Raw genomic sequence first — 115,343 nt, 5'->3', positions numbered from 1 at the left:
TGTTCGCAAGGTGAATCATCCTAACCTGCAGTCGACCAAGTTCTATGAAGATCCAATACGGCTGCATGTGTATCATGGGCATCCGTTCTTAACAACGGAAAAGCTGACGGTTGAGGCGATCGCTGAGCAGCCGCTCGTTTTTTTTGAATGCGGCTCATTGGATTGGCTTCGCATTCATCGTATATTCGAGAATTTGGAGCTGCCGCCGAACATTCAAATTCAGACGGATAATTCTGAGATGGCCAAAAAGCTTGTCATTCAGAAAGCAGGCATCGCGTTTCTTCCAGGCTTATGCGCCCAGCAGGAGCTGCAGGATGGGAAGCTTTATCCGATACGCGTCCCGGAGACGGAAGGCATTTTTTTACAGACGAACCTCATTTCGCATCATGGAGAGCATCTGGAATTTGTACATGCCATTACCGAAATAGGCAAGCAATTAGCAGATGCGGAGCTAAGCTTATCAGCAAATATAAATCTGTAATACAAAAACTCTATTATTCGAAAAGAGATGGGTATGGTACATTCATAATTACAGTTAAGCCGATATGAATAGTGCACTTAATCACATTCGTCCGCTGCTCCTACTGAAGCAGCGGACGTTTTTTGTTGATAAAAGCATCATTGGATTATTCAATTTTCTTATAGAAGATCTCTATAAGCTAGAGGATTGACGAAGCTGGCAGTCCGGTGGTAAAGTGAATTCAACATAATCCTTACTTAACAGGTAGGAATTATAAGGATTTAAACATTTGATGATTTGGGGGAAAAAGAAAATGAAAAAACGATTCGTTTTATCGATTGCACTCGTCCTTGCCCTTACAGTTGCTGGCTGCGGAAGCAATAAAAACAACACCGGCGGCAATGCGGAAACAGGAAGCGGAGAGGCTTCCAAATCCGTAACAAAAATTGTTGTTGGCACAGGAACACAATTCCCTAAAGTTTGCTTTATAGATGAGAATGGTAAGCTTACTGGTTTCGATGTAGAGCTTGTAAGAGAAATTGATAAACGTCTTCCAGATTATGAATTTGACATTCAAACGCTTGAATTTACGAACCTGCTGTTAAGCTTGGAAACGAAAAAAATTGACATGATTGCACATGAGATGGAGCAAAATCCGGAACGCGTACAGAAGTACCTCTTTAATAAAGAGCCTTATGCGCACTGGAGAAACAAGATCATAGTAGACAAGGACAATAATTCAGTTCAAACGTTGGCTGATCTAAAAGGTAAAAAAGTGCTAACAACGGCAACAAGCGCAGCGGCAACGATTCTTGAGAATTACAATAAGGAAAACGGAAACGCGCTTGAGCTTGTGTATCAAAATGGCGGTGCAAACGACAACGTATCGCAAGTAACCTCAGGCCGAGTGGATGCCTTCCTCGCTGCTGACTTTACTTTATCGTTAGTTGATCCGAAGAAAGTGCTTAAAGCAGTAGGACCGGCACTGAGCGAAGCAGACATCTTGTTCATGTTCCGCAAGGACGATCCGGAGCAGCAAAAGCTTTCTGATGCAGTTGATGTGGTAATCAAAGAACTGAAAGCAGACGGTACGCTGGCTAAGCTTAGCTCAGAATGGCTGGGCGATGATTTTACTTCCCAAGAAAAATAAACCCAATTGAAAGGTGAGATGGCTAAGGTGGGAGAACCTTTTGATATCAGCTATGTGTTCGAGTATCTAATAAAGCTGCTGCCTACCTTGAAAGTCACTCTTCTTATTGTGGTGAGTTCCATCGTACTTGGGGTTGGCGTCGGATTTATCGTCGCCTTTCCCCAGCTTTATAAGATTCCGGTTCTAAGACGGTTTTCGCAGGTGTATTTATCTTTTTTTAGAGGGACGCCTATACTCATTCAGCTATTTCTGTTTTATTACGGCTTGCCTGAGGTTTTGAAGCTTTTTCATTTGGATGTAGCTAAAGTGCCGGCATTATATTTTGTCATCCTTACTTATGCGCTGCACAGCGGAGCTTATATAGCGGAGATGATTCGCGCGGCTGTCGGGGCAGTGGATCGGGGGCAGGTTGAAGCAGCTTATGCGGTAGGAATGACGGGTTTCCAAGCTTTTACCCGAATTGTACTACCTCAAGCCGTTTCGATTGCATTGCCGGTATTCTCTAATCTTGTCATTGCAAATTTGAAGGATACATCACTCGCCTTTTCGTTAGGTATTATGGAATTAACAGGAAAATCACAGACACTGGCTGTTATGTCCAGGCATTTCCTTGAAACGTATGTTTCGCTAGCGATTATCTACTTTATTTTGAGCTTTGGGCTTGAGAAGCTGTTCCATTTGATCGAACGCAGGTTATTGAAGCATGAGCGCCGCATCGCGGCAGAAGACAAAGAACCTCTTATCAAAAAAGATAAATCAAGGCGGTTTGCAGCCGGAATAGGCTTTGGCAGAGGAGGAAGGGAAAATGAAGCTTGATTTCGCATTCATATGGACGGCGTTTGTTCAGCTTTTGAGCGCGGTGCCAACGGCTTTGGCGATTACGTTCGTTTCTGTTTTTTGCGGCTTCCTCATTGGGACATCTGTAGCTGTCATTAGACTTTATAAGATTCCAGTCCTTTATCCTATCGCCGTTTCCTATGTTACCGTCATCCGCGGAACTCCTATGCTAACGCATTTATTGCTTATTTATTTCGGTTTGCCGATTATCGTAGATGGTATAGCTGAGGCGTTAGGCTTATCGTTCCGTTCGGTCTCGATTCCCATGATAGGATTCGCTTATATTTCTTTCTCGATTACGGCTGGCGCATACATGTCTGAGGTTGTCAGATCGGGACTGCTTGCGGTTAACCGCGGACAAATGGAAGCCGCGTATTCAATCGGAATGACTACCCCGCAAGCGATGCGCAGAATTATTTTGCCCCAAGCCTTTGCTGCCAGCTTGCCTAACTTATCGAACTCGGTAATTGGCATGCTGCACGGATCAACGCTGGCTTTTACAGTGTCCGTCGTTGACATTAATGCTAAAGCGCAAATCGTGGCTTCAACAAACTGGAAGTTTTTTGAGGCGTACCTTGCCGCAGCTCTTATTTTCTGGGGATTAACCTTTTTCATCGAGCGACTGACCGCGTTAGCCGAGAAGCGCTTTAACCTGTACAACAGAGGCGGTGTCTCATGATTAAGCTGACGCAAATTAGGAAGAGCTTTGGACGCAATGAAGTGCTCAAAGGAATCGATCTTACCGTCAAAAAAGGTGAGGTCGTTGCGATACTAGGGCCAAGCGGCTCAGGGAAAACAACGCTGCTGCGCTGCATCAATTATTTAGAGAAGCCTAGCGACGGTCAAATTTCGATTGGTGATTTCACCGTTAATTGCAAGCGTCCCGATAAAAAAGGAATTCATACGCTTCGGCAAAAAAGCGCAATGGTTTTCCAGCAATATAATTTATTTAAGCATAAGACGGCAATTGAAAATGTAATGGAAGGTCTCCTCATCGTTAAAAAGCTTCCGAAGGAAGAGGCGCGGCAAAAAAGCGAGGAGCTGCTTGAAAAGGTTGGTCTTGGCAATAAGCTGCATGCCTATCCGAGCGAGCTGTCTGGCGGACAACAGCAGCGTGTAGGCATCGCTCGTGCGCTGGCGCTGAATCCAGAAGTTATTTTGTTCGATGAGCCAACTTCGGCGCTTGATCCAGAGCTGGTTGGCGAGGTGCTTAGCGTAATTCGCAAAATCGCAAAAGAAGGCATCACGATGATTATCGTGACCCATGAAATGAGCTTTGCGCAGGATGTTGCCAGCCATGTTGTCTTTATGGATGGCGGAGCGATCGTTGAAGAGGGCAGGCCTAACGATATTTTCACCAATCCAAAAGAAGAACGAACCAAACAATTTTTGAAACGGATCACACCTGAGGGTGTCTATTCCATCTAACACATAGAGGAGCGAATCAATATGTCACTCAAAATTGGCATTCTGGATCAAAGTATTATTTTTCCCGGTCAAACTGCTGCTGAAGCCTTGGCGAATACCGTGAGGCTGGCGCAATTGGCAGAAACGCTTGGTTTCGAGYGCTTCTGGGTATCTGAGCATCATGATTCTCCCGGGATGGCGGGGTCCTCGCCAGAGGTGCTTATTGCTTATTTGCTGGCTCAAACATCATCCATTCGCATTGGTTCAGGCGGCGTAATGCTCCAGCATTACAGCCCCTATAAAGTGGCAGAAAATTTTAATGTGCTTGCTTCACTCGCGCCAGGAAGAGTTGAACTTGGCATCGGGCGAGCGCCAGGCGGATTGCCGCGTTCTACGAAAGCTTTGCAGAAGGGCGTAGCGGAAGCCGATACTTTAGCTGAGAAGCTGACAGAGCTGGAGCAGCTGCTCCATGATAAGACTGGTGAGGAGCATCCGCTGGCTGGGCTTGTTGCAAGCCCGCTGCCGAAGCAGCCGGCTGACATTTTTTTGCTTGGCACAAGTTTATCAAGCGCGGAGCTGGCTGCGGAGAAGGGTTATCCGTATGCTTTTGCATTATTCATTAATAACGATCCAGATACGGCTCAAAAGGCGATAAATACGTATCGGAATAAGTTTAATCGATCGTTTGGCGGAGAGCCTAAAGCGATTCTAGCGTTGTCAGTCATAGCGTCCGATTCGGAAGAAGAAGCGAATGAGCTTGCAGGTCATTTTAAAAATGTGAGAGTTACACTGGCAAGCGGCAAGACTGTAAATGTAGGCACGCTGGAACAAGCGAAGGAATTTGCTAGGCAGGCGGGAGAGACGTTTACAGCGGAGGAAAGGGATGCCGATATTACCCGCGGCACCAAGGAGACGGTTCGCAAACGACTGCTTGAAATTGGGGAGCAGTATGGTGTGGATGAGTTTATTTTTACGACGATTATTCCTGATTTCGTCAAGCGTGTACGATCCTTCGAGCTGCTTAAGGAAGCCTTTGAAGGAGAGTTGGTATGAGCGATTTCTCAGCCCAATTCATAGAGGAGAAGTTGATAGCCATTCGAAGGCAGCTGCATCAGCATCCTGAGCTTTCTCATGAGGAGTTCGAGACGACGGCTTCCATACGCGGCTGGTTAACGGAGGCGGGCATTCGAGTTGTTGATTATGGACTTCAAACCGGTGTCATTGCAGAGATTGGCGGATTGCATGGCGGCCCGATTGTCGCGATTCGCGCGGATATAGACGCACTGCCGATACAGGAGGAGACGGGTCTTGCATTTGCTTCAAAAATTCCGGGTAAAATGCATGCTTGCGGACATGATTTTCACACGGCCTCAATCATAGGAACTGCTCTTTTGCTCAAGGAACGGGAGCAGGAGCTGCAAGGAACGGTGCGCTTGCTGTTCCAGCCTGCGGAAGAAAAAGCAAAGGGTGCTCAGAAGCTTATTGCAAGCGGAGCTTTGGAAGGCGTGAGCGCGGTGTTCGGCATGCATAACAAGCCGGATCTCCCAGTTGGAACGATTGGTATTACAGGCGGGCCGATCATGGCGGCAGCTGATGGTTTTGTCGTTGAAGTGGAAGGCCGCGGCAGTCATGCCGCAGTACCTGAAGCCGGTCTTGATCCGATCGTAACCGCGGCGCATATGATTACGGCGCTGCAATCGATCGTAAGCCGCAGCGTAAGCGCGCTGGACAGTGCGGTTGTTAGCGTGACAAGGCTTCATGCGGGAACCGCTTGGAATATTATTTCGGACAAAGCGGTATTTGACGGTACGCTGCGTACGTTTGAAGAGCATGTCCGCACGACAGTGCGCGAGCGCTTTGATCAGGTCGTAAATGGTGTAGCATCCGCGTTTGCAACGAGTGCGAAAGTGAAGTGGCTGGAAGGGCCGCCGGCAGTTGTCAATGATCAGAAGTGGGCCGATCAAGCTTCGATAACTGCGCATGCTCTTGGTCTTGCCGTAGTGAAGCCGACGCCTTCTCCGGCAGGCGAGGATTTTGCGTTTTATTTGAAGGAAACCGAAGGGGTGTTTGTGTTTTTTGGCACAGCCGGCTCACAGGAATGGCATCATCCAGCCTTTGATTTAGATGAAAAAGCATTGCCGATTGCTGCTTCTTTTTTTGCTTCCCTTGCTGTGGATGCTCTGCGCAAGCTGGCGGGCGAGAATGCGCCGGGAGGACGACAACATTTCGAAATCATATGATGTGATCATCGTTGGGGCGGGCTCCATGGGGATGAGCGCAGGCTATGAGCTCGCAGCCCGCGGAGCAAGGACACTGCTCATTGATGCTTTTGATCCGCCGCATAATATGGGAAGCCATCACGGCGAGCCGCGTCTAATCCGGCATGCCTATCATGGCGGCGATACTTATGTGAAGATGGCGCTTCGAGCCGATGAGAGGTGGCTGGCACTCGAGAAAGCAACGGGGGAAAAGCTGCTGGAGCGATCGGGCGTGCTCAATATGGCAGAATCGAGCTTTTACAATTACGAAGGCAGATTAGGCGATGCTATTGCTAATGGCGTTCAAGTGGAGCTGTTGCGTGCGGAAGAAATCAATCGGCGTTTTCCAGGTGTTCAATTGGCTGATTCCTTCCAAGGGATGTACGAGCCGAATGCGGGTTACTTATACAGTGAAAAATGTGTAGCTGCTTATAAGCAGCAAGCTATAGCAGCCGGAGCGGAGCTTCTGACAAACAGCTTCGTTACAGATATTCAGGCGAATGCTTCAAGCGTCACCGTTCATACGAAAGAAGCTGCTTATACCGCACAGCAAATCATTATTACCGCCGGCGCATGGTTTGGCATGCTCGCGAATCATGTTAAGCTTCCCATTCGAGCAGTTCGCAAAGTAGTTGGGTGGTTTGAAACGCGTTCACCCGCTTTTGATGCAGGCGTATTTCCCGGCTTCACTTGGGGCGGCGCGATGGGAGGCTACTACGGCTTTCCGAGCATTGACGGCGCAGGAATTAAAATTGGCAGACACGATACAGGCGTGGAATGGCAGCCAGGTGAGCCGATTGCTCCATTTGGTGCTTATCCAGAAGATGAAGAGGACCTTCGCCGCGCGCTTGCCGCTTTTGTTCCGGATGCGGCCGGCAAGCTTTTGCGGGGTGCAGTATGCAAATACGAGTTTACGCCTGATGAGGATTTCATTATTGATGCTCACCCTGAGCATCATAATGTGCTGCTTGCTGGCGGTTTTTCCGGTCATGGCTTTAAATTTGCGAGCGTGGTAGGCGAGATTTTGGCTGACAAAATACAAAAAAAGAATACAGGCTATGATCTGAGATTATTCGAGCTTGATCGTTTTAGCAGGGCATAACGCTATTACTTTTGTTATTCACGAGGAGGATTTTAAATGAGCGAACCCATTGTCGATATTCATGCATTTGTGAACGTATATGATCAAATTGAGCAGGAATTGGAATGGCTGTCGGATCACCAGCTGAAATGGAAGGCTGCCCCTGAGTCATGGAGTGTGACCGAGGTGCTCGCTCATCTCGTTGATCACAGCATTATCGTATCCTTTCGCATTCGTGAAATCTTGTCTGGCTCCGAGACGAGGCTGCCTTCCTTTAAACAGGATGCTTGGGTGTCTGGCCAAAGGGCAAATGAAGGCGATGTTAAAGATATTTTGCTTGCTGCACGTTCACTTGTTCAATATAACAGCCTGTTGTTTAATCGTTTGACTGAGGAAGAATGGAGCAAGACCGGCATTAACTTTAAAGGTGAGCCCGTATCAATAGCTGTGATCGTACCGGCATTTGTGAAGCACGTGCAAGGTCACTTAGGTCAAATTCGTCGAATCAAGCAGGGAGAGCTGGACTCTCGCAATTAGATTAATGCCATTTTTTAAGGTATAGCCATTGTGATCATATAAAGGGAGAGCAGGTGAAGAAGCATGTCTGATACAGCTGTCATTATTCGTAATGCTGAGCTTGAGGATCTAGATGCTACACGGGAAGTACTTATTGATGCTTATGGCCAATATGAGCAAGTGCTGCCTGAAGCGGCATGGAATCAATATAAAGAAAGCATACTGGAATCTGTTGAAGGAGCAGCAACGAAGGCGCGTTTAGTCGCGGTGCTCGGCGGGAAGATCGTTGGAAGTGTGTTCTTGTTTGATTCCTCTGAAGCGGCCTATGGACGGCCGGAGCTTCAAATTCATTCACCGATTATTCGCCTGCTCGCTGTATCACAGGCAGCACGCGGCTTCGGCGTAGCGACGGAGCTTATCCGTGCCAGTGCAAAGCTTGCAAAGGAATGGGGAGCGGAGACGCTGCATCTTCATACTTCAGACATGATGGATTCAGCTGTAAGGCTGTACGAGCGCCTCGGCTTCGAGCGCGCATTTGATAAGGATTTAATGAACGGGGAAACGCTCGTTAAGAGCTACCGGCTTCAATTAAAGGAAGCATCGTTATTGCAGGTAACTTAGCAGGACGGCTGCTTTTGCTGTCAGAAGATCAATCATACTATGTTCATTAGGAGGCTGTTTATTATGGCGAACCGCAAGCAACTTAAGTTTGGCGCATTGATTCATGGTGTGGGAGGCAATATCTCGGCATGGCGGCATCCGGAAGTGCCGGCTGATGCGAGCGTGAACTTTAAATTTTATACGGAGCAGGCACAGACTGCTGAAGCGGGTAAGTTCGATCTTGTATTTATCGCTGACGGTCTATATATAAACGAAAAATCGATTCCGCATTTTTTAAACCGCTTTGAGCCGATTACGATATTGTCCGCGCTGGCAGCTGTTACGTCCAAAATTGGATTGGTTGGCACATTATCGAGCTCATATAGTGAGCCGTTTACGGTTGCAAGACAATTTGGTTCTTTAGATCATATTAGCGGCGGTCGTGCTGGATGGAATGTCGTTACATCTCCGCTTGAGGGCTCGGCAAGCAATTTCAGCAAAACGGATCATCCGACACATGATGAGCGCTACAAAATTGCCGAAGAGTATTTGGAAGTGACACGCGGCTTGTGGGATTCTTGGGAGGACGATGCTTTCGTCAGAGACAAAGAGTCAGGTGTGTTCTTTGATCCGTCTAAGCTGCACCGTCTAGATCATAAAGGCGAGTATTTCTCCGTTCAAGGTCCGCTTAATATTGCTCGCTCGAAGCAAGGTCATCCGGTTATTTTTCAAGCAGGTTCTTCTGAGAGCGGCAAGAAGCTGGCTGGCAAAGCAGCAGATGCGGTGTTCACAGGCCATGACAATATCGAAGATGCCAAAGCATTTTATAAAGACGTGAAGGATCGTACGGTGGCTGAAGGCCGTTCGGTGGATGATATCGTTATTCTTCCTGGCATTGGTCCGATTATTGGACGCACGGAAGAGGAAGCTGAGCGCAAGTACCAAGAGCTAGCAGAGTTAGTGACGATCGAGAATGCTTTGAACTATTTAGGGCGTTTCTTCGAGCATCATGACTTCTCTCAATATCCGCTTGATGAGCAGTTCCCAGAGCTTGGTGACCTCGGTCAAAACAGCTTCCGCAGCGGCACGGACAAAATTAAAAAAGTAGCGAAAGAGAAAAATCTGACGCTGCGCCAGGTTGCGCTTCAATCCGCGACTCCGCGTCCGCAGTTCATTGGTACACCTGAGAAAATTGCAGATCTGATTGAGGAGTGGCATGAAGAGGGAGCAGCAGACGGCTTCATTATTCATTCTTCGATTCCAAGCGGCTTGAATGATTTTGTTGAGCTGGTTGTTCCAATTCTCCAAGAGCGCGGCATTTATCGCACTGATTATGAATCGGATACGCTGCGCGGCAATCTCGGCTTACAGATTCCGGCGAATCGCTATACGAAAGAGAAAGTGAATAGCTAATTAATTTTAAAATGAATAGTCCTTCCTTTCAGGTTGTGATAATGACAAGTCTTGAGAGGGTATAGAGAGGGTTGCTTGGGTAGACTTGTATTGTGCGTTCCGTTAAATGGAGGTGCAATACGATGAAATACGAATTGGGCGATTGCCTGCTGGAGCAGCGATTAAGCGAACGCGGGTTATCGCAGGCGCAGCTTGCAGATGCACTGATGGTGAGACCCGAGAGGATCGGCGACTATATCGACAACAAACGAATCATGCCGCTTAAGGTAGCGATTTCGATAGCTGCAACGATTAAATGTGATGTACCCGAACTCTATGAGTTGCGGACATCCAATGAAGTAGAATAATGATTCAAAGAAAAATAGCCCTGTAGGTCTTCTACGACCTGCCGGGCTATTTCGCTGAAAATATTGGACGTGCAGGAAGCCGACCTGTACAGAGCATAAGCCTTAATAAATAGCGCTGTCCAGCTCCCTGGGCGGCGTTTTTCTTGCTGCAGCTCTCTCAAATTAATAGCGGGGGTTCGCATGTGCAATATATTCATTAATTCGTGTGGCCAAACTTGTTCAATCCTTTTCCTTGCTATAACATGATGAAATAAGATAGGCCTTACACAGGTGTAAAGCGATAATGAAACGAAGGTGGGGAATGTATGAAGCTAACGGAGCCCGAAATCGAAAAAAGCTTGGCGGCATGTGAAGGCTGGAAGCGGGAGGATGGTAAATGGATAATCAAAAAATATCGCTTTAAATCTTTTCCAAGCGCTATCGCTTTCGTAAACGAGGTAGCGCAAGCATCCGAGCGTCTGAACCATCATCCATTCATAGCTATCGATTATAAAATGGTAACGCTCCGAATGACGACATGGCATGATGGCGGCCTTACGGAGCTGGATTTTACAGCAGCAGCAGCTTATGACCTTGCTTATGCCAGCGCTTGAATATACCCTTGATTAAGCTGGATTTTCTAAGAAAATGTATGGAAAAAGATTAAAAGGCTGCCCCAGACGATAAGTCCATTAGGCAGCCTGCTATTTTTTTATGAAAAACTAAACACCTGAATACGCTAAAAAACCGCCATCAACTGGAATCGTTGTACCAGTGACAAAACCTGCCGTTGTCTCGTCAGCGAGCCATAATAGAGTGCCCAGCAAATCTTCGGGTTTGCCGAAACGGCGCATCGGAGTATGGGAAATAATTTTGCCCGAGCGTTCGGTTAAATGACCATCCTCGTCCAATAGCAGCTTTCTGTTTTGCTCAGTCAGGAAAAACCCGGGAGCAATAGCGTTAACTCGAATGCCGGATTCAGCTAGATGAACGGCCAGCCACTGCGTGAAATTGACGATAGCTGCTTTGGCTGCACTATAGGCAGGTACTTTGGTCATCGGTGATGGAGCGCTCATCGATGAAATATTTATGATTGTTGCGCCCTGACGGCCAAGCATTTGTTCTGTAAAGATTTGCGTTGGAATAAGTGTGCCGATAAAGTTGAGATCCATGACGCTGCGGAATCCTTCAATGCTCAAATTAAACAGCGTCGTTATATTTTCTGCGTGAAGATGCTCTGGCTTAAAGGTCTCGTTCGTCGTATTCGCGCTAGGATGATTGCCGCCTGCACCATTAATTAATATATCGCATGGACCAAGCTTATCGAGCACAGCCGCTGCCGCTGCTTTCGTGCTTTCAGCGTTGGTGACGTCACATGCGACAGCGATGGCGATCCCGCCGGCAGCCTGTATCTCCTCAGCCACAGCAATCCCTTTCTCAGCGGTGCGATTGAGTATGGCGATTTTGGCACCTTGTCTAGCAAGCTCAAGCGCCATGACTCGGCAAAGTACGCCAGCACCACCAGTGATGACAGCGACCTTGCCTTCAAATGACTCATGCTTAGGCAGCAGTGTCATGATTTGCCCTCCAAACCTGCAGTTGAAGCGGCTGCAAGCTGATACGAGTCCCAAAGCCCCCATAAATACATAATGCCGAGCGCGCGATCGTATAGGCCATATCCCGGTCTGCACTGCTCATCAAAAATATGACGCCCATGATCAGGCCTTGCATATCCTGTGTAGCCCACCTCGTGATAAGCTCTCACAATGCCTGCGATATCAACGGTTCCATCTTCTGTACGGTGAGACGTCTCGATAAAGTCTCCGTTCTCATACACGCGGACGTTGCGGATATGGGCAAATGGGATACGATCTGCAAACTCATGAATCATAGAAATAATATCATTGCTAGGATTTGCGCCGAGCGAGCCGCTGCAAAGCGTAATTCCGTTAAACGGACTATCATAAAGCTTAAGGAAAGTTCTGAAGTTTTCCTGTCCTGTCATAATACGCGGCAATCCGAACACAGACCATGGCGGATCATCCGGATGAATGGCCATTCGAATGCCATTGCGTGCTGCTACAGGTATAATTTCATTTAAGAAGTAACGAAGATTTTCCCATAGATGCTCTTCGGTCACGCCTTGATAAGCCTCAAACAGCTTCGTCAAATGCTGCAGCCGCTCAGGCTCCCAACCCGGCATAGTTAGCGCTGAGTTCGCGTTAATTTCTTCAACAAATTGGAATGGATCGGCATCAGCTATTCGGCTATTTTCATAAAATAAAGCGGTTGCACCATTTCCCATCGGCTTGTGCAAATCGGTGCGCAGCCAATCGAAGATGGGCATGAAGTTATAGCAAATAACTTTAACGCCAACGCTGCCTAGCTTCTCAATTGTTTTCTTATAATTGTCTATGTATAAATCACGCGACGGCAAACCAAGCTTAATGTCCTCGTGCACGTTAACGCTTTCAACGACATCGATATGCAAACCGTATTGCTCTGCTTGCTGCTTTACCTCCAAAATTCGCTCCAGCGGCCATTCCTCTCCTGCCGCAACATCATGAAGCGACCAGACGATACCGTCTGTACCGGGAATTTGTTTAATATAGCTAAGGGGAACCGTATCGTTGCCTTCTCCGAACCATCTAAAAGTCATTTTCATGCGTATCAATCCTCCCGTTTTATTTGTAGTAATGAGGATACTTTTCCTTAAGCACGGCCTGATCGGATATGTTCTGAGTAAGATGCTCCGTCATGAGCCGTTCAGCTGTATCCGCATCTTGAGCTTCTACAGCTTCTGCCATCATGCGATGCTGCGTATAAAGATTTTCCCAGTGGAGATCATCCACCAGACGCAGCATACGGCTTCGATTGAGATGCCCATTCATTTGCTGCATATTCGACCAGGTGTTGCTCTTGCTGCAGCCTTCAAATAAGATGCGATGAAAAGCCTCGTCAAGCGAAAACATACTTTGGTTATCTTTGTTGTGAATGCTTTCCTGCTGAAGGTGAAGGTTGTTCTGAAGCTTGAGAAGGTAGGGCGCAGGAAAATGGCTGCACGCTAACCGAATGACAGCCCTCTCTAGATGCTCTCGCATAAATCTTGCTTCCTCTACGAGTGCAGTGTCGATTAATGAAACGAGTGTTCCCCGCTGTGGAAGCACTTGAACAAGACCCTCTTGAGCGAGTCTAAGGAAGCTTTCCCTTACGGGAGTGCGGCTGACCTTAAACAAAATGGAAGTCTCATTCTCTGAAAGAGCTGTTCCAGGCGGCAGTTCCAGCTTCAAAATCTGTTCTCTTAGCTGCATATAAACGGAGTCTCTAGTGGATAGGGGCTGTTGACGTACATGGTAATCCATCGGCTCATTCCTTTCATCTTCACACTACCATACTACCATACAAGTATACAAGCGCGTAAGCGTAAATTTAAAATGCCAGAAGGGCTGCCCCAAAAGTAGATGATCTACTTCTGAGACAGCCCTTCAATATGGTTCCATACGTTTATTTTGCGCTAATCGGTATTACTCCAAGTTGTTTCATTACCGCTAATAGGACAAGCAGGGAATTTTTCTCCCTTTTGGAGCTTATCTTTCTTGCCTGACTCTGAAATGTAGTTCCCAGCATGCTTAACAATTTCTCCCGTTCGATAAGAAGTATTCGTACTACTCATAGTAACTAGCACCTCCAGTTATTTTGTAGCAGGTAGATAGGGGGTTACCTGCTTATTCTTATTTACCCCGCACAGCATGATATGAAACATTTGTAGTGAAAAAAGATAACTTAGCTGCTTGCGGCATTTTCCGTTTTTGCTTCAGTTCTCGTTTTCTCACGCTCTAATAGCGTTTTCAAATACGTCGACATCACTCTCGCTAGCTGATCGGATACTTCCATAAGACTCATATGTCCGACATTTTCAAAAGTAGTCTCCAGAATATGAGGGTATTTGAACGTCGTTTCTGGTTGATCCAGACTCGTAACCGTGAACGTATCATTAGGTTTAATGACACCATCCTCTGCGCCTGCTACTAGCAAAATAGGGTATTTGGCTTCAGCCAGCACATGGCTGCGGTCGGGACGCATCTTCATCCCCTCTAATGTAGCAATAGCAGCGTGTGCCTCCATCTCCTGACCTACTCCAATTAGCTGATTGACCTCGTCGCGCATTTCTCCGACTTTATCATCGGTAAATAGATTAGGAATGATGCTGTACAAGTATTTTGAAATGCCTTTTTCGTGAATCGCTTCAATATCTGTATCACGTTTCTCCTTTGTTACCTCGGAGTCGGGAAGCACAGTCGAATGGATAAGGGCAAAACCTGCGAGCTTGTCCGGATATTTTTCTGCAAAGGCAGCTGTTACATAACCGCCCAAGGAATGACCGAACATAACAACCTTCTCAATTGCAAGTGCTTCCAAAAGTGCTGCAATATCCTCGGCCATAGTCTCCATTGTATACGGGCCCTCAGGAGCAGATGAACCGCCGTGACCGCGGAGATCAGGGATGATGACGCGATATTGATCACCTAATACAGGACAGATTTTTTGCCAGTATTGAGATGAGCCGCAAAAGCCGTGGAGCAATACAATGACGTCTCCTTTACTACTGCCACATTCTTCATAGACTAAATCGATGCCATTAACGTGTATACGCTGCTTTTCCATCGATCATCACCAGCCTTTTCTATTATCGATTTGTTTTGGTGTAGTCTCTTAACCTATTCCAGAGCTTCTGAAACATTTGAAAAAACGGATTATTTATTTCTTCATTAATAGCCCTATTTTCAATTCGGAAGTCTGAGAATGGGTTGTTTCAAAGGTCAATAGGCTGGTTAATAACATGACAAGTTAACAAATTAACCAATCAACAAAAACAGCTTCAAAGGAAGGATGATTCCAATGTTAGGATGGGCATTATTATTTTTCATCTTTGCCATTGTCGCAGGCATTTTCGGATTTCTAGGCATTGCCTCCGCATTAGCCGGGATAGCAAAAATATTATTCGTCGTATTCGTTATTCTCTTTATTGTTTCCCTCATCGTTGGTAGAAGACGAGTCAGTTAACTTCATCTAACAAAGTAAAACAACATTAATCTAAACTATACGATTCCAAACAAAAACGGAGGAGGAATTTATTATGAATCACTTATCCAATACGAAGGTACACACGGTAAACAACGCTGTCGAGGTGCAAGAGCAGGTTTATAAATTTCAAACGGAAGGTTATGCGAAGGACAAAATTTTTGTACTGACGCATGACAAGGACCGGACAAATCGTATTGCTGACAACACGGACGCTGAGAAAATCGGCATTTCCGAGGAAGGTCTAGGATCGGCGATCGCCAACATTTTCCGTTCGACCGGAGATGAGCTGCGGGCGAAGATGAGATCACTTGGTATTTCGGAGCAAGAGTCACAGCGTCTTGAGCGCGAGATGGATCAGGATAAAATCTTGGTCATCGCATGGGGCGGTAAAGAATATACAGGTGAAGAATTTGACCCTGCCGTATACTACTACCCTCAATACATGGGTTAACATCCGACTCCACAACTACCAAGAATTCAATCAGGGCCTATCCGCGAGGGTAGGCCCTTTATTAGAAAGCTAAGTTTCAATTTTATAAGTAAGCTTATAAGTTAATATGCTGCTTGGTAATTTTACTTATAAAAATTTGACTCTACTACCGCTTACGCTCAGAATATAAGTAGTAGTTATTGGAGCTAAAGGAGCCTGCATATGAGTATTATAATTGTAGATGATAATGCTACTAACCAGATTATTATTAAAGCTATTTTAAATAAAGAAGGTTATAAAAATTTGAAAATCGCGTCCTCTGCAAAAGAGCTTTATACGATGCTGGACATTGATTGTACGCTATCGACTGAATCAAACGTAGATTTGATTTTGATGGATATGATGATGCCGGAGATTGATGGCTTAGAAGCTTGCAAACGAATATTGCAGGTGGAGCGCTATAAGGATGTACCGATTATTTTTGTTACTGCGCTCGGCGATTCCAGCAAGATGGCGGAAGCGCTTGATGCCGGTGCCAGTGATTACGTGATGAAGCCGATCAACAAGATGGAGCTGCTCGCAAGGATTCGATCTGCTTTAAGGCTCAAGCGAGAAATTGATTGGCACAAAGAAAGAGACAGGCAGATTAAAGCAAAGCTGGAGCTAGCCAAGAAGGTGCAAAGAAATGTATTAAGCCAGCCGATCAACGATGATCATGTGGCGATAAGCGCTGTATATCAGCCTTCTTCGGAGCTTGCGGGCGATTTTTACGCATGGTACCCGATTGATGAGAATCGTTACGGCGTTATTTTGCTGGATATGATGGGACATGGCATTTCTTCTTCACTGGTTTGCATGTATATCTCCTCGGTGCTTAAGGATACAATTACGCATATTACCGATCCAAGTCTTGTTATGCGCGAGCTGAATCGGTATATGAACCAGCTGTATAAGAAGGAAGAACTGCTAAATTATTATTTTACCGCCATTTATTTAGTGCTGGATACGAATAAGCGGGTCATTGAATATGTAAATGCCGGACATCCTCCGGGAAAAGTGCTAATTGGCGACGAGACAACCTTGTTGACTGCAGGCTGCTGTGCGATTGGGTTGTTTGAAAATATAGACATCCAAAAGGGCAGCATCTCTTACGAGGATCATATGAAGATCGTTCTTTATACGGATGGATTAAGTGAATCTCTTGGAGATAAAGAAGAGGATAAGCTTAATAGGCTTGTCGCACAGCTAATAAAAAAAGATGCGAGTGAGCATGCAGAAATGGTCAGTGCGTTTTTATCGGAGCATGCGAGTGTCAGCCAGAAGGACGATATATGCTTAGTCATGATTGAAACCAAATAAATTTCCGGCTTGGAGATATCATTATATTTTAAAAATAAATGTTTAACCTGTTTCAAAGCAATCCGAACGGTTTATATGTAAGTATAAGCAAAAGGAAGCTCAACAATCCCGCATAGGAGGGAGATAATTATGAGGACGTTTATTCTTATTGGTTGTTTAATCGGAGGTATATTCGCATACACGGGAGATATTGGACAGGTCACCGCAACGTATTCGCCAGTGACTGCTTCAAGCCCAGTGAAGGCGATAAAGGCTGAGGAAGCAACTCATGAAATTGTAATCGCTTCTGTATCTCCCTCTACTGTAACCGAAGTTACCTATGCAGCAGAATCAACACCGGTTGTGAAGGCAAAAAAACCAAAATTTACGCTTCAAACGGTTAACGGCATCACGCTTTATGATGATCCAAGCCTTGTGATTCAGAAACTGGGTAAACCAAAAAGCAAAACGGCAGACCCGGATTTAACCGATCTGATCACCTATGAATACCCGAATATGAATGTCATCTTTAGCGGTGAGTTCATACAATCTGTTGAAATGGCGGAGAATACCAAAACGCTGCTGATTGATGGAAGTGAAGTTGCAGCGTCAGTAGATGCTGTAAAGGATGCGTTAGGGGAACCCGATTATGTGACGGAGGACGGTATCGTATTCGAGCGAGATGAAGCCTTATTAAAGCTTTTCATTGATGCGGATACGCAGAAGCTGACGTCCATTCATTACTTCCACAGCTTCTCTATGTAATAAATCGCTTGTACAGCTTGTACAAGGAGAAGGATCTTGATACTATTTATTAAACAAAAGTGAGCGGAGTGAATGGAATGAAAGCTGAGCAATTTCAAGTCAAGCAAGAAGAGACACAAAATCAAATTATTCTTCATGTAAGCGGAGAGTTGGACTTATCTGTAGTGCCGCAGCTGCGGGCAGCTCTGGAGCCGGTTATGAACCGCGAAGATAAAGCATTGATTCTAAATCTTAAACATTTAAAATATATCGACAGTACCGGAATCGGCATTATCGTTTCGGTGCTAAAACTTCGTGATGAGCTAAAAGCACCGTTTTTCGTGCGGGATATTCCTTCCGCGGTTAAGCGTCTGTTTGACATCACAGGCATTTCAAGATATTTAATAGAAGGGACAGAGGCCCAAGCATGAATGCCATTCGTTTACAAATACCGGCCCATGCGGACTATATCGATCTGGTCAGAATCTGTCTATTCGGAATTGCCTCAAAGATGAGTTATGCATATGAAGAAATGGAAGATATGAAGGTGGCTGTTTCTGAAGCCTGCAACAACGCAGTTATTCATGGCGTTCAGAACTCCGAGCAAGAGGTTATCGACGTTTCCTTTGAACCAACTGAATCCGGATTAACGATCAAAGTAAAGAACAGTGGATCAGCTTTCCCTTTATCGGATGCACTCGATAAAGCAGCTCCGCTCCCTGAAGCCGACGTTAGCGGGCTTCGGGTCGGAGGCCTAGGCATTTATTTAATGCAGGCGCTGATGGACGAGGTAGAGGTTCATCCATTGGAGAATGGAACGGAAGTCGTCCTAACCAAATATTTGGATGCAGCAGCAGAGGCTTAGTGTGATTTAGGTTACAAAAACATAAAAAAAGCGGTGCAGGAATATTTCCTGCACCGCTTTTTTTTTTGATTCTGATCTAGATCTGTTGGATAATTTCCCATTGACTTCCAAGTGTATTACATGCATAATACGCTTATGAAGTGTATTATGTGCGTAATACACATTTGCGATGAATGTGAGGTATGACTATGAACACGATTGAAGGCTGGACGGAAGTTGCGTTCAATAATCGGGACCCTGTTTATTTGCAGGTGGTCCGTCATTTTAAAGAACGAATCGCAACGGGCAAGCTTGCCGCTGGCCAGGAAACTCCCTCGAGAAGGGAGCTGGGCACGCTTATGAAAATTAATCCCAATACGGTACAGAAAGCGTATAAGGAAATGGAGGAGCAGCAATTGATTATTACGGAAGGAAACTCACCTAGCYGAATTACGAATGATAAAGAACTGCTGAATCAAATAAGATCGGAGCTTATTGGCGAGGCGGTAGGTGCTTTTGTGGCGTCGGTGCGCAAAATTGATGTACCTATCGAAGAGCTGCTACAGCTGGTTAAAAACAAATATGAGGAAGGTGAGCCGGAGCATGATTGAGGTAAAAGATATACATAAGCGGTATCGACGCCGCGATGTTCTGAGTGGCGTTTCTTTTACCGTGCAAAAGGGARAAATCGCTTGCCTTATCGGCGTGAATGGAGCCGGTAAGTCAACGATTCTGAAGGCAATCATGGGACTGACTCCTATATCAACAGGCTCGATCCTTATTGATGAACAACTTTTAAGTCCAGGCTTGTATGAGAAAATAGCGTTCGTGCCCGATCATTTGACGATGCCAACCAGCATGAAAATATCCGAAGCGATCAGGTTTATGGCTGACTTTTATGAAAGCTGGAATCCAAAACGCGCAAGTGAGCTCATGCAGTTTTTTAAGCTGGAGTATTCGGATAAAATCGGGAACCTGTCGAAAGGAACAGCCGCTAAATTCAATCTCATGCTGGGGTTAGGACAAGATGCTGATTATATCTTAATGGACGAACCGTTTTCCGGCATTGACTTGTTCAGCAGAGAAACGATAGTGGACGTGTTTACGAGTGAATTGATTGAGGGGCGTGGCGTTTTGCTCACAACGCATGAAATCGGAGAGATGGAGCAGCTCATTGATAAAGCTATTTTATTGCAGAACGGAAAAATTAACCGGGAGTTCTACTGCGAAGAAATGCGCAGCGAGCAAGGGAAATCAGTCATTGATGTGATGAGAGAGGTGTACCGAGGATGAACCGTTATTTGAAGCTTGTTCATATGGAAGTACATCGTTTCCGCTGGGTGCTCGCTATTCTAATGGCAATTGTTGCGATTACCCAATTTGCTTCGCTCATTTGGGCGACGACCAAAGAATTGTCATTTCGAGAAAAGCTGTTGTTAGAGACCGTAGACAAAAGTCTCCTGGGTGGTTTTTCTCCTCAATATTTATCGTTTGAATGGGCTATTTTCAGCTCGCAGATGGGTTATATTTTGCCGATGTTCCTTAGTATAGGTGTACTTGCCTTATATGTTTTTGTTATCTGGTACCGTGATTGGTTTGGCCGTTCTACTTTTGTATATCGATTGCTAATGCTGCCAACGGCTAGAAGGAATCTTTATTTAGCCAAAATATCGGCATTTCTCCTGTTCGTTCTTGCGTTTATTTCGTTTCAATTACTATTGCTCCCGATTCAGCATATCGTATTCAACCTCATCGTTCCGGCTGATCAGCGAATAGACTCCCATATCGTTGAAGCGATCATCAGCAATCAAGCACTTGTATGGCTTATTCCGCAGCAATTTGAACAGTTTGTTTATTTATACGGCTTTGGAGCCATCGTTGTAGTCGCTGTGTTTACTGCCATTTTGCTGGAGCGAAGCTATCGCCGTTTAGGCATTTTGTATGGCGTGCTCTATTTGGCCGGTTGTGTGTTCGTTGTGGCAGCTCCATTTTTATTTTTGTATATGGATCAGTACTATAGTTATTTGTATCCCTATGAAATATTTGCGCTTGGGCTAACCCTGTGCATTCTTGTGCTCGGCATTTCAGTGTGGCTCGGCATGCGGCTGATGGCCAAAAAGATTACGGTGTAAGGAGAATGTTCATGAGACGTTATTGGTTATCGATCTTAATGGTTGTGCTCGTTGTAAGCGGAATAGCCACTTATTATTCATATGGCAGATTAGATTTCTTGCCTGATTATAAGCTGGAAACGATACAAGGCGATGCCAAGGAAGGCGCTGATATCGAATTATCAGGCTCTCAATATTTAGAGAGACGCTCCGAAGCTCTAAATATTAATTTCAAAGGAAGCGAATATTACAGGTCGAACGAAAATATGCGTAAAAATGTGCTTAGCGGAGACTCATGGTTCTATAAGCAGCCTGACATTAAGCAAATGATAAAAGATCATAAGTCATTTATGCGGGGTAAACTTAATGCACAAGGCTTTTACAGAGACGAGGAGTGGGTTGTCTATGCAGAAGTTAAAGCAGAAAAAAAGGGCTCAGAAGCCGCAATTGCGGTATTTCAGCTGCAGCTGCTTGAAGAATCAACAGATAAAGTATCGAAGCTTAAAGTGACTTATGAGCTGCCGAAAGCTGTGAAAACGACAAGAGTGAACAATTTCAGCAATAATTATATGAATTTAGTGGATGTTCAAAAGGTAGATGAAGAGATTCATTTGCTCGTCAGTACATATGATTACGACAACGAGAGCAGCAGCTACGAGATATTTGTCATCGATATGAAAAGCGGGAAGCTGCTGCGTAATACGAACATCGAGTCACTGGGCATCAAGTCCACAAGTAATAAAAAAGATGTTCAAATCCAAATTGGGCATATGGGGGATTCAAGTGGCCAATACAGTTCTCCTTTCGAGAAAATAATCTTTATTGTAAGGGAAGAGAAAATTCGCCAAGAAGATCGAGAAGCGAACAAGGTACCAGAAACGCTAAGCGAGAAATATTTTGCTTATTCCTACCGTACGGGCTTAATGACTGAATTGACTAATTTAGTGATTAAGGAAGCGTGGACGAGCCTGCAAGGCGATGAGTATTATGTAGCAAAAAGTGGACCTGAACACATCACCTTATCGCGGTATCATTTATCAACTAATAAATTCGAGCAAGCTTATGCCAAATTATCCGCAGAACAGTTGAACGTAGACGAGATCAAATTTCTGTTGATTAACTCAAATCGTGTATACGTTATGACTCAACATGCAGATGTTGCCGGAGCATCTGTGCTCGATCTTGCAACAGGGGAGTTGCTCTATACTGGCCGTGTTGTTGAAATCGGCAATGGCAAGCAAACACCAGAAGAATTAAAGGAGAATTTACATTTAAACAATATGGAAATTGTCGGAAAAATAAATGGATGAGGAAATGTTATGAGCAGAGCCATTCTAACACCTTGCAAGCTCCAGCAATTAAAAGGAGTTGAGCCATACGCCTATCAGGTTGCTCACTTTATTTTGCAAGATGCATATCTCGCTGAAGAGGCAGCAAAAGCTGCTTTATTGCAATTATGCCTTGCTCTCAAGCCATTCGAGGGAACGGCGGAGGAGCTTCAATGCCTAGCGAAAAAATTAACGATTAGCGCCTCGATTAAAGCAGCAGGTTCGGTTTCGATTAGCCGATAGGAGACAAACGAAATCATCCATACGTTAAAACGAAAAGAGCCAAAATCCTTAGGAAAGGATTTTGGCTCTTATTTGTTTCGTGAGCTGAAGCAGCTTTAGCTAATTACTTATTTTGCGGAAAATTCGTTCTGACTGATTAAAATCCTCGTATTTGATTTTATGAACCGAGATTAGTGATTCCATATTGCCTAGTGCCAAGAAGCCTTGTAGAGCGAGGCTTTCAAAAAACAAAGTATGAACACGGCTTTGCAGATCCGGGTCAAAATAAATGAGAACGTTCCGGCACAAAATAACATGAAACTCATTGAAAGAACGATCCGTTGCCAAGTTATGCTGGGCAAACATCATATTTTCTTTGATATAAGGATGGAATAAGGAATGCTCATAATCAGTCGTATAATAAGAGGAAAATTCTTTTGTACCGCCAGCCTGCAAGTAATTTTTGGTGAATCCTTGCATTCGTTTGAGCGGGAACTTCCCTTGTTTTGCACTCTCGATAACATGCTCATTCATATCCGTTGCATAAATCTTCGCTTTATCCAGCAAGCCCTCCTCTTGGAGCAGGATAGCCATTGAATAAACCTCTTCTCCAGTCGCACAGCCCGCATGCCAAATGCGAATTTCAGGAAGGTTCCTAAGAAAAGGAATAACATCCTTGCGGAACGCAGCAAAGAAATTTGGATCACGGAACATTTCCGTTACTCGTATGGAGAAATCATTAAGCAATATATGAATAAATCCAGGCTCATGGAGCACCTTCTCAAGGAGAGAGGTGATCGTGGGCAAGCCTTCAAGATTCATTCGATGCGTAATGCGTCTGCGAAGCGATGAACGCAAGTAATTGCGGAAGTCATAACCATAGACGCGGTAAATACCGTCCAATAACAAATCGATTTCGATTCGTTCCAGATCATCGAGCGTTAATTCATTATAATCTACAGCTTCTTCATTTCCTTGACTGGTCAATTGCCCACCTGCTTCGTCAACCATACCCGCATGAGCGAGAAAAGCTGGTCCATATTTAGAGGTTTGCTAATATAATCGGAAGCACCGGCTTCTAAACATTTGTCGCGATCGCTTTTCATCGCTTTCGCCGTAAGCGCAATAATTGGCGTATCCTTCATTTCGGTATCCTGACGTATGATTTTCATCGTTTCAAATCCATCCATAATTGGCATCATAATGTCCATGAGCACAATATCGAAGTCGGATTGTTCTTTTATAATGTCCAAGCATTGTCTACCATTGCTTGCCACGGTTACGTTAAATGCTTTGTTCTCAAGCGCTTTGACGAGAGCGAATACATTACGGGAATCATCCTCGACGAGCAGTACCTTTTTCCCTTTAAATAAAGTGCATTCATCTTCCGATAAGTCAGAAATGTTATGATCATCGGCAATATCAGGTGAGGCATCGATGACCACAGTTTCTGAAGCTGCTGCAACCTCTTGATTAAGGGATACAAGCTGTTCTTTCTCCATATCAGGCAGACTTGGTACGTAGAGAGTAAAAGTACTCCCTTTTTTTGGCGAGCTTTCAAGGATGATACTGCCGCCCAGAAGCTTAGTAAATTCATTGCAAATGGATAAACCTAAACCTGTTCCGCCATATTGACGATTCGTTTCGCCATCGACCTGCTGGAACGCTTCAAATATTAGCTGCTGTTTATCCAGTGGAATGCCTATTCCGGTGTCGGTTACAGATATGGCCAAAACGTCTTTATTTATATGTGCTGGTACAAGTTTTTGTACTTCATGCGAGCCAGCCTTCTGGATGTCGAGAGTAACTGATCCTTTTTCCGTAAATTTAAAAGCATTGGACAGTAGATTTTTCAAAATTTGCTGCAGCCGCTGACCATCTGTATAAAGCAATTGAGGTACATTAGCATTGACGTTAATATGGAAAGCTATTTCTTTCTGCTCAGCGACAGGTTGGAATAGCAGCTTCATATGTTCAGGAATTTCACTTACGTTTACTTCATCCATCGTCAAGATGAGTTTTCCGGCTTCGACTTTAGACAAATCAAGAATGTCATCTATTAGCGTTAATAGATCTTTACCGGATGTATTAATGACTTTAGCATACCCTTCTTCATCCGAATTAAGCGTATGGTTCTCATTTTCCGCAAGGAGTTGAGAGAGAATTAAGATGCTGTTTAATGGAGTACGAAGCTCATGCGACATATTAGCCAAGAAATTGGATTTGTACTGCGAGCTTTGTTTAAGCTGCTCCGAATAGGCCTCGAGCTCTTCTTTTGCTTTTTCCAATTCCTTTGTTTTCTGTTCGGCAAATAGATTCTGTTCCTCTAAATGCTCGGTAGTCATGCGCATTTCCTCTTGCTGCATCTGAAGCTCTTCAGACTGTGTCTGCAGCTCCTCGGTTTGCGTTTGAAGCTCCTCCGTCATCACTTGCGATTCGCTAAGCAGCCTCTCGATTTCCATTCGGCCAACAACGCTGTTAATCGCAACGCCAAAATGAGTATCGATTTGCTCAAGCAGCTTTAAGTGCTGAGAAGTGAATGACTCGGTGGAAGCAAATTCAACGACAGCTACTACTTTGCCTTCATACTCGAAAGGCACGATTAGGATGCTCTTAGGCTGAAGCGTTCCAAGACCCGAGGTTAAGTTAATTCGATGCTCTGGAGCCGTGTTCAACAAAAACGTACGTTTCTCCACTGCCGCTTGACCGATAAGGCCTTCGCCCAATCGGAAGCTTTCTAGTCCTGACTGATCGCCATGGGCTGCATAGGAAGCCATTTTTACAAGTCTCTGCTGCTCGCCTGCACCTTGGCGGAGATAAAATAAGCCATAGGCTGCACCTAGAATTGGAGCAAGCTTCGTGAGAAAAGAATCTGCTAGCGTTGATGTATCATTAATGCCTTGATTCATCGTTGCCACCTCGGCAACTTTTGTTTTGATCCAATCTTGATCGTTTATATTATCAAGCAAACTATTGGTAGCTTCAGCGAGATCTTTAATTTCATCTCTTGTATTTACTTTAATACGAGTGGATAAATCCCCTCCGGAGGATGCGATATCGTTTATCGTCTTCACAACCTGTTGGATCGTTTTGACGATTGCGCCGGAAACAAATGAAACGATGATGAAAGCAATAACTGACACGATAAGCAGCATGAGATACAAGCTAATAATCAGTATGTCATTTCGATTTTCCAATTCAGCAATATGCTCTTTCGTTGAAGTGATCTCATTTTGTCGCAAGGTTTCTAACTGTATCCGAAGAGAATCAATTTGGTCTTTTCCAATATCGTCATTATAGAAATCAATAATACCTTGCGTATCGTTATTTTTGCGCATGGTTAAAGTAGGCTCACCGGCAATTTCGATCCAATTTTGTATGGTCAGTTTTATTTCTTCCATACTTTTGAGAGTAGTTGGATTATCGGACAAATACTGGTACAGTGCGTTATAGTTGGCTTCCCATTCGCTTTTTCCACGAATATAGGGCTCTAAATAAAGGTCATTGCCCGTAATCACATAACCGCGCTGGCTAGTCTCCATGCTTACGACATTATAGCGAATACTGGTAATCAAATTATGCACTTCGATATCTCGACTTGTAATTGACTCAATTTCTGTTTGTAAGGATGATATTCTCTCGCTGACGACAAGGATAGAAACGCCTAAGCAGAGTATGATCAGAAAATAGCCGAGTAAAATCTTTGAGCGGATTTTGAAACGTAAATTACCCAATAGAATAAACTCCTTTATATGAAAGAATTCTAGTAACAGTCTCTCTTTATTATAGCATGAATGAGTGCATAGAATATTCCTGCCTCTTATATGAGAAAAACCGCTTATTGTTTCAAAGAATGAAATAGCGGGTATGTAATGAAAAAAAGGAAGTGATGACCGATGGATCTACTTATGCAAATCAGTATTGCGGTTATAGCGATTGCTTTTCTTGTTCTCTTGTATTCACTAATTCAAACGTTGAAAGTATTGCGAGGTGCACTTGATGAAATGAGGCAAACCGTTGGCTCGCTGCGAACTGAAGTGACTCAAATTAGCGTTGAGGTGAAGGAGGCTATTCATAATACGAATGCAATGACACTTGATGTACGAACGAAGCTAAGCTCGCTCGATGTGTTGTTCGCATCCGTCAATGATCTTGGTCACGCCTTGCACTCATTTACTGGAGCGGCTAAGGAATCGGCAGCAAGCGTAGTTGCTTCAATAAAAGGTGAAGGCAAGAAGAAACCAGCATCTGAACCTAGCTTAATAAGTACGATATATGATGGTGCAATTTCCACAATAAGGATATGGAATAAAGTGAAGAAAATATAAGCTATAATAGGAACATAGAAGAGAGGACAGAAGCGACTATGAACTCATTCATTCGTTTATCGATTCCGGCGAGAGCAGAATTTATTGATATTGTTAGACTTACATTATTTGGCGTTGCGAACAAAGCAGGTTTCTCTTATGAGGAAATTGAAGATATGAAGGTTGCTGTAACCGAGGCTTGTACGAACGTTGTACTCCATGCATACAGCAATAGCCAGCCTGGTGTAGTGGATATTAGCTTTGAGCTTGAGGAAGAGGGGCTTTCTATTCGTATCAAGGACGAGGGTACGAGCTTTAAATATGAGCCATCCGCAAGCAAAACCGAGTCTCTGCACAATAAAGAACTAAGTGAAGTAACGGCTGGTGGACTTGGGCTGTTTATGATGCATGCATTGATGGATAAAGTGGAAGTGTTTTCTGAGAGAGGCACTGAGGTAATTTTGACCAAGCTATTTGGTAGGAAAGAGGAGATGGCATGAACGCAAATTCATCCTTCCTGGATCCAGAACATATGATTGAAAAAATAAAATTGTATCAGCAATCGAATTGTAATGAAGTTGCAACCGTATTGCTGCAGCATTTTGAGCCCATAGTGAAGATGGCAGCTGCAAAGATGTCGCGCAGCAGACCAGATCTCTATGAGGATTTATACCAAGTCGGTCAGTTGTCTATGCTGCGTTTATTTAGGCAGTATGACAGCTCGCGTGAAATCCCGTTTGAGGGATATGCAATGAAGAGCATTATAGGGCATTTGAAAAACTATTTGCGAGACAAGTCTTGGTATATCCAGGTGCCGAGACGGATTAAGGAAAAAGGCTTGCTGATTCAGCAAGCCATCGATCACTTAACCGTTGAGCTCGGCCACTCGCCCAAAATGGAAGAAATTGCGGTTCATTTGGGGCTTTCGGTGGAAGAAACGATAGAGATACTTTCTTGCCGCGAATCCTATCATTATGTATCGCTTGATACTCCATTATCAAGCGAAGGGGAAAGCGCTGCTACTATAGGCGATCTAATTGGCTCAGACAAGGACGATTATCAGAATGTTGATAATCGTCTAGACTTGGAGGAGGCGATGGATCAACTGAAAGCAGAGGAGAAGAAGGTACTTATTCTTGCTTATCATAATGGTCAATCTCAGCGTGATATAGCCGATCAGCTTGGCGTATCGCAGATGAGCGTTTCTCGCATACAAAAGCGGGCGATTGAAAAGCTGAAGGTACTGCTCGCAGATCATAGCGCTGAATTTGGAATGTAAAGCACTTTTATTAATTTTTAATATATTAAAAACCCCCTTTCCATCTTGATGGAAAGGGGGTTTTTGTTATAAGCCTTATTGTTATTGAACCGGATCGGGTACCATGCCATTCTCAATGACTTGTGCATTGGTTTCCATGTTCTCCATATCCTCGCCAAGCTTAATCATCTCTTCTTCTGTAGGTGCCATTGAATTTGTAGTTGATTCAAGCTCGTCTTTCATTTCATTACCTCCCAGTTGTTGCAAGTCCATCCTTGACATCATCTTTAGCAGAGGAAATGGAATCCATAATATGCTGATTTGATTTTTTGGCGTGATCTACCAAGTCGCCAGCTTCCTCTTTGATATTAGTTGCTATATCCTTCGTGTTTTGTCCGACGGCAGCAGCTAAATCCTTTGTATTATTTCCCACCGTAGTGGCAATTTCCTTTGTCTTTTCGCTAATCGTCTTGAACTTGTTGGAGAGATCCTCCCGCAGGTTTGCACCTGTTTTTGGTGCGAACAGCAGAGCTGAAATAGCACCGATAGCACCTCCTACAATTGCGCCAATCAATACGCCGTTACTAGAGTTTTCTCGTGACATTTGTCATCTCTCCTCGATTTGTATTTGTCGATCAAGTTGATCAACGTTGTTTGAATTTCTTAGTTATATATAAACGAAAACAAACGTTTTGAAACAAATCAATAAGGAAACTATTGACAATTAAAGGGAGACGATGCTACGATTTGTTTCGATTTCTCACTTACTTGCTAGGAATTATGTGATATGAACGGTTGAGTAAATCGATTGCATGGAATAATTTATATAAAAAGATTGAGAAGGAGGGCGTTTATATTTAGTAAGATGAAAAATTAGAAGTAGCTTTAGAAAAGTTTTTAAAAATAATATATTTATTCTCTTAAATTGGTTAATTATTGAGTTAATTATTCCGATAAAAAAATTGCCTGCCTATTTCACCTATGTAGAAACTCGCAAAAATAGAGAGATAGAGGAGAGAAATCATGTTTAAACGAGTGGAGAATGAGCTGGAGCTGGCTATGTTTAACGGCATTTGGACAACCGTCTGGATGGAGAAAGGTTTTGAACTTGAATTTTCTGAAAACACTCTTGAGAGATTCGTCATTGTGACAGAGGAAGGACATTATGTAGGGACATCTGAAATTAAGCCCTATTGCTTGACTTCAAGCTCCATTAACGATGCAGGTCCGTTTCAAACGCATCCGAAAATTATTGAAGCAGGCGACGCTGTAGCTGAAATTGACAAAATTGCACTGCTCCGATCCTATAGAGGAAGGCATATCTCAGATTTGCTCTCGTCGGCAGTCTACATAGCAGAGAAGCTGCAGCTGAAATATTTTGTCTCGTTGCTTGAGCCGAAATTTATGAGGGCACTTCGTATTTCATATCAAGTACCATTAGAAAAAGTAGGAGAGAAGGTGTTCTATAAGGGAGATGACGTCATTCCCGTATTGTTCGATATGGAAAAGATGTATTGCAACAAAAATAGTTATGAATGGCTCGTCTATCCGCAAGAAGCGGTTTTGGCTGCAAACGGTGCAGGAGGAACTGGACGTACCGTTTAAACGTATGAAAACATGAGTTAACACAGAAAAGGCGGAAATGTCATGAAAAAAGAATTAACAGAACTAGACAAACGGAATCGATTGTTAATAAAAATCCTGTGGAGTTTGCTTGCTCTCGGGATCGTTACAGATCTTGCTATTGGGCTTGATGCAAAGATGGTTCTTCTTCTTGCGGGAGTCGGTATATTTTTGTGCGGTGCAGCTACTTTCATGACATACCGTGGCATTTTTACACAATTTATTAAATTTTTTGTACCCTTTATATTGACCATTATCGTTACTTTATTAATCGTATCGGATCCGAATCCTATTGTGAGCACGTACTTTTTAGTTTATGTAAACCTCGCAATCATTACTCTTTACGCAGACTATAGACCGATTATTTTGACAGGTGTTTTGGGAGCCGCAGTAAGCACATATTTATTTTTTGATCCTGTGCTGCAGCCTAAGCTATTCCCAAACGAATCGCTTGTTTATTTATTTTTGTATCTCTTATTTGCTACGGTTGCGCTCGCATTCTCAGCCGGCTTCAGCGGCAAATTGCAGCGGCAGGTAACAGACAAGCAGCGGGAAGCTTTAGCTTCTAAGGATATGGCAGAGGCGCTGCTCGCTAAACTAAACTCTTCTATTATTGTATTAACGGAGTTCAGCAGCAGCCAGCAGCTGACGGTTCGTTCCACTGGAGAAATATCGAAAGAGGTAACGGCAACGTTCTCCGAAATGTCGGCTGCGATTGAGAAGCAGACAGGGACTATTATGAACATTAGTGAATCCTCGCAGGTCATTGATACTTCGGTTAAAACGCTTTTGGAAGGTACGGAGCAGCTGAAGCAATTTTCTACGGTTAATGCAGATTTGACGGAGAACAATCGGGAGAAAATGGCTGTGTTATCGTCAGAGGTAGAAAGTGTTCGCTCTATCATTACACATACCGTGGACATGATGATTGAACTCAATGAGCAAAATGATCGTGTAAGCTCAATTGTAGAAACGATTAGTACGATTGCTGAGCAGACGAATCTACTTGCGCTTAATGCTGCGATTGAAGCAGCTCGCGCAGGCGAGCACGGCAGAGGTTTTGCTGTCGTATCAGGCGAGGTGCGCAAGCTTGCAGATAATGCGAGAGCGGCGACGAATGAAATATCTGAAATTTTGACGGGTATTCGTTCACAAATCAGTGCTGTACACGCGCAAGTTGAAAGTGGCCAAGCAGCAGTGACGACGAGCAGAGATGTATCTTTGCAGGTTGAGAAGCTTATTGATCAGATAAACGAGAATACGGAGCTTGTGAAAAGGCATTCTGATTCAGTTGGCAGCTCTGCCAATGAACTGCATGAGCGTTATGCGAGCATGTCGAGTGAAATGCTCAATATCGCAGCTACTACGGAACAAAATATGGCTTCTGTTGAAGAGGTTCATGCCAGCATGGAAACACAGGATATGAAGATTCATACGATGGTAGAAGAATATGCTCAGCTTGATCAATTGCTTTCAGAGCTTAAGCAAATGGCGGCGAAGCATTAAGCTGATTTATCATAACATCATTCGTTTTATAGAAAACGTCAATAGAAGGAGTACTGCTTACCTCGAATGGGGTTGGCGGCTCCTGAAATGGCGTTTTTTTTTGCTAGTTTTATATGAATATGGATGAATAATTAACGGACAAATATGGAATCACAAACCTCTGTTATCGGTGAGCAGATAATGGAGTGATTTTGTGTACTAAATGATTTCTAAATGTTTATTACTTAGGCTCATGGCATGATAGCCATTATAATTACAAGAACAATGAAATGGTGGTTATAGCCGTTGAAGGAGATAATATATGATTGATTTTTTTCGTTTTGATACAGATGAGAATAGGATATCACTGCTAGCTCGAGCGAGGAAAGTTGCGTTATCGGCACTGCAAGAGTATGACTTGGAATGGGTGAGCATTCGATTTATTCAGCTGTCGGACACAATCACGTATAAAATTGAGACAGATACAGCGGAAAAATATTTGCTTCGAATTCATTCGGATCGACTCAGCATAGAGGAAATTCGTTCAGAGCTTGCTTTGCTTCAGGCCTTAAATAAATCGGAGGATTTGCATGTGCCAGAAGCGCTGGCAAGCTGCAGTGGCGCTTATGTTTTGCAGATCGGTACGGAAGCGGGCTATCGTCGTCCGTATGTTACTCTGATGCGATGGGTAGATGGCGAGCACGCTAGCGGGGAGTTTTCGGATCATACGGTTCATCTTATGGGTGTCATGATGGGGAGGTTTCACAAAGCAACTGCAAATTTTGTCCCGCCTTCTGATTTTGTTCGTCCTGTTTGGGGAGCAGAGAGCTTTAGTCGTCAAATGGCTAAGCTGGAACAGTATTATGGATGTTTTTTATCGGGTGAGGCATGGAGATCGTATCAAGCAGCGGCTGAGAAAATCATATCGGAACTGGCTGTAATGGAACGCAGCGGTGATAACTACGGACTCATTCATGCGGATTTGCATAGCGGCAACATCGTTTTTAACGAGAATCTGCCGTATCCCATTGATTTTGGCAGATGCGGTTTTGGTTATTTTCTGTACGATATGGCAGGCTCGCTATTAGAGCTTTATCCGAAGCATCGCTGGCTGTTTATTCAAGGCTACGAAAGTGTAAGAAAGCTGGAAACGGACTATGTTAAGAGGCTTGAATGTTTTTTCGTCATGTTCATGATCGAGAATTATTGCCATCATGCCTCAGACCCAAGAGAAACAGCCAGTTTAATTGCAGAACAGCCGTATGCTCAGGCGTATATAAGAGATTATTTAAACGATACACGGTTTTTATTCCAAGTTATCGAACCTGTGGAAATCGATAGAACAGCTATTTTAGGGAGGAAGGAAAATGGAGAGTGAAGGTGAAAATATGATTTTCGTCCCATAAAGACTGATTGTTGTGAAGTCCGTGCGCTGCGCGGGCTTTTTTGTGAATGGAGCGAAGCATCAAAATAATAAAACAGATAAGGCAATTGTGAAACATTGTAAATTAAATAAACGTTTAATACTTATCTAAGCAAACAAGGCGGTGTTTAATTGGAGATAGTCAAACATTTTTTTCTTTGGATTTTTATGATTATATTGTTTGTTGCGGCAGCGGTGGTCTTGGAATTATTCGAGGGGAGCAAAATTATGACAACCGAATATTATGGTCTCCGTAATATCGGGCTGACGTTCGTTTTGCTGATGGTTGTTTACGCTTTCCTTTTTTATCCGATTACATTGCTACCCATCTCTTTGGTTGTTCATAAGCTGGTGAAATCATTAATGATTAAGGCTTCAATCTATATCCTGTTTGGTGGATTGGTGGGCGTATATATGTTTCATTATTTATATGATAATTTTGTCTCGGGATACGAGTTGAATAGAAATAGCTCTATTATAATATTTGCGGTTGTGGGTTTGTTATATGCCCTAGCAGAAAATATGCTGCACCGCCGAATGAGGGAATGATATGGAAACATGTTTTTTGTTGACTGGGAAGCCGCGAGTAGGCAAATCGACTGCCATTGTACAGCTTATTAACCGAATAGGCGCTGAGCATGTTGGAGGATTTTATACGGAAGAAATACGGAGCGAAACGGATCGTATTGGATTTAACTGCGTAACATTGGATGGAGTAAGCGAAAGAATAGCAAGTGTAGATAGTACAAGTTCCATAAGAATAGGAAGATATGGCGTTGAATTAGAAGCTTTTGAGAATTTAGCTCTAACGTCAATTAGACATTCCTTGAAGACGAAGAAGGTAACGGTTATTGATGAAATTGGCTACATGCAAATGTTATCGGTACCTTTTCGGAAAATGGTCTATGACATGGTTTCAAGCTCGCAGCATCTCATCATAGGCACGATTTGCTTGGATAGCCATTCCGAAATTGACAAGATAAAGGAGCTGCCAGGCATCAAGCTGTACGTTATGAATGAAGAAAATAGAGAATTAACAACAGAGGCATTGGCGAACGATCTTTTTAGGGTGTTGTAGGTGGTTCATTGTACGATAAAGAAGCTTCCTAATCCACGTTCTAAGTGGGTGGGGAGGCTTTTTTTGAATGGGCAGATTTGCTCGATAATGAGTATGTGTAAGGTTAATCGTGTTTTGAGTAATCGTATCTTCTAACAGGAAAAACTCCTGTTAATTTCTCAGTTTATACGTCAAATGCTCAATTAACAGGAAAATCTCCCGTTAATTTTGCGAAATTAGCTCTAATTCAGGAATATGAAGAAAATTAACTGGAGAATTTCCATGTAATTAGTTAAATTAGACTCTTTTTGATGAATTAACAGGAGAAATTCCAGTTAGTGTAGGGATTCATGTAACAATTGAAGGGATTTACGTGTGAAGAATCGATTTAGTAAAGGGTTTGGGTAACATTTGCGTGAATCCCGCGTAAAAAATTGAGTTAGTGTAGGGATTCTCGTACCAATTGAGGGGAAATCCCGTGTGAAGAATCGAGTTAGTATTGGGAGTTTCGTATTATGGGGAAATTCATACGAAGAATCCAGTTAATTAAGGATTTAGGTAATAAATTAGTGAATTCAATTTGAAAATTTTCAGTTGGCGTAGGGAGCTTAGTAACGAGTGGCGAAGCAAGCTTGACCTTGGCAGCAGCGAAAGCGTGGCGCCAATTTGTAAAAAAGAGTCGTGGAAATTAGACGGATAAGTGTTGACGGATGGAAAACATCATGTTAAATTTAATTTATCCTATTGAATTAGTCGGAAATGAATAATGACAACTTGCATCGTCATTCATGGCAATGGTTTCGCTGTATTTGATTGCAAGTCGCGCTCGCTAGAAAACTGGAGGCGCATGCCAACCGAATGCCGAATCGGTTGTCGTGCGCCTTCTTTTTATTCAAAGGAAGAGGAGATGGGGATAGTGAGTCATGTTGGTTTTGGAGCTAATGCTCAGTCACTTGAGCAGCAATACAGTAAAGAGGTTGCCGATGCAAGAAGCCCTGATTATCCTGTACACCCGCTTATTCTGAATCGATGGTCGCCAAGATCCTACTCGGATCAGCTTGTGAGCGATGAAGAGCTTTATACGGTTTTGGAAGCTGCAAGATGGGCGCCATCGTCCAGCAACTTGCAGCCATGGAGATTTTACGTGGCAAGGGAAGAAGCCGAGCATGAGCAGTTCCGCAAGTTCATTGTGCCTGGCAACCGCTTGTGGACAGACCACGCACCCGTGCTGCTGCTTCTAGCTTCTGAAGCGGTTAAGCAAGATGGCAATCCGAATGTGTCGCATGCTTTCGATACAGGAGCTGCTTGGGCAACTTTGGCGCTGCAAGCGAGGCTGCTTGGTCTATCGACTCGTGCCGTTGGAGGATTTGACCGAGCGGAAGCACGCAAGATTTTAGAAGTACCTGAACATATTGCACTGCATGCCGTCATCGCACTCGGTCATCGGGGAGGACTTGATACGCTCGATGAAAAGTTTCGCGATAAAGAAATTCCGAATGGGCGTCGCCCCTTGGCTGAGAGTCTACTGGAGATTAAGGTAGATTAAACGGCTAATCGCATTTCTGGAAACCTGTGTGACCATGCATTTGGTTTGATGGCACTTATACATTTAGTTTGAAAACACTTATAAATTTGGAGAGGATGTTGAATATGTCCAGAACGGTTGAGGTTGCTGATGAATGGTTAAAGCGAATACAGGATCAATTGGCAGGCGTTCAATATGGCATCGTTCAAATTACGATTCATAATGGTCAAATTGTACAAATTGATCGGACGGAACGCAGCCGTTACGAGGTGGAGAAGCTGCCATCGGCTGCTCGCAAGCAAAGATAACCGTTTATAAGTGGAGAGGATGCGTATGAAGAAAGATAGGAGCTCCAGTTTATATGAATGGCCGGATCTTGCCTTTCATCATTACTGCTTGCAAATGTATCGGCTGAACCGTGGTGTCTACAATACCATTGATCAATGGCTGTATGACAACGGTTATGCTGGAATTAAAGGCCGGCGGAAGATGATTATTCAGTTTCTAGATCACATGATCAAGCTGCAGGCGGAAGAAGGCCATAAGTATTTATCTTTTGGCAAAGGAAATTTGGTCGCTCAGCTTAGCCAATTTGCTGCTGAACACGAAGTTCCGGTAATAAGAGCATTGGCCGCATACTAATAATGAATATATTCGACCGGAAAACCGGAGACATTTTGCAAATGCAAAACCTGTCTCCGGTTTTTTTTGTACAAAATTTGAGGAGGATAACGAACATGGAATATCGTAAATTGGGAAGAACAGGGCTAAAAGTATCTGAGGTGAGCTTAGGTACGATGGCGTTTGGAAGATGGATTGATGAGGAGGCATCTGCTGGAATTTTGGATGCCGCGCTGGATCATGGCATTAACCTCGTGGACACTGCTAATGTATACGGGGAAGGCGAGTCGGAACGTATACTGGGCAATTTGTTAAAAGAAAGGCGTCACCAAATTGTGCTGGCAACCAAAGTTCATGGCCGCGTAGGCGAAGGGGTAAATGATTCTGGGCAAAGCCGTTATCATATTTACAAGGCTGTTGAAGACAGCTTGAAACGGTTGAAAACCGATTATTTGGATCTGTATCAGGTACATCGATTTGATCCTAATACACCCCTTGAAGAAACGCTTCGAGCTTTAGATGATCTGGTGCGTCAAGGGAAAGTAAGATACATAGGCGCTTCAAATTTTGCTGCATGGCAGCTTGCGAAGGCTCACGGTATAAGCGCGCTGCACAGCCTGCATCGCTTCGAAAGTCTCCAACCGGAATACAGCATCATTTCGCGTGAAATTGAGAAGGAAATTATACCTTTTGTGCAATCGGAGCAAGTTGGCGTTATCGTTTATAGTCCGCTTGGCAGAGGAATACTCTCTGGCAAGTATCGGGTTGGAGAAGCGCCGCCTGAAGGATCACGGCTTGCGGCAGGCGAGCAAAGGCTGGAGGAGCTTTTGAAGAAAAATGCAATTCCAGTTGCTGAGGCAATTAGACCTTTGGCGGAAGAAAAGGGTCTTACTCAAGCGCAATACGCATTGTCTTGGGTACTGAGTCGTCCTGGCATTACATCGGCAATTCTAGGCGCTTCGAAGCTTGAGCATATTACGGAAGCTGCAAAAAGCTGGGATGTTAAACTAAGCGCTGAGGAACTGGCGAAGGCCGATGAAGCAACCTCCAATTTGGAGCCGGCAAAAGAAGCCATTCCGAGCTAATTCTATAATTAAATACATTCTACCGTATCAATGGAGGATATCAGAGCAGTGCGTGATATCCTCATTTTTTTATCAAGTTCGGATGGGAGGCGGTAAGCATGGCGGGAGTAACGATTAATCATCTATACAAAAGATATGGCAAAGACAAACACGCGGTAGTGCAGGATTTTCAGCTGGAAATTAAAGATAAGGAATTTATCGTTTTCGTCGGTCCTTCCGGCTGCGGCAAATCGACGACATTAAGAATGATTGCGGGGCTTGAAGAGATCTCCGAAGGCGAGATTTATATTGGAGAGCAGCTCGTCAATAAGCTACCTCCAAAGGACCGTGATATTTCGATGGTTTTCCAGAACTATGCCCTTTATCCCAATCTAAGTGTATATGAGAATATTGCGTTTGGACTGAGGATGCGCAAGCTTCCGAAGCATGAGATCGATTTGGCGGTAAAAAATGCTAGCCGAATTCTGGAGATTGAGCCTTATTTAAATCGCAAGCCAAAGGAGCTGTCGGGCGGTCAGCGCCAGCGGGTGGCGCTTGGCAGAGCTATCGTGCGTGACCCAAAGCTGTTTTTGATGGATGAGCCGTTGTCTAACTTAGATGCCAAGCTTAGAGTAACGATGCGTATGGAAATAACGAAGCTGCACAAAAAATTAGGCACAACGTTTATATTCGTTACGCATGATCAGGTCGAAGCGATGACGATGGCGGACCGTATTGTCGTGATGAAGGGCGGCGTCATTCAACAATGTGATACGCCGGAGCTGATCTACTCCAAACCTTCGAATACGTTTGTTGCGAGCTTCATAGGTTCTCCTCAAATCAATTTCATTCATGGACGCGTGCAGGAGAATCCGCAGGGGCGATTAGAGTTTCATACGAATCGTTTTCAACTGAAGTTAAATGAAGTGATGGAGGATATTTTACGCAAAAATAACCAACTAAACAAATCGGTGATATTAGGTATAAGGCCGGAAAATGTGAAGCTGGAAGGCTTGTTCTCGGAGACGATCATTACCGGAATCTATAAGGACAATGAACTTATGGGCGCTGATCGTTTTCTTTATTTAGACATCGGACAGGAGAAGCTGCTCATTGCACGCGTCGATCCCGATAATCGTTTTGCTGAAAATGAGAAAGTGAAGGTAGAGCTTGATATATCGAAGGCTCATTTCTTTCATAAGGATACGGGTGAAAGATTTACAGAATGATCGGTATTTGCGAAGGAGGGAGGCGGCTTAACCTTTATGAATAAGAAACGGAAATGGCTTGTCTATGGTGCCAATATTGTTATTGCAGCTTGGCTGCTTAATGGTGGAGCGGCAGTAAACTCTGAATCTGGAGCTAAAACCAATAAGGTCGATTATGACAAGCTCGTAACTACATTTAATTATGAGGTTGATTCTTATTTTAGCGAAGCGCTGGCAGCATGGCAGGAGAAGGGGCTGAGCAATGCAACAACTTCGATTCAGCTGGATGCAGCGAAGCCATCTCGTGTATCGAATGAAGAGGAGATCAAAGCAGGCGATTACGACGGTAAATCAAACATACTGATTTGGAATACAAGGAACACAGGATGGGTTGAATATCAAGTTGACGTTGCAGAGAGTGCGCTGTATGAAATCCACGTTTCTTATAACCCTCTGAAGGATGGAAGAAAGGGACCGATCGGGTGGGAGGTAACGATAGATGGCCAAAGGCCGTTTAGGGAAGCCTCTTCCATATCCTTATATCGGACATGGGAGGATGTGCGCCCTATTCTGAAAAACTCAGACGGCGATGAAATTCGTCCTCGTTCGATTGATGTGTCGGGCTGGAGCGAGAAGCCGTTAACGGATTCAGGAGGGGCATATGCGCAGCCTTTGCAATGGCATTTCGAACAAGGAACGCATACCATTCGATTGCAAGGGTTTGACCCCGTTGCGCTTGAGCGAATTAAGCTTGTTCCGAGCAAGCAAATACCTGATTATGCTGAAGTTAAGGCTGCGTATGCCGATACGCCTTCTCTTGCGGGCGATGTATTGACGATTCAAGCGGAGGATTTTACGAGCAAAAATGATACGGCAATAAAGCTATTTTCGGATAAAAACTCACGCACGCTGCCGCGTTATACGGGAAGAATTATTTACAATACGGTTGGCGGTCCACGCTGGCTTGAACAAAATCAGGAAATCTCATGGTCGTTTGAGGTGCCGGAGAGCGGCTTGTACAAAATAGGCTTTCGCGCTCTGCAAAATACGATAGCTCAGAAAACCTCCTACCGGGTCGTTCGAGTGGATGGAGAGGTACCGTTTAAGCAATTTTTAGCGTATGGCTTTCCTTATTCTACTGGTTGGAACGGAATGATTTTGCAGGACGAAAAAAAGAATCCGTATTTGCTAAAGCTTGAGAAGGGCCAACATACGTTGTCGTTAGCCGTCACACAATCGCCTATTAAGTCTATCGTTGTGGATGTCGAGAAGCTGATCGCTCATTTGGATGCAATTGATTGGGATTTGCGTACCATTACAGGTTCGAGCTCGAAGAAGACCATTGACCGCAATCGTACGTGGAACATGGAGCAGGACTTCCCAGGGATGACTGACAAGATGGCGCTGGCAGCGGATGTCATGGAGTCACTGTCGAAGCGGGTAGTTAAAGCGAACGGCAACAAAGATTCAATCAGTCAAGGACTCGATACATCAGCAAAGGATTTGCGAGCATTGCTTAAGAAGCCTGAAGAAATTCCTTATCAGGTCGAAGAGATTTCTTCGATGAGAGAGAAATTCGGTACTTTTATCGATACACTGCTAAAGCAATCGCTGCAGCTGGATGAGGTTTATATTATTCCCGAGAAGACGGATGCTCCGAAAATGGAAGCTGGTTTTTTTGGCCGGCTATGGGGCAGCGCTCAAAACTTTATTTACTCTTTCGATGCGAGGGACAGCCTAAACGATTTGGATGACAAGAAGCTGAACATTTGGGTTCAGCGCGGCAGGGATTATGTGGATCAGCTGCAGCAGCTTGCTGATGAGTCGTTCACGCCAGAAACAGGCATTGAGGTAAAGGTGAACCTGCTTCCAAATGCTGAGCTTTTGCTTATGTCTAATGCAGCTGGCGTGCAGCCGGATATTGCCCTTGGCTTGACGCAGGATTTGCCAGTCGATTATGCCATTCGCGGTACGCTGCAGGATTTAAGCAAGTTTGAAGATTTTGATCAGTTGTATCCGAAGTTCAGTCCGGGATCATGGCTGCCGCTGCACTACGATGGCGGTTATTATGGCGTGCCGGAAACGCAGTCGTTCCAAGTTCTCTATTATCGCAAGGATATTTTGAAGCGTATTGGAGCTGAAATTCCCGAGACATGGGAGGACGTTTATCAGCTATTGCCTACGCTGCAGCAAAACTTCATGAACTTCTACGTAAATCCGAAGGAGTTTACGCATTTTTTCTATCAAAACGGCGTGGAGTTTTATGAACCCGGCGGTGTGAAATCATGTCTCGATGGTCCAGAAGCATATCGTGCCTTCAAGCAGTGGACGGATCTATTTAATACATACGCTGTGGAGCGGGAGGTGCCGAGCTTCTATCAGCATTTTCGCAGCGGAACGATGCCAATCGGCATATCGGATTACAACATGTATGTTCAGCTTTCGGCTGCTGCACCTGAACTGAATGGACGCTGGGGCATCGCACTTATTCCCGGTACGAAGCAGGCGGACGGATCGATAAGCCGCTGGGCTGGCGGAGGGCAGCGCACGGGTGTCATTTTTGACAAGTCCAATAAAAAAGCAGAGGCATGGCAATTCCTGAAGTGGTGGTTGTCAGCTGAGGTGCAGGAGCAATATGGCTCTGACTTGGAAGCGGTCAATGGCGTCGCTTTCCGCTGGAATACGTCCAACGTGGAAGCCTTCACGCATCTGCCGTGGAAAAAGGAGGATGCTGAAATTATTTTGAACCAGTGGAAATGGTATAAGGATATTCCGAATGTGCCCGGCGGATATTTCTTGGAACGCGAAATTCATAATGCATGGAATCGATCCGTTGTTGGAACGGCGAATTATATGTCCTCCTTGGAGCAAGCCGTTCGGGACATTAACCGCGAGCTTCTAAGGAAGCAGCAGGAATTTGGCTACATTAATGAGCGAGGCGAACAGGTGAATAAGCTGGACATTCCTATTGTCGATCAGCCTTGGGAAGGGATTGATCGTTATGTGGAGTAGATTATGGTCGTATCGCATTTCGTATTTGTTTATCGCGCCGTTTCTTATATGCTTCGCTCTGTTTATTGTTATTCCGATTCTTGCGGCGGTAGGCTTAAGCTTTACCTATTACAACGGGATTGAGCCTCCTCGCTTTATTGGCTGGAGCAACTTTCAGTATTTGATCGCGCAGGATCTGCTGTTCCTAAAATATGCGCTGCCCAATACATTTAAGTTTGCTGTCATTGTTGGTCCCGGCGGTTATGCTGCCGCCTTCCTGCTCGCATGGCTTATTTCACGGCTGAGCGGCGGCGTTCGCAAGTGGGTGGCGCTTGCGATGTATACGCCATCGCTTACCGTTGGCATAGCGATGACGATTATCTGGCTTCCCTTGCTGTCGGGCGATCGCATTGGCTATTTGAACAGCTTTCTATTAAAAGCAGGCCTTATCGACGTGCCAAAGCTATGGGTGACAAGTCCAGAGTTTCTTATGAACTCGATGATTGTCGTCACATTGTGGTCGAGCATGGGTGTAGGTTTCCTAGCGATGCTGGCAGGTATTCTTAACGTGGATACGATACTTTATGAGGCAGGAAGAATCGACGGCATCAAAAACAACATACAGGAGCTATGGTATATTACGATTCCGTCCATGAAGCCACAGATGCTTTTTGGCGCCGTAATGGCGATCGTTACGACCTTTAAGACCGGATCCATTGGTGTTGAGTTATCCGGTCAAAACCCGACGCCCGAATATGCCGGGCATTTGATCGTGAACCATATTAACGATTATGGTCTCATCCGTTTTGAAATGGGTTATGCGGCGACGGTTTCGGTGTTTCTTCTTATATTTATGTATTTCGCGAACAAGCTCAGCTGGGGATTGTTCGGTACGAAGGAGGAGTAACAGCTGAAACAATCAAGCCTTGGTATAAAAATAAGCTTTAATCTGTTCATGCTTATCATATCCGTCATCATGATCTTGCCGATCATTTATATTTTTAATCATGCCTTCAAGCCTTATCATGAATTATTCGTCTATCCGCCTACCTTCTTTGTGAAGGAGCCGAACATTCAGAACTTTGTTGAGCTCTTTTGGGTAACGTCCAATTCAATCGTTCCGGTATCGCGCTATTTGTTCAATAGTTTGTTCATTTCGGCTGCGAGTGTTGTTGGCGTGACGACGGTGAGCGCGCTTTGCGCTTATCCGCTGTCGAAACATCCTTTTCCGGGCCGCGCATTCATCTTTGCTACGATTATTCTGATGCTGATGTTTACGCCGGAGGTTATTCAAATTCCGAGGTATTTGGTCGTCAGCCACCTTGGCATTATGAATACGTACTGGGGGCATTTGCTGCCCGTGCTTGCTTTGCCGGTGGGCGTGTTCCTGCTCAAGCAGTTCGTGGATCAGATTCCTGATTCACTGCTGGAGGCTGCACGAATAGACGGGGCAAACGAATTTATCGTATTTGCTCGAATCGTCATTCCGATGTGTATGCCGGCCATCGCGACCGTTGCGATACTCGCCTTTCAGAACTCTTGGGGCAACGTTGAGACATCAATGCTGTTCATGCAGGACGATGAAATGAAAAACTTTCCGTTTTTCCTATCGACATTGACCAATAACTTGGCGAACAATGTGGCGCGTCAAGGCGCGGCTGCTGTAGCAGCGCTTATTATGCTCGTTCCGAATTTAATTTTCTTTGTAATATTGCAAAGCAAGGTCATTTCGACAATGGCGCATTCCGGTATTAAATAAGGGGGAAATCGTTTGAAGAACAGGAGGCTGCGGATTCGTCCGATCATTATAATCCTGATTACGGCGATTTACATAGCTTGGCCCATCTCACCGGCCACAGCCTCGCAGTTACCGTACGAAACCTACTATAAGGATGGATTCGGACAGCTGGTGAAGACGCAAGCGGCTTACATTCCTGCTGGCATTATTGGCACGGATGTTGAGATTACGGAAGCAAATCAAGCTGCGGGAGCCGAAGGGAAAACAAAGCTGCAGCTTAATCAGCCCAAGGATCTATTTGTGGATGATAAGGATCATATTTACATCGCAGACACGGGCAATAATCGAATCGTACACTTGGATGAGCAAGGCCAATATATTCGTGAAATCAAAGTAACAGAAAGCCCCCTCAAGAAGCCAAGCGGCATTTATGTCGATGAAGCTGGAGAGATTTACGTTGCAGATACGGGCAACAACCGGGTTGTAAGGCTCGATCAAGAAGGCAAGCTGCTAAAAGCATTTGGCCGTCCGGAGTCCAGCTATTTGCCGCCGGCTTTCAAGTATGATCCGGTTAACCTCATTGTCGATAAGCGCGGCTTTATTTATGTAACGACGCTTGGCGCTTTTCAAGGCTTGGTGCAGCTTGATCCAGAGGGCAATTTCATTAGTTTTTTTGGGCCGAATCGCGTAAGCTTCTCTTTGTTTGATGCATTTAAGCGATTTGTATATACGCGGGAAATGTATCAAAGGGAGCTTAAGAAGCTGCCTGGAGCTATTGCGGGCTCAACGATAGACAAGAACGGATTTATTTATACGGTGACGAAGGAAATTAGCGCGGATCAGGTGAAGAAGCTCAACATCGCGGGTCTCGACCAGCTGGTAGGCAAAGGTGAATTTGCTGCCCTGCAGCCGGTGCGTTCTTACGGAGAGGTATTTCACAGAACGAAGCAAAGTGTAAGTCCCCAGCTCAATGATATTACGGTGGATGCTGCCGGCAACTTTACTGTGATCGACTCTGTAGGCAATATGATTAGTCAATATGATTCGAATGGCAATCTGTTGTTTTTCTGGGGCGGGGATGTCATTACCGCTACGTCCAAGACAGGAATCGTCAAAGCGCCAGCAGCTATTGCGAGCAATTCCAAGGGTGAGCTGCTCGTGCTGGACAGCGTCAATAATTACATTCARGTGCTGCGGCTGTCTGAGTTCGGCCATCTCGTCCACGAAGCGAATCAATTAACGCAGGAAGGCAGATACGAGCAAAGCGAGCCGCTCTGGAGCGAGGTTCATCGTTTAAATGCACAATATACACCGGCACTGATCGGTTTGGCGAAGGCCGCTTACAAAAAAGAGGAGTACGCAAGATCGGAGCAGCTGTTTTATCAGGCAGGCGTAGTAGGCGGCTATTCAGAATCCTTTTGGCAAAATCGGTTGACGTGGTTCCAGAAGCACTTTGGCGTCCTCATGAATGTGGCGCTCGTGCTCGGCGTCGTGTATCTTCTATGGAATGTTTTATCCAAAAAGCTTCGCTTGAAAGGCAAATCGTCAGCTAAACGCAGTGCTAGGCATCCGATACTTGAACAGCTGCAGCATATGTTCTATTTAATAAAGCATCCTGTAGACGGCTTCTATGCTATTCGGTACGAAAACAAAGCAGGATGGTTAAGCAGCATACTGATACTTGTATTTGCATTAGCATCGTACGGATATATACAGGCGGGCACAAGCTTTGTCTTTAACCCTGCTGTGCAGGTCGGTATTGACCTGTTTCCCATTACGATTCAATTTGTTGGGATATGGCTGGGTTTTGTCGTCTCCAACTATTTAATCAGCTCGCTTCTTAGAGGTGAGGGACGGTTCCGAGACGTATTTTATGGCAGCTGCTACGCCTTAATTCCGATTATTCTCATCGGTATACCTGTAACTTTACTCTCCAATGTGCTGACCTTAAACGAGCTGGCGATCTTTAAGTTTTTGAAGCTGTTTATCGTTTTATGGGTTGTCTTCCTGTTCATATGGATGGTGCAAGGCATACACAACTATACTTTCATCGAAGCAATTTTTATTATCCTCTTATCGTTGATTGCGCTTGCGATAATTGTCATTCTTATTTTCATCTTAATTAGCCTAAGCATAGAATTGGTCAACTTTATTAATTCCTTATATCAGGAGGTGATCATCCGATGACTGTACGCAAAATAAACATAAAGCTCGTTATGAAGCTGCTGCTCTTAGCTGTTTTGCTGACCGGTATAGGATGGTTTGCTCTTGTGGCGGTCGGGTTATGGGGTAAGCCTGCCGACGTGGCTGTAGATGCTGCAAATCCATTTGAAACGAAAGGTACTGTTCCCTATAAAGCGGGATTGCCAGTTGAAGCAAATTTTGAGCAAATCGCAGAATCAGACCAATTACTGTTGCTTGTAGATAAGGCATCAGCTCACTTCCAAGTAATCAATAAAGCGACAGGGAAGATATGGCGTTCCTATCCAGAGCCGAAGTATTGGGAGGAAGAAACGGTACCGAATACGTGGAAAAATAATTTAACTTCTCCCGTCATCATTGAATACGTAAATGCTAAAAACTACAAATCCTCTTCTGTAACTGCCGGATTAATCGAGAACCAAGGTTACTTGGAAAACTTCCAGGCTGCGGAAAATGGATTTTCGGTCACCTTCGCGCTGCCGAAGGTGCAGTTGAAAATTCCGATTGAGGTGCGTCTGCACAAGGACTATGTAGAGACGAGAATTTTGGATGAGGGAATCGTCGAAGGCGCTTTAAGCTTATTGAATATTAAGCTATACCCTTTGTTTGGGGCACAGCCGTCTGCTGGCCAGGAGGGTTACCTTTTGCTGCCGGACGGCTCCGGCTCGTTGATCCATTTTGAGGCAGATCGCTTGATGCAGCAGTTGACCTACAATGAAAGTGTTTATGGGCAGGATCTATCCTATTACAACGAAAATACAGGCAGACAGGGGATTACGATGCCTGTATTCGGCTTAAAGTCAGGGGATCAGGCGTTTGTTGCGATCATCTCCGAAGGGGAGTCGTTTGCGAATGTTTATGCAGCGCCGTCAGGTGCGGTGGGCCGCTCGAACTGGGTGACGACCGAATGGCAGTATCGGAAGAAGTTTTTCCAAAGTGTAAGCAAGAGCACGGGTGAAGGCTTCTATACATACAGCGGCGATAAGTTTATAACGAATGCTCGCGCAACGCGTTATTATCCACTGCTCCCTAATAAAAGTGATTATGCTGGCATGGCGGAGGTTTATCGCAATTATTTGATTCAAGAGCAGGGTGTAAAACCGCTGGAAACAAACAAAAAAGACATTCCGCTGTTTGTAGATATTGTAGGCGCAGACATCGAGAAGGGGCTTTTTGCAGATTCATATTTAAAAGCGACTACGACAGAAGAGGCAACCGAGCTTGTTCGTTCGATTTATGACAGCGGCATTCAGCATCTGCAAATTCAATTCTCAGGGTGGCAGCAGGACGGTTACAGCACGCATGGCGGCTACTTTCCTGTAGATAAGCGCTTAGGTGGAAACAAAGGGATGAAAAGCTTTATCTCCTTCGCTCATACCTTGGATATTCCTGTTTATTTGACGGCGAATTATACGCTCAATACGAATGGCGATGATCGGTTCTGGTGGAGGCGCGACGGTTTGCGCAATTTGGCAGGAACGGTGCTGGAGGAAAGGGGAAATGAGGACCAGGATGCAGCGAAGTTTGTAAGCCCGAGGTTTTATGAGAAGGTGGTCTCGGCCGATTTGAACAGCTATAAGAGCTTGGGAGCAGACGGCATCTATTTCGAGGATGGCATCGGCAAGCAGGTCAATACGGATTTCAACAGCCGATACTTGGCGAGCAGGGCAGAGGTTGTCGATGTACAGCGCAGCATTTTGAACAAGAGCAAGGAAGCACTCGGGTCGCTTGTGGCGAATAATGTGAATTTCTATGCGCTAGCTCAAATCGACCATATCCATCGCCTAACCGCTGATTATTCGTATGATGTCTTCATCAGTGAAGCGATTCCTTTTGCCCAAATCGTTCTCCATGGCTTGCGCACATATTCGCTGGAATGGTCTAATTTGCGCGATGAGTTTGATGATGAGCTGCTCCGCAGCATTGAATATGGGGCATACCCTGCTTATGTGCTTAGCGGCGACAAGGCAGCTGATTTGAAAAATTCCTATTCCTACTGGTATTACAGCTTGAACTATAAGGATTGGATCGATCATTTAAGTGCTGAATATGCCAAAACCAATGAGGCGCTTGCAGCTGTGCAGGAGCAGTTTATTACGGGACATCGTACGCTCGCTCCAAATGTGAAGGAAACAGAGTATGGCAGCGATTATCGCATTATCGTCAATTATAATCAGACCGATTACAGCAAGGATGGCATTATCGTTCCAGCAAAAGACTTTGTCGTCATAAAAGGAGGAACGAAGCCATGAGATGGAGTCGCAAGCTGGAAAATACGACAGTTAGGAAGCTCGAAGGCTCCCTGTTTATCGCGCCTTGGGTGTTTGGCTTCCTCGTTTTTGTGGCGTTCCCGCTCGGCTATTCGCTGTACATGAGCTTTCATCAGGTGAAAATTACGGTGAGCAGCGTCAACTATACGTTTATTGGACTCAGCCATTACCGGGAAATTTTGATCGCGAACGGAAGCTTGCTCTATGAGGAGCTGTTCCCGTTTCTAAGGGAGTCTGCCATGATGATTCCGATCATTCTTGTCTTTTCCCTGTTTGTCGCCATTTTGCTTAATTTGCGTTTTCCAGGCAGAACGCTGTTTCGGGTCATCTTCTTTTTGCCTGTTATTTTCTCCTCTGGCCAGATTGTGCAGGAGTTTATTGCGCAGGGGGAAGGCTCTCTCAGCATTATGGAGACGCTGCGTATCGACTATTATTTGCGTGAATATGTTCCGGGATCATGGGCGGCTCCGATTCAAAAGGTCATGAGCTCATTTGTTCTCGTCCTTTGGTATTCAGGCGTGCAAATCCTTATTTTCCTTGCTGGACGCCAGACGCTGCCAGCATCTGTGTACGAGGCTTCCCGTATTGACGGCTCGGGACCTTGGAATACATTTTGGAAAATAACGCTGCCCGGTCTTGTCCCTTATATCTTCTTGAACTTAATGTACACGGTAGTCGATTTATTCACCTTCCCATCCAATCCGATTGTCAGCCGAGTGAATACGAGCAATTATGGCAGCTCCAGCGCTTTGGCATGGATCTATTTCTTAATCATCCTAACCTTCGTACTCTTGACCTTATTGCTATACAGCCGAGTGGATAAGTCGCTTTCAGGAAAACGATAAGTAGGAAAGAGAGGTGAGCGTTCATGAAAATTGTGAAAAAAGGAAATGAGATTGCGGCTAATCTATATAGCGATGAAAAGCTGCGAAGAAGCTTGATTGGTCTCAGGTATCGGCTGCTTGGAGCAGAAATTGATAAGGGCATTCTCTTCAAGCTGTTTGTTTATATTATTCTGATTAATGTCGCCTTCATCTATATGAAGCCGATTCTATACATGGTGACGACGATGGTTAAGGATGCGAGAAACATTCTTGACCCAACCGTTATTTGGGTGCCGCGGTCCATATTTTTGGGGCATCTGCAGCAGGCGAGTGAAATGCTGAATTACACGAAGAGTTTCCTCATCAGCGTCTCGCTGGCTTCTTCCGTAGCGGTGCTGCAGGTATTCTCCTGTGCAATTGCCGGTTATGCGTTCGCAAGGCTGGAGTTCCCCTTCAAAAAAGTATGGGGAGCTCTGCTGTTGTTTACGTTTATTATGCCGCCGCAAATTACGATTTTGCCATCGATCATGCTCTTTAAAGAGTTCGGCTGGCTGAACACGTTTTTGCCGATGGTTGTCCCCGCTTTATTTGGCCATGGCTTGAAAGGAGCAATGTTCGTTATCATCTATCGATCCTTCTATTCCACACTGCCCAAAGAGCTGGATGAGGCTGCGCGTATGGACGGAGCAGGCCCTTTCCGCCTGTTCTTTCGTGTCATGTTTCCGCTGTCGAGGTCGGCTACCGTTGTGGTCGTACTATTTTCCTTCGTTTGGAACTGGAATGATTTTTACTTTCCGTCACTCTTTATGTTTACTGCGGAGAACGTACCTCTCTCCATTACGCTGGCAAGAATGGCTGGCGAGATGAAGCTTGCAGAAGGGGCGGGGGAGATTACCGTTTATGCCGAAGCGATCAAGATGGCGGCCTCTTTCCTAATTATTATGCCGCTGCTTGTCGTGTATTTGTTCGCTCAGCGGTGGTTCATTGAAGGGGTAGAACGGACAGGATTGGTAGAATAGTAAATCAAAAAAAACGTTGACATTACGAAGTTGAGATGATAAATTCTTAGCACTTACTATAATCCTTATAAAACCAATTGATTTAATTGGAAATGATCGACCGGATAGCCGGAGATTGCCTTAGGGCAGCTCTGGCTATTTTTTTTGGGAATTGAACAACGGTATTTCATTCGAAAATGACTTAAGGGGAGTCGTGCGATGAGTGGATCGGAGAGAAAACTAAATCTTAATGCGTTTCTGGCCGCATCAGGCCATCATGAAGCATCGTGGCGGCATGCGGATACGCAGCCGGAGCGAGGCGTTGATATTAAGCACTACTTGAAGCTGACTCAAATTGCCGAACGCGGCTTGCTCGATTCTGTATTTCTGGCGGATGGCTACTGGGCGGGATCGGGATCGCTTGAACCGTTCACCATGCTGTCAGCATTAGCAGCAGCAACCAAACATATCGGCTTAATTGCAACGGTAGAAACGACCTATAATCAACCGTTTCATATCGCAAGGAAGTTTGCTTCCTTAGACCATATTAGCAAGGGGCGCGCAGGCTGGAATATCGTGACGGGAGCGGGACCTGCTGCAGAGCAGTTCAGCAGGGAACAGCATCCGGAGCATCATGATCGTTATGAATCAGCGGAGGAATTTGTAGAGATCGTCAAGCAGCTGTGGGACAGCTGGGAGGATGACGCGCTGCCAAATGACAAGATCAGCGGCATCCTGATCGATGAAGCCAAGGTTCATACGATTGATTATGCTGGGAAGTATTTCAAAGTAAAGGGACCGCTGAATATCGCGCGGCCGCCACAAGGTTATCCTGTACTTGTTCAAGCGGGCTCATCTGAGACGGGCAAGGAATTTGCCGCTAAGCTGGCGGAGGTTATTTTCACTGCTCAACTAACCTTCGAGGAGGCAGCAGCTTTTTATAAAGACGTGAAGTCACGTTTGGCGAAGTATGGCAGGACGACGGATCAGCTGAAAATATTGCCTGGAATTAGTCCGATATTGGCGGATACAGAGGCAGAGGCGCAGGATTTGGAAAATGAGCTGTTTGCGCTTATCGATCATGAAGGGGCGATTAAGCGGTTATCGGGTCGCTTAGGCGTTGATTTGTCTAATCATTCGCTTGATGACCTTGTCAATCTGGATGGCGCACAAACGACAGATCAGGTAAGCGGCATGAAGAGTCGTCACCAGCTTATTTTGGATTTAGTAGAACGCGAACAGCCGACGCTTCGACAATTGATCAATCGCTTAGCAGGGGCAAGAGGGCATTTTACTTTTACGGGCACACCGCTGCAGCTGGCTGATGTCATTGAAAAGTGGTTCAAGAATGGGGCGGCCGATGGCTTTAATGTGATGCCACAGGTGTATCCGAGCGGGCTGGAGCGCTTTGTCGATAAAGTTATCCCTGAGCTGCAAAATCGCGGATTGTTCCGTACCTCCTATGAAGAGCAAACGCTACGCGGAAATCTAGGTTTAGCGAGACCTACAAATAGCTGGCAGGCCAAAAAAACGGAAGAAGAGGTGCATTCCTAATGAGTGAAGCGAGTCGAAAGGTTCATTTGAATGTTTTTTTGAGAGCGACAGGCCATCATGCGGGAGCTTGGCGGCATCCAGATGCGCGTCCGGATTTGGAGCTGGATATTGATTACTTAGGGCAGCTGGCTCGAATCGCTGAGCGTGGCAAGCTGGATTCCGTATTTTTAGCAGACGGATATGCAGGCGGCGGCAGCAAGCTGGAGCCGTTCACGCTGCTCGCAGCACTTGCTTCTGTAACGGAACATATCGGCTTGATTGCAACAGTCGGGACCGTATATAACGATCCGTTCCATGTTGCAAGGCAATTTGCCTCGCTGGATCATATAAGCGGCGGCAGAGCTGGCTGGAATATTGTGACGGGTGCGGGCTCAGCTGCCCATAACTTCAGCAGAGATGAACATCCAGAGCATGCGCAGCGCTACGAGACGGGCGAGGAGTTCGTGGAAGTGGTGAAGCAGCTATGGGACAGCTGGGAAGACGATGCCCTTATTTTCGATAAGAAAGCTGGTAAATTGCTGGATGCAAATAAGGTGCACGAGATCAACTTCAAAGGACATACCTATTCGGTGAAGGGACCACTCAATATTCCGCGTCCGCCGCAAGGATATCCGGTGCTCGTGCAAGCAGGCTCCTCCGAGCAAGGCAAGGAGCTGGCAGCGAAAACGGCGGAGGTTATTTTTACGGCGCAGCAAACGTTCGATGCAGGCCGTGCCTTCTACTACGATGTGAAATCACGCTTAGCGAAATATGGGAGAACGGTTGATGAGCTCGTTATTTTGCCAGGGCTCGCTCCGATTGTGGCTGATACGGAAGCGGAAGCGCGCGAGATCGAGGAAGAGCTGCATGCTTTTGTAGATACAAGGCGTGCACTTGATAGCTTATCGGAGCGATTCACGGTGAATTTGAATGATTATCCGCTGGATGCGCCGGTGCCGCTGTGTAAAGCAAAACCTGCTGAGGAGTTCAACGGCATTCGCAGCAGGCAGGAGGTTATTATCGATGCGGCGCGCAGAGAAAGCTTTACGATTCGCCAGCTTCTTTATCGCAGCAATGGAGGACATGGGCATATCACGTTTACCGGGTCTGTGCTTCAAACGGCGGATTTTATTGAAAAATGGTTTAAAAACCATGCGGCTGATGGCTTCAACGTGTTGCCGCAGCTCTTTCCTACAGGACTTGAGGCCTTTGTAGACAAGGTCATTCCAGAGCTGCAAAACCGTGGATTATTCCGTACCGAATATGAAGGCAAGACGCTTCGTGACAGCTTAGGGCTACAGCGTCCTGCCAATACGCGCCATCTTCAGCAAATATAAATAAATAATAGAAATGAGAGGATATAGGATGAAGAAACTAGGGGTTATCATCGTCATATTTGTTCTTGCAGCATCGATCTCCGCATGCGGGGGAGACAATAACGCACCTGCAAAGCAGAATGATGCATCAGGTAAGAAGGATGCAACGAACAGTGCGACCGAAACGGCTGATTTCAAGAAGCTTGGGGATGAGCCGCTAAAATTATCGTTTTATTCCACTGGCGCTACCTTTACGGACGTGGAATTCGAAGCGATGATTGCAGGTCCCATTCATGCGAAGTATCCGAACGTAACTATTGAACGAATTACGCCAGCCGCGACGACAACTCCGGAGGAAGTGCTGTCCACACATGTGCCGGACATTATATTTGGCAGTGTGCAGCAGCGCGTTATTCGGACGGGTGTATATCAGGATTTAAGAGAATTAATCAAAAAACATCATTTTGACGAGAGCCGCCTTAAACCGATCGGCTACGACTATATCAAGGACATAACGAAGGGCAAAGGAGATGCGGTTCTCGCGCTTCCTTTCAATATCAATCAGCATGTTTTGTATTATAACAAAGATATTTTTGATAAATTCGGCGTTCCATATCCAACCGAGAAGCAGTTGACATGGGACGAAGCGGTCGAGCTTGGCACGAAGCTGACTAGAACAGAAAACGGCATTCAATATATCGGACTTGTTGTAGACAATTTAACTGGTTTGGGTAAATCGCTGGGCATTCCTTACTTGGACCGCGAGACGGGGCAGGCTGCGCTCGATACGCCGGAATGGCTTCGTGTCTTCGAGCTGCAGAAGAAGATTTTTGAAATACCGGGTTATGTAGCGCAGGACGGCATATGGAACTGGACTCGTGACCATTTCATGAAGGATCAAAACATTGCCATTCGGGTTTCTTGGCTTGCCAATATGGTTGGTCCGCTTGAGGAGCTGCGCCAACAGGGTGTGGAGTTCAACTGGGATATTGCGCCGGCACCAAACTTCAGCGATCAGCTGGGCAATACAAGAGAAGCGCAAATCCATTCTATTGCGATCAACAGCCAGAGCCCGCATCAAGATGAGGCGTTTCAAGTAATCGCGGAAATTTTATCGGATGAGGGGCAGCGGATCATTGCTAAGAATGGACGTGTTCCAGCCATTATTAATCCGGAACTGGAGAAGGATTACGGCTTAGAAATACCGGTTCTACAAGGCAAAACCGTTCAGAATGTTTTTATTGGGAAGCCCATTCAAGAGCATTTCATTCATCCTTATGAATCGAGCATTACGATACGGCTTACCGAAGCAGCTGAGGATCTTGCCATCCATGGTTTAGATGTTAACTCGGCTATACGCAAAGCAACGGATGCGATCAATAAAGATGTAGAGACTTTAAAAACGACGATCGGTCAATAAGCAGACGATGGAGAGGGGATTAAATATGGGAGAATCGGAGCGCAAATTAAATCTCAACGCCTTTTTGTTCGGGACCGGCCACCATGAAGCTTCATGGCGGCTCCCGGAGGCGGAGCCGAGCCGCAACCTTGATTTCGAGCATGTGCTGCAAATCGTTCAGACGGCTGAAAGAGGACTAATGGATTCCGTATTTCTGGCTGATGGCTATATCGGACGCTCCAATAAGCTCGAGCCATTCACGGAGCTGGCTGCGCTGGCAAGCAGGACGAAGCATATTGGTTTAATTGCTACGGTTGGCACTACGTATAATGAACCTTTTCATGTGGCGCGGAAGTTTGCCTCTTTAGACCACATAAGCAAAGGCAGAGCGGGCTGGAATATCGTTACGGGTGCTGGATCAGCCGCGCATAATTTCGGGAGGGAGGATCATCCCGATCATGCGCTGCGTTACGAGGAAGCAGATGAATTCGTAGAAATCGCCAAGCAGCTGTGGGACAGCTGGGAGGATGAGGCGGTCATTAATGATAAAACGTTAGGAACTCGCGTCCATAAGGACAAAGTCCATACGATTGATTTTAAAGGGAAATATTATTCGGTGAAGGGACCTCTAAATATCGCAAGGCCGCCGCAGGGTTATCCTGTGCTGGTGCAGGCGGGTTCCTCGGAGAGCGGCAAGGAATTTGCGGCAAAGGTAGCGGAAGTTATTTTTACCGCGCATCAAAGCATTGAAAGTGCTCAGCAGTTTTATAAGGATGTAAAAGCAAGACTGCCGAAGTATGGAAGAGAGGCGGACCAGCTGAAGATTTTGCCGGGTATTAGCCCGATATTGGCAGACACGGTGGAGGAAGCGAGAGAAATCGAGAGCGAATTATTCAATTATGTAAATAAAGATGGTGCAATTAAACAGCTATCGGAGCGATTAGGCATTGATTTATCCGCGTATCCGCTTGATGAGCCGCTTTCTTTGGAGGGTGTGCGTGAAACGGATGAGGTTAATGGCAACAAAAGCAGACATCAGCTCATACTGGATCTCGTTCGCCATGAGCAGTTAACGCTGAAGCAATTGATTAATCGCCTAGCAGGAGCCAGAGGGCATTTTACGTTTACAGGTACACCTCTTCAGCTTGCAGATGTGATTGAAAATTGGTTTGTTAACGGCGCTGCTGATGGGTTCAATGTTATGCCACAGATTTTCCCGAGCGGCCTTACGCAATTTGTAGATAAGGTGATTCCAGAGCTGCAAAATCGCGGATTGTTTCGGACGGAATATTCGGGAACGAGCTTGCGAGAGCAGCTTGGATTGAAGCGGCCGGCGAATATTCGTTATGAGAGCAAAGCTGTACTTTAAAAGACTAGGTGAGAGCTTGTTGGCTATTAAACGACACAGCTGTACCTCATGATAGAGGAGAGAGAGTTTAATCATGAAAAAACTTACGATAGGCGTAGTTATTTTAATGTTGTTTGCTTTATTGGGGGCTTGTGCCAGTAAGGATAATACACCGGCCAATAAGGCTGGGAGCAATGCAAATAAGCAGCAAGAAACGAACGCAGCCGTAGCGGAAGAAGCGGACTTCAAAAAGCTTGGCGACGAGCCGCTCACGTTAACCCTTTTCAGCACGAGCGGTACTTTTCCAGACGTGGAATTTAATACGCTCATCGCGGACCCGATTAAGAAAAAATATCCAAATGTAACCATCGAAAGAATAACGCCTGCGGCAACAACTACAAATGAAGAAGTGCTTTCCACACATGTTCCAGACATTATTTATTCCTCCTCTTCGTCCCATCAGCGCATTATTCGAACGGGCGCCTATGAGGATTTGAGAGAGCTTATTAAACGCCATCATTTTGATGAGAGCCGGATCAAACCGATTTTGTATGACTACATCAAAGATATAACGAAAGACAAGGGAGGCGAAATCTATGCGATTCCGTTTAACTCCAATCAGCATATCCTCTACTATAATAAAGATATTTTTGATAAGTTTGGTGTTCCGTATCCTACAGAAAAACAGCTGACCTGGGATGAGGTGCTGGATATTGCTGCAAAGCTGACTCGTACGGAGAATGGCGTGCAGTATATCGGTCTATCGGTTGATAACCTAACGGGGCTAGCCAAAGGGCTAGGGCTGCCATACGTCGATCATGACACGGGAAATGCTGCACTCGATACGCCCGACTGGCTGCGCGTGTTTGAGCTTAATAAGCGCATCTTTGAAATTCCTGGTTACGTAACGCCAGATCATACTTGGAACTGGGGACGCGATCAATTTATGAAGGATCAAATTATCGGCATGCGGGTAACTTGGCTGGCGAATATGATTGGTCCGCTGGAGGAGCTGCGTCAGCAGGGCGTTGAGTTTAATTGGGATTTCGCTCCGGCACCAAACTTTAGCGACCAGCTGGGCAAAACTAGGGAGGCGCAAATTCACTCGCTTTCGGTGAACAGCCAGAGCAAGCATAAGGATGAAGCTTTCCAAGTCATTGCTGAAATTTTATCGGATGAGGGCCAGCGGATTTTATCTAGAAATGGCCGGGTTCCGGCTGTTATTAATCCAGAGCTGGAGAAGGAATATGGGCTGGACATTCCAGTGCTGCAGGGTAAAACGGTGCAAAACGTGTTTATTGGCGAGCCTCTGCAGGAGCATTACGTTCATCCCTACGAACTGGAAATAACGACAAGATTGACAGAGGCAGCTGAGGATTTAGCCATCAACGGGTTGGATGTGAACTCTGCAATTCGCAAAGCAACGGAGGCCATCAACAAAGACGTTGAAACGCTCCGAACGACAATAGGAGATAAGTAGATTAGAGAGCCAGAGCAAAGGTGCAGCGTAAAATGCGGCCCCTTTGTTTTGTGCTGTTCATTTAAGCGGATTGGAATGGGTTAAGGAAGGAAAGCGAAGGAGCAAATGAAGGTTGCATTCATTTGCCCCTGCTTTTATTAGCTATGCTGCTGGATATGAGGAATAATGGATCGGCATGCTTGGCGCAAGCCTGCAACGAAGCCGAAAGCGGGACCATGAGTAAAGGTCGCTAGTGGGCCGGCAAAGTAAAGTCCAGGTATGCTGCTTTCAAATTGAGCGCTTAGCAGAGGGAATTTTGTATTAGAATTTGGCTCCCGCTCGATAAGCTGCAACACATGGGACGGCAGAAAAGGCACCTGGTCTAGATTGATTTGGTAGCCGGTAGCGGCAATAACATGATCGACGAGGCGAGTTTCATTGTTTCCAAGCTGGAGCAGCACCTTGCCATCAATCGTAGCTTCTGCATGCGCAATGGCTGCGCCGCCAGTCATCGTCACTTTCCCTTCTACGTAGGGCTTTAAGAAAGGAGCAACACTGCTTTGACGCGGTGTATTTCGCCGCTCCGCCTTGAGCTGGTCGGACTGTAGATAGAACTGTTCAGCGGAGTCGATGAGCTTCTGGCCAGATTCGACATTATCCTCGCTTGCATACTGGACGGCGTCACGCCGGAACAAAAGCTCAACCTCGCTTCCAGCCATATGAAGCAGTGCGGCGGCTTCCCAAGCGCTTTGGCCGCTGCCGATAACAGCTACCTTCTTGTTTGCGTAGGGCTTAAAATCACGATGAGCGAAGGTGTGGGAGATGAGCTGAGGCGGCAACGAGCTTAGTACTGGAGGGATGTAGCTATAATGCTGCAAACCTGTAGCTATGACCACATGTTTGGCATGATATGGCTCACCTTCCTGGGTGATCACGCTGAAGCCTGAGGATGAATAATGAAGCTCTGATACGTGCTCCGAAGTGAAGGAGATATCGGTTTGTATGGCAAACCATAAGGCATAATCAACAAAATGAGGACGAGGAAAGGGGGGCTGCAGTTCTATGCCGGTTTCGCAGCTGAATCGTTCAATGGTGAATTCATCATTCTTATCGGAGAGACTGATGTAGCGGGGATGGGTGCGAATGAACATATTTTGCGGCATTTGCTCCTTCCAGAAAAACATAGGTTTGCCCAGAAGGACATAGGACATTTGGCTTGCGACTGCATGAGCGGCAAGTGAAATTCCGTAGGGGCCGGCGCCAATAATGATGAGATCAACCACAGATTTCACCTCCATTTAAGTTGTTTTGATTTTATGCCGAGTATTATACTAAGAATAATATGTTTTGCAATACACTTTTTTCTAAAAGGTACGATAGATCGTATTGTGATAAACAATGATGATTGACAAAAGATTTATTACGTGATAAATTTTCAGTACATTTTTCGCACTAAAACAGTTTGAATAATCGGAATTATAGTTCTACCGGAAAACCGGAGACAACAGTTGATCTGTGTCTTCGGTTTTTTTGTTTCAAGAGTACTTATTCATGTAGAGGAGGTATAGCAATGAACGAAGTTATTGCTTTATTAAAAAACCATCGCTCCATCCGCAAATATAAAGACTCGCCCATTCCTGAGCATCATTTGGAACAAATCATATTGGCAGGGCAAGCAGCCTCCACCTCATCCAATATCCAAGCTTACAGCGTAATTGCTGTAAAGGACTCTGAGCGGAAACGAAAGCTTGCGGAGCTTGCCGGCAATCAGCAGCAAATAGTTGAAAGTCCGGTGTTTCTCATCTGGTGTGCTGATCTAAATAAAGTCAGATTGGCAGCAAGGCTGCATGAGGATGTAGAGCTTCGTCAGAACGTGGAGCTGTTTCTGCTCGGAACGATTGACGCGACTCTGGCTGCTCAAAATGCGGCAATCGCTGCGGAGTCGCTTGGTTATGGTATCGTTTATATCGGTGGAATTCGCAATAATCCTCAAGAAATAACTGAATTGCTTGAACTGCCTGAGCTTGTCTATCCGGTGTTTGGCATGTGCGTAGGCGTCCCTGATCAAGAGCCTGATCTTCGTCCAAGATTGCCGCTCGCAGCTGTTTATCATCAAGAAACGTATAAGCAGAGCGGGTTGGAGGATGAAATTATTGCTTACGATTCGATCACTCGGGAGTATTATGCTACGCGCAAAGGCGGGGGCAAAGGTGGAGAGCAGGAAACAAGGTGGTCTCGTGAAATGTTAAGAAGGTTTAAGTCAGATCGGCTGCGTGATCATTTGCATGACTTCCTTGTAGGTCAAGGGTTCAAGCTGAAATGACCCCATTTAATAAAATATAATACGACCGGACCACCGGAGATTTAGCTGACGATAAGCTAAGTCTCTTTTTTGTTAGTTAGACTCATTTTATTTGGATTCTTATCTTGTTTATTAATCTAACGGGAAAAACTCCAGCTAATTTTGAGAATTAATCAGATTGGTGCCATTTAACAGGAAAAGTTCCTCTTAAATAGGCGGAAATAAGCGGTTTTATCGGTAAATGCCTAAAATAACAGGAGAAATTCCTGTTAACTCTCTTTTTTCTTCGAATTCCGCTGAATGAACAGGAGAAATTCCTTATAAGTACTCAAGTGGCACTGAAAAGTGTGGTGAAGAAACGATTCCTGAGCAGCAACATTGAACTTTGAGTGTTATCATAATGAACCGAAAATGAGGGATGGCAAATGAGCGAGATTAAGCGGGACAAGAAGGCGCATTTCAACGTGTTTTTGCGTGGAGCGGGTCATCATTCTGCGGCGTGGAAACACCCGGATTCGAATCCAAAGGAGGATTTGGATTTGGAGTATTATGCGAACATTGCAAAGATTGCGGAAAGAGGGTTATTTGATTCGTTGTTTACAGCCGACAACTATTCCGGACTTGGCAGGAGACTGGAGCCATTTACACTTCTCTCGGGGCTTGCTGCGCTGACTAAGCATGTTGGACTTATCGCAACCGTCAGTACAACCTATAACGATCCTTACCATGTAGCGCGCAAATTCGCTTCGCTGGATCATATCAGCAAAGGGCGGGCTGCTTGGAATATCGTAACGGGGCATTCGCAAGATGATGCTGAAAACTTTAATAAGACGGAGCACCCAGACGTGCAAAAGCGCTACGAAATTGGCGATGAATTTGTTGAGGTGACGAAGCAGCTTTGGGATAGCTGGGAAGAGGATGCGCTGATCTATGACAGAGCCGCAGATGTCTCATTGGACAAAAGCAAAGTGTACGAAATTAACTTTAAGGGCAAATATCACACGGTAAAAGGACCGCTTAATATCCCTCGGCCTCCACAGGGGTATCCGGTTCTAGTGCAAGCGGGCTCCTCGGAAAACGGCAAGGAGCTGGCTGCCAAAACAGCGGATGTTATTTTTACGGCACAGCAAACATTAGGTGCTGCCCAGGCGTTTTATGCGGATGTGAAGGGAAGATTGCAGAAGCATGGAAGGACGCCGGAGCAGCTGCTCATTATGCCAGGGCTTAGTCCGATTGTGGCTGATACGGAAGCAGAAGCCCGCGATATTGAGGATGAATTTAATGGACTGCTGAATACGAAGCAAGCGTTAAAGCGGCTTTCCAACTATTTTACAGTCGACTTGTCAGAATACCCCCTTGATAGTCTTGTTCCAGTCGATAAAGCAAAGCCATACGGAACGATAACGACAGGCATTACAAGCCGGCAGGAGGTGGTGGTGGATGCCGCGGTACGAGACAAAATGACGATTCGGCAATTTCTTGCTCGAAGCGCAGCCGGTCATGGTCATGTATCGTTTACGGGTTCTGTACTGCAAACGGCTGATTTCATTGAAAGCTGGATTAGAAATAACGGCGCGGACGGCTTTAATATTTTACCACATATTTATTACAGCGGGTTGGAGACGTTTGTCGATAAGGTCATTCCTGAGCTGCAAAATCGCGGACTCTTCCGAACGGCCTATGAGGGCAAAACGCTGCGCGAGAATTTAGGGCTGGAAAAGCCGGAAAACAAACATAAAGCGATATGGGCTTTAAGCAGAGAAGCAGAAAAGATAAACGGCTGATTCCCATAACGAGGCAGCAGTTGTCATTCCGCTGCCGCAGCAGAAAACTAACATTTGTATACATTTTGAGGAGGTTGTTCATATGGCGGTTCAATATCGAAACTTAGGAGCAAGCGGGTTAAAGGTTAGTGAGATTAGTCTCGGGAGCTGGCTGACGTACGGCGGTTATGTCGAGCGTGAAAATGCAGTGAAGTCGATTCAAACGGCGTATGATCTTGGCATTAATTTTTTTGATACAGCTAATGTGTATGCGAAGGGTGAAGCCGAGAAARTAGTCGGAGAAACGCTGCGTGCTTATCCCCGTGAATCCTATGTGCTGGCGACCAAGGTCTATGGAAAAATTGGCGATGGACCGAATGATCGCGGGCTCTCTCGCAAACATGTGATCGAATCGGCAAATGCAAGCTTGAAGAGGCTTGGACTTGAATACGTAGATGTGTTCTACAGCCATCGCTTTGATCAGGAGACGCCGCTTGAAGAAACGCTGCGCGCCTTTGAGGATTTGGTCCGTCAAGGCAAGGTGCATTATGTCGGCGTCAGCGAATGGACGGCTRCTCAAATAACCGAAGCGTTCGCCATAGCAGACAAATATTTATTAGATCGTATTGTCGTGAATCAGCCTATCTATAATTTGTTTGAGCGCTACATCGAGAAGGAGATCATACCGCTTGGCATTAAAAAGGGCTTTGGGCAGGTCGTGTTCTCGCCGCTTGCGCAGGGGCTGCTCACAGGGAAGTACTCTTCCGATCAACAAGTGCCCGATGAGTCGCGAGCCGCGAAGCAAGAAAATTTTAAAAACCGCATAACGGAGGAAAAGCTGGCGAAGGTTGAGCTGCTGAAGGAAATCGCATCCGAATTGGAGCTGACAGTGGGTCAGCTGTCGCTCGCATGGATTTTGCGCCAGCCGAACGTATCCAGCGCTTTGATTGGTGCAAGCCGTCCCGATCAGGTCGAAGAAAACGTGAAGGCATCAGGTATTGAACTTGATCATGAGACACTAGAACGTATTGCAGCGGTTATCGATAACGGCCCTGTATCTGCACGAGGTTCATTCTAATCATCTCTGGCCGAAAATGAGTAAAGTCCAGTAAAGAGCATCTCGTTACTGGACTTTGTCATGAAATCGTAAGAAGTAATTGCCAGTTAACGATATATCGTATAGTATGTAAATTAATACGATATATCGTTAACGAAGGAGATTACACAATGACGAAAGAATGGCAGCCAGAGGAACAATTGTTTTTACATCATGCGAATGAAAGGGAGGGACACGGCTCGGGCAGACGTTTTTTTAGCCGCGGCGGAGTCAAATATGCTTTGCTTGCACTGCTTGAACAGCAGGGCATGCACGGCTACCAAATGATGAAGGCGCTTGAGGAGCAATCAGGAGGCACCTATAAACCAAGTGCTGGCTCCATTTATCCCACGCTGCAGATGCTGCGGGATCAAGGATTTGTAGAGTCCTCCAAGCAAGACGGCAAAAAAGTGTTTGAGATTACTGAGGAAGGCAGAGCTTATTTGCTGGAGGAGAACGATAATGCTGCAGCAGGAATGGAACGCCCTGAGCAAAGTGAATCCGAAGACGAAGGCGCTCCCTTTGAGAGAAGAAAGCCGAATCGTCGATTGACGCCTGCTGGCAAGGAGCTGCTGCATTTGCTGAAGGCTGCAGAACGAGCGGCTGTCACTGATCCGAGCAAAGCTGCGCAGCTGCGCGTCATCCTGGATGACCTTCGAGTATCGCTTCGCCAAATCACAACAGAAACCGACTGTGACAGAAGAGAAGGCGGCGCGATATGAGAGAGCAGCACAATTCAGCGCCGGCATTTCGAGGCGGGGCAGGAATGGGCGGCATGAGAAAATTCGGAACAGGCGAGAAAGTAAAGCCTGCCAGCATTTACAGCATGTTTATACGAATATATGCGCATGCGCGGACGCAATTGCCCGCATTGATTGCAGCAGTTGCCTGCGTTATCGCCATATCGCTGCTTGAATTCATCGTTCCGCAGCTAACGAGACTTACGATTGACCACATCATTCCGAATAAGCTTTTTAATAAACTGCTGCTTATCGGCGGCGGCGTCATGGGAGCAGCTGTTGCGCTCGGTGCTTTGCGCTATATTAGCACTTCCCTTATGGCGTCTATCGGTCAAAGGGTGCTTTACAATTTGCGAAACGATTTGTATCGCCATATGCAAAGCCTTGACATTTCTTTCTTCGATCGCAATCGTACCGGTGATTTAATGTCTCGGGTTACGAATGACGTAAGCATCCTACAGCAAATGATTTCCTCCAGCATGATGCAGTTGTTTACCGATTTTTTCACCTTTACGGCCATTGCGGTTTATATGCTGTGGATCGATTGGAAGCTGACGCTAATGCTGCTTGCGACCTTCCCGTTTATGATTTTGACAACTAGATTTTTCAGCAAAAGAATGCGCTCCTCGTTCCGAACGGTACAGGAATCGGTGGCTGATGTAAGCGATCATCTACAAAATACGTTAACCGGCATCCGCCTTATTAAAGCGTTTACTGCCGAGAATTACGAGTCTGAACGATTCTCCGAACGAACACAGAAAAATATGGATGCGAATATTCAGGTGACTCGCCTGCGAGCCGCTTATGAACCTATTATTGATTTTCTTAATTTTCTTGGCCTTGCAATCGTCCTTGTTTTTGGCGCATGGCTTGCGATGAAAGAACAAATGACAGTGGGTACAATCGTTGCTTTTATAGCTTATCTCAGACTGCTGCAAAACCCGATTCGTCACTTCAGCCGCATTATTAATACGATTCAGCAATCGGCCGCCGCTTATGAACGCATTATGGAGGTTATGAACACGAAGGCTGAAATTATTGAAAAGAAAGGAGCTGTGAAGCTTCCGCCAGTGAGCGGGCATATTGTTTTTGATCATATTGATTTTGCTTATTCAAAGGATTCGACTGTGTTAAACGATTTTCAATTGGAGCTTGCGGCAGGCAAGGTGACAGCGCTTGTTGGATCTTCGGGCTCTGGCAAAACAACCATTGCACATCTCATCGCTAGATTTTATGAACCTCAGTCTGGCGACATCACGATTGATGGTTATTCCTTAAAGGATATAACGATCGCGTCTCTTAGGGAGCAAATCGGCATCGTATCACAGGATATTGTGCTGTTCAATGGCTCTATTGAAGAGAATATTCGGTACGGCAATCTGCATGCAACAGATCAGGAAGTGCTTGCAGCGGCAAAAGCGGCAAATGCTGCCGGCTTTATAGAAACGTTCCCGCAGGGCTATGAGACGCAAATTGGCGAGCGCGGCGTGAAGCTGTCTGGCGGGCAGAAGCAGCGGCTTTCTATTGCACGGGCGATTCTAAAAAATCCGCGGATTATTATTTTAGATGAAGCTACTGCATCACTTGATACCGAATCAGAGCAGCATATTCAAGACGCGCTCGCACAATTATTGCAAGGCCGGACTTGTCTCGTCATCGCGCATCGTCTGTCTACGATTCAGAAGGCGGATCGGATTTACGTGCTGGAGCAAGGAGAAATCGTCGAGCATGGAACGCATGATGAACTGCTCAATCATCAAGGCCGGTACAGTCAGCTCTATGAGCTGCAATTCCCGCAAAAGGATGTTTCAGAACAATAATTTTGAAAAATAGGAAGTGGTCGCTTCTTGAAATCAAAAAGGCTGTTGGCCGATTTTTTTCGGAGTACGTGGCATATTTACCTGTTCTCTCTCTTTTTCCATTTGATTTCTAACCTGATCAACGTTTTTTTTCCAAAGGTACTGGGACAATTCACGGATAAGCTGCAAATCGGTGGATTAACAAGCCAGCTTATTGTGGATTACAGCTTATTGCTGCTGCTTATTGGCGTTGGGCAGGTGCTGTTTAACGGCATCGCAATGTATTTGGTTATGTATGTAGGAAGAAAATTTGAATTTGTTGTTCGAAGAGGGCTATTCAAGCATTTTACACAAATGGGCGAACGGTTTTATTCGAAAAATGGTGTAGGCAAGCTGCTCAGCTACTTTATGAACGATGTTACAGCTGTAAGGGAATCGATCTCGATGGGGGTCAATTCAACAGCGAATGCGTCGATGCTGCTCGTGGCTTCCATAACGATGATGCTTGTCAGCCATATTCCTTATTATTTGATATTGGCTTCGATATTTCCGCTGCTGCTTATCCCTTTTATCGTCGTATATCTCGGGCCTATTATTAGAAAAAGGTCGCTTGAGGTGCAGGAGTCTCTAGGCCTCATGACAGAGACGGCAGAGGAGCAATTCGGCGGCATCCGTGTAACGAAAAAATTTGCGGTAGAAGACATTATGAATGAGCGCTTCGGAAAAACGGTCGACCAGATCAGGCTGAGGCAATTGCGGCTAGTGCGCGTTTCTTCTTTTTTCCAAGCGTTGATTCCGTTTCTAGGAGCAATTTCTTTAATCGTCGCGCTTGCTTTTGGCGGTTACATGACGATCACGAAGCAAATTACGATGGGTAACTTCGTTGCATTGACGCTTTATATTAGAATGCTGATGAATCCACTCCAGCAGATCGGCAATGTCATTAACTCCATTCAACGTTCTCGCGCTTCACTTGAGCGTTTAAACGGCTTATTGTCGCAGCAAACCGAAATTATGGAGCTTCCTGACGCCAAAGAAGTGAATTTGACAGATGCGGGCATTGCGATTCGCAATCTATCCTTTTCATACGATCCATTGTCTAGTCCAGTACTGAAAAATATTAACCTGAACGTTAAACCTGGCTCAACACTTGGTATCATCGGGCGAACAGGGAGCGGCAAGACAACATTGATGAAGCTGCTGCTTCGCACCTATGACCCGCCTCCAGAGACGGTCTGGTATGGAGAAACAGATATAAGAGGGATGACGCTTGAAAGCTTGCGAACTCAAGTTGCCTACGTACCGCAGGACGGCTTTTTGTTCAGTACAACAATTAGAGAAAATATTGCTTTCTCTAACCGAGAGCTTAAGCTTGAAGCGGTTGAGCAAGCTGCGATGCAAGCTCAAATTTATAATAATATTGCTGAGCTGCCTGATCAGTTTGAAACGAGGCTCGGCGAGCGCGGATTAACCTTATCCGGCGGTCAGCGTCAGCGCACAAGCTTGGCCCGCGGAATGATTAAGAATGCTCCGATTATGATTTTGGACGATAGTGTTAGTGCCGTAGATGCGGTGACAGAGAAGGATATTATAGAAGCGATTCAAACGGAAAGAGACAGCAAAACGACGATCATTATTGCGCACCGAATTAGTGCAATCAAGCATGCAGACGAAATCATTGTGATGGATGACGGCTTGATTGTGCAGCGGGGCACTCATATAGAGCTGCTCTCGCAGCAAGGACTCTATGCGACGCTTCATGCGATACAGGAGGAGGGAAGTCAACATGCGACCGGCACAAGCCATTCATAATTGGCAGGCAGATCAGAAGGCTGATCCGAATCAACCGGAGCAGAAACCGGAATATGTCTCGGCCTTCCGCACATTGTTCGGGTATGCGAGACCTCATCTATGGGCTTTTATTGGTGTGTTTTGTTGTACGTTAATCGCGATTTTATCTGATTTGTTCCAGCCTTTTTTAATGAAAATAGCGATTGATGACAATTTATTATCCGGCAAAAATGACTACAAAGGGTTGCTAACCATTTGTTTCATCTATTTGGGCTTATCCATGTCTAGTTTGCTTTTTAGCTATTTGCAAAACAATCTGCTTCAAAATATTGGGCAAAGCATCGTGTCGCGCATTCGCAAGCAGCTGTTTGGTCATATTTTGAAGCAGTCTATGCGGTATTTCGATCGGATGTCGAGCGGCAGCTTAATTACGCATGTCTCAAGCGATACAGAGGCGCTGAACCAGTTTTTTAATCAGGTGCTGCTGAGCCTGTTTAGGGATGGGCTTACACTCATTTTTATCATGGTGATGATGTTTCAATTAGACACGGAGCTGGCGCTTTATTGCTTGATTTTATTGCCGATCATATGGGCGATTGCAATTGCCTTCCGCTCGTTTATGCGCACGACCTATCAGCTTGCTAGAACGAGGCTATCCCGGCTTGTAGCGTTTGTTGCCGAGAACCTGTCGGGGATGAACCTTATACAGGTGTTTCATCAGCAGAAGGAGCAAGAGAAGCAATTCAATGAGAGAAACAGCTTATATTTTAAAGCAAATCTTCGGGAAATTCGGACGAATGTTGTGTTTGGCCGAACCTTTGATATTTTGAGCAATTTATCGATTGCCTTTGTGACATGGATCGGCGGGAATGCTGTTCTTGGCCACCAGCTGGAATTCGGCGTATTGTATGCGTTTATTACGTATATCCGCCAGTTTTTTCAGCCGATTAATACGATCACGCAGCAATGGAATACGTTGCAGTCTGCTACCGTTGCCATTACAAGAATTTGGGGCGTATTCGCGAATAAGCCGGACATTACAGACCGCGAGCTTGAATCGATCGAGCTGCATAAGACGGATAGCGAAGAAGAGGCGGATGAACGTCAAGCGTCTATATCCACTTTGAGCTTGGAGCAGGTGAAGGGCCAAATCGATTTTAATCGGATCTCCTTCTCCTATGAAGAAGGGATTCCTATCATAAAAGATTTGGATTTGCATATCCATTCGGGTGAGCTTATTGGCGTCGTAGGTACGACAGGAGCGGGCAAAAGCTCGTTGATCAGCTTATTATGCAGATTCTATGATGTGAAGGAAGGCAGCATAAGAATAGATGAGATCGATGTCAGGGATATCCCGCAAGCAACCTTGCATCGACTAGTCGGCTTGGTTCAGCAGGAGCCTTATCTGTATTCGGGCAGCATTATTGAGAATATAAGAATGTTCGACGATTCCATTTCTCGCGAGGAGGTTATTCGTGCCTGTGAATTTGTAGGCGCGGATACGATTATCCATAAGCTGAGGGATGGCTATGATACGATGCTGTCAGAACGCGGCAGCGGTTTATCCGCAGGTGAGCGGCAGCTGATTTCTTTTGCGAGAATTATTGTGTTCAAGCCTAAAGTGCTTATTTTGGATGAAGCGAGCGCTAACTTGGATTCTCATACGGAACAATTGATTCAAAATGCGCTTCAGGTCGTATCGCAGGATCGAACAACTATTGTAATTGCGCATCGCTTGTCGACGATCATGCAGGCGGATCGGATTATTGTGATGAGCCACGGTGAAATCGTGGAGCAAGGCAATCATCAGGAGCTGCTGGAGCATGATGGACATTACAAGGAGCTGTTTGAGCATTCGCAAGGCAATATTGCTGTATAAAACTCTTTTTGCGCCATATTTACTTTTTTCGGCACGAGCCGCCAGGCCATTCATCATATAGGAGGCAGATTAGATGAGTCATGTTGTCAATCATATTACGGATTTGATAGGAAACACGCCTTTGGTTCGTTTGAACAGGGTCGTGCCGGACGGAAGTGCAGAAATTTATTTGAAGCTGGAGTTTTTTAATCCAGGCAGCAGCGTAAAGGATCGAATTGCCATCAGCATTATTGAAGAGGCGGAGCGGAAAGGGAAGCTGAAGCCGGGCGATACGATCATTGAAGCGACGAGCGGCAATACGGGCATTGGCATTGCATTGGTAGCCGCAGCTAGAGGCTATAAAGCGGTGCTTGTTATGCCGGAGACGATGAGCTTGGAGCGCCGCAATCTGCTGCGGGCATACGGTGCGGAACTGGTGCTTACGCCCGGAGCTGAGGGAATGAAGGGAGCGATTCGCACCGCGAAGGAGCTGCAAGAGAAACATCCGGATTATTTTCCGGCGCTGCAATTCGATAATCCGGCAAATGTGAAAATTCACCGGGAAACGACTGGCCCTGAAATCGTAAGAGCGGTGGAATCGCTTGATGGCAAGCTGGACGGTTTTGTAGCAGGTGTGGGCACAGGAGGTACGATTACGGGCGCTGGCGAAGTACTGCGTGATCGTTTCCCCGATATCCATATTGTTGCTGTTGAGCCGTCCTCATCACCGGTTTTATCGGGAGGAGCGCCTGGCCTGCACAAAATTCAAGGCATAGGCGCAGGTTTTGTGCCTTCGATATTGGATGCCGATATTTATAACGAGATTATTCAAGTGAGCAATGATGATGCATTTGAGACAGCTAGAAGAGTGGCTAAGGAGGAAGGGATCTTAGGCGGCATTTCCTCAGGAGCAGCTATATATGCCGCTATACAATTGGCGCAGAAGCTGGGCACCGGCAAGCGGGTAGTTGCGGTTATCCCAAGCAACGGCGAGCGCTACTTGTCAACGGTGCTGTATCAACAGGAACAGCAGCTTTAAGGTTTGGTAATAGTAGAAGGACGGACAGCTCGAGGCTTCATAGCCTAAGGCTGTCTTTTATTTGATGCGTATGGTGGGAGAGTAAGGCAGTTACAGGCTCAGACTGTTTTGGAGTGAGGGGTTAGGTTAATAGGATTGGTTTATTGACTAAACGATTGTTTGCTTTGTTGATTGAGCGCCATATTGGGGTCTAAGTCTGGTTTCTAGACTTTGTTGCACGAATTAGGCTGGATTGGTGGGAATAGATCTAGTATATAGATCTATTTTTGCTGATTTGGTGCTTGGACGAGGATAGTGTGGCGATTTACTTACGGATAAGACTAGTTTTTAGTCTTATCTGCACGAAACAAGCTAATTTGATGGAAATAGAACTAGTTTCTAGTTCTATTTTTGCTGATTTAGTACTTTGGCGGGTATATTGGGTCGATTTATTTATGGATAAGACTAGTTTCTAGTCTTATATGCACGAAATAAGCTAATTTGATGGAAATAGAACTAGTTTCTAGTTCTATTTCTGCTGATTAGCCGATTAGATGAGGATATTGGGGCGATTTATTTATGGATAAGACTAGTTTCTAGTCTTATTCGCACGAAACAAGCTGATATGATGAAAATAGGTCTATTTTTTAGTTCTATTTTTGCTGATTGGTACTTTGGCGAGGATAGTGGGGCGATTTACTTACGGATAAGACTAGTTTTTAGTCTTATATGCACGAAACAAGCTAATTTGATGGAAATTGAACTAGTTTTTAGTTCTATTTTTGCTGATTTGGTGTTTAGATGTGTATAGTGGGGCGATTTAATTACGGATAAGACTAGTTTTTAGTCTTATATGCACGAAACAAGCTAATTTGATGGAAATAGAACTAGTTTCTAGTTCTATTTTTGCTGATTTGGTGTTTTGACGTGTATAGTGGGAAATTTACATCAGGATAAGACTAGTTTCTAGTCTTATTTGCACGAAACAAGCTAATTTGATGGAAATAGATCTAGTTTCTAGATCATTTTCAGCCGATTCGCGGCTTAGAGGGGATATGGGCTGATTCGCCGAATGGATGAGCATGTGAATTGATTTGCAGCATCGCACATCAGAGCAAGTCACATAAGTCGCAGATTCACACAAATCACAGCAAGTCACAGAATTCACAGCAACTCACTGAAGACCAAACGCTTTATCACAACAACCAGCCCCATATGAATGCTTGCCTTATCAAGCATGAACCTATTAAAATGAGGAAGCGATCTTAGTCGCAGTCATGGCCATTTCCGACACTATCATTTTTCAAACTATATAATAGAAAGAAGCAGATGCAGCGATGAATATTTTCTTTCACATTTTAATGACAAACGTGCTTCCGATGGTCATCATGATTGGGCTTGGCATTATTATTCAAAGAGCGTTCAAGCTGGATATTAAAACGTTATCGAAGCTGAATTTTTATTTATTTTCACCGGCTATTATGTTCGACCTCCTATATAAAACGGACATTTCTGCCCAAGTGGTAGGGAGAATCTTATTGTTTTTTGTGCTGTTTATGGTTACGCAATATATTATCGTTGAGCTGGTTATTAGAATAAGAGGGTATCAGCCAAGCATGAAAAGTGYGATGCGCAACAGCGTATTGTTCTACAACAGCGCAAATTACGGCATACCGCTCAATCAGCTGGCTTTTGCAGGCAACGAGAAAACACTCGCTATTCAGATATTAATTATGATGATGCAATCTCTTATACCGAACACGTATGGCATATATAACGTTAACGCGCACAAAGCAGATATGCGGGCGATTTGGCGGACAATTATCTCAATGCCGATTATATATGTCATCCCGCTTGCCTTCCTGCTCAGAGGGTTCGACGTTCCCATCCCGCAGCCTATAGCTACACCAATCGGTTACTTATCAGCAGCGTTTATCGGTACAGCGCTTATTACACTGGGCGTACAGTTGGGCAATATGGAGTGGAAAATAAAGCGCTCACTCCTCATTGATGTCAGTATATCGGGCATACTCAGACTGATTGCCGGTCCTTTGCTCGCATGGCTGATCGTCTGGCTGATGGGACTCGACAAGCTGACGGCAGCCGCACTCATCGTTTCATCAGCTGTCCCTACTTCACTAAGCAGTGTGCTTCTCGCTGTAGAGTTCGACAACGAGCCAGAGTTTGCCTCGCAATCTGTCTTTGTCTCTACCATTTTAAGCATAATCACCGTTACTGCAGTCATTTTTTTCTTAAATCTTGATATCTAGAAACTAGTAAACCTATCAACCTCTTAATTTTGAGTTTGTTAGGTTTTTTATTTCTTGTGCAACAAGATGGACAAGGTTAAAATGGAAAAAGATACAAGGGTAATCGATTTATTGGAAATGGAGGTCTATTACTAGATGCTGTCTATCACGCATGATATTATTCATGCAAGCGCTTTAAAAAGAACGTTTGGACGTGGAAGCGGTGCAGTTACCGTATTAAAAGGTGTTGATTTGTCGATACCATCCGGCAAGCTTATTGCATTTAAAGGGAGATCAGGTTCTGGAAAAACGACGCTTATTAATTTGCTAAGCGCACTGGATCGTCCGACCGAAGGAAATATTACGTTTGCTGGACGCGATTTGACGGCGATGTCGAATCATGAGAGAGATATGGTACGCCGCAAGGAAATGGGGCTTATTTTTCAATCCTTTGCACTCATTCCTCTAATGTCCGCCTATGAGAACGTGGAGTTTATATTAAGAGTTTCAGGTATGGCGGCAAACGGCCGCAAGGAAGCAGCGATTAACGCTTTAGAGCAGGTTGGCTTAAAAAGCCGCATGCATCATCGGCCATTCGAGCTATCGGGCGGAGAGCAGCAGCGAACAGCTATAGCACGGGCAATTGCCCATAAGCCTAAGCTTCTTTTGGCAGACGAGCCTACAGCTGAACTTGATAGCCGCACAGGCTTGCAAATTATGAAAGTGTTTCGTGATTTGGTAGAAATGGCAGGAATGACAATCATCATGACGACACATGATCCTGCAATAATGGAAATTGTTGACCATGTTTATGAATTGGAGGATGGACAAATTGTCGCAAAAGCTTAAGCCGATACTCGGCTGGTCATTCGCGCTGCTTCTTAGCGCTTCACTAACAGGGTGCTCCTTGCTTCCTGCCGAGGAGACTGCCTTGAAACCTCCTCTTGTTAAGCCGGCGCAAGAGAATTACCGCACGGTAACGGTCGAGAAGGGGACAATCACACAAGAAATTAAAGGAAGCGGAAGCCTGGAGTCGACGCAATCGGAGATAGCACAGTTTAAAGGACAAGGCGGCCGTATTGCGAAGATGATGGTAACCTCGGGAGCGCAGGTGAAGAAAGGAGATGTCTTGGTTCAGCTTAATGTAGATGGACTGGACATTCAATTAAAGGAACAGCAGCTCGCCCATGCCAAAGCTAAGCTTTCATTTAAACAGGCCAAATTAGGCGGTGACAATGATGCGATCGATATCGCTAAGCTGCAAATGGATATTGAACAGTTAAAGCTGGATCGTTTGACCGCGACCTTTAACAGCAAACAGCTTGTTGCCGAAATGAACGGCCAAGTAACTTTCGTAGAGGATCTGAAGGAAGGCGATTTTGTTGAGGCTTATCAAACGCTTGTTGTCATATCCGATCCATCACAGCTACGTCTAGCGCTGCGAGTTGAATCAGGTGCGGAAATTAGCAGCGTTGATGTTGGTTTCCCAGCAATGGTTACCTTCGGGTCTGAAGAAGTGAAAGGGAAAGTTGTACAGACACCATCATCGGCTCCTTCGACGCTGAACCAGCAGCTTCAAGATCGTTACTCCAAAACATTATTTATTGAAGTGCCGAAAGTGCCTGGAAACGCCACAATCGGAGCGTTTGCTGATGTCAAAATTATTTTGCAGCAGCGTGATGATGTACTCAAAATTCCACGCAGCGGCGTGCGCAGCTTCCTTGGCAGAACATTCGTAAGAACGCTTGAGGATGGCAATAAAATTCGTGAGATTGATGTTGAAACGGGCATAAAAGGCTCGACGGAAATTGAAATTACGAAGGGCTTGGAAGAAGGCGCGATTGTTGTACTTCAATAATGAGTCTGTATAGAACGATTGATAACCATCAACTAGCTTCATAGGAAGGTTATGAGCCGTTTACGCTTGGGAGGTTTTGAAGTGGCTTTGTTTATTATGATTATTCGTAAAATGGTGCAAAATAAGTGGTTGGTCGGGAGCTTGTTTATAGGCTTAGTCATGTCTGTAGCCTTGGTAAGCAGCATGCCGATTTATTCGGAAGCCATTTTATCGAGGATGCTGGTCAAGGATTTAGAGACTATGCAGAGCGAGCGGGGGATATATCCCGGCAATCAATACAATAAACTTTTTTACACGAAAGAAACACCGGAGCAAGTAAATAAGATTTATACAAAAGTAGATCGCTACATACGTGAGCAAGCACAATCCAACTTTGGCATACCGGTGCAAGAGCTTATCGTTGATTTTCAATCCAGATCAATGAAGATCAGGCCGGAGAATGATCCAGAGCCAGATACGAAAAAAAATCTCAAGACGATGTCGCTGCGCTCCTTCAGTGATCTTGAAGAGCATATTACGCTGACGGACGGCAGAATGCCGGCTGAGCAGCAGCCAGTTGATGGCGTTTATGAGGTGCTTGTTACAGAACGAAGCCTGGTTCAGTTCAAAACAGTACTGGATTCAAAGTTTTATGTGAACGACGATAAAATTGCCGGGGAAATAGCATTTAAGCCGGTAGGCGTGTTCAAAAAAAAGCAGGATGACGACCCCTATTTTAGAGATACGGATCTAAGTGAGCTAAGCTCAAGCTTTGTCATTAGTGATAAACTCGCTAAGCAGCAGCTCATGCAGGAAAGCCGGATTCCGGTAGCGTCCGTTGGTTGGTTTTTTGTATTGGATTATTCTAAGCTTGAGCTTAGCTTGGTAGATGGCTTCATACAGACAACGAATAAAATTCGCAACGTTATGCTTAATAATGTAACGATGTATCAAGCCGTCTCGGAAACACCGGCGCTGGATACGATTTCGAAATACATGGTACGGGCAGAACAGCTGAAGACGCTCATGTGGTCGCTTAATGTTCCTGTTTTGATTATGCTCGGGTTCTACATGTTCATGGTATCCAATCTAATTGCGGATCGGCAAAAAAATGAGATTGCTGTTCTGCGAAGCAGAGGAGCTGCACGTTGGCAGGTTATTAGCTCTTATGCAGTGGAAGGCATTATTTTATGCGGCATCGCCTTTGGTGTGGGTCCTTTGCTTGGCGTCATCCTAACCGAAATGCTTGGTGCATCCAATGGTTTCCTTGAATTTGTACAGCGCGTTCGGCTGCCGGTCAAACTTACGGACGAGTCTTTCCGTTATGGAGCGATTGCCTCCGGCGTTTGTTTTGTCATTATGATGATTCCTATCATTATGGCTACTCGCGTTTCTATTGTTGGTCATAAGCAGCAGCTGGCTAGACTTTTGAAATCACCGTTATGGCACAAAATGTTCCTTGATGTGATTGCATTAGCGTTAGCTATTTATGGCTTATACACATTCCGGAAAAGGCTTGCTGATTTGCAAAGCTTAGGTTTAAATGCTGATGATCTAAACATCGATCCGTTGCAATTTGTTGTTCCTGCTTTGTTTATTATGGGTGCGGGTCTACTCTTACTTCGTTTGTACCCTTGGATTCTTAGACTCATCTATTGGATCGGTAAGAAATGGTGGCCGCCTTCCGTTTATGCGACATTAATTCAGGTTGGACGTTCCAGTACGCAATATCAATTTTTAATGATTTTCCTTATTATGACGATTGCTACCGGCGTATTTAGCGCTTCAGCAGCAAGAACGATCAACAATAACACAGAGGATCGAATCAGGTATGGCAATGGCGCAGAGGTTGTATTGACTACACAATGGATGAACGATGCACCGCCGCCCCCGCCTCCGGGAGCACCGTCGACGCCAGCGCAAGATTTAGCTATGCTCGCGCCAGTCCATTACTTGGAGCCGGCATTCGAGCCCTTTAAAGCACTCAAAGGTGTAGAGCATGCAGCTAAAGTATTCAAGAAGGAAGTCGCCTTTAGCGTAAATGAAAGCAATGGCCCTGCAACGTTAATTGGTATTGATTCCGATGAGTTTGGTGAAACAACGTGGTTCCGTGACAGCTTGCTTGACTATCCGCTTAATGATTATTTGAACCTGCTTGCAGCAGATCCGCAGGCTGTTCTCATATCGCGGACGTTAGCCGATCAGAACAAGGTGAAGCCTGGCGACACGATTTGGGTAGGCTGGAGCGATGTACCGCAGCAGCCGTTCAAGGTGTATGGCATCATTAATTATTTCCCAACCTTTAATCCGAACCCTGCTGTAGGCAGCGTAAATGTTAGTGAAGATAAAGATACATCGGGTGGTCGAGCACCGATGCTGATCGTCGGCCATTTGCCGCGTATTCAAGTTCAGCTAGCACTTGAGCCTTACGACGTCTGGCTTAAATTAAAGCCGGAGGTGAGCACTTCCGAGTTTTATGAGGGGCTTAAGGAATCGAAGCTTCCGATTACGAATATTGTCAATACAAGAGAGAAGCTGGTCACTGCCAAAAACGATCCGTTCCTCATGGCACTAAACGGTATTTTGACTTTAGGTTTTGTCTTGTCGATTCTTGTTAGCTTTATCGGGTTTCTATTATATTGGGTACTATCACTCCGAGGCCGGACCTTGCAAAATGGTATTTTGCGCGCGATTGGCCTATCGCTGAGACAGCTCATCGGCATGCTTGGGGTTGAGCAGCTGTTAACATCGGGCGTTGCCGTTCTTATTGGAATAGGTGTCGGAAACATCGCGAGTCGATTGTATGTGCCTAACTTCCAAATTGCGTTCAATCCAAGCAGCCTTGTACCGCCTTTCAAGGTTATGTTCGATGCGACGGATTTAATACGGATCTATGTGCTTGTCGGCTTTATGTTGGTCATCGGACTTGGCATATTAGCTTATATGCTATCGAAGCTGCGTATTCATCAAGCGATCAAGCTAGGGGAGGATTGACGGATGATTCATTGCGAAGGGCTTGTCAAAATATACAAAACAGCCGACCTAGAGGTATTCGCCCTGCAAGGCCTCGATCTTCAAATTGAAAGCGGCGAGCTGATGGCCATTATTGGCAACAGCGGCAGCGGCAAATCAACGCTGCTGAATATGCTTGGCGGGCTTGACCGTCCGACGGCGGGGAAGCTGACCGTTGACGGAAGAGATATGCTGAAGTTTAAGGAGCGCGACTTCGTTCGGTACAAGCGAGAGAGCGTAGGTTTCGTCTGGCAAAATAATGCGAGAAACTTGATTCCTTATTTAACCGCGCTTGAAAATGTAGAGCTGCCTATTTTGCTAACAGGCAGTCGCAAGCGCTGGAGAGCAAAGGAGCTGCTTGACGCCGTTGGCTTAAGCCACCGTGCTTCAAATAAGCTTTATGAATTATCAGGGGGAGAACAGCAGCGGGTGGCAATCGCCATTGCGCTCGCCAATCATCCTAAGCTGCTGCTTGCGGATGAGCCTACGGGGTCGGTAGACTCGCGAATGGCTAATCAGATTTTGGACTTATTCCGTGAACTGAATCGTACGATTGGCATTACCGTTGTTATCGTTACGCATGATCCAGAGCTTGCGAAGAAGGTAGATCGTGTAGCGGCCATCCGAGACGGCAAGATTTCATCCGAAATGCTGCGCAAACGTTCATATGCGGAAGAGCTGGCGGAGCTTGAGCAGGAGGATGAGGAAGGCACGCATGTAGAATATGCGGTGCTTGATAAAGCGGGCCGATTGCAGGTGCCTTCCAACTATTTGGAATCCATCGGTGTGAAAAACTCGAATAAGCTGCGCGTAGAGCTTGGAGAAGGCAAGATTATCCTGCTGCCTCCTGAGGAGAAAGAAAAAGCCGAGTAAATATTCAATGGCAAAAAGAGCTGTGCATGGTCTGCGATGACCGTTGCACAGCTCTTTTTATTGCAAGCCTACAAGTTAGATAAGCTAGAGAATGAGGCGTTCGATTGGCTCACTTCGGTAAACTCGTCGTTGCCCCATTCATCCCAAGAGCCTTCATAGGGGCGAATATGAGGATAGCCCATTAGTCGTAAAGTAAAATAAGTATGCGCTCCGCGTTGATTTGTCTGGCAATAAGGCACGATTGTTTTTGCAGGGTCAATGCCAAGAGCATCAAATTGCTGCTTTAAATCTCGATAAGCTTTGAAACGCACGACGCCATCTTGATCTGCCCCTTCAAGGGAATCGTTCCACTCTTTATGAACTGCGCCAGAAATATGCCCGCCCTTACGATTCGAGCGTTGATCAGCTCCGGTGTATTCTAAAGCGGAACGTGTATCGACAAGAAGGCAATTATCAAGCCCAGCTTGGATAGATGCTTTCGTGGCAACCAGCTCTGAATGAGCAGATAACGTCAGTGCTCCTTTAGAGGGCAGCGGCAAATCTATTGTTGTCTCATAGCCTGCCGCTGTCCATGCTGCGAAACCGCCATTCAATAGCTTCACTTGATCCTTCAGACCATAATACTCCAGCACATAAAAGACGCGCGCCGCTAACACTCCGCCTCCATCATCATAGACGATAATTGTTGAATCATTGCTGACGCCAACATTTTCAAACAAATAAGCAAGAGCATCCGCGGCAGCAAAAGTGTAGCGTGAGCTATCCTTTAATGCTTTGGCGTCCAGCCAGTACGCCCCTGGAATGTGACCTGATTCATATCCGCGGGCTCTGACATCTAATAAAACGATGTTCGGCTCTTGGTAATAGTTTTTAAGCCAATGCACCTCTGCCAGCAGATGTTCATTAGGGTAATGTAAATGGCTCGTATTCGTTATGTGAGCAGCCTCCTCATCTTAATAAGTTACAACGGGCTGAAGCCGAGGTTTTCACGCAAATTTTGTCCAGCATACTCGCTAGGAAATAATCCTCGCCTTTGCAGCTCAGGAACGACTAGTTCCAGAAAGGCGTCAATACCGCCAAATGCCAACTGAGGCATAACGCTAAAGCCATCAGCAGCACCATTCACGAACCAATGCTCCATAATATCAGCTACTTGGTTAGGTGTTCCAGCAATGCTTAGCTGACCGTTGCCTACCCAATATTTCTCGAGCAGCTCCCGGAGTGTCAGCTGTTCATTATCAACAATCTTTTTGACCATCTGATAGAAGGTTTGATACGCATTAACTTGGGCCATATCAGGCAGTTTCGGGAAAGGTTCATCCAGTGCATATCCCGAAAAATCGATGCCAAGCAAATTGGAAAGAGACATGACGGAACGTTCTATTGAACCGAGCTGCTGCAGCTCTCTCGCAATGTCACGAGCTTCAGCCTCCGTTTCACCAACAATAACATGAATGCCCGGCAATACTTTAATATCATGCGGGGAACGTCCGGCTTTGACAGTTCTTTCTTTGATGTCTTGATAAAACAGCTGCGCGTCTTCAAATGAGTTTTGGACGGTGAATATAAGCTCGGCATATTGAGCAGCTAAATTTCTGCCATCCTCTGAGGCTCCGGCCTGGATAAGCAGAGGTCTTCCCTGTGGAGGACGCATCATATTAAGCGCACCGCGTACGGAATAATAATCTCCCTGATGCTGTATATCATGAACCTTGTTAACGTCGGCATACACACCGGATGTTTTGTCTTGAACGAGCGCATCGGCTTCCCAGCTGCTCCACAATTTGAGCACGACCTCTGTGAATTCCCGCGCTCGCTCGTAACGTTCTGCATGAGCTGGCAATTGCTCCAGCCCAAAGTTGAAGGCTGTACGTTCTACGCCAGTAGTTACAATGTTCCAACCAGCTCGCCCGCCGCTTATATGATCAAGCGAGGCGAATATTCTAGCTGTGTTATAGGGCTCGGTGAAGCTTGTAGAAACGGTAGCAATAAGGCCGATTCGCTCCGTTACGGTCGCAATTGCAGATAACAATGTCAGTGGTTCGAAGCCGAAGATCGGACCATGCTGGACTGCTTTTGCCTCAATCGACAGACCGTCCGCGATAAATAGGGAGTCTATCCGGGCGGCTTCCGCTTTTTTGGCGATCCGCAGGAAATGATTGACGTCATGAATTTCATCCAGCTTCGTGCTTGCATGACGCCAAGCTCCTTTGTGAGCGCCCGCATTGTGTAGAAACAAATTTAAAATCATTCTGCGATTAGGCTCGCTCATCTGGATCACCTCCTGTTTATTTCATGCCGCTAAGCGCAATTCCACGAATGATTTGCTTCTGGAAAATAAGAAAAATAAGAATAAGCGGAGCGATTGAAATCGTTGTTCCTGCCATAATTAAGATCCAATTGCTCGTATCCTTCAGCTCGCTGGAAAAATAAACAATCCCGACGGGCAGTGTGAATTTCTCCTCCGTTTGCAGCACGATGAGCGGCCAGATGAACTGGTTCCAGTTCCCGATAAAGGTAAGAATAATCAAAGTGATTATAGCTGGCTTCACTAGTGGGATGGCGATATGCAGCAGAATACGCCATTCATTAAGTCCATCAATGCGAGCCGCATCCAGCAAATCGGAAGGAATGGAGTCCATAAACTGCCTCATAAGAAAGATGCCGAAGGCCGTAATAATACCGGGAAACAGCACGCCCCAATAAGTATCGGACCAGCCTAATTCATTCGCAATTAAATACCAAGGGATGATGAGCATCTCTGTTGGAACCATTAAGGTGCTGATTATGAGCAGAAAAATGAGCTGTTTGCCGACGAATGAAAATTTGGCAAGCACATACCCCGCCGCTGTATCGAAGATTAGAACAGTAGAGGTTGCAATCAGAGAGATGATGAGCGTATTTTTGATCCATTGTGCGAAAGGAGCCTTCTTGAATATGGCAGCGTAATTGTCAAAGGTTATCGTCTCAGGAATTAAGCGTAAATTGTAAACGTCTTGAGGAAGCTTGAAGGAGGTAGCGACCATCCATAAGAACGGAAACAACATGATGCCGACGCCGAGCGTTAGCAGCAAATAAATGACAAGCGTGCGCAGCCTCTCTGCGGGGGACTTTGCGTTTTTCTGTGTTTTATAAACGCTTTGTGTGCTCACTGATTCGTCCTCCCATCAATATTCTACTTTTTTGTTCAACACTTTTAATTGAAGCAGCGTAAGCACCAAAATGACGACGAACAAAATAACCGTAGCAGCTGCGGCGCTGCCCATCTTAAACTGCTGAAACGCTAAATTGTAAATATGGAGCACCATCGTCGTTGTCGCGTTCAGCGGTCCTCCATTTGTCATGCTCAGCACCTGTCCGAATGATTGCAAATAAGAGATAACGCCTATGACAGCCGAAAAAACGATGACGGGATTAAGCAGCGGAAGCGTAATATGAAGGAATTTCCGCCATGCGCTTGCGCCATCGATAGCTGCCGCTTCATAATACATGCGCGGTATCGCTTCAAGCCCGGTCATAAAGATAAGCATTTGAAAGCCGGTGCTTTGCCATATCATCGTTAATGTAATGAGAATAAGCGCCTGACGCGGCGATTGCAGAAACAATTGCGGTTCTAGACCGAGATTTAATAACATCTCGTTTAACCAGCCGTTGCGCATGAGAATCCACCGGAATACCCAGCTTACTGCGACGATGCTTGTGACGTAAGGGATGAAGTACACAGTACGGAACAAGCCGCGCAGCCGCTTGATATTGTGAAGCAGCAATGCGACAAATAGCCCAACGATCAGCTGTCCGGGAACACCAATAACAACAAATTTGAACGTATTGGCGATCGATTTGAGGAAGATTTCATCTGTGAACAGCGCCTTGAAATTCGCGAGTCCAACATAAGGTTTGCTCGGGGACAATAAATCCCATTCACGAACGCTCACATTGAAGGCATACAGGATGGGGAGCAACCGCGTGCTCAAGAAATAAAGCAGAGGAATTCCGAGCGTAATATAAATAAACAAATAACGCTGCGTGCGGTAGGACAAACGTGTGAGGAACAGTTCTCGGCTTTTGCGTACGGTTAGCTTTAAGGCATGTGCAATCATAATGGAACTCACCTCCATTTCATCAAAAGAAAGGCGCTCGCTCTAGGCCGAGCGCCTTTTAAATTACTTTTTGTCTACAGCAGCCCAATAGTCGTCATAGAGCTTTTGCGTTTTGGCTACAAGGTCTTGGAAGGCCTTCTCGACCGGAACTTTATTGAGCAGCACTTCATTTGTCGCATCAACAAACAATGTTTTTTCTTGGGTTTCGTCGATGAAGAAATGCGCGCGGCTATCGTCCAATTGGGAAATAAATGGCCCTAGCTTCTCATCGTTTACGTATTTATCCTGCGTCGCAACAGCTTTTTGTGCTGGAAGCTCCCCGATTTGCTCTACCCATTTCTCCTGAACCTCTTTGCTCGTTAGAAATTCCAAAAATTCAGAAGCAGCCTTCAGCTTGTCGCCTTCAACATTTTTGGGAATGGCGTTCGCCCAGAAGGAGGACGGGGCTGATTTGGTTTTGTAGGATGGAAGAGGTGCAACGCCATAGTTTAAATCTGGAAAGTCCTTCTTAATGGAGCCAAGTCGGAAGGAACCGTCGATATTAATAGCTGCATGACCGGTCATAAAGGCATTGCTGTCATTCTCATAAAATCCGTTAATCCCAACCTTATGCTTCACGGCAAAATCGATTAAATATTGAAATGCCTCCAAACCTGCAGGTGTTTCCGCCCATAATATTTTGCGTCGATCATCGCTTAAGTCTTGACCGCCTGCTTGATGCAGCAGACCGTCTCGATACCAGTGATGCAGCTGCGCGCCGGGCTCCCATGCGAAACCTTCAGTGACAAATTGCCCTTTGGCATCTGTTTCTGTCAGTTTCTTGGATACGTCTACCAGCTGCTCCCATGTTGTAGGAAGCTCAGTAATATTGGCTTTGGACAATAAATCCTTATTGTAGAACAAGGCGAGTGTGCGTACGGCAGTAGGAATAGCGTAATAGGAGCCATTAATTTTTGCGGCGCTCACTAATGGGTAAAAGTTGCTTTCAATTTCTGCAGTTGGAAAATGATCCTCAGGCAGCGGCTGCAAATAACCGGATGAGACGTATTTGGGCAGCCAGCCATAGTAGAGGTTAATAACATCAGGGCCTTTGCCGGCTGGTACCAGCGTAGCAACCTTCTGATTGTATTGATCATAAGGGAAGTTGGTTTGTTTTACGGTAATGTTCGGATATAAGGTTTGGAATTCTTTTATGAGTTCGTTGATCAATTCAACCTTGGCTGGAAATTCATATTGCCAATATTCAATCGTCACTTTTTTATCTGTTTCTTTGTCTGTTTCTTTGTTTGTTGCTTTATCGGTTGGTTTTTCCGTTGCTTTATTTTGTTCTGTGCTGTTTGCTTGATTGTTGCTGCCGCAGCCTGCTAGAGCAAGTGCGATGATAAGTGATCCTGTAACGATAGAAACTGAGCTTTTTTTCTTCAATGGTATCCACTCCTTTTTTTATAAAAAAACGGTACTTATGCTTGGCTTGCGATGTCGGATTTCTTGGTAATCGTGTTTGGCGGCAGCTCAAGACCGAGCAGGCGCCTAGCGTTATTGCCGAATATATTCTCGATATCGTCCTCTCCGAATCGCAGCTCGCGGCAGGCGCGAACTTGATCCTGCAGGTAACGATAAGGGTAACCTCGAGGAAATCCGCTGGCGTCCGTTCCAAAAATAATACGTTCAGGCCCGATCAGCTCATAGGTTTTGCGAAGCGCGAATTCCAAGGTAAGCTCATAAGGCATCCAGCGCATCCATTGATTGGAGCCGGAAGTATCGATATATACATTCGGGCAGCTCCAGCACAGATGAAGCAGCTCTTGGAAATAACCTGCGCCAAAGTGAGGAATGATGAACGGAATGTCCGGAAATTCTCTTGCTGTGTTGAAAATTGCTAGAGGACTTATATTCGGATGATGTGCAATTCCTCCCGCATGGCCGAGTAAACCGAAGTGGATCAACACAGGAAGCTTCTTCTCTGCGAGAAAGGTCCATACGGGCGTAAGGGACGGATCATCAAAAGGGATGGAAGTCAGCGGGCCGAACAGCTTGTAACCTTTAAGCCCTAACTCATTAACTGCCCTTCGAAGTTCTTCCTCTGCGCCAGCATCCTCGATGGCGTGATGGGCAAAGCCGGTAAAACGATCAGGATGACTGGCTAGATGATCGGCCAAATTGTCATTATCAAGCGCGGTGAGGAAGTTGAGCCCTCCGATCCCGTACTTATCAAGCTCCTTCACCCATCGGTCAATTAACGGCGTGTTTTCATTTTCAGTATCGTTGTCTGCAATCGTTGCATCTGGAAAATCCCAAGTGAGCCGCATTCGCTCGCTTCTCTCTGCACCATAGCGAGCAACGGATTCATGTCGTTTGTTATTTCCTAGCACTAATCGGTAAGGAAGATGTCCATGCACATCAAATACTTTAAATCGGCTGCGAAACATAGCTTCACTCCATTCATAATTCCTTGATGATCCAATCAGTTAAAATCAAATCAATATCGGCAGCAGCAGCTTCCAATCGTGATTCTCGTTCCTCCAGCCATAGCGCAAGCTCAGATAATCTATCTTGCTGAACAGTAAGCGCCCGGTTCATCTCGGCAGGGCTAGGACCGCCCCGCAGACTGCGTATATTTACAAAATGCGCAGGCTCCAACGCTTGCTTTAATTGCTCCTCAGTTAGCCTAAGCGGGAAGCCAATGGTTTGGATCGCAGCTTCGTTTAATGCTTGAAGGTTCAAGTCAGTTATCTTGTTGCCATGCTGAACGGCATGCGTGACGAGCTTGCTTACGATTGAATGTGCTTTATGAAAAGATAATCGTTCATCTCTGACGATCGTGTCAGCAAGCTCGGTAACGGTAGCGAAGCTTGCAGCAGTGCGCTGCCACAGAACATCCTCGTTTAGCTGCAAGGTAGAGATGACCTTGGACAACAATCGGTATACAACTTCAAGCGTCTCTAGGCTGCGCCAAGCATAAGGCTGCATATCGTCTTCCGTATCCACAATATCGCCAAAAGGCGTATTGTGAATCATCGTAAGGACGGTCTGAGCATTGCCTGTAATGCTGGATAAGAGTGAACGGATATGCTCAACGGAAACTGGATTTCTTTTTTGCGGCATAATGGAACTGATTTGGACGTATGGGGCGGCTATTTGAACGACTCCAAATTCCTGTGTGCACCACAGCAGCAGCTCCTGCGTAAACCGTCCAAGATTAATCGCTGCGAGCGAGATTCCTGCGGCGATTTCACCGACATAATCTGCTCCGCTTACAGCGTCATAAGAATTTTCAATTAATCCGTCAAAAGCAAGCAGCTCGGCAATACGTTCCCGGCTAATGGCAAAACCCGACGTTGTCAGAGCGGCAGCTCCCATGCTGCTTAAATTACAATTTGCGTAGGCCGCCTGCAATCTGCGTATATCCCTTGCGAGCGAGTCTGTTACCGCTGCAATGTAGTGGGCGATTGTCGTCGGCTGTGCTTGCTGGGTATGCGTATGCGCGATAAAGATCGTTTCCGTATGTTTCTGGGCGAAAGCAAGCAGTTCAGTGTGCAGCTGCAGGGCAGACGAGATCGTTCTAAGCAGTTTCTCTCGTAAAGTGATTCGGTATATGGCGATACCCATGTCATTGCGGCTTCGAGCCAAATGAAGGCTGCCGGAGGCTTCATCCGATAATGTAAGCAGCTGGTGTTCCACTTCAAAAAACAAATCCTCAAATTGGCCGGTATAGGTACCGCTGTTTAACTGCTCCAAATCAAGTGAAAATAATGATTTGGCGATTTTATGGCCTTCTTCCTTGCTGAGCAGCCCTTGCTCAAGCAGCATGATGAGATGCGCTTTATGCACGGAGATCATTGGAAGCAGAAGCTCCTTCTTGGCTTGGTCATAGGCAGGAGCAAGTACCGCTTCAGCATAGGTTTTGCCAGGGAACGAGCTGCCTTCAGCTGTGTCGCTCCATCTAATCGTCATCGTGTACGCCCTCCTTCGTAAAATAACTTTTTATTTGGCAGATGTTGAAGTTGCATGAGAATATAAAAACAGCCGGAGCTATCGCATAAAGCGATTTCTCCGGCTGTCCGGTCGTTTTCCATATTATTCCTAGTGGAATTGTATGATTAGAATAGTATCACGGTTTTATTTGGAGCGCAACTCTTTTTATTGTCCTTCAGATCTTCAGCATTTCATCGCTTGGTACAGGCAGGAGCTCGCCCGAGTCAAGAGGTGTATACGAAAGTAAAGACTAGTATATGGATCAACATTGCTCACCTTTCTATACTAGAACTAAGAAGGAAAGCTGCATAAAAGCAGCCGCATTATTATTATGAAGACCATGTGGAGGGGTAGTATGAAGAAGAAAAGGAAGGCGCTCTTGAGTATCGCATTGGTTCTTAGCTTGGCCGTTGCTGGGTGTGGCAAAAACACGAATGAACCGGAAAAATCGACTAACACGCCCGTTGAGAAAGGAAATGAAGTGATTGAAGTATCGACGGTTTCGCCAAGCGATCAGTATTTGAAGTTTGATGAGGGCGAGAGTTTCGAGAAAAATTCCGTATACGATGCTTATGAGAAAGACATTGGCGTCAAGATTACGAACAAGTGGGTAGCCGATACGAGCCAATTCAAGGAAAAGGTAAAGATTACGATCGCATCCGATGATCTTCCCGATTTCCTCCTAGTTAATGCGACGCAATTGAAAGAGCTGACTGAAGCGGATATGATTATGGATTTGACCAAGGTGTATGACGAGAATGCCACAGAGGAAACGAAAAAGTTTTTGACGATGGATGGCGGCATGCAGATGAAAACAGCGATGTTCGACAACAAGCTGATGGGTATTCCGAGCTCATACAATCCGTACCAATATCAGTTTTTGTATGTGCGTACAGACTGGCTGAAGGAGCTGAATTTGCCTGAGCCGAAGACGATGGCAGATTTCATGGCGATTGCTGAAGCTTTCAAAGCCAAAGATCCAGGCGGCACAGGCACATCATACGGGCTTGCCGTAAGTAAAAATCCATTCAGTATGGATACAGGAGTAACGGGACTACGTGCATTCCTCAATGGCTATCATGCCTATGAAAATATTTGGATCGAAGATGGCAAAGGCGGCTTGGTCAATAGCGACATTCAGCCGCAAGTAAAGGATGCGCTTGCTGCACTGCAGGATATGTTCAAAAAAGGGCTGATTGATCCTGAGTTCGCTGTAAAAGATGTGGAGAAAGCGGCAGAACTCGTTTACAACAATAGCATTGGTATGGTTTATGGCGCATCTTGGACACCAGCTCAGCTTGTGAAAGGTGCTGTGAAGGACGGAAAAGTGGTTCAGGAGTGGGGAGCATTCCCGATTCCAACGGTAGACAGCAGTCCTGCATTATCCCAAATCGGGCTGGGTGTTGATGAATATTATGTCATCTCCAAGAAGGCGAAGCATCCAGAAGGCGTTATTAGGCTGCTGAACCAGTGGATTGCCGTCGACAATCATCCAACCGATGAGCAAAAGGTATACGAATTCGGTAAAGACTTGAAAGAGAAGGGCAACAACTACTGGCTGCTTAGTCCGCTGCGCGTAGGTAAACAACTGGATAACAACGGCGAAATACTGCCAAAAGCGATTGCCAATAAAGATACTAGCATTTTGGTGACGAAGGATCATAAAACGCGGTATGAGCGGGCAATGAAGTATGTTGACGGTGATACGAGCATGTGGTGGGAGTATTTGATTTCAGGCCCAGGCGGCGCGTTCTCTCATGTACCGGAAATTCAGAAGAATAAGCAATATTTGCAAAATAAATTTTACGGCGCGCCAACTCCAACTATGGTAGACCGACAAGAAATTTTGCTCAAGAAGCGGGATGAAGTTTTCTTCAAAATCATCATGAATCAAGTATCAGTGGATGAATTCGATAAATTCGTCGTGGAATGGAAAAAGCTTGGCGGCGATGAAATTACAAAAGAAGTAAACGAGTTTTACGCTGCTCTGAAATAATTGCAAAACGAATGAGTAGAGGGATTGGTTGAAGCAATCCCTCTTTTTATTAACCTTAAACAACGAGGTGAATGGCTTGAATGTACTGACACGGATGTGGAAGAGGGAATGGCCTCTTCATCTGATGCTGCTTCCGGGAATCGTTTTGGTTTTGATTTTTAGCTATGTCCCGATGGTCGGCATCATTATGGCTTTTCAGAAATATGTACCAAACAAAGGGTTATTCGGGTCTCCTTTCATTGGACTGAAAAACTTTCAGCTATTGATTGATTACCCTGATATCGGACGTATTTTCTTTAATACGGTCTATATAGCCGTGATGAAAATCATAGTAGGTCTCATTGTACCAATCACGATTGCGATATTGCTTAATGAGCTGCGGAGAGAATGGATAAAACGGACGTTTCAGACGCTTGTATACTTGCCGCATTTTCTATCATGGGTACTGCTAAGCGGAATTATCGTTGATGTTTTTTCTCCATCCTCAGGCGTTTTTAATCAAATATTAGGCTTGTTTGGGATAAAGCCTATTTTTTTCTTAGGGAGCAATGATTGGTTTCCATATGTTATGGTCGCCTCGGATGTATGGAAGGAGTTTGGATTTGGTACAATTGTGTATTTGGCTGCGCTGACGGGCATCAATCCCTCGCTTTATGAAGCAGCCGAAATTGACGGTGCAGGGCGTATCAAACAGACCTTTCATGTGACACTGCCTGGAATGATGCCGATTATCGTGCTTATGTTTACGCTTAATATCGGGAATGTACTCAACGCGGGCTTCGAACAAATCTTTAATTTGTATAGTCCGCCTGTCTATGAAAGCGCAGATATTATTGACACCTTTGTCTATCGAATGGGTGTGCAGCAAGCGCAATTTGGTTTCGCCACGGCAGTAGGCTTATTGAAATCTATCGTCTCTTTTATATTCATTTCTCTATCTTATCTGTTAGCTTATCGTGTAGCGAATTACCGCATTTTCTAACGATGCGTTCGTAATTCAGAAGGGAGACATTACGTGGTTACAAACCGATCATTTAGCAGACGACTATTTGTAGCGTGCAACTTTACTTTTCTCATGCTGACATCCTTCTTATGCCTCATGCCTATCATTCATATTTTGGCGATCTCATTCAGCTCTGGAGCTGCCGCGGCTGCTGGGAAGGTTATTTTATGGCCGGTTGAATTCACCACTGCGGCTTATGATAATGTATTTGGAAAACCGGAATATTTGCGTGCGTTCTGGGTATCGATTCAGCGCGTTGTTCTAGGAACCTCCATTAGTATGGTTTTGATGATTATAACCGCTTATCCATTATCCAAAGATCCCCGTCAATTTCGGCTTAGAACCTTATATGCTTGGTTATTCGTGTTTACGATTTTGTTCAGCGGCGGTCTGATTCCTTCTTATTTGACTGTAAAATCGCTAGGTTTAATCGATACGATGTGGGCGCTAGTCCTGCCAACGGCTATTCCGGTGTTTAATGTTATTTTATTGCTTAACTTCTATCGTAATTTGCCTAAAGAACTAGAGGAATCCTCGCGTATAGATGGTGCAGGTCATTTCACTACATTATGGAAAATATATGTACCGCTATCGTTACCAGCTTTGGCAACGACGGGACTTCTTACGATGGTGGGGCATTGGAATAGTTGGTTTGACGGCATGCTTTATATGAATCATACTGAGAATTATCCGCTTCAGACGTTTCTGCAGACGGTCATTATTAAGATGGATTTCCGCTTTATTAAAGCGGAAAATGCCGAATTAATGCTCAAGCTGTCTGATCGCACAAGCCGAGCGGCACAAATTTTTGTCGCAGCATTTCCGATTCTGATTGTGTATCCTTTTTTACAGAGGTTTTTCATCAAAGGAATCGTAATGGGGAGCGTAAAAGAATAGTGCCGGAATGGTCCACTACTACTAGCAGGAGTTAAAACGATGAAAAACCTATTCTTTTTGCATGATTCCTCCATATTCAAAAAAATTATGGCTGCCTTTTTGGCGGCCTTGCTGCCGCTGATGGCCATTACTTGGATGATAATAGAGAAGGGCTCGGAAAATATTCGCAGCGAGATCTCAGAATCGATACTGAATACGACTAGATTTTATATGGACTCTCTCGACAAGGAAGCGGATCGAATTAGCCGTTACTTGCCGAACTATGTGATGGACAAAGATTTGATGGAAATTGCTACAACGGGCAATGACATGAGCTCATATGAGCGTTCGCGCAAAATATTGGATATCCAGCGAAGGCTTGAGCTTATGAAAAATTCAAGTCCGTTTATTAAAGAAGCTAAGGCGTATATTCCATTAATCAAGCGCACGATTCTGAGCAATGATTTTGAGACCTCTTTGAATGAATCGGAGTATACCGCCATGCAGGCTAATGTGAAATTGTATGAAGAGCCGTTCATTTTTTGGGAGAACCGATTGTTTATAACGATGCAATATCCTATTATTTCAGTTAAAAATCCGTTGTATATTGTAGGGGTTGAGCTCTCAACGAGCAAAATAAAGGACACGTTATCGCAAATTGGCGGAACGCGAGACGGACACAGTGTGCTTCTTAATTTGGAACGCGGCTGGGAAATTGAAAGCGGGGTAGACTCGGCTTTACTGGGGCAAATGAAAGCTTTGGCTGTTAAAAAGCAGCAATCAAAGTCCAATGAAGGTTACGAAACGGTTATCTACAATGGTAAGCGCTTTCTTACAGTATATAAATATTCTACGCTTTGGAATTCCTATTCGATTACCTGTATTCCCGAAGAGAAGGTTCTTGGATCATTGCAAATGTACAGAACATTATTTTTATGGGCTTGTGCTCTTTCGGTAGGTATCGTCTTATTTTTCACCTATTTCCTATTGCGCTTTATTTACCGGCCTCTTATGAAGCTGGTGCAAGCCTTTCGCCGTGTTCAGCAAAATAGGCTGGAGCCGATTGTGATTGACCGTGGAGGAGATGAATTCGGATATTTGTACAAAGCCTTTAATGACACGGTAAGATCGCTCAATACGTTAATTAAGGAAAATTACGAGCAGCAAATTCGGAATCAGCGCTCGGAGCTGAAACGACTGCAATCGCAAATTAATCCTCATTTTTTATATAACTGTTTTTTTGTTCTGTGCCGATTAATTAAATTGGACAGTCAGAAGGAGAAGGCCTATCAATTTTGTTTATACATTGGGCAATACTTTCAGTTTATTACTCGCGATGATGAGGATGAGATCCCTCTCGAGCTTGAGGTAGAGCATTCGCGTACTTATGTTGACATGCAATCGATCTGTTACGGGGAACGGATACAGGTTTCTTTTGCGGGAGATGTCCCAGCTATTCACGTACCAAGGCTGATTTTGCAGCCTATTATTGAGAATGCCTATAAGCATGCTTTAGGCAATATGGTACAGCGCGGCGAATTGAAGGTACACAGTGACCAAACGGAAAATGAATTCATGATTTATGTGGAAGATAATGGCCAGAGCATTACGGATAAAGAGATTGAACAGCTACAGAAGAAGCTGCGGCATTCTACAAATCATATCGAGGAAACAACAGGAATTATAAATGTTCATCGTAGAATTCAACTGCGTTACGGAGAGGATTACGGCATTGCGCTGTCACGATCTGATTTAGGCGGATTGATGGTCACCATCAAACTGAGTGCAAGCTAGAGGAGGAAACACCATGTACAGACTGCTCATTGTAGATGACCTGCCCATTATTGTTGATGGTTTAGTAGAGCTGTTCGAGCAGACAGAGCATTTGCAGCTCGAAGTGATGAAAGCTTATTCAGGGGAAGAAGCATTGGAGGTATTATCCCAGCATCGCATGGATATCGTCGTATCCGACATTAAAATGCCGGGAATTGAAGGAATCGAGCTGTTGCAGGAAATAAAGGCACAGTGGCCTGCCTGCAAAGTTATTTTTCTAACGGGATATAACGATTTTCAATATGCAAGAAACGCCATTACTTACGGTGGTTTTGATTATATTCTGAAAATAGAAAGCGACGAAAAAATCATCCAGTCTGTCGAACGAGCCATCGAGAAAATAGAAGAGGAACAGGATCAAGTACAGATGATTACGAGAGCGCAAACCAGTATGAGACTGGCATTGCCCTCACTGCAAAAAGAGTATATATGGGGGCTTCTGCAGGGTAAGCATGCAGCGGAGAATCAGTTAAAGCAGGCCTTCAATGAATTAAATATTCCGCTCGATGCTGCCCTGCCGGTTTATGTACTTATTGCCAGAATCGATGTATGGAAGGAAATGTTCACTGCGCCGGATAAAGCTTTGTTAACTTATGCGCTGCAAAATATTGGCGACGAATATTTGTCTGCACAGGTAAGAAGCTATTCCGTTGTATTTGAGCTGTCAAAGATCGTCTGGCTGATTCAACCGAATAGCTCTGATGAGTTATCTACTGATACCAGTTCCAATAATTTGGATTTTGTTAGAGCCTATCGCTATACGAGCGGCATATTGGAAACGATTCAAGGTACATGCAAGAGGCTGCTCGGAACGACCGTTTCTTTTCTCCTTGGCAGCGAAGTGACGGAATGGAATGATCTATCGGATCGTTTTCATGCGAACAAATATGGTTTGGTGCAAGGGCATGGATTGTTTAATGAGGTCATTATGACCGATAAGGACATTCAGAATCAAGAGACAGACGATAAAGCCGGCAGCATTCATGATAGCTTTTACCATGCTCGGGTTCAATTGCTGATGAGCTGTCTGGAAAATAACAATCGGGAGCAGTTCAATAAATTGTATATGGAGCTTACTGCAATTTGGAATGTCCCAGGAACGCCTAATGAGCGCAAAATAGAAATGTATCATTCCCTCTCGGCAGTGTTTCTTTACTATATACACAAAAACCGGGACATTCGGGATTACATGAATACGCAGCTCGACTTGGAGAAGTTATACCGCTACGGGGATTCTACCTCATGGACGGAATTGATTCAGTATTATAGGCAAATGGCGGACTGTTTTTTTGAATGGAATACGCTGCGCGGCTCGCAATTGCCGACTGAGGTTGTAAATAAAATACATCGCTATATCGAAGAGAATTTGTCTACCGATATTTCCTTAACCGCTTTAGCGGATTACGTAAGCTTAAATCCTTCTTATTTGTCCAGACTTTATAAGCAAATAACGGGCATAGGCTTATCGAAATACGTGAACGACTATCGGAATTTAGTTGCCAAAGACATGCTTCTGAACACATCCATGAAAGTTAATGAAATTGCGGCTGCGCTCGGGTACAATTCCGCGCTTGCCTTTATTCGGTTTTTCAAGAAACAGAACGAGACGACACCGCAGGATTTCCGCATGGCAAGATGCCAGTCGCAAATGCAAGGTCAACAATAGTATATGGATTGTAAACAACGATCTCTGTCTCCTCCAGAACGCTCCCCTTACAATTGAGGTATAGAAAGCGAACAAGAGGAGGAGAAATTTTGAGAACATTAACAGCCGTATTACTAGGCGCAGGCAGCAGAGGAAGATACATTTATGGGCCGTATGCGGAGAAATTTCCGAATGAATTAAAAATGGTTGCTGTAGCTGAACCAAATGAAGAACGGAGAAATCGGTTTGCAGAAATCCATCAAATCGACCAAGAGCATGTGTATGACAGCTGGGAGAAAGTATTTGAGCAAGGGCGTATAGCAGATGTCATGATCATCTGTACACTCGATCGGATGCATTATATTCCGGCGATGGAGGCCATGAAGCTCGGTTATCACGTTCTGCTTGAGAAGCCGATGTCGCCTTCACTTACGGAATGCATTCAGCTTGAGCAGGCATCACTGCGGCATAAAAGGCTGCTTGTTGTTACGCATGTGCTTCGGTATTCACCTTTTTGGTCTGGGATTAAAAAATGTATCGAGGACGGCGAGCTTGGCATGGTGGGTACGATTCAATTAACGGAGAATGTTGGTTATCAGCATATGACGCATAGTTATGTGCGCGGCAATTGGCGGAATTCAGAGGAGACTAGTCCAATGATTTTGGCCAAATCGTGCCACGATCTGGATATCATCTCTTGGCTTATGGATCAGCCTTGTACAAGCGTTAGCTCGTACGGCTCTTTACTGCATTTCAGATCGGAGAATGCTCCGGATGGTTCAGCGGAACGCTGCATTGATGGCTGCGCCGTCGAGAAGGAATGTGCTTTCTCAGCGATAAAGATGTATATGCAGGCGCCGGATCACGCTTGGGCGAGATATATGACGAATGATTTGTCACAAGAGGGTATTCTGAAAGCGCTGAAGGAAGGACCGTTTGGACGTTGTGTATACCGCTGCGATAACAATGTCGTTGACCATCAGGTTGTGAATATGCAATTCGAGAATGGAGCGAATGCATCGTTCATTATGTCAGGATTGACGCAAAGCGGAACACGCCGTGTTCAAATGATGGGCACAAAGGGTGAAATTATTGGCGATATGGAGAAAGGTTCTTTTACGCTGTATCGTTATGCAACGGGAGAACAGCTTGAAATTCGCTGCAGTGTCCAAGGGGATGGCCACGGAGGCGGAGATGATCGGATGGTCAGCTCGTTCCTGAGAAACGTTTGCCAATTTGACAGCAATCCCTCACATGGCTTGACCTCTGCAACGGCGTCGCTGCAAAGCCATCTGATAGCATTTGCGTCGGAGCATTCGAGGCTGCATGAGGGGCTTGCGATCAAAATGTCGGATATGCTTGAGAAGCAAGAGCTGCCTGCATAAGGTAATTAGGCAGGTTGAGATAAGGTGTCTCAATAGTGATAGTACCCTTTTGTGCTTAATCATTGTGCAGCCGTCAGCGGCGCACAACATGCTAAGAGCACTCCCCTAACGAACTGTATTAAGCTTATTGTACAGAAAATTAGATTTTTTAAGTTTTAACGAATCTTAATGTCGTTATTTCAAGTTTTATAAGGTGTTATGCCTCATTTACCTCGAATTAACGATTCTGGAGTTCGTTAGAATTTCAAAACGATACGAATAGTCTAAATAAGAGCTGCTAGGTTCGTTAGCGATATATGCTTTAACGATGGCCGCTAGCAACAGAGCATTTTGAGCGTCAATAGTTGAGGCGAATTGTGTGAATACGTATAAATGCGAAAGTAGAATGCGTTGCAAAATTAAACCTATCGCTTCCATGCGAGGCACGAATAAAAAAGGGTGTGTCTCAAAAGAGATAAACTCACTGGAAAGATAGCTCGATTTCATTAATAATCATGCAGCTGATGAAAAAAAATGGCGTCACAGAAATTTATTTCTGTGACGCCATTACCTATTTGGGTCTATTTATTTTGAGATAGGCCTATTTATTTGTCCATGGCAAGAGCAATCTGGGCGGTGAAATGAGACAAGTAAACAAATGTATATCAAAGTCATAAGTTATCTCTTTGAAAGTCGGGTCAAGTTTCTTAAAGTAACAGTAAGAACATGGCCTGCAAGCTTCTACATCGGTTGCGATGGAATCTTAGGAAGGAGGATTGAGTGCTGCAAAAGACTTAAAGCAGGCTTGAAATGAAACCTATTGTATTGCATGTCTAGTAGTCTTTTTATTTGAGAATAGAAAGGGAGCTGTCATTAATGAAAAGAAGTAAAAGCTGGATAGCTATCGCATTGATAAGTGCCCTGTTGTTGACACTGGTTCCGGCAGTACAAGCGGAAGAGGGACAAGATCAGGGACAGTCTGCATTCCGTAATCTTGCTGCGGGGCTTGGATATGAATGGTCCGAAGCGCCGGAGGCCAAGTACCCGGATGATCATAATAAGCTGACCGATGGCATTTATGGAAAGTTGGATATGTCGGACCCGGCTTGGGTAGGGCATGTGAAGAAGATGACACGCGAGGTTGTGTTTGATTTAGGGGAGAAGAAATCTATCTCGAGCATTAAAGCGCGATTTTTGCAGGATTGGCCTGACAACACTATGCTTGTGCCGTTGACGGTCTCAATGTACGTATCCGACGACAAAGAAAATTGGGGAACGCTTTCACACAATTCAACCAAGCTGCTTTGGGGGGATGGGCCGCCAAGAGAAGAGGTATATGACTGGAATGGAAGCAGAGATGGCATCAAAAGCGGGAATTCTGATGCGGAGATGGCTTATGCCCGTTATGTGAAAGTAACCTTCTCGATGCATACGAGAGCTTGGACCTTCATTGATGAAATCGAAATATGGGGCGCAGATGGAAAAGTGGAAGGAGCGGAAGAAGTTGCCGCTGAGCAGCCGAGCTACTTAGAGCCGGGAGAAGCAACGGCTGGCATTCGTAATCTTGGATTGCTCTATAACGGACAATATGCGAATGATAAGGGTACTTGGACGAAGGATCGGATTATTCCTAATATCAGTTACGTAGACCTTGCCGGGGAACCAGTGGATTGGCTTTTTGACGGCGTTCTTTATCTTGGACTTACATCGCCGGCCGGAAATGCGTTTGGCGGAGGAGCTACGCTGGAGGACTGGAAATGGTACCTGAACAAAACATTTGCAGAAACAGGCGATATGCAGCAGCTAAACGAAGCGGCGATGGAAGTTGGAAGCAAGCTAAATCAGCCTGATCATAAGGTAAAGGTTGTTTTAATGATTCCAGACCCAGGTGAGTATGTGAACGATTTCGGAGATATTGACGGTGATGGTATATCTGAAAGCTTCAATGCTTCTGAAGTCGGAGAAATGAAAGCGTATGCAAATAGAGAGAAAGCGATACAGTGGTGGTTAAATGAAGCGGAACAAAAATGGGCATCAAACCATTACTCTCATCTTGAGCTTGCCGGCATGTACTGGCTGGAGGAACAAATCAGTACAAGCGCGACAGGGCCGGATTTAATTCGTTCGACGAGTAATAAAGTGCATGCTCAGAACTTGAAGCTTTTCTGGATACCGCACTTCTTAGCTTACAAAAGCCATATGTGGAAGGATGTCGGGATAGATGCTGTAGCCTTCCAGCCAAACTACTTTTTCGAGCCATTGGATGAGGATCGTCTGGAAGACGCCACGAACATAGCGAAGCGGTATGGGATGGGCGTTGAGCTTGAGTTTGATGATCGTATGGTGACTGATGGCGTGTTTAGGGAGCGGTATGTTGATTATTTAAACAGCGGCGTCCAAACCGGCTTTATGCAATCAGCCTTTAAAGCCTACTACCAAGGTAATAATGCTGTATTTGATACGGCGGTAAGTGCTGATCCTGCAACACGCATTTTGTACGATTGGCTCTATCAATTTATAAAAGGAACGTATCAAGCGAACAACGCTGCCCCTCCAAAGGCAGAAGTACAAATGAATGGCCAAGTGCTTCAAAGCGGAGTGGCTATTTCGGAAAGAGAACCCATTTCGTTTACATGGAAATTAATCAATGATGATGGAAGTGGATTGAATAAAGTAACAGCTACCTTTAATGGCAAGCCTTACACAGAAGGAACGGTTATAAATTTGGCAGGCAAGCCAGGAAAACATGAGCTTGTCATTACCGTAGCAGCAGGCAAATCGGAAAAAACATTTTATGTGATTGAAGCGGGTACCAGCGCATCCGATTTGAAAACATTAATTGAAAGCTACAAGGAAACCAAACAATTCACAAATGACGAAGCAGCTCGCTCGCTGAACAATTATTTGGAGATGATGAGCCGGTTCGAAGGAAACGACAAGTCGAAGTTTACCAAGTACTTAAAAGGCTTTAATGCGAAGCTGGAGCTTCTGAAAAAAGAGCATATGATTACAGACGGGGCGTACAGCACGCTGAAGGAAGACGTCTATTACCTGCTTGGAAATTTGGCACAGAATAAAGCCGCGGAAGCATCTACAGTAGAAGCCGGTAATCCAAATTATGCTCCGGGGAAAGCAGTTGATGGATTCCCTTCAACAAGATGGGCAAGTGAACTGCTGAACAACACATGGTTCCAGGTCGATCTCGGTGAAGTGACGGAGATGGACACTGTAACGATTGATTGGGAATACGCTCGCGCAAAAACCTATAAATTACTCGTCTCCGATGATAAGCAAAATTGGAAGAGTGTGATCAAGGAAAATGACGGCGTAATTACGGCGAAGGACGGCAAAGAAACGGTTCATTTTGACCCGATCAAGGCTAGATACATTAAATTTGAAGGGATCGAAAGAGCAACATTTTACGGATATTCGTTCTATGAATTTGGCGTTTATCACTTATCGGGAGCAGAGGAAGCCAAGCCTATTGAAGGCATTAAAACTACGGTAGATGCGGCATCCAAAAAAGTAACTTTAGACGGTCTGGTGATGAATGGCGATCTTGCAAACGTAAGTTTGAAAGTCGTCGATCCACAAGGCAAAGTTCACTATGAAGCGAAGAAGATGAGTGAAGCTGCTGGAAACTTTCAATTCGACTTTACACTTACAGGTGAACTAGAGGGAACCTATGAGGCCTATCTAGCGACAGATGATATGAGTGAGCCGGAGAAGATTACTTTTGAATACAAGAAAGAGATTGAGCTTATTAAGACGATAGAAGGCGTTAAAGCAGGACTAGATACTGCGGCAAAAAAGGTAACAATTGATGGGTTAGTGGTGAATGGCGATCATACAAAAGTAAGCTTGAAGGTGCTTGATCCACAAGGCAAGGTAAATTACACAGCCGAGACGGCGAGTACAGAAGCTGGAAACTTTCAATTCGCCTTTACATTGACAGGTGATGTAGAGGGAATCTATGAGGCGTATCTAGCACTAGATGATATGAGCGAGCCTAAACGGGTTACTTTTGAATACAAAAAAGTATCGACTGGCGGAGGAGGCGGTGACTCGGTCATTTCCACTCCTGACTTGTTCCAGCTGCAATCAGATGGTTCTGTCAAAGCGGAAATGAGCACTAAGCTTGATCCGAGCGGAACGATGGCTGTCGGTGTGGTCAGTGAACAAGACCTTCAGAAGGCGATAGCTCGGGCGAAAGCAGATAAAGACGGAAAGCTGAAAGCAACGATTGTGCTTAACAAAAACGGCGAGGCAGCGAAGTATGCCTTGGATCTTCCTGTATCCTTCTTGTCTGATCATCCTAACTTGCTTATTGAAGTAACGACGCCTAAAGCAACGATCTTGCTTTCTGGACAGATGCTGGTGAAGTCAGCAGAGCTTGGCAAGGAGCTGCGTCTTATCGTTGGCGAGCGGGACCTTAAAACGTTGAAGCAGGATGTACAAATCCAGGTAGGTGAAAGAGCAGTCGTTGAGCTTTCGGCGCTATTGGATGGAAAGGCTTATACATGGACCAATGCAAAGGCACCGATTACCGTTACGGTTCCGTATTTGTTAACAGACAGCGAGACAGCGTCAAGCATCGGTATATTGTCCATTAATGAACAAGGTACAGCATCAGCAATTGTGGCAGCAGCCTATTCTAACTCAGATAAACATATCAGGTTCCAAACAGACCGAATGGGCATCTATGCAGTATTTTATAAACAGCCCGCAGCAGCCTTTACAGATCTCGGCAAATACTCTTGGGCGCAGGAAGCGGTTGAGAAGTTGGCTGCCTTAGGTATCGTAAAAGGAACATCGGCTGCAACCTTCAGCCCGGCTGTAGAGGTAAGCCGAGCAGACTTTATTCTAATGCTTGTAAGAGCGTTAGGCTTGAAGGCGGAGGCAAGCGATGCATTCACAGATGTTCAGCCATCGGATTATTATTATGATGCAGTGGCTATTGCTAAGAAGCTAGGCATCGTTACCGGCATGGAGGGTGGACGATTTGAGCCGAAGGCAAAGATGACAAGGCAAGATATGATGGTTATGGCAGCGCGGGCATTAAAGGCAGCGGAAGCGTTAGAGCTAACGGGAGATATTGCATCGCTCAGCAGCTTCAAGGATGCAGATAAGGTGCCAGATTATGCAGCCAGCAGCATAGCAGGCATGATTGAGCTAGGGCTCATTCAAGGCGATGGCGGCATGATCAAGCCAAGCAGCCATACTACCCGTGCTGAAACTGCAGTGTTTCTTTACCGAATCTTGAATTTGCTATCAGCGAAAGAATAGTTTAACGAGGCAGTATGACAGGAGTCAGCTTAATCAAGCTAAAGAAGAGGAGTCCCATGCGGGGCTCCTCTTCTTTTCTTCGTATATAGCAGATTAGACGGTTGTCCGATCCTCTTGCGCCAGCTTCGTATAGTACAGCTTGAAAATGAGATCCTGATTATAGTTTCCGAAACCAGAGCCGAATAAAGTAAAGCCGCCAATATGCTCAGCATCCTCCAAAATCGCAATGCGGAACGTCCAGTGACTGTTGCTAATATCAATCTGGTCGAGACTTACATCCGAGAGCCTAAGGCCGTCCATGTAAGTGCCATCCTTCTTAATAATCAACCGCTTCAATAAACCGAATTGGTTGACATCATCAAACCACCAAGGTGGATTAAGCTTGCCTTTTCCGCCATAATCGGCAKGGCTCGTCCACATGCCAACATTTACACCATTAAAGAAAAACGTAAGATCCGAAGGCCAGTTCATATTGGTGAGAGGCGCTTCAGACGAAATTTCCATCGAAATTTCGAGCTCGTCTGGACTCTCGCTCGTTAATAGGAAGTTAGGAATTTTGTATTCGATATAACCTTGCGAGAACCATAATATTTTGGCGTTCACGCGATCGGGATCAAGAAAGTAGCGGGGGTCGTCGAAAATTCCGATAACCTTCTCCGTCGTGCAAATGCCGCAAGTAGGAACGATGTTGAGATCGGTATAGTGTCCGATGGAAACCTCGGTTCTGCGTGACTCGCGCTGTACGACGTCCTTGCGGGGGAATGCTATTTCAAGTCCATCCATGCTAAGCGAGCACACCTTCTGAGCGGCACCGCCTTTGCCGGGGGTCATTTCGGATTTGATGATTCCGGCCTTCTCCAGCTTTTTCACGTGCATTGTCATGATTGCACTGCTTAAGCCTAAAGCCTCTGCCAGCTCGCGAATGTTCATTGATTTTTTGGAGAGCAGGTGAATCATTTGAATGCGTACATTACTCGATATAGCCTCAAATATAGGCAGGCTTTGCTCTGATAGCTCGATTTTCAAGGGTTACCTCCGAATAAGAGTTATTATTAATACATATGTGAATGTTTAGAGTAGGCTATAGTCTGTAATATACATGAAAACAGTCGAAATCACAAGGAATATTGCTTGAAATAGCCGCTGCAAGCCATGAAGAAGATAACCATATTGTAAATTAATTCGCCGTATCGTTTACTTGTGTGTACAAATTCATTTTTTTTGGATAAGCTTTATAAAATGAATATTTTTTGGTAGCATAATTATTAGTAAATGATCTAACAAATCTGTTTCCATAAAGAAAGGTGACCTTATTCATGCACATTGATCTTTCTAATAAAACAGCTTTAATCACAGGAGCTACTGGCGATTTAGGACGGGTTATGGCACGTACACTGGCAAGCTGCGGCGCTAACATCGTTCTGCACTACAATAATAACGAAGCAAAGGCCAAAGAATTGCAGACGGAAATTACAGCTATGGGCAGAAAATCGATGATCGTACAGGCAGACGTAACGAATGAGCAGCATATTAATGAAATGAAAGCTAAGGTAACAGAGGAGCTCGGCCATGTAGACATCGTTGTCGCTAACGCGGTCATTCAGTACCAATGGACAAGCATACTAGAACAGCCTGTTGCTGATTATGTCAGCCAATTCGAATCCTGCGTATTGCAAAGCGTCTTTTTAGCGAAAGCTTTTGTGCCGGCAATGATCGAGCGGGGCGGCGGTAGAGTCATTGGCATCAACACCGAATGCGCGATGCAAAATTTTGCAGGACAATCAGCCTATACAGCTGGCAAACGCGGGATGGATGGCGTCTATCGTGTGTTAGCCAAAGAAGCTGGGGAGCATCAAATTACGGTTAATCAGGTTGCGCCAGGGTGGACCATCAGTGATCGCGATCGTGCTACTGGTACGGAGGAGAACCTTGCTTATTCACAAAACGTTCCGCTTAAACGCAGAGGAACGGACCAAGAGATTGCCAATACGGTCGCTTTCCTAGCATCGGATCTAGCAAGCTTTATAACTGGCGCTTACATTCCTGTAAACGGCGGAAACGTTATGCCTGCCATCTAGAATAAGGGAGAGTTAAGAGGATGAGCCCCAGAAAACGATTGTGGCGCATATGGGCAGCTTTAGGCAGCATGAGAATGGAGGGGAAGCTGTTTATCGTTTTCCTGCTTCTAATCACGCTGCCGTTATCGTTTATAGGCTACATCTCATATAGCAATTACTCGCGTTCGATTGAGGAGAAAACGATTGTCTATTCGACCAAAATGCTCGAGAACATGATGGTTCGTGTTGACGATTATATCGAGGATATGATTCGTATTTCCTCCATTCCTGCGTACCAGAACGATATCAAACAAAATCTGATTCTCTCGAACAGCTATTACGAGAAAAGGCAGCAAACGTCGATCGATAATAGCAATCAGGTGCCTGACGATTTTGACCTTCTGCTCTTGATCCAGCGAGGCATAGAGGGGAATATTTCGTTCATCAATACGATAAAACGCGGCGCCAACTCGGTTTATATATTTGATCAGTTCGGCAATGGCTATTATTCTACAGCAGGCGGCGGCATTCGGCTGAACGTGAAGGAGAGCTATGAGAAATGGCGAGAGCTCATTAATACTTCCGGCGGTGAAGCGAGACTGTTCAGCACGCAAAAATATACGAGCAATTTGCAGAGCGTCAAATATGCGTTTACCGTCGTTCGCAAGGTGATTGATAAATCGCTTAAGCCTATCGGCATGATTGCGGTGGATGCGAATATTAGCGTCATTGAGGATCAAATGAGTGAGCTCGACAAGGTGACAAATGGAAAATCGGTCATTATCGATGAGCTTGGCAATGTCGTTTATGACAGCGACAAGCAGCGAATGGCCACAAACATTATGAGTGATCCTACGGTAGCCCAAGCAAAGGGCACGAAGGGGAGCTTTTATTTTGAGCGTGACGGTGTTAATCGTTTATACATTTATACGACCTCGCCCAATACGAAATGGAAGGTAATGACCTCCATTCCGGACAGTGAGCTGACGAAAGATGCCGTTGTCATTCGCAACGTAACCTGGATCGCTACAATTATTACGATTATCGTCGCGCTTTTTATTTCTGTTGTGTTTTCCTTTGCACTAACGAATCCGCTCCGCAAAATGATGCGATTGATGAAGAACGTGCAGGAGGGTGACTTTAACGTTCAGTTTCAAGTGAAATATCGGGATGAGGTAGGCCAGCTAGGCAATCAGTTCAACCGAATGATTGTCCGAATTGATCACCTCATTCAGGATATTTATTTGATGGAGACAAAGAAGAAGGAAGCTGAACTGCACGCGCTGCAAAGCCAGATCAATCCGCATTTCATGTATAATACGCTCGAATCGATCCGAATGGCGGCTGAGCTGAACGACGATCAGATCGCAGCCGACATGATTGCCATACTCGGAAAGCTGCTGCGATACAGCATAAGCGATTTGCATGAGGAAGTAACGCTGGAGAATGAGGTTCTGCATATGCGCAACTATGTGGAAATGCTTAATTATCGTTATCCGAACCGCTTCCATTTAGAAACGCATATAACCGATGACATGCTGAAGTATCCTATGATTAAGCTTGTGCTGCAGCCCATTGTCGAGAATGCAATTTATCACGGCATGGATGACAATAAGGCCTCGATGAGAATTGTGATGAGCAGCGAGTGTACGCCGCTTGGTGTACTGCTTCGCATAAAAGATGATGGGCTTGGCATGGATGAGGATACATTAGATCGCTTAAACCGTTCACTTGCAGGATCGGAGGAAGCGGTCGTCAAGCGCAAATCAGGCGGAATCGGCTTGAAAAATGTAAACGAGCGTATCAAGCTCCACTACGGAAACGTGTATGGCTTGAAGGTGACCAGTGAACGGGGGAAAGGCACCGAGGTTATTTTACAGTTTCCACTATAATGAGGGAGAGACGCTGCATGAACAAATACATTTGTATGCTGCTGCTTATTGTTCTTTTGTCCAGCATAGGCTTGACGGGATGCCAGAAGGCACAAGGCAACAGCGAAAAGGAAAAGGAGCCCGTTAGCAAAGAGGAACAAGTTAGTCAAAATGTGACGATTAACGTAATGACCAATCGCGTTGATCTGATGGAGAATGGCGTGTTTCAAAAATATGCCGATCAATTTGCACAGCTGAATCCTGGCGTAACGGTCAAGTTTGAGGGCATAACCAATTATGCCAGCGATATTATGCTGCGCTTATCCACCCGCAGCTTAGGCGATGTGCTGCTGCTTCCGAACAATATTAAAAATGAAGACTTGCCTGATTATTTTGAGCCGCTAAGCGACAGCTTGTTCGAGCATATTCATTTTGCAGACTTTAAAGCCTATGCTGGACAACGCTTTGGCATTGCTACCGGCGCTTCCACGACAGGGATCGTATATAATAAGCAAGCTTTCAAAAAGGCAGGCATTACACAAATTCCAACGACGTTGGAGCAGTTTTATGCAGCATGCGAGAAGCTGAAGAAAGCCGGCATTGTGCCTGTCTATCTGAACTATGGCGCTCAGTGGCCGCTTATGACTTGGGGCGAGGATCTAGTCAGCTATATGACTGGCAATGCCGACTATTTAAATAATATGGTCAACACGGACGAGCCGTGGACTATTGATAATGCATGGGGACAGTCAATTTCCATTGTCAAAACATTAATATCAAAAGGTTATGTGGAAAACCAATTGCTTACGAATCAATGGGAAACATCCAAAAAAGAGCTTGCTGACGGTAGAGCCGCCATGTATTTAATGGGTAATTGGGTTATCAATCAAGTTATTGCAGCGGGTGCGAAATCAGAAGATATCGGCTTTTTCCCATTCCCTTACGACAATAGCGAGAAGCGCTTCTCGCCGCTAAGCCCGGATTGGTTTGTGGGTGTAAGCAAATTTAGCGAGAATAAAGAGCTGGCCGAGGCGTGGGTCAAATTTTTTGTAAACGAATCTGGTTATGTTGATGATTCGGGCTTCTTGCCTGTGATTGAGGATAAGCAGCCTTCCTTGCCGCAATTTCAACAGTTTTTATCGTTCAACATCGAATTTCTGGAGCGAAGAGTGCCAGACGACCTCTTGCTTGAAATTGCGAATACAGCTCAAATTGCATTTTGGTCCGGCGATTATATTCAAGAGTGGATTGCCTCTCCAGATTTGCAGAAGGTGTTTACCGAATACAATAGGCGCTGGAAAGAAGYGCGAACCATTACTGAAAGCTAAGGTGGACTACCGATGTCAAACAAGGTTACGATGCAGCAAATTGCTGATTATTTAAGCGTATCAAAATTTGTTGTCTCGAAGGCGCTCTCCGGCAAAGGCGGCGTCAGTGAGGCAACACAGGAGCGGGTTATTCAAGCGGCATCTCAGCTGGGTTATTTTACGCAAAAGAATGCTTATGTGAAAACAATGAAGCTTGAGCAGCTTCCCAAAACGCCTGCCGCCCACAAACAATCGGTGCTCGTGCTTATGCCTAATATTCGCTTCCAAACGAAGGAGTCGCTGTATTGGGGAAGAATCCTCGATGGGATTGCTTCGCGATTGGAGGAAGATGGTTATGGCATGGTCATTGTGTCAGAGCAAAGCGTCGATCATTTCCTTCATTTCTTGAACCCGAATGGCATATTGGGGCTTATCGGCGTGGGAGAAATTTCAACTCCGCTGCTGCTAGAGGTGCATCGCATCGGCCTGCCAATGGTGCTCGTGGATCATGAGGATATGTTGATTCCTAGTGATACGGTGTTTACGAACAATTATGATTCAATGTATCGCTTGACAAAACATTTGATTGGTAAAGGACATACGCAGCTGTGCTTTATTGGTGATATGAATTATTCGCGGAGCTTTAAGGATCGGTTTCTTGGGTTCCGAAGTGTACTGGAGGAGCAGGCTCTGGTGGAGCCTAGGTTTCAAATGAGCAATGACTGTTATCTTCCCGTTGAAGGTTTTGAGCATGAGCAGTTTCAAGAGCCGATAAAACAGTGGGCAATCAAAAGGCTCAAGGCAAAAACGATGCCTACGGCGCTTCTATGTGCAAATGACATGATCGGTATCGGTGCAATTGACGCCATGAAGGAGCTAGGTATTGCGGTGCCGGAAGAGGTGTCCATTACAGGCTATGACAACATTGACGATTCCTATCGCATGACACCTTCTTTGTCGACGGTGCATGTGCCTAAGGAAGCGCTTGGCAAGCGTGCGGTAGAGAGGCTGATTAGCAGAATAACGAACAAGCAGGAGCCGATGGAGAAGCTGCTTGTAGCTGGAGAGATCTTGTACCGAGAGTCAACGGCGCAGGTGAAAGCATGACTTAGGACATAGGTTGATGCATGAACAATGAGTTTTAAATGGATGAATTGCTTATGATTTGTCATATTGATAGCGATTTCGAATATAATTAAAAATATATATTGTATATATTATATATACAAAATTCGCGATATTCGACAAGAAGAGTGGTTAAAAACGCCTAATGTATAGGAGAAAAGCTATAAATTAGCGTCTTCCTTAGTTCTAAAGAAGGGTAATTTACTTCATTCGACAAAGATGTGGGTATTGCCTAAAAAGAGGCTAACCTATATTATATATTACAAATATTAATATGGAGCTTGGTGATAGCAAATGAATTCAACAGTCCGTACGCCGCTTTACCAGAAAATCCAGGATTATATCCGCGAGTTGATTGCTACGGAAGGCTTGAAGGCGGGGGACCGCATTCCGACCGAAAAAGATCTAATGAAGTTGTTTAACGTCAGTAAAATAACTGTAGTGAATGCGATGGTCGGACTTGCGAACGATGGAATCATTTCCCGAGTACCGGGAAAGGGCAGCTTCGTCAGCAATGATGGGCCGGTAGAAGTTGATGAGACAGTGCCGGCTACGCCGACAGTTGGTTTAGAAAGAGCGGCAACCCAGAATAAAACGCGTATGATTGGTCTCGTTATGCCATCTATTTATGATTATTTTGCCATCCGTTTAGTTGAGGGAGTGCAGAGGGCGCTAAGAGAAAAGGGCTACCGAAGCATGATTTTGCTGTCTGAGGGCGATGTGGATAAAGAGAAAGAAGCGTTTAAGACGCTAAAGGAATTCGGTACGGACGGTTTGCTTGTATTTCCCGTAGATGAAGAGAATTATAACGAAGAAATATTAAATATGAAGTTCAATGGCTACCCCTTTGTACTTATCGATCGTTTCCTGCCTGGCGTAGAAACCAATTATATCGCTGCGGATGGAAGGCTTGGAACAAGCCTTGCTGTCGAATATATGTGGGAGCTTGGGCACCGGGAAATTGCGATTTGCTCAGATTCTCCGCTGCAAACGATTACGGTACAGGAGCGGATTGAAGGTTATATGGACGCTTTGAAAAACAAAGGCGCACTCATTAATCCAGCTCATATTATTACTGATTTTAATGTTGGCAGTATTAAGGATGCGGAGAAGCACCCGTTATACCGCTATATTCGCAACCGAATGGCTACAGCGTATATTACGCTTAACGGAAGGCTGGCTGTTCGAATTTATCAAATGGCTAGGCAAGCGGGGCTTCGCGTGCCTGAGGATTTGTCTATTATCAGCTTCGATGACCCGACATCAATCGTAGATGAGTTCAGCTTGTTTACACATATTAATCAATTTGAGCATGATATGGGTTACCGTGCAGCAAGCACATTGATCAATATTATTGAGAATGGGGTAGACCCAAACAATAGATATAGCAAAACGCTGCTTAATCCTGAGCTGGTTATCCGCCAAACGACTGGACCAAGACCAGTTCAATAATTGAATAAGCGATAAAATTGAGAATCTTTTCCGCTAAGGAAAAGATTTTTTTATTTATATATTGAATATATTGAATCTATATATTATATTATGAATAAGACGAATGTTTATAAAGCTTGGTTGCAAAGTCATATAGCGAAGTTTTGAATAGTTTCGCGAGTACGATCTGAAAACGCTAACATTTTGAAGTCGATAGGCATGTATGGGAAAAAGCCTGTATGAAATATAGAACTGGATGATAAAGGAGACCTACAAATGCCATACGAAAAAGTGAGAACGGAGCAGTTGAAGTCGCTGTTGGACCGGTTGAAGGAACAAATCTACAAGCCGCTTACGGATTTGAAAGTAACCGCTTGGGTTACTGAGGAGCCGGTTTCTTACGAGGATAGGAAGACAGGCCGGAAGATTGAACTCGCTGCGGGTGACCGTTGGGGAAATCTTTGGGACTGCGCTTGGTTTCACTTTAGCGGAAAAGTGCCGCAAGAGGCGAAGGGCTCCAAAATTGTGCTTCTTATCGATGTGAATGGTGAGCTTTGTTTAGTAGATGAAGAGGGAACACCTACTCAGGGTTTAACGAATATAAATTCTGAGTTTGATTATAGCCTTGGCCTTCCAGGCAAACGTGTTGTACACATTAGTGAAAGCGCGCAGGGAGATGAAGAAATTGATTTGTGGGGCGACGCAGGCTGCAACGACCTGTTCGGTCGCTTCCGCAGCGGCACTTTGAAGGAAGCCCAAGTCGCAATCTGCCACGAGAATATACATCAGCTTTATTATGACGCTGAGGTGCTTCTGGAGACGGCGGATCGTTTGCCTGAAGGTTCAGCACGCAGAGCACGCATTTTGCAGTCTTTGTATGAAGCCTCTCATATCCTTACATCTTTGAGTGAAGAAAGAGTAGCTAAGGCATCGAAACTGCTGCGTGAGCAGCTTGATAAACGCGGCGGAGATCCAGTGCTTACTATTAGTGCCGTCGGCCACGCGCATATGGATCTTGCTTGGTTATGGCCAATCCGCGAAACCATCCGTAAGGGAGCACGCACATTTTCAACGGTGCTGCGGATGATGGAACGCTACCCTGACTACATCTTTGGAGCAAGCCAGCCACAGCTTTATGATTGGATGAAAATTCATTATCCGAAGCTGTATGCAAGCATCAAAGAGCGCGTGCAAGAGGGGCGCTGGGAGCTGCAAGGCGCAATGTGGGTTGAATCGGATACAAACGTACCTAGCGGGGAAGCGCTAATTCGTCAAATCCTTTACGGAAAACGGTATTTCCAAGCAGAGTTTGGTCAAGAGATGAAGTCGCTTTGGATGCCGGACGTATTTGGATACACAGCGAGCCTGCCTCAAATTTTGAAAAAATCAGGCGTTGATTACATGATGACGCAGAAGCTGTCATGGAGCATTTACAACCGTCATCCCCACCATACGTTCCACTGGGAAGGAATCGACGGCTCGCGTGTCCTAACTCATATGCCGCCTGAGGATACGTATAACAGCCCAGCTGCACCTCGTTCCATTGTGAAGGCAGAGAATGAATACATGGACAAAAACGTATCGGAGAATTGTCTCATGTTGTTCGGAATTGGCGATGGCGGAGGCGGTCCTGGCGAAGAGCATCTCGAGAGATTGCAGCGGGAGAAAAATTTACTTGGCCTTAGCCCAGTTGTTCAAGAGCATTCTTCACAATTTTTTGAGAAGCTTGCAGTTGGCTCTGATCGTTATCAAGTGTGGTCCGGGGAGCTTTATCTGGAGCGCCATCAAGGAACGCTGACGAGTCAAGCGCGCAATAAACGGTATAACCGTAAGCTTGAGAAAGCTTTGCGCGAGCTCGAATATGCAGCTGTCTTGGCTGAAAGAACAAAGGGCAAACCTTATCCTGCGCAGGAGCTGGAAACGATATGGAAAGAAGTGCTGCTCTATCAATTCCATGATATATTGCCAGGCTCCTCTATCAAGCGCGTATACGATGAATCGCTGGAGAGATACGCTATACTGCTGGACCGTGTCGAGCAGTTAATTTCCGAAGCGTACGAAGCGGTGGCACAATCCGTACCTGCTGAGAAAGGCTCTGAGGTAATCTTTAACTCCCTGTCATGGGATCGGGAAGAATGGTTTGAAAACAATGGCACATGGCAGCGGGTTCGTATTCCTGCTATGGGATATGCCGTTGCAACTGGTTCACTAGCGCTTGCTGAGACGGCAGCAGCTGAAGCAGAAATTGCAGCTGCCCGGACGCAAGAGAAAACAGCGGCAAATAACCTCTTTCCTGATATGAGGGCATCGGCTATCGATCGGATAATGGAAAATGATTTGTTATCGGTTACGTTCGCTGAAGACTTCACGATTATATCCATCATTGATAAAGAGCTTGGCCGGGAAATCATCCCGCATGGCCAGAAGGCGAATGAACTCAGCCTGTATCATGATGAGGGCGATGCATGGGATATTAAACAAGATTATCGCCTCTCGGGAGGAGTACCGCTTGAGCCATCTGAATCATCAGCTTTCCAAGATGGACCAACGGTAGGCTTGCTGCTTGTATATCGGTTTGGTCAATCAACAATGACGCAGAAGGTCATCCTGACTCAAGGCAGCCGCCGTATCGATTTCGTTACGGACGTTGATTGGAAGGAATCAGCGAAGATGCTGCGTACATCCTTCCCTGTCAATATTCGTTCGGACAGCGCAAGCTGTGAAATTCAGTTCGGCTACTTGAAACGCCCTACACATCGCAATACGCTGTGGGATTATGCGAAGGATGAAATTTGCGCTCATCAATGGATCGATCTTTCGGAGTCGGATTATGGCGTCGCACTTCTCAATGATTGCAAATACGGACATCGTGCTTGGCAGAATGTGCTGGATTTGAATCTTTTGCGCAGTACATCGTATCCAGATCCAGAAGCCGATCAAGCAGAGCATCAGTTTACGTATTCCTTGTACCCGCATAAAGGGGATCATGTTCAGGCAGAGGTTTATAAGCGTGGATATGAGCTTAACGTACCACTGCGTTCGGTAAGCATGACAGCAAGCGACGAGGCACAGCATTTGCCAGCAGCAAAATCATTTTTCAGCGTTGACCATTCCAATGTAATGGTTGAAACGGTGAAGCAGGCAGAGGACGGAGATGATCTAATCATCCGTTTATATGAAACCGCAGGAACACATCTTAAGGCAAAACTCATTGCAGCTATGAACGAAGCGGATGCTTGGCTTACTGATTTGATGGAAACACCCATCGATAGAATCCATGCGGAGGAAGGGGCATACCACCTGGCCTTTACTCCATTTGAAATAAAAACGATCCGTTTGGCAAGGAGGTAAAGCATATGACAGAGTCTGTATTGTGGAAACGAATTTGGCGGCACAAACTATTTTATTTGTTTATGCTGCCCGGCATCATCTGGTTTTTCCTCTTTTCCTACGTCCCACTTTTTGGCGTACAAGTGGCATTTCGTGATTTCATGTTCTCTGGGGGCTTCACTGGAAGCCCCTGGGCAGGACTGAAATACTTCCAGCAGTTTTTCTCCTATTATCAGTCATTCGAGTTGATCCGCAACACGATTATCATCAGTCTCATGAAGCTTCTTATCGGATTTGCAATGCCTATATGTCTTGCAATTCTATTGAACGAGGTTCGCAACATTAAATTTAAGAAAACCGTGCAAACGCTTTCTTATTTACCGTATTTCGTTTCATGGATTGTCGTTGTTACGCTGATGCAGCGTCTTCTTACTCCATCTGGAGGTCCAATCAATGAATTGCTTGGTGTGTTTGGTGTAGAACCGATTCAGTTCTTGAACAATACAACATGGTTTTATCAAATCGTTGTAGGCTCAGATATTTGGAAAAACATCGGGTGGAACTCGATCATCTATATGGCAGCAATCGCCGGCATTGACCAGCAGCTTTACGAGGCGGCTAAGATCGACGGCGCTGGGCGCACTCGCCAAATGTGGCATGTAACGCTTCCTGGTATTCGCAACATTGCCGTTATTTTGTTCATACTCTCGGCCGGCAGCTTAATGAGCGCTGGTTATGAGCAGCTGCTCCTGCTGAACGGTCCGGCTACCGCCGCAATCGGCAGCGTACTCGATGTGCATGTTATCAGCTCCGGTATAGGTGAAGGCCGATTAAGTTATGCGGCTGCTGTAGGATTATTCCAGAGTGTCATTGCACTCATTCTTATCGTGACTGTCAACCGAATTGCTCGCAAGGTTAGCGACGTATCCCTGTTTTAAGGAGTGGTTTGATATGGCGAAAAGCCGATTTTCTATATTTAGCATTTGTAATTATATTTTCTTAACATTGTTCGGATTGTCGATGATCTACCCGTTTATTTACATTCTGGTCTACTCGCTCAACGACGGAAAAGATTCGATGATGGGTGCGCTTTATTTCTTCCCTCGTAAATTTACACTCGACAATTACGTAGAGGTTTTTGATAATGCCCGCATTTGGCAGGCCTACAAAATTACGCTGCTACGCACTGTGCTCGGCACATTCCTGCACGTAGGGCTTTGTACGCTGATGGCTTATGCGCTTTCCAAAAAAACGCTGCCAGGAAGAACATTTTTTACGTATTACATCTTTTTGCCAACGATATTCAGCGCTGGATTCATTCCGTATTTCATCACGTTGCAGAAGCTGCATCTGATCAACAGTTTTTGGGTATATGTCATTCCGATGCTGTTCAATTTCATGCATATCGTCATTCTTCGAACGTTCCTGCAAGGCATACCGGAGGAGCTAGAGGAATCGGCACGAATTGACGGCTACGGTGACTTTCAAATATTCCTTAAAATCATACTACCGTTATCGGGTCCAGTTCTTGCGACTATCGCTTTGTTTATCGGGGTTTCGCATTGGAACGACTGGTTTACAGGCGCCTATTATGTGTCGGATAAAAATCTGATACCAGTTCAAACGCTGCTGCAAGAATTGCTGACCGAAGCGGAAGCGCTATCATCCTCCATGCAGAGAGCGGCGCAGCAAGGCGGTCAGACCGTCAGTGTCAATGTGGCTGGGGCAACACCGGAATCGCTTCGAATGGCTTTGCTCGTTATCACGGTGTTTCCGATCTTGTGTATTTACCCGTTTTTGCAGCGTTACTTCGTCAAGGGCGTTATGATTGGCTCGGTCAAAGGATAATCGTCCGCATTCGGGACTTTATCATATTTCATTACAGTTCACGGGAGGGTTTTTATGAAGAACAAAAGAGCAAAAAGCACTTCGTTGTTTCTCGCAGTAACTCTGATGGCGGTTACGCTGTTTGGCTGCAGCAACAACAACGGTGGCGCCGTCAATAAGCCTTCGGACAACGCAGGCACAACTAACAGCGGTACAGAGCAAAAAGAGGTGAAACTCAAAGTTCTTCACAACTGGAACGGCTCCAGCGGCAGCGACACAGATACGACGGCGATCGAGAAGGTTATTAAAGAAAAAACGGGGATTACGATCGAGTGGGAATATACAAAGGGCAGTGAAGTTGAGAAAGTGAACACCATTTTTGCAACTCAAGATATGCCTGATATTTACACAGGTCCAGCTTGGGGCGGAGAGCTAGATGGAATTATAAAAGCAGCGAAGGAAGACCAATTGGTCGATCTTTCGGATAAGCTGGACAAATATCCAAATCTAGCAAAAGCGATTCAGAAAGACAATGTTCCGCCAGCGCTTTACGAGAAAGCTTTTGATGTGTATGATGGCAAGCAGTTCTTGCTTTACCAGAACCACCCTGCAACACCTGAGGATGCAATGGATTGGCTTTATGGCTTCTACGTCCGCAAGGATATTGCTGAGAAGGTTGGAGTAGACCCGCAATCCGTACGTACAAAGGAAGAGCTTTACAGCTTCCTGAAAAAAATCAAGGACGCTGACCTGAAGGAAAATGGTATGTCTGTTATTCCTCTCGGAGGCTTCCATAACGGCTGGGCTGTCGGTATCGGCAATACGATGTTCTATGGCTCTGGTTATGTAGATAAAGGTGATGGAACGCTGGAAAACAGCTTCTTCTCGAAACAATACGAGGATTATACGCTGTATTACCGCAAGCTGATCTCCGAAGGTCTGCTTGATCTTGAAGCGTTTACGCAAACCGATCCAATCGCGAATGAGAAAATCAAGCAAGGTCGTATTGCAGTGCTGGCTGCTCACTATCCAGYGATTCTCGATGCTTCCAAGGACTATGTGAAAGCGCATCCAGGCAGTGATTATATTCCAGTTGGCCCGCTTGAGCGTGCTGGCGCTGCTGCAGACCGTCCTGCTGACCTTTCTATTCAAGGAAACAACGTAACCGTTATTCCGAAAAAATCGAAAAACGTAGATGCAGCGCTTCGCTTGCTGGACTATCTTGCTTCTGATGAAGGTTTCCTTCTCGTACGTTACGGCATTCAAGGCGAACATTGGGATATGGAAAACGGCAAGCCTGTAGCCAAAAAAGAATGGTTTGATAAATTCTCAGCGGATACAACTGGCAAGATGAAGAAAAACGAAGGCATGGGCATTGGCCTTGAGAGCATGTCTGGCCAAGACCGCATCAACTCTGTTGGCGCTGGAGACATCTGGTCTGATCAGGATCGTCTGGCAGCAATGGATAATGCGCGTAAAATTTTACGTCCTAACGGTATTAGTGTTATTTCGGCATACAATCCTGGCGACGTTATGATTAAGTCTCCACAGTGGGAAATGCTGAAGCCATCCATGGACAAAATAGGCGACGTCTGGAAAGAAGCGATTTATGCGAAATCGGATGAAGCGGCACTAAAAATCATTAATGATCTTCGCGGACAGATGAATAAAACAGGCTATAAAGAAGCAATGCAGTTTACTAATGACAACTTGAAAGGCAAGGAAGTTGCTTTGTTTGGAATGGCAAACTAAAGGAGGCTTCTCGCTTTGACGAAGGGTTTGGGACAACGAGCAGAGTGGACCGGTTTTCAGGAATCAAGGCCGTATGGCCCGAAGTATGATTTGCGAACCGATTTTGTCATGGTATACGGAATATCTGATGATTTGCCTGAGCGGATCGAAGGCTGGAGAAATGCCGGCTATAAGATTCATTTGATGACAGGTGTATCTTGGGGGGAGTATCAGGACTACTTGTACGGTCGGTTCGACGGACGGGAGCACTGGGATGAAGCTCAAATGGACCGCAGCGGAAATCATCTGCTTCATGGCAAGGATGTTCCTTATATGGTTCCGACCATTGCCTTCGCTGAATATTTGGCTTCTCATATTAAACGGGCAATCGACTCTGGCGCAGGAGCGATTCATTTGGAGGAGCCGGAATTTTGGGCGGCATCTGGTTATTCCGATGCGTTCAAGCGGGAGTGGCTGAATTATTACGGGGAGGATTGGATTCCTCCCCACTCCTCGCCGGACGCTCAGTACAGAGCATCCAAGCTGAAGGCGGCAATGTACTATCGTGCGCTTGACCGGCTTTGCAGTCAAATGAAGGAATATTCCTTAGTAACCTACGGTAGAACGGTGCGTTTCTATGTCCCAACTCACAGCTTGATCAATTACACGCAGTGGCGAATTATTAGTCCTGAGGCGCTGCTCGTGTCGATGCCTGGCTGTGACGGTTTCATTGCTCAGATCTGGACGGGAACGGCTCGTACTCCGAACGTTTATAAAGGGCTGCGCAGAGAGCGAACCTTCGAGACGGCATATTTGGAATATGGAATTATGCAGGAGCTCACGCGGGGGACGGGGCGTGAAATGTGGTTACTTCACGATCCGATTGAGGATAACCCTAGATACAGCTGGAGCGACTATCGTAAAAACTATCGTTCTACTGTTGTTGCTTCCCTGCTGCATCCTGAGGTGAAGCAATACGAGGTATGCCCATGGCCGCGCCGTGTATTCGAGGGCAGCTACCCGACTGAGGACGGGAAAGGAAAAGAAATGATCCCGGGTGACTATGCGACCGTGCTTCTGACGGTCATGAATGTGCTGCGCGACATGCATAACCATGATGAGGTTGCTGGAGACGACGCCTATACAGCTGGCATTGGCCTTTGCTTATCCAACTCTGCAATGTATCAACGCGGGGACGTTATCCGTGAAGGCGAGCAGGAAGGCGAAGCCGCCAAATATGACGGAACGAGTTCAGCTGAAGAGCTGAGTGCAGAGCAGAAGGAGCTTCTTGACTGGTCATCCTTTTACGGACTCGCGCTTCCGCTCGTGAAGGTAGGCATTCCGCTAAGACCGGTACAGCTGGACAATATTTTGACCTTCCCAGGATATTTGGATCATTACCGGGTGCTGCTGCTCAGCTACGAATTTATGAAGCCGGAGCATCCGGGCATTCATCAAGCTATCGGACAATGGGTAAGGGAGGGCGGCATACTCATCTATGTCGGTGACGGCTCGGACCCCTATCATGAAGTGCGGGAATGGTGGAACCGTGAGAACAGCCGCCGCTCTTACTTACGTCCGGAAGAACATTTATTCGAGTCGCTTGGCTTAGGTAGAAACCCGGAGCAAGGAGAGTTTACGGTAGGCAGCGGTGCTGTTTTATTTTACCGTGAGAATCCGGCGGAATTGTCCCGCTCTGAAGCGGGTGCAGCTCTTATACGGAGTGCTGTAAAAAGGTCGCTCGAGATCCGCGGAGAAATGGTTGATTATAAGGAAAGCACCTCGCTGCATATTAGACGGGGGCCTTATGTCATTACTCATGTGCTGGATGAGAGGGAAGCGGATGATTCAATCGTTCTGGAAGGTCAGTTCGTCGATTTGTTCGAAGCGAGCATGCCTGTGAAACATTCCGTGGAAATCAAATCGGGCGAGGATAGCTTGTTGTTTGATTTGAACTACTCGGATAACCAGCAGGGGGAAACAAGTATTCTTGTTAGTTCGTCACGCATTCGTGAGGAGCTGTCGGCTGAAAACGGAATTTCCTTTGTTTCAGAGTCACCGCTGGACATCACGGTTAGTACGCGCCTGCGTGTACCAAGTGAGCCTAGCAGCGTCACAGCTGGTGATCAAGCGGCATCATACGAGTATGATGGAGAGTCAGGAACGGTGCTTCTTCGCTATCCAGGCGTTCCGGAAGGAATTGCAGTAAGCGTGGAATGGTAATGCGATAACAAACAAACGATTGAAGGGTCTGTCCCACAGTGATGAACTCACTGGAGAGATAGCTCGATATGAATATTGAAAAAATGGCGTCACAGAGATTTATTCCTGTGACGCCATTTTTCTATTTTGGTCTATTGATGTTTGCTTAAGCAAATGGTGGACAAGCGAATTTTGGCGTATGATCGGGGTAGGAAATGGAGCAATAAGCACGTATATGTTCTTACAG

Annotated in this window: 97 protein-coding genes (1 of these 97 running past the window's edge); 79 read left to right on the top strand and 18 right to left on the bottom strand. The window is 45.4% G+C overall.

Annotation, left to right across the window (positions count from 1 at the left end; genetic code table 11):
• The 13 genes from AB4Z50_RS26505 to AB4Z50_RS26445 all read left to right on the top strand — a co-directional run.
• A protein-coding gene (locus tag AB4Z50_RS26505; RefSeq protein WP_441883765.1) for a LysR family transcriptional regulator crosses the window boundary here: on the top strand, positions 1-481 show its 3' portion. Its footprint begins 431 nt before the window's first position; only the last 481 of its 912 coding nucleotides appear in the window; its start codon lies off the left edge, out of view; it ends in the stop codon at positions 479-481.
• Between the two features lie 292 nt (positions 482-773).
• Positions 774-1,610, top strand: a complete 837-nt coding sequence (locus tag AB4Z50_RS26500) for a transporter substrate-binding domain-containing protein (RefSeq protein WP_441883750.1) — start codon at positions 774-776, stop codon at positions 1,608-1,610.
• A 27-nt stretch (positions 1,611-1,637) separates the two neighbouring features.
• Positions 1,638-2,426, top strand: coding sequence for an amino acid ABC transporter permease (locus AB4Z50_RS26495; RefSeq protein WP_441883762.1), 789 nt, complete (start codon positions 1,638-1,640; stop codon positions 2,424-2,426).
• Complete coding sequence (locus AB4Z50_RS26490) at positions 2,416-3,126, top strand: amino acid ABC transporter permease (RefSeq protein ID WP_339204759.1); 711 nt, start codon at positions 2,416-2,418, stop codon at positions 3,124-3,126. Before AB4Z50_RS26495 ends, AB4Z50_RS26490 begins: the two co-directional genes overlap by 11 nt.
• On the top strand, positions 3,123-3,875 hold the full coding sequence (locus tag AB4Z50_RS26485; protein WP_076269076.1) for an amino acid ABC transporter ATP-binding protein: 753 nt from the start codon (positions 3,123-3,125) through the stop codon (positions 3,873-3,875). The genes AB4Z50_RS26490 and AB4Z50_RS26485 overlap by 4 nt, the downstream gene beginning before the upstream one ends.
• A gap of 21 nt (positions 3,876-3,896) precedes the next feature.
• Positions 3,897-4,907 (top strand): LLM class flavin-dependent oxidoreductase, encoded by a 1,011-nt coding sequence (locus AB4Z50_RS26480; RefSeq protein WP_441883746.1) that lies wholly within the window; start codon positions 3,897-3,899, stop codon positions 4,905-4,907.
• The gene (locus tag AB4Z50_RS26475) at positions 4,904-6,094 is read left to right on the top strand and encodes an amidohydrolase (RefSeq protein WP_441883743.1); all 1,191 of its coding nucleotides are present in this window, start codon (positions 4,904-4,906) and stop codon (positions 6,092-6,094) included. The genes AB4Z50_RS26480 and AB4Z50_RS26475 overlap by 4 nt, the downstream gene beginning before the upstream one ends.
• Positions 6,057-7,214, top strand: coding sequence for an N-methyl-L-tryptophan oxidase (gene solA, locus AB4Z50_RS26470; RefSeq protein ID WP_441883740.1), 1,158 nt, complete (start codon positions 6,057-6,059; stop codon positions 7,212-7,214). Before AB4Z50_RS26475 ends, solA begins: the two co-directional genes overlap by 38 nt.
• Positions 7,215-7,250: 36 nt before the next feature.
• Positions 7,251-7,730 (top strand): DinB family protein, encoded by a 480-nt coding sequence (locus tag AB4Z50_RS26465; protein ID WP_441883737.1) that lies wholly within the window; start codon positions 7,251-7,253, stop codon positions 7,728-7,730.
• 63 nt (positions 7,731-7,793) lie between these two features.
• Complete coding sequence (locus AB4Z50_RS26460; protein ID WP_339204756.1) at positions 7,794-8,330, top strand: GNAT family N-acetyltransferase; 537 nt, start codon at positions 7,794-7,796, stop codon at positions 8,328-8,330.
• Between the two features lie 63 nt (positions 8,331-8,393).
• On the top strand, positions 8,394-9,722 hold the full coding sequence (locus tag AB4Z50_RS26455; protein ID WP_076269071.1) for an LLM class flavin-dependent oxidoreductase: 1,329 nt from the start codon (positions 8,394-8,396) through the stop codon (positions 9,720-9,722).
• Between the two features lie 122 nt (positions 9,723-9,844).
• Positions 9,845-10,069: a helix-turn-helix domain-containing protein gene (locus AB4Z50_RS26450; RefSeq protein WP_441883733.1), complete on the top strand. Its 225-nt coding sequence runs from the start codon at positions 9,845-9,847 to the stop codon at positions 10,067-10,069.
• Positions 10,070-10,374: 305 nt separating this feature from the next.
• Positions 10,375-10,662: a 4a-hydroxytetrahydrobiopterin dehydratase gene (locus AB4Z50_RS26445; RefSeq protein ID WP_441883730.1), complete on the top strand. Its 288-nt coding sequence runs from the start codon at positions 10,375-10,377 to the stop codon at positions 10,660-10,662.
• A gap of 108 nt (positions 10,663-10,770) precedes the next feature.
• Here the strand turns inward: AB4Z50_RS26445 and AB4Z50_RS26440 are convergent, their stop codons facing one another.
• From AB4Z50_RS26440 to AB4Z50_RS26420, 5 genes are all read right to left on the bottom strand, one after another.
• Complete coding sequence (locus tag AB4Z50_RS26440; protein ID WP_441883728.1) at positions 10,771-11,625, bottom strand: SDR family oxidoreductase; 855 nt, start codon at positions 11,623-11,625, stop codon at positions 10,771-10,773.
• Entirely contained in the window at positions 11,622-12,713 is a 1,092-nt protein-coding gene (gene uxuA / locus AB4Z50_RS26435) for a mannonate dehydratase (RefSeq protein ID WP_441883725.1), read from the bottom strand. Before uxuA ends, AB4Z50_RS26440 begins: the two co-directional genes overlap by 4 nt.
• Positions 12,714-12,732: 19 nt before the next feature.
• Positions 12,733-13,410, bottom strand: coding sequence for a GntR family transcriptional regulator (locus AB4Z50_RS26430; protein WP_441883722.1), 678 nt, complete (start codon positions 13,408-13,410; stop codon positions 12,733-12,735).
• A gap of 152 nt (positions 13,411-13,562) precedes the next feature.
• Positions 13,563-13,721 (bottom strand): hypothetical protein, encoded by a 159-nt coding sequence (locus AB4Z50_RS26425; RefSeq protein WP_441883719.1) that lies wholly within the window; start codon positions 13,719-13,721, stop codon positions 13,563-13,565.
• Between the two features lie 110 nt (positions 13,722-13,831).
• Positions 13,832-14,713 carry an alpha/beta fold hydrolase gene (locus AB4Z50_RS26420; protein ID WP_430059548.1) on the bottom strand — a complete coding sequence of 294 codons (882 nt, stop codon included), beginning with the start codon at positions 14,711-14,713 and terminating at the stop codon, positions 13,832-13,834.
• A 234-nt stretch (positions 14,714-14,947) separates the two neighbouring features.
• Here AB4Z50_RS26420 and AB4Z50_RS26415 point away from each other — a divergent pair, with 234 nt between their 5' ends.
• The 11 genes from AB4Z50_RS26415 to AB4Z50_RS26365 all read left to right on the top strand — a co-directional run bounded on the left by AB4Z50_RS26415 (position 14,948) and on the right by AB4Z50_RS26365 (position 22,171).
• Complete coding sequence (locus tag AB4Z50_RS26415; protein ID WP_076269061.1) at positions 14,948-15,112, top strand: DUF1328 domain-containing protein; 165 nt, start codon at positions 14,948-14,950, stop codon at positions 15,110-15,112.
• Positions 15,113-15,185: 73 nt separating this feature from the next.
• Positions 15,186-15,584 (top strand): general stress protein, encoded by a 399-nt coding sequence (locus tag AB4Z50_RS26410; protein ID WP_076269060.1) that lies wholly within the window; start codon positions 15,186-15,188, stop codon positions 15,582-15,584.
• A 201-nt stretch (positions 15,585-15,785) separates the two neighbouring features.
• A complete protein-coding gene (locus AB4Z50_RS26405; protein ID WP_441883714.1) occupies positions 15,786-16,922 on the top strand; it encodes a SpoIIE family protein phosphatase in 1,137 nt (378 codons plus the stop codon).
• Between the two features lie 129 nt (positions 16,923-17,051).
• Positions 17,052-17,666: a hypothetical protein gene (locus AB4Z50_RS26400; RefSeq protein WP_441883711.1), complete on the top strand. Its 615-nt coding sequence runs from the start codon at positions 17,052-17,054 to the stop codon at positions 17,664-17,666.
• Between the two features lie 77 nt (positions 17,667-17,743).
• Positions 17,744-18,076, top strand: a complete 333-nt coding sequence (locus AB4Z50_RS26395; protein ID WP_076269057.1) for an STAS domain-containing protein — start codon at positions 17,744-17,746, stop codon at positions 18,074-18,076.
• Positions 18,073-18,510 (top strand): anti-sigma B factor RsbW, encoded by a 438-nt coding sequence (gene rsbW / locus AB4Z50_RS26390; RefSeq protein WP_441883708.1) that lies wholly within the window; start codon positions 18,073-18,075, stop codon positions 18,508-18,510. Before AB4Z50_RS26395 ends, rsbW (AB4Z50_RS26390) begins: the two co-directional genes overlap by 4 nt.
• Positions 18,511-18,698: 188 nt before the next feature.
• The gene (locus AB4Z50_RS26385; RefSeq protein ID WP_441883705.1) at positions 18,699-19,100 is read left to right on the top strand and encodes a GntR family transcriptional regulator; all 402 of its coding nucleotides are present in this window, start codon (positions 18,699-18,701) and stop codon (positions 19,098-19,100) included.
• Complete coding sequence (locus tag AB4Z50_RS26380) at positions 19,093-19,782, top strand: ATP-binding cassette domain-containing protein (RefSeq protein WP_441883702.1); 690 nt, start codon at positions 19,093-19,095, stop codon at positions 19,780-19,782. Before AB4Z50_RS26385 ends, AB4Z50_RS26380 begins: the two co-directional genes overlap by 8 nt.
• Positions 19,779-20,621 carry a hypothetical protein gene (locus AB4Z50_RS26375; RefSeq protein WP_441883699.1) on the top strand — a complete coding sequence of 281 codons (843 nt, stop codon included), beginning with the start codon at positions 19,779-19,781 and terminating at the stop codon, positions 20,619-20,621. Before AB4Z50_RS26380 ends, AB4Z50_RS26375 begins: the two co-directional genes overlap by 4 nt.
• An 11-nt stretch (positions 20,622-20,632) precedes the next feature.
• The gene (locus AB4Z50_RS26370) at positions 20,633-21,910 is read left to right on the top strand and encodes a hypothetical protein (protein ID WP_441883696.1); all 1,278 of its coding nucleotides are present in this window, start codon (positions 20,633-20,635) and stop codon (positions 21,908-21,910) included.
• Positions 21,911-21,919: 9 nt separating this feature from the next.
• The gene (locus AB4Z50_RS26365) at positions 21,920-22,171 is read left to right on the top strand and encodes a hypothetical protein (RefSeq protein ID WP_430059564.1); all 252 of its coding nucleotides are present in this window, start codon (positions 21,920-21,922) and stop codon (positions 22,169-22,171) included.
• Positions 22,172-22,270: 99 nt separating this feature from the next.
• Here the strand turns inward: AB4Z50_RS26365 and AB4Z50_RS26360 are convergent, their stop codons facing one another.
• A complete protein-coding gene (locus tag AB4Z50_RS26360; protein ID WP_441883693.1) occupies positions 22,271-23,161 on the bottom strand; it encodes a CheR family methyltransferase in 891 nt (296 codons plus the stop codon).
• On the bottom strand, positions 23,134-25,884 hold the full coding sequence (locus AB4Z50_RS26355) for a response regulator (protein ID WP_441883690.1): 2,751 nt from the start codon (positions 25,882-25,884) through the stop codon (positions 23,134-23,136). The genes AB4Z50_RS26360 and AB4Z50_RS26355 overlap by 28 nt, the downstream gene beginning before the upstream one ends.
• 162 nt (positions 25,885-26,046) lie before the next feature.
• Here AB4Z50_RS26355 and AB4Z50_RS26350 point away from each other — a divergent pair, with 162 nt between their 5' ends.
• From AB4Z50_RS26350 to AB4Z50_RS26340, 3 genes are read left to right on the top strand one after another with little or no spacing between them, the layout of a single operon-like run.
• A complete protein-coding gene (locus AB4Z50_RS26350; RefSeq protein WP_076269047.1) occupies positions 26,047-26,478 on the top strand; it encodes a DUF948 domain-containing protein in 432 nt (143 codons plus the stop codon).
• 38 nt (positions 26,479-26,516) lie between these two features.
• Positions 26,517-26,957 (top strand): anti-sigma B factor RsbW, encoded by a 441-nt coding sequence (rsbW, locus tag AB4Z50_RS26345; protein ID WP_076269046.1) that lies wholly within the window; start codon positions 26,517-26,519, stop codon positions 26,955-26,957.
• Positions 26,954-27,736, top strand: a complete 783-nt coding sequence (locus tag AB4Z50_RS26340; protein WP_339204732.1) for a sigma-70 family RNA polymerase sigma factor — start codon at positions 26,954-26,956, stop codon at positions 27,734-27,736. The genes rsbW (AB4Z50_RS26345) and AB4Z50_RS26340 overlap by 4 nt, the downstream gene beginning before the upstream one ends.
• Positions 27,737-27,817: 81 nt before the next feature.
• Here AB4Z50_RS26340 and AB4Z50_RS26335 read toward each other — a convergent pair whose 3' ends face one another.
• Together AB4Z50_RS26335 and AB4Z50_RS26330 are read right to left on the bottom strand one after the other, a co-directional pair.
• Positions 27,818-27,958, bottom strand: a complete 141-nt coding sequence (locus AB4Z50_RS26335) for a hypothetical protein (RefSeq protein WP_339204731.1) — start codon at positions 27,956-27,958, stop codon at positions 27,818-27,820.
• Between the two features lie 4 nt (positions 27,959-27,962).
• Positions 27,963-28,319 carry a YtxH domain-containing protein gene (locus AB4Z50_RS26330; protein ID WP_339204730.1) on the bottom strand — a complete coding sequence of 119 codons (357 nt, stop codon included), beginning with the start codon at positions 28,317-28,319 and terminating at the stop codon, positions 27,963-27,965.
• Positions 28,320-28,738: 419 nt separating this feature from the next.
• Here AB4Z50_RS26330 and AB4Z50_RS26325 point away from each other — a divergent pair, with 419 nt between their 5' ends.
• The 22 genes from AB4Z50_RS26325 to AB4Z50_RS26220 all read left to right on the top strand — a co-directional run bounded on the left by AB4Z50_RS26325 (position 28,739) and on the right by AB4Z50_RS26220 (position 55,820).
• Positions 28,739-29,320 (top strand): GNAT family N-acetyltransferase, encoded by a 582-nt coding sequence (locus AB4Z50_RS26325; RefSeq protein WP_441883685.1) that lies wholly within the window; start codon positions 28,739-28,741, stop codon positions 29,318-29,320.
• Positions 29,321-29,362: 42 nt separating this feature from the next.
• Positions 29,363-30,844 carry a methyl-accepting chemotaxis protein gene (locus AB4Z50_RS26320; protein WP_441883682.1) on the top strand — a complete coding sequence of 494 codons (1,482 nt, stop codon included), beginning with the start codon at positions 29,363-29,365 and terminating at the stop codon, positions 30,842-30,844.
• A gap of 301 nt (positions 30,845-31,145) precedes the next feature.
• Positions 31,146-32,201 (top strand): phosphotransferase enzyme family protein, encoded by a 1,056-nt coding sequence (locus tag AB4Z50_RS26315; protein WP_441883679.1) that lies wholly within the window; start codon positions 31,146-31,148, stop codon positions 32,199-32,201.
• 177 nt (positions 32,202-32,378) lie between these two features.
• On the top strand, positions 32,379-32,795 hold the full coding sequence (locus AB4Z50_RS26310) for a hypothetical protein (RefSeq protein ID WP_076269040.1): 417 nt from the start codon (positions 32,379-32,381) through the stop codon (positions 32,793-32,795).
• Position 32,796: 1 nt separating this feature from the next.
• Positions 32,797-33,324 (top strand): nucleoside-triphosphatase, encoded by a 528-nt coding sequence (locus AB4Z50_RS26305; RefSeq protein ID WP_441883676.1) that lies wholly within the window; start codon positions 32,797-32,799, stop codon positions 33,322-33,324.
• A 745-nt stretch (positions 33,325-34,069) separates the two neighbouring features.
• A complete protein-coding gene (locus tag AB4Z50_RS26300; protein WP_441883673.1) occupies positions 34,070-34,849 on the top strand; it encodes a nitroreductase family protein in 780 nt (259 codons plus the stop codon).
• Positions 34,850-34,953: 104 nt separating this feature from the next.
• Complete coding sequence (locus AB4Z50_RS26295; protein WP_076269036.1) at positions 34,954-35,136, top strand: YezD family protein; 183 nt, start codon at positions 34,954-34,956, stop codon at positions 35,134-35,136.
• A 25-nt stretch (positions 35,137-35,161) separates the two neighbouring features.
• Complete coding sequence (locus AB4Z50_RS26290; RefSeq protein WP_441883670.1) at positions 35,162-35,470, top strand: hypothetical protein; 309 nt, start codon at positions 35,162-35,164, stop codon at positions 35,468-35,470.
• A 95-nt stretch (positions 35,471-35,565) separates the two neighbouring features.
• Positions 35,566-36,534, top strand: a complete 969-nt coding sequence (locus tag AB4Z50_RS26285) for an aldo/keto reductase (RefSeq protein WP_441883667.1) — start codon at positions 35,566-35,568, stop codon at positions 36,532-36,534.
• A 98-nt stretch (positions 36,535-36,632) separates the two neighbouring features.
• Complete coding sequence (locus AB4Z50_RS26280; protein ID WP_441883664.1) at positions 36,633-37,742, top strand: ABC transporter ATP-binding protein; 1,110 nt, start codon at positions 36,633-36,635, stop codon at positions 37,740-37,742.
• 36 nt (positions 37,743-37,778) lie between these two features.
• Positions 37,779-40,733, top strand: a complete 2,955-nt coding sequence (locus AB4Z50_RS26275) for an extracellular solute-binding protein (protein WP_441883661.1) — start codon at positions 37,779-37,781, stop codon at positions 40,731-40,733.
• The gene (locus tag AB4Z50_RS26270; RefSeq protein WP_441883658.1) at positions 40,723-41,619 is read left to right on the top strand and encodes a carbohydrate ABC transporter permease; all 897 of its coding nucleotides are present in this window, start codon (positions 40,723-40,725) and stop codon (positions 41,617-41,619) included. The genes AB4Z50_RS26275 and AB4Z50_RS26270 overlap by 11 nt, the downstream gene beginning before the upstream one ends.
• A 48-nt stretch (positions 41,620-41,667) precedes the next feature.
• Positions 41,668-42,471 (top strand): carbohydrate ABC transporter permease, encoded by an 804-nt coding sequence (locus AB4Z50_RS26265; protein ID WP_441883655.1) that lies wholly within the window; start codon positions 41,668-41,670, stop codon positions 42,469-42,471.
• Between the two features lie 12 nt (positions 42,472-42,483).
• Positions 42,484-44,637 carry an SMP-30/gluconolactonase/LRE family protein gene (locus AB4Z50_RS26260; RefSeq protein ID WP_441883652.1) on the top strand — a complete coding sequence of 718 codons (2,154 nt, stop codon included), beginning with the start codon at positions 42,484-42,486 and terminating at the stop codon, positions 44,635-44,637.
• Positions 44,634-46,904: a DUF5696 domain-containing protein gene (locus AB4Z50_RS26255; RefSeq protein ID WP_441883649.1), complete on the top strand. Its 2,271-nt coding sequence runs from the start codon at positions 44,634-44,636 to the stop codon at positions 46,902-46,904. The genes AB4Z50_RS26260 and AB4Z50_RS26255 overlap by 4 nt, the downstream gene beginning before the upstream one ends.
• Positions 46,901-47,767, top strand: a complete 867-nt coding sequence (locus tag AB4Z50_RS26250) for a carbohydrate ABC transporter permease (protein ID WP_076269028.1) — start codon at positions 46,901-46,903, stop codon at positions 47,765-47,767. The genes AB4Z50_RS26255 and AB4Z50_RS26250 overlap by 4 nt, the downstream gene beginning before the upstream one ends.
• A 23-nt stretch (positions 47,768-47,790) precedes the next feature.
• Positions 47,791-48,765 carry a carbohydrate ABC transporter permease gene (locus tag AB4Z50_RS26245; RefSeq protein ID WP_339204716.1) on the top strand — a complete coding sequence of 325 codons (975 nt, stop codon included), beginning with the start codon at positions 47,791-47,793 and terminating at the stop codon, positions 48,763-48,765.
• A 198-nt stretch (positions 48,766-48,963) separates the two neighbouring features.
• Positions 48,964-50,298, top strand: a complete 1,335-nt coding sequence (locus tag AB4Z50_RS26240) for an LLM class flavin-dependent oxidoreductase (RefSeq protein WP_441883645.1) — start codon at positions 48,964-48,966, stop codon at positions 50,296-50,298.
• A complete protein-coding gene (locus AB4Z50_RS26235; RefSeq protein WP_441883642.1) occupies positions 50,298-51,614 on the top strand; it encodes an LLM class flavin-dependent oxidoreductase in 1,317 nt (438 codons plus the stop codon). Before AB4Z50_RS26240 ends, AB4Z50_RS26235 begins: the two co-directional genes overlap by 1 nt.
• Before the next feature lie 28 nt (positions 51,615-51,642).
• A complete protein-coding gene (locus AB4Z50_RS26230; RefSeq protein WP_441883639.1) occupies positions 51,643-53,013 on the top strand; it encodes an ABC transporter substrate-binding protein in 1,371 nt (456 codons plus the stop codon).
• Positions 53,014-53,038: 25 nt separating this feature from the next.
• Entirely contained in the window at positions 53,039-54,361 is a 1,323-nt protein-coding gene (locus tag AB4Z50_RS26225) for an LLM class flavin-dependent oxidoreductase (protein ID WP_441883636.1), read from the top strand.
• A 73-nt stretch (positions 54,362-54,434) separates the two neighbouring features.
• Positions 54,435-55,820: an ABC transporter substrate-binding protein gene (locus AB4Z50_RS26220; RefSeq protein ID WP_441883633.1), complete on the top strand. Its 1,386-nt coding sequence runs from the start codon at positions 54,435-54,437 to the stop codon at positions 55,818-55,820.
• Positions 55,821-55,957: 137 nt separating this feature from the next.
• On the opposite strand, the gene AB4Z50_RS26215 is transcribed toward AB4Z50_RS26220, so the two are convergent.
• Positions 55,958-57,082 (bottom strand): NAD(P)-binding domain-containing protein, encoded by a 1,125-nt coding sequence (locus tag AB4Z50_RS26215; protein ID WP_441883630.1) that lies wholly within the window; start codon positions 57,080-57,082, stop codon positions 55,958-55,960.
• A 287-nt stretch (positions 57,083-57,369) separates the two neighbouring features.
• Here AB4Z50_RS26215 and nfsA point away from each other — a divergent pair, with 287 nt between their 5' ends.
• The 13 genes from nfsA to AB4Z50_RS26150 all read left to right on the top strand — a co-directional run bounded on the left by nfsA (position 57,370) and on the right by AB4Z50_RS26150 (position 76,137).
• Positions 57,370-58,122, top strand: coding sequence for an oxygen-insensitive NADPH nitroreductase (gene nfsA / locus AB4Z50_RS26210; RefSeq protein WP_441883627.1), 753 nt, complete (start codon positions 57,370-57,372; stop codon positions 58,120-58,122).
• Between the two features lie 404 nt (positions 58,123-58,526).
• On the top strand, positions 58,527-59,885 hold the full coding sequence (locus tag AB4Z50_RS26205) for an LLM class flavin-dependent oxidoreductase (protein WP_076269019.1): 1,359 nt from the start codon (positions 58,527-58,529) through the stop codon (positions 59,883-59,885).
• An 82-nt stretch (positions 59,886-59,967) separates the two neighbouring features.
• Complete coding sequence (locus tag AB4Z50_RS26200) at positions 59,968-60,942, top strand: aldo/keto reductase family protein (protein WP_441883623.1); 975 nt, start codon at positions 59,968-59,970, stop codon at positions 60,940-60,942.
• Positions 60,943-61,091: 149 nt separating this feature from the next.
• Complete coding sequence (locus tag AB4Z50_RS26195; protein WP_441883620.1) at positions 61,092-61,682, top strand: PadR family transcriptional regulator; 591 nt, start codon at positions 61,092-61,094, stop codon at positions 61,680-61,682.
• The gene (locus AB4Z50_RS26190) at positions 61,679-63,520 is read left to right on the top strand and encodes an ABC transporter ATP-binding protein (protein WP_441883617.1); all 1,842 of its coding nucleotides are present in this window, start codon (positions 61,679-61,681) and stop codon (positions 63,518-63,520) included. Before AB4Z50_RS26195 ends, AB4Z50_RS26190 begins: the two co-directional genes overlap by 4 nt.
• Before the next feature lie 27 nt (positions 63,521-63,547).
• On the top strand, positions 63,548-65,311 hold the full coding sequence (locus AB4Z50_RS26185) for an ABC transporter ATP-binding protein (protein ID WP_441883614.1): 1,764 nt from the start codon (positions 63,548-63,550) through the stop codon (positions 65,309-65,311).
• The gene (locus tag AB4Z50_RS26180) at positions 65,286-67,169 is read left to right on the top strand and encodes an ABC transporter ATP-binding protein (protein ID WP_441883612.1); all 1,884 of its coding nucleotides are present in this window, start codon (positions 65,286-65,288) and stop codon (positions 67,167-67,169) included. The genes AB4Z50_RS26185 and AB4Z50_RS26180 overlap by 26 nt, the downstream gene beginning before the upstream one ends.
• Positions 67,170-67,242: 73 nt before the next feature.
• On the top strand, positions 67,243-68,187 hold the full coding sequence (cysK, locus tag AB4Z50_RS26175) for a cysteine synthase A (RefSeq protein WP_441883609.1): 945 nt from the start codon (positions 67,243-67,245) through the stop codon (positions 68,185-68,187).
• A 1,316-nt stretch (positions 68,188-69,503) separates the two neighbouring features.
• Entirely contained in the window at positions 69,504-70,436 is a 933-nt protein-coding gene (locus AB4Z50_RS26170; RefSeq protein WP_441883606.1) for an AEC family transporter, read from the top strand.
• Between the two features lie 135 nt (positions 70,437-70,571).
• Positions 70,572-71,264 carry an ABC transporter ATP-binding protein gene (locus AB4Z50_RS26165; protein WP_441883603.1) on the top strand — a complete coding sequence of 231 codons (693 nt, stop codon included), beginning with the start codon at positions 70,572-70,574 and terminating at the stop codon, positions 71,262-71,264.
• Positions 71,248-72,273 (top strand): efflux RND transporter periplasmic adaptor subunit, encoded by a 1,026-nt coding sequence (locus tag AB4Z50_RS26160; protein ID WP_441883600.1) that lies wholly within the window; start codon positions 71,248-71,250, stop codon positions 72,271-72,273. Before AB4Z50_RS26165 ends, AB4Z50_RS26160 begins: the two co-directional genes overlap by 17 nt.
• An 81-nt stretch (positions 72,274-72,354) precedes the next feature.
• Entirely contained in the window at positions 72,355-75,246 is a 2,892-nt protein-coding gene (locus AB4Z50_RS26155; RefSeq protein ID WP_441883597.1) for an FtsX-like permease family protein, read from the top strand.
• A gap of 3 nt (positions 75,247-75,249) precedes the next feature.
• Positions 75,250-76,137 (top strand): ABC transporter ATP-binding protein, encoded by an 888-nt coding sequence (locus AB4Z50_RS26150; RefSeq protein ID WP_076269010.1) that lies wholly within the window; start codon positions 75,250-75,252, stop codon positions 76,135-76,137.
• 68 nt (positions 76,138-76,205) lie between these two features.
• Here AB4Z50_RS26150 and AB4Z50_RS26145 read toward each other — a convergent pair whose 3' ends face one another.
• From AB4Z50_RS26145 to argH, 7 genes are all read right to left on the bottom strand, one after another.
• A complete protein-coding gene (locus AB4Z50_RS26145) occupies positions 76,206-77,021 on the bottom strand; it encodes a sulfurtransferase (RefSeq protein ID WP_441883594.1) in 816 nt (271 codons plus the stop codon).
• Between the two features lie 77 nt (positions 77,022-77,098).
• The gene (locus AB4Z50_RS26140; protein WP_441883591.1) at positions 77,099-78,409 is read right to left on the bottom strand and encodes an LLM class flavin-dependent oxidoreductase; all 1,311 of its coding nucleotides are present in this window, start codon (positions 78,407-78,409) and stop codon (positions 77,099-77,101) included.
• Between the two features lie 16 nt (positions 78,410-78,425).
• Complete coding sequence (locus AB4Z50_RS26135; protein ID WP_441883588.1) at positions 78,426-79,289, bottom strand: carbohydrate ABC transporter permease; 864 nt, start codon at positions 79,287-79,289, stop codon at positions 78,426-78,428.
• Positions 79,290-79,304: 15 nt separating this feature from the next.
• A complete protein-coding gene (locus AB4Z50_RS26130) occupies positions 79,305-80,237 on the bottom strand; it encodes a carbohydrate ABC transporter permease (protein WP_441883585.1) in 933 nt (310 codons plus the stop codon).
• 63 nt (positions 80,238-80,300) lie between these two features.
• Positions 80,301-81,662, bottom strand: coding sequence for an extracellular solute-binding protein (locus AB4Z50_RS26125; protein ID WP_441883582.1), 1,362 nt, complete (start codon positions 81,660-81,662; stop codon positions 80,301-80,303).
• A gap of 35 nt (positions 81,663-81,697) precedes the next feature.
• Positions 81,698-82,666, bottom strand: coding sequence for an amidohydrolase family protein (locus AB4Z50_RS26120; protein WP_441883579.1), 969 nt, complete (start codon positions 82,664-82,666; stop codon positions 81,698-81,700).
• A 13-nt stretch (positions 82,667-82,679) separates the two neighbouring features.
• Positions 82,680-84,191, bottom strand: coding sequence for an argininosuccinate lyase (argH, locus tag AB4Z50_RS26115; RefSeq protein WP_441883576.1), 1,512 nt, complete (start codon positions 84,189-84,191; stop codon positions 82,680-82,682).
• A 376-nt stretch (positions 84,192-84,567) separates the two neighbouring features.
• On the opposite strand from argH, the gene AB4Z50_RS26110 reads away from it, so the two are divergent.
• The 7 genes from AB4Z50_RS26110 to AB4Z50_RS26080 all read left to right on the top strand — a co-directional run bounded on the left by AB4Z50_RS26110 (position 84,568) and on the right by AB4Z50_RS26080 (position 98,215).
• Positions 84,568-86,208 carry an extracellular solute-binding protein gene (locus AB4Z50_RS26110; RefSeq protein WP_339204686.1) on the top strand — a complete coding sequence of 547 codons (1,641 nt, stop codon included), beginning with the start codon at positions 84,568-84,570 and terminating at the stop codon, positions 86,206-86,208.
• Positions 86,209-86,302: 94 nt separating this feature from the next.
• Positions 86,303-87,190: an ABC transporter permease gene (locus AB4Z50_RS26105; protein WP_430060408.1), complete on the top strand. Its 888-nt coding sequence runs from the start codon at positions 86,303-86,305 to the stop codon at positions 87,188-87,190.
• 33 nt (positions 87,191-87,223) lie between these two features.
• The gene (locus AB4Z50_RS26100) at positions 87,224-88,108 is read left to right on the top strand and encodes a carbohydrate ABC transporter permease (RefSeq protein ID WP_441883573.1); all 885 of its coding nucleotides are present in this window, start codon (positions 87,224-87,226) and stop codon (positions 88,106-88,108) included.
• A 39-nt stretch (positions 88,109-88,147) separates the two neighbouring features.
• Complete coding sequence (locus tag AB4Z50_RS26095; RefSeq protein WP_441883570.1) at positions 88,148-89,881, top strand: sensor histidine kinase; 1,734 nt, start codon at positions 88,148-88,150, stop codon at positions 89,879-89,881.
• Between the two features lie 13 nt (positions 89,882-89,894).
• A complete protein-coding gene (locus AB4Z50_RS26090) occupies positions 89,895-91,586 on the top strand; it encodes a response regulator transcription factor (protein ID WP_441883567.1) in 1,692 nt (563 codons plus the stop codon).
• Between the two features lie 89 nt (positions 91,587-91,675).
• Positions 91,676-92,950 carry a Gfo/Idh/MocA family protein gene (locus AB4Z50_RS26085; RefSeq protein WP_441883564.1) on the top strand — a complete coding sequence of 425 codons (1,275 nt, stop codon included), beginning with the start codon at positions 91,676-91,678 and terminating at the stop codon, positions 92,948-92,950.
• Between the two features lie 855 nt (positions 92,951-93,805).
• Positions 93,806-98,215, top strand: coding sequence for a DUF4855 domain-containing protein (locus AB4Z50_RS26080; protein ID WP_441883561.1), 4,410 nt, complete (start codon positions 93,806-93,808; stop codon positions 98,213-98,215).
• 93 nt (positions 98,216-98,308) lie between these two features.
• Here AB4Z50_RS26080 and AB4Z50_RS26075 read toward each other — a convergent pair whose 3' ends face one another.
• Positions 98,309-99,241 carry an ArsR/SmtB family transcription factor gene (locus tag AB4Z50_RS26075; RefSeq protein ID WP_441883558.1) on the bottom strand — a complete coding sequence of 311 codons (933 nt, stop codon included), beginning with the start codon at positions 99,239-99,241 and terminating at the stop codon, positions 98,309-98,311.
• A 290-nt stretch (positions 99,242-99,531) separates the two neighbouring features.
• Here AB4Z50_RS26075 and AB4Z50_RS26070 point away from each other — a divergent pair, with 290 nt between their 5' ends.
• From AB4Z50_RS26070 to AB4Z50_RS26025, 10 genes are all read left to right on the top strand, one after another.
• On the top strand, positions 99,532-100,293 hold the full coding sequence (locus AB4Z50_RS26070; RefSeq protein WP_441883555.1) for an SDR family NAD(P)-dependent oxidoreductase: 762 nt from the start codon (positions 99,532-99,534) through the stop codon (positions 100,291-100,293).
• 20 nt (positions 100,294-100,313) lie between these two features.
• Positions 100,314-102,164, top strand: a complete 1,851-nt coding sequence (locus AB4Z50_RS26065; protein ID WP_441883553.1) for a cache domain-containing sensor histidine kinase — start codon at positions 100,314-100,316, stop codon at positions 102,162-102,164.
• A 17-nt stretch (positions 102,165-102,181) separates the two neighbouring features.
• Positions 102,182-103,471, top strand: a complete 1,290-nt coding sequence (locus AB4Z50_RS26060; RefSeq protein WP_441883550.1) for an ABC transporter substrate-binding protein — start codon at positions 102,182-102,184, stop codon at positions 103,469-103,471.
• Between the two features lie 12 nt (positions 103,472-103,483).
• A complete protein-coding gene (locus tag AB4Z50_RS26055; RefSeq protein ID WP_339204673.1) occupies positions 103,484-104,557 on the top strand; it encodes a LacI family DNA-binding transcriptional regulator in 1,074 nt (357 codons plus the stop codon).
• A 312-nt stretch (positions 104,558-104,869) separates the two neighbouring features.
• Positions 104,870-106,027, top strand: coding sequence for a GntR family transcriptional regulator (locus AB4Z50_RS26050; protein ID WP_441883547.1), 1,158 nt, complete (start codon positions 104,870-104,872; stop codon positions 106,025-106,027).
• A 255-nt stretch (positions 106,028-106,282) separates the two neighbouring features.
• Positions 106,283-109,357, top strand: coding sequence for an alpha-mannosidase (locus AB4Z50_RS26045; protein WP_441883544.1), 3,075 nt, complete (start codon positions 106,283-106,285; stop codon positions 109,355-109,357).
• Between the two features lie 5 nt (positions 109,358-109,362).
• Positions 109,363-110,274: an ABC transporter permease gene (locus tag AB4Z50_RS26040; RefSeq protein WP_076268992.1), complete on the top strand. Its 912-nt coding sequence runs from the start codon at positions 109,363-109,365 to the stop codon at positions 110,272-110,274.
• A gap of 13 nt (positions 110,275-110,287) precedes the next feature.
• The gene (locus AB4Z50_RS26035; protein ID WP_339204670.1) at positions 110,288-111,184 is read left to right on the top strand and encodes a carbohydrate ABC transporter permease; all 897 of its coding nucleotides are present in this window, start codon (positions 110,288-110,290) and stop codon (positions 111,182-111,184) included.
• 54 nt (positions 111,185-111,238) lie between these two features.
• Positions 111,239-112,915: an extracellular solute-binding protein gene (locus AB4Z50_RS26030; RefSeq protein ID WP_441883540.1), complete on the top strand. Its 1,677-nt coding sequence runs from the start codon at positions 111,239-111,241 to the stop codon at positions 112,913-112,915.
• Positions 112,916-112,930: 15 nt separating this feature from the next.
• A complete protein-coding gene (locus AB4Z50_RS26025) occupies positions 112,931-115,117 on the top strand; it encodes a hypothetical protein (RefSeq protein WP_441883537.1) in 2,187 nt (728 codons plus the stop codon).
• Positions 115,118-115,343 lie beyond the last annotated feature (226 nt).

Source organism: Paenibacillus sp. 2TAB26 (assembly GCF_052115145.1).
Taxonomy (GTDB): domain Bacteria; phylum Bacillota; class Bacilli; order Paenibacillales; family Paenibacillaceae; genus Pristimantibacillus.
Note: the sequence above shows the minus strand (reverse complement) of the source record. Positions and strands in the feature narration are given on the sequence as shown.

Coding starts and splice junctions, on each gene's coding strand:
- AB4Z50_RS26110 (WP_339204686.1), top strand. CDS start 84,568: ATGAAGAAGAAAAGGAAGGCGCTCTTGAGTATCGCATTGGTTCTTAGC.
- AB4Z50_RS26080 (WP_441883561.1), top strand. CDS start 93,806: ATGAAAAGAAGTAAAAGCTGGATAGCTATCGCATTGATAAGTGCCCTG.
- AB4Z50_RS26350 (WP_076269047.1), top strand. CDS start 26,047: ATGGATCTACTTATGCAAATCAGTATTGCGGTTATAGCGATTGCTTTT.
- AB4Z50_RS26190 (WP_441883617.1), top strand. CDS start 61,679: ATGAGAGAGCAGCACAATTCAGCGCCGGCATTTCGAGGCGGGGCAGGA.
- AB4Z50_RS26335 (WP_339204731.1), bottom strand. CDS start 27,958: ATGAAAGACGAGCTTGAATCAACTACAAATTCAATGGCACCTACAGAA.
- AB4Z50_RS26365 (WP_430059564.1), top strand. CDS start 21,920: ATGAGCAGAGCCATTCTAACACCTTGCAAGCTCCAGCAATTAAAAGGA.
- AB4Z50_RS26465 (WP_441883737.1), top strand. CDS start 7,251: ATGAGCGAACCCATTGTCGATATTCATGCATTTGTGAACGTATATGAT.
- AB4Z50_RS26270 (WP_441883658.1), top strand. CDS start 40,723: ATGTGGAGTAGATTATGGTCGTATCGCATTTCGTATTTGTTTATCGCG.
- AB4Z50_RS26255 (WP_441883649.1), top strand. CDS start 44,634: ATGACTGTACGCAAAATAAACATAAAGCTCGTTATGAAGCTGCTGCTC.
- AB4Z50_RS26400 (WP_441883711.1), top strand. CDS start 17,052: ATGAGGACGTTTATTCTTATTGGTTGTTTAATCGGAGGTATATTCGCA.
- AB4Z50_RS26240 (WP_441883645.1), top strand. CDS start 48,964: ATGAGTGGATCGGAGAGAAAACTAAATCTTAATGCGTTTCTGGCCGCA.
- AB4Z50_RS26490 (WP_339204759.1), top strand. CDS start 2,416: ATGAAGCTTGATTTCGCATTCATATGGACGGCGTTTGTTCAGCTTTTG.
- AB4Z50_RS26180 (WP_441883612.1), top strand. CDS start 65,286: ATGCGACCGGCACAAGCCATTCATAATTGGCAGGCAGATCAGAAGGCT.
- AB4Z50_RS26330 (WP_339204730.1), bottom strand. CDS start 28,319: ATGTCACGAGAAAACTCTAGTAACGGCGTATTGATTGGCGCAATTGTA.
- AB4Z50_RS26055 (WP_339204673.1), top strand. CDS start 103,484: ATGTCAAACAAGGTTACGATGCAGCAAATTGCTGATTATTTAAGCGTA.
- AB4Z50_RS26295 (WP_076269036.1), top strand. CDS start 34,954: ATGTCCAGAACGGTTGAGGTTGCTGATGAATGGTTAAAGCGAATACAG.
- AB4Z50_RS26275 (WP_441883661.1), top strand. CDS start 37,779: ATGAATAAGAAACGGAAATGGCTTGTCTATGGTGCCAATATTGTTATT.
- AB4Z50_RS26065 (WP_441883553.1), top strand. CDS start 100,314: ATGAGCCCCAGAAAACGATTGTGGCGCATATGGGCAGCTTTAGGCAGC.
- nfsA (WP_441883627.1), top strand. CDS start 57,370: ATGAACGAAGTTATTGCTTTATTAAAAAACCATCGCTCCATCCGCAAA.
- AB4Z50_RS26445 (WP_441883730.1), top strand. CDS start 10,375: ATGAAGCTAACGGAGCCCGAAATCGAAAAAAGCTTGGCGGCATGTGAA.
- AB4Z50_RS26370 (WP_441883696.1), top strand. CDS start 20,633: ATGAGACGTTATTGGTTATCGATCTTAATGGTTGTGCTCGTTGTAAGC.
- AB4Z50_RS26040 (WP_076268992.1), top strand. CDS start 109,363: ATGACAGAGTCTGTATTGTGGAAACGAATTTGGCGGCACAAACTATTT.
- AB4Z50_RS26140 (WP_441883591.1), bottom strand. CDS start 78,409: ATGAGCGAGCCTAATCGCAGAATGATTTTAAATTTGTTTCTACACAAT.
- AB4Z50_RS26300 (WP_441883673.1), top strand. CDS start 34,070: ATGACAACTTGCATCGTCATTCATGGCAATGGTTTCGCTGTATTTGAT.
- argH (WP_441883576.1), bottom strand. CDS start 84,191: ATGACGATTAGATGGAGCGACACAGCTGAAGGCAGCTCGTTCCCTGGC.
- AB4Z50_RS26430 (WP_441883722.1), bottom strand. CDS start 13,410: ATGGATTACCATGTACGTCAACAGCCCCTATCCACTAGAGACTCCGTT.
- AB4Z50_RS26415 (WP_076269061.1), top strand. CDS start 14,948: ATGTTAGGATGGGCATTATTATTTTTCATCTTTGCCATTGTCGCAGGC.
- AB4Z50_RS26070 (WP_441883555.1), top strand. CDS start 99,532: ATGCACATTGATCTTTCTAATAAAACAGCTTTAATCACAGGAGCTACT.
- AB4Z50_RS26315 (WP_441883679.1), top strand. CDS start 31,146: ATGATTGATTTTTTTCGTTTTGATACAGATGAGAATAGGATATCACTG.
- AB4Z50_RS26045 (WP_441883544.1), top strand. CDS start 106,283: ATGCCATACGAAAAAGTGAGAACGGAGCAGTTGAAGTCGCTGTTGGAC.
- AB4Z50_RS26285 (WP_441883667.1), top strand. CDS start 35,566: ATGGAATATCGTAAATTGGGAAGAACAGGGCTAAAAGTATCTGAGGTG.
- AB4Z50_RS26095 (WP_441883570.1), top strand. CDS start 88,148: ATGAAAAACCTATTCTTTTTGCATGATTCCTCCATATTCAAAAAAATT.
- AB4Z50_RS26500 (WP_441883750.1), top strand. CDS start 774: ATGAAAAAACGATTCGTTTTATCGATTGCACTCGTCCTTGCCCTTACA.
- AB4Z50_RS26440 (WP_441883728.1), bottom strand. CDS start 11,625: ATGACACTGCTGCCTAAGCATGAGTCATTTGAAGGCAAGGTCGCTGTC.
- AB4Z50_RS26290 (WP_441883670.1), top strand. CDS start 35,162: ATGAAGAAAGATAGGAGCTCCAGTTTATATGAATGGCCGGATCTTGCC.
- AB4Z50_RS26475 (WP_441883743.1), top strand. CDS start 4,904: ATGAGCGATTTCTCAGCCCAATTCATAGAGGAGAAGTTGATAGCCATT.
- AB4Z50_RS26425 (WP_441883719.1), bottom strand. CDS start 13,721: ATGAGTAGTACGAATACTTCTTATCGAACGGGAGAAATTGTTAAGCAT.
- AB4Z50_RS26460 (WP_339204756.1), top strand. CDS start 7,794: ATGTCTGATACAGCTGTCATTATTCGTAATGCTGAGCTTGAGGATCTA.
- AB4Z50_RS26245 (WP_339204716.1), top strand. CDS start 47,791: ATGAAAATTGTGAAAAAAGGAAATGAGATTGCGGCTAATCTATATAGC.
- AB4Z50_RS26220 (WP_441883633.1), top strand. CDS start 54,435: ATGAAAAAACTTACGATAGGCGTAGTTATTTTAATGTTGTTTGCTTTA.
- AB4Z50_RS26165 (WP_441883603.1), top strand. CDS start 70,572: ATGCTGTCTATCACGCATGATATTATTCATGCAAGCGCTTTAAAAAGA.
- AB4Z50_RS26225 (WP_441883636.1), top strand. CDS start 53,039: ATGGGAGAATCGGAGCGCAAATTAAATCTCAACGCCTTTTTGTTCGGG.
- AB4Z50_RS26130 (WP_441883585.1), bottom strand. CDS start 80,237: ATGATTGCACATGCCTTAAAGCTAACCGTACGCAAAAGCCGAGAACTG.
- rsbW (WP_441883708.1), top strand. CDS start 18,073: ATGAATGCCATTCGTTTACAAATACCGGCCCATGCGGACTATATCGAT.
- cysK (WP_441883609.1), top strand. CDS start 67,243: ATGAGTCATGTTGTCAATCATATTACGGATTTGATAGGAAACACGCCT.
- AB4Z50_RS26150 (WP_076269010.1), top strand. CDS start 75,250: ATGATTCATTGCGAAGGGCTTGTCAAAATATACAAAACAGCCGACCTA.
- AB4Z50_RS26410 (WP_076269060.1), top strand. CDS start 15,186: ATGAATCACTTATCCAATACGAAGGTACACACGGTAAACAACGCTGTC.
- AB4Z50_RS26280 (WP_441883664.1), top strand. CDS start 36,633: ATGGCGGGAGTAACGATTAATCATCTATACAAAAGATATGGCAAAGAC.
- AB4Z50_RS26305 (WP_441883676.1), top strand. CDS start 32,797: ATGGAAACATGTTTTTTGTTGACTGGGAAGCCGCGAGTAGGCAAATCG.
- AB4Z50_RS26325 (WP_441883685.1), top strand. CDS start 28,739: ATGTTTAAACGAGTGGAGAATGAGCTGGAGCTGGCTATGTTTAACGGC.
- solA (WP_441883740.1), top strand. CDS start 6,057: ATGCGCCGGGAGGACGACAACATTTCGAAATCATATGATGTGATCATC.
- AB4Z50_RS26035 (WP_339204670.1), top strand. CDS start 110,288: ATGGCGAAAAGCCGATTTTCTATATTTAGCATTTGTAATTATATTTTC.
- AB4Z50_RS26120 (WP_441883579.1), bottom strand. CDS start 82,666: ATGTTTCGCAGCCGATTTAAAGTATTTGATGTGCATGGACATCTTCCT.
- AB4Z50_RS26105 (WP_430060408.1), top strand. CDS start 86,303: ATGTGGAAGAGGGAATGGCCTCTTCATCTGATGCTGCTTCCGGGAATC.
- AB4Z50_RS26265 (WP_441883655.1), top strand. CDS start 41,668: ATGCTTATCATATCCGTCATCATGATCTTGCCGATCATTTATATTTTT.
- AB4Z50_RS26050 (WP_441883547.1), top strand. CDS start 104,870: ATGAATTCAACAGTCCGTACGCCGCTTTACCAGAAAATCCAGGATTAT.
- AB4Z50_RS26360 (WP_441883693.1), bottom strand. CDS start 23,161: ATGGTTGACGAAGCAGGTGGGCAATTGACCAGTCAAGGAAATGAAGAA.
- rsbW (WP_076269046.1), top strand. CDS start 26,517: ATGAACTCATTCATTCGTTTATCGATTCCGGCGAGAGCAGAATTTATT.
- AB4Z50_RS26090 (WP_441883567.1), top strand. CDS start 89,895: ATGTACAGACTGCTCATTGTAGATGACCTGCCCATTATTGTTGATGGT.
- AB4Z50_RS26205 (WP_076269019.1), top strand. CDS start 58,527: ATGAGCGAGATTAAGCGGGACAAGAAGGCGCATTTCAACGTGTTTTTG.
- AB4Z50_RS26375 (WP_441883699.1), top strand. CDS start 19,779: ATGAACCGTTATTTGAAGCTTGTTCATATGGAAGTACATCGTTTCCGC.
- AB4Z50_RS26485 (WP_076269076.1), top strand. CDS start 3,123: ATGATTAAGCTGACGCAAATTAGGAAGAGCTTTGGACGCAATGAAGTG.
- AB4Z50_RS26420 (WP_430059548.1), bottom strand. CDS start 14,713: ATGGAAAAGCAGCGTATACACGTTAATGGCATCGATTTAGTCTATGAA.
- AB4Z50_RS26455 (WP_076269071.1), top strand. CDS start 8,394: ATGGCGAACCGCAAGCAACTTAAGTTTGGCGCATTGATTCATGGTGTG.
- AB4Z50_RS26395 (WP_076269057.1), top strand. CDS start 17,744: ATGAAAGCTGAGCAATTTCAAGTCAAGCAAGAAGAGACACAAAATCAA.
- AB4Z50_RS26450 (WP_441883733.1), top strand. CDS start 9,845: ATGAAATACGAATTGGGCGATTGCCTGCTGGAGCAGCGATTAAGCGAA.
- AB4Z50_RS26340 (WP_339204732.1), top strand. CDS start 26,954: ATGAACGCAAATTCATCCTTCCTGGATCCAGAACATATGATTGAAAAA.
- AB4Z50_RS26320 (WP_441883682.1), top strand. CDS start 29,363: ATGAAAAAAGAATTAACAGAACTAGACAAACGGAATCGATTGTTAATA.
- AB4Z50_RS26235 (WP_441883642.1), top strand. CDS start 50,298: ATGAGTGAAGCGAGTCGAAAGGTTCATTTGAATGTTTTTTTGAGAGCG.
- AB4Z50_RS26405 (WP_441883714.1), top strand. CDS start 15,786: ATGAGTATTATAATTGTAGATGATAATGCTACTAACCAGATTATTATT.
- AB4Z50_RS26230 (WP_441883639.1), top strand. CDS start 51,643: ATGAAGAAACTAGGGGTTATCATCGTCATATTTGTTCTTGCAGCATCG.
- AB4Z50_RS26195 (WP_441883620.1), top strand. CDS start 61,092: ATGACGAAAGAATGGCAGCCAGAGGAACAATTGTTTTTACATCATGCG.
- uxuA (WP_441883725.1), bottom strand. CDS start 12,713: ATGAAAATGACTTTTAGATGGTTCGGAGAAGGCAACGATACGGTTCCC.
- AB4Z50_RS26250 (WP_076269028.1), top strand. CDS start 46,901: ATGAGATGGAGTCGCAAGCTGGAAAATACGACAGTTAGGAAGCTCGAA.